Genomic DNA, 112,512 nt, shown 5'->3' on the forward strand with positions numbered 1-112,512 from the left:
CACGCCGATGGATGAAAACGGTAATGTCTGCCGGACAAGCCTGAAAAAACTGATTGATTACCATGTCGCCAACGGAACCTCGGCGATCGTTTCGGTAGGGACTACCGGTGAATCCGCAACGCTGAGCCATGAAGAGCATGGCGACGTGGTGATGATGACTCTGGAACTGGCAGACGGGCGTATCCCGGTTATTGCCGGAACGGGAGCCAATGCAACCGCAGAGGCGATTAGCCTGACCAAACGTTTTAACGACAGCGGTGTTGTCGGCTGCCTGACGGTCACTCCTTATTATAACCGCCCGACCCAGGAAGGCCTGTTCCAGCACTTTAAAGCTATCTCCGAACATACTGACCTGCCGCAAATTCTGTATAATGTGCCGTCCCGTACCGGTTGCGATATGCTGCCGGAAACCGTTGGCCGTCTGGCGGAAATTAAAAATATTGTCGGTATTAAGGAAGCAACAGGGAACTTAAGTCGCGTTCACCAGATCAAAGAGCTGGTTTCAGACGACTTTATTCTGCTGAGCGGTGACGATGCGACCGGTATGGACTTCATGCAGCTCGGCGGCGTAGGCGTGATTTCTGTTACGGCCAACGTGGCGGCGCGCGAAATGGCCGACATGTGCCGTCTGGCGCTGGCGGGTCAATTTGCCGAAGCTCGTGCGATTAACCAGCGTCTGATGCCACTGCATACAAAATTATTTGTCGAACCCAATCCTATCCCGGTGAAATGGGGATGCAAGGCGTTGGGTCTTGTGGCGACCGATACGCTGCGCTTGCCGATGACGCCTATCACCGACCATGGTCGTGAAGCTGTCACCGCCGCGCTGAAGCATGCCGGTTTGCTGTAAAGTTTAGGGAGATTTGATGGCTTACTCAGTACAGAAGTCGCGCCTGGCGAAGGTTGCGGGTGTTTCGCTGGTTCTACTCCTCGCGGCCTGTAGTTCCGACTCGCGCTATAAGCGTCAGGTGAGCGGTGATGAGGCCTATTTACAGGCAGCACCGTTGAGCGAACTTCATGCGCCGGCGGGGATGATCCTGCCGATTCAGGTGGGTGATTACAATATTCCGGTGGCCAACAGCACCGGCGCGGTCGGCAAGGCGTTGGACATTCGTCCGCCGGCGCAGCCGCTAGCGTTGGTTAGCGGCGCCCGCACTCAGTTCAACGGCGATACCGCGACGCTGATGGTCGAGAACGGTCGCAGCGGTTCGCTGTGGGCGCAGGTGACCAGCATTCTTCAGTCGAAGAACTACGTTATCGCCAAGCGCGATGATGCGAGCCAGACGCTGAACACTGACTGGGTTGAGTGGAACCGCCTCGATGAGGATCAGCAGTATCGCGGTCGTTATCAAATCTCCGTCAAACCACAGGGGTATCAGCAAGCAGTAGTTGTCAAGCTGGTGAATCTGGAGCAGGCGGGTAAACCGGTTGCCGATCCAGCGTCACTGCAGCGCTACAGTACCGCCATGCTGAACGTCATTTCGGAAGGTCTTGATGCGAGCGCTACAAACGCTCAAAACGCGGCCCAGCGTAGCGCGGGCGCTACCTTTGACGTGCAGAGCGCCGCCGACGATACCGGTCTGCCGATGCTCGTTGTTCGCGCGCCATTTAACCTGGTGTGGCAGCGTCTGCCGGGCGCCCTCGAGAAAGTCGGGATGAAAGTGACCGACAGCACGCGCTCTCAGGGCAGTATGGCGCTGACCTACAAGCCGCTGTCTGACAGCAGCTGGCAGGAGCTGGGCGCCCGCGACCCGCAGCTGGTTTCCGGTGACTACAAACTTCAGGTTGGCGACCTTGATAACCGCAGTAGCCTGCAGTTCATCGACCCGAAAGGCCATACCCTGACGCAGTCGCAAAACGACGCCCTGGTAGCGGTATTCCAGGCCGCATTTAACAAGTAATCAAAAGGGCTGGAGCAATCTGGCCCTTTTTAATGTATAGTGACGCAAACGTGTGCGTATACAGATTATCCTTCAAATCGCCTCTTTGTTGGCTGCCTTCGTTCACCCCAGTCCCTTACTTTTGTAAGCTCCCGGGGATACGCTTAGTTGCCGCCTCGATGCACTTTGAATGCTTTTGTGTATAGGCCGCGACGTATTTTTTTGGCTTAATATCACTGGAGTGGTGAAAGATGAAGAAGCTAGCTGAGTTGTATCGTGGTAAAGCGAAGACCGTTTACAGCACCGATAACCCGGACCTGCTGGTACTGGAATTCCGTAACGATACGTCAGCAGGTGATGGCGCGCGCATCGAGCAGTTTGATCGTAAAGGTATGGTGAATAACAAGTTCAACCACTTCATAATGAGCAAACTGGCAGAAGCGGGCATCCCTACCCAGATGGAAGCGCTGCTCTCCGATACCGAATGTCTGGTGAAAAAACTGGATATGGTGCCGGTAGAGTGCGTGGTGCGTAACCGTGCGGCAGGCTCGCTGGTAAAACGTTTAGGTATTGAAGAAGGGATCGAGCTGAATCCGCCGCTGTTCGACCTGTTCCTGAAAAACGATGCTATGCACGATCCGATGGTCAACGACTCCTACTGCGAAACCTTCGGCTGGGTGAGTAAAGAGAATCTGGCGCGGATGCGCGAGCTGACCTACAAAGCCAACGACGTGCTGAAAAAACTGTTCGATGACGCCGGTCTGATCCTGGTGGACTTTAAGCTGGAGTTTGGTCTGTTCAAAGGTGAAGTGGTGCTGGGCGACGAGTTTTCGCCGGATGGCAGCCGCCTGTGGGACAAAAATACCCTTGATAAAATGGACAAAGACCGCTTCCGCCAGAGCCTTGGCGGCCTGATCGAAGCCTACGAAGAAGTGGCTCACCGCCTGGGCGTTAAGCTCGACTAACCCGCCCGCCGCCAGAAGATGGCCTCATCTTCTGGCGTCTCTTGCTGTTTCCTGTGGTAATCCTGCGCTGAACCGCCTACGATCTCTGCTATTGATACATAACAGGGAATGAGGTGCTTATGCGCTGGCAAGGGCGTCGCGAAAGCGACAATGTTGAAGATCGACGTGGTCAATCTGGTTCGCCGTTCGGCGGGGGTGGTGGCGGTGGCTTCCGGCTGCCAAGCGGGAAGGGCGGCATTGTGCTGCTGATTATTGTGCTGGTGGCGGGCTACTACGGTGTGGATTTGACCGGCATGCTGACCGGTGAACCGATGCCGCAGCAGCAGACCTCCACGCAGCGCTCCATCAGTCCGAAAGACGATGAAGCGGCTAAGTTTACTTCGGTGATCCTGGCGACCACTGAAGATACCTGGGGACCGATCTTTGAAAAGATGGGCCGCCAGTACCCTCAGCCAAAGCTGGTACTCTACCGCGGCGCGACCCGCACCGGCTGCGGCACCGGTCAGTCGGTGATGGGGCCGTTCTACTGTCCTGCCGACAGTACGGTCTATATCGACCTGTCTTTCTACGATGAGATGAAAAATAAACTGGGCGCCGACGGCGACTTTGCCCAGGGGTACGTTATTGCTCATGAGGTGGGCCATCACGTGCAAAAATTGCTGGGCATTGAGCCGAAAGTCCGCCAGCAACAGCAGCATGCCACCCAGGCCGAAGCCAACCGCCTGTCGGTTAAGATGGAGCTGCAGGCGGACTGCTTCGCCGGCGTCTGGGGGCATAACATGCAACAGCAGGATATTCTGGAAACCGGCGATCTGCAGGAGGCGCTGAACGCCGCCGAGGCCATCGGGGACGATCGTCTGCAGCAGCAGAGCCAGGGGCGGGTGGTGCCGGACAGCTTTACCCACGGCACCTCGAAACAACGTTATACCTGGTTCAAACGCGGTTTCGATAGCGGCGACCCGGCGCAGTGCAATACCTTCGGCAGCGCGCTGTAATCGCCGCTCATGATGGAGGCGCTGCTTAACCTCACCGCGCAGATGGCGCGGGAGGGGATCCGTCGCCTGCTGGTGCTCAGCGGCGATGAAGACTGGATGCTGCAGCAGGCGCAGGCGCTGCGGGAGCGGCTCGGCGGCGATGGCCTGTGGGTTGGCCCTGAGCCGGTTTCAGCGCCCTGCGTGGCGCCTGGTGCCCTGAAGACGCTGCTGGGGCGGGAAGTCATGCACGCCTTTTTCGATGCCCGGCGCGGGTTTGATGTGGCCGCCCTGGCCGCCCTGAGCGGTACGCTGCGGGCGGGAAGCTGGCTGGTGCTGCTGACGCCCCCTTTCGCCGACTGGCCGTCCCGGGCGGATGAGGACTCCCTGCGCTGGAGCGATACTCCTGACCCGATCTCTACCCCCAACTTTGTTCTCCGCTGTTGTCGGCAGTTTATCGCCGATCCGGAAGTGCTGCTCTGGCGGCAGTCGGACTCGCCGCGGCTCCCGCTGGCTGCCCCGCGCCCTGAGTGGCATCCCGCCGATGGCCGCCCCCAGGTCGAACAGGCGGCGATCCTTGAACAACTGATACGCCTGCCGCCCGGCATCGCAGCGGTGACGGCGGAGCGCGGGCGAGGTAAATCTGCCCTCGCGGGTATGCTGCTACGCCAGCTTGAGGGCGAGGCCATCGTCACCGCCCCAACGCGTAGCGCCATCGAGGTGCTGGCCAGCTTTGCCGGCGAGGCGTTACGTTTTATGGCGCCCGATGCGCTGCTGGCATCGAAAGAAGAGGCGGCGTGGCTGATTATCGATGAGGCCGCGGCGATCCCGGCTCCGCTTCTCCGGCAGCTGGTGAGTCGTTTTCCCCGCACACTGCTCACTACGACGGTACAGGGGTATGAGGGAACTGGTCGCGGGTTCCTGCTTAAATTTTGCGCCAGCTTACCCCATCTGCAGATGTTCAGCCTGAACGCGCCGATCCGCTGGGCGGCGGGCTGTCCGCTGGAGTCGGCCATCAGTCAGCTGCTGATCTTTAGCGACGACGCATTTCGCGACTCGCCGACAGGGGAGGTAATGCTGGAGGCGGTCAATCAGTCCTGCTGGCAATCGCAGCCAGCGCTACCGGAGGCGATGTACCAGCTCTTGTCCGGGGCGCATTACCGCACGTCGCCTCTCGACCTGCGGCGCATGATGGATGCCCCGGGCCAGGTATTCCGCTGCGCTCGCGCTGGCGATGCGGTGGTGGGTGCGCTGTGGTTAGTAACCGAAGGCGGGCTGCCGCCCGAACTCAGCCAGGCGGTGTGGGCAGGATTTCGCCGGCCTCGCGGTAACCTGGTTGCCCAGTCGCTGGCGGCGCATGGCGGCAGTCCGCTGGCGGCGACGCTGCGCGGGCTACGGGTTAGTCGGATCGCCGTCCATCCCACCCGCCAGCGCGAAGGCCTGGGACAGATGATGATCGCGGATATCGCCGCCGATGCCGCAGGCTATGACTATCTGTCCGTCAGCTTCGGCTACACCGCCGAGCTGTGGCGCTTCTGGCAACGCTGCGGGTTTATCCTCGTGCGGTTGGGTACCCATCGGGAGGCCAGCAGTGGGTGCTACACTGCGATGGCCCTCTTTCCGTTGACAGCGGCCGGGCGCCGACTGGCGCAGCACGAGGCGCAGCGGCTGCTGCGCGATGAATACTGGCTACGCCAGTGGCGGGATGAATCCGCGCCGCTGTCCGCCGCCGCAGACGCTATGCTTAGTGATGAGGACTGGCTGGAAGCGGCGAGCTTTGCCTTCGCCCAGCGCCCGCTGGCCGCGGCGCTGGGGTGTCTCAATCGCCTGCTGATGCAGGTCGACATGCCTTTGCCGGCCCTGCGGGGACGACTGCAGGGGGAAGAGGAGGCCGTACTCTGCGCCACTCTGCGGCTGACAGGACGTAAAGCTCTGCTGGCGAGATGGCGCCAGGAGGCCGCTGACGCTATGCATTTTCTTGATGCCGCGCGCGCAGAGACGCTGCGTCAGCAGGTGAAGCACCTGCAATTTTTTTAACTAACTCATTCAGTTAAATGGCATGGTCATATCTGGCGAGCGGCGTAAACTGCCCGCATTCACTAAGGAGACAGCCATGAAACACGATCATTTTATTGTTCAAAGCCCTGCGACGCCTGCGCAACAGCTGTTGCTGCTGTTTCATGGTGTAGGGGATAACCCGGTCTCCATGGGGCAAATCGGCAGCTGGTTCGCGCCACAGTTTCCCGATGCGCTGATCGTCAGTATCGGCGGGGTGGAGCCTTGCGGCCCCAACGGTCGGCAGTGGTTTTCGGTGCAGGGGGTGACGGAAGATAATCGTCAGCAGCGCATTGATGCCATTATGCCGACCTTCATTGAAATTGTGCGCTACTGGCAGGAGAAAAGCGGCGTCAGCCCGCTGGCCACGGCGCTGATCGGTTTCTCTCAGGGGGCGATTATGTCGCTGGAGAGTATCAAAGCGGCGCCGAATCTGGCTTCACGAGTGATCGCCTTTAATGGTCGCTATGCGACGTTGCCGCTCACAGCAACGACGGCCACCACCATTCACCTGATCCACGGGGGGGAAGATCGGGTTATCGATCTGGCATGGGCGGTGTCGGCCCAGGAGGCGCTGCAGCAGGCCGGCGGTGATGTAACGCTGGATATTGTTGACGATCTGGGGCATGCCATTGACGATCGTAGCATGCAGTTGGCGATCGAACGGCTGCGCTATACCGTGCCGAAGCACTATTTTGATGAGGCGCTGAGCGGCAGCACGCCAAAAGGGGATGATATCATCGAAATGCTGTAACCCCGACGAGCGGGGTTACAGGCGGTCTGCACTGCGTTACGGGCGGATTTACGGTTTCTTCGACTGGTCGTGCTTCGGCCAGTCGTCGTCATCGTCCCATTTATCGTTAAAATCACGGTGTGGTGGCAGATCGGGTTTGTCATTGAGGAATTTTTTGTGGTCAACGCGGTTCAGATCTTTGATCACGTTGATAATGACCCCCACTAAAAAAACCAGCACCAGAATCCACCAGTGTTTAATAAGCCATTCCATGCGCGCTTCCTCTTTACGTCAATTCGTCAGGCGACCAGCTGTTCCATGACGCGTTGATACATCCGCGCCAGCAGCTGCAGGTCGGCGGCGTTCACACATTCATTAATTTTGTGAATCGTTGCGTTCACGGGGCCCAGCTCAACCACTTGCGCCCCCATGCGCGCGATAAACCGTCCGTCTGAGGTGCCGCCGTTGGTCAACAGCTGCGGTTTGATCTCATTATAGTGCTCAATCGCATTGACGACCGCATCCACCAGTTTGCCGCGCCCGGTGAGGAACGGCTGGCCGGAGAGCCACCACTCCACGCTGTAACGCAGCTGGTATTTTTCCAGCAGGGCGACCACCCGGGCTTTGATCATCTCGTCCGTCAGTTCCGTACTGAAGCGGAAGTTGAACTGAACGAACATATCGCCAGGGATCACGTTGTTGCTGCCGGTGCCGGACTGCACGTTGGCAATCTGCATGCTGGTCGGCGGGAAGTATTCATTGCCTTTATCCCACTCGATATTGACCAGCTCCGCCAGCATCGGCGCTGCGCGATGGACGGGGTTATCGGCTAGGTGCGGATAGGCGACATGGCCCTGCACGCCGTGAATGGTCAGGTTGCAGGTCAGCGAGCCGCGGCGGCCGTTTTTCACCACATCGCCGACCACTTCAGTACTGGAGGGCTCGCCGACCAGGCAGTAGTCCAGGCGCTCATTGCGCGCCATCAGTGTCTCCACCACTTTGACGGTACCGTTTTTCGCGCTGGCCTCTTCATCAGAGGTGATCAAAAACGCCAGTCGGCCCCGATGGTTCGGGTACTGCGCGACAAAACGCTCTGCGGCAACCACCATCGCCGCCAGCGAGCCTTTCATATCCGCTGCGCCACGGCCAAACAGCATGCCGTCGCGGATGGTCGGTTCGAAGGGCGGATTGATCCAGCGGTCGGCGTCGCCTGCCGGAACCACGTCGGTGTGGCCGGCGAAGGCCAGCGTCTCACCGTGGCCGCGCCAGGCCCAGAAATTCTGTGTATCGCCGAAATCCATCGGTTCAACGGTAAAGCCGATCGCACGCAAGCGTTCAATCATTAACGCCTGACATCCCGCATCATCGGGGCTAAGGGAAGGGCGGCGAATAAGCTGCTGAGCCAGCTCAATGACCGGGCAAGACATAGACTATACCTCGTTAAACTGCTGATAACTTGCTTCACTAAAACCCAGCAGCATAGGACGACCGGGCGCACAGAGCAATGGGCGTTTGATAATAGCCGGCATTTCCAGCATCAGTGCGGCGGCGGCATCGGCATTATCGATACTGTTGCGCAGCGACTCATCCAGCTTGCGCCAGGTGGTACCGCGGGTATTCAGCAGCGCCTGCCAGCCAAGCTCAGCAATAAAGGTATCCAGTTGCGCGCGATCAAGGCCATCAGCGCGGTAGTCATGAAAGCGATACGCAATCTGGTGCGCTTCCAGCCAGCGACGGGCTTTTTTAATGGTATCGCAGTTTTTAATTCCATACATGGTAAGCATCGATAAACCTTTTACATTCAATTAAGCGGCTAACTCAGATATTTCCGAATATATAAGTCTTACTGAAATAATACGTGATTCAGATGAATAAATATAACTTTTTACCTGATGACTGTTTTCGAGGAAGGGGTGATTAAATTTTGCGCAGCGTTGGGCGTGATGTGAGGCTATTAACCGTAGCGTAAAAATATTTCTGGATGTTGCTCTGCGTCACATTATGTTTACATACGAAGCGGCATAGTAGCAGCAAGCAGAGGTTTTATCTCTGTTAGCAGTCCATAAGGCAATCAGAGCAATAGGGGAGCACAACTTCCCACCGGCAATGAAGTTATATAGAATCGACCATAATAATAAGAGAGGCTATTATGATTGAACGTGAACTGGGGAACTGGAAAGATTTTATTGAAGGCATGCTTCGTAAATAAATTTCCGCAATGTGAGCAGGGGGATAACGCGACGTAAATAAGCGCGTCATGGTTCTGAACACATAAAAAAGGCGACCTCAAAGGTCGCCTTTTCTGTTATTACGGCTCGATGCCAGAGCCCGACGGCTTATTGCGGACGCTCCTTTAGCGGAAAGCGGCGACGCACCAGCACAAAGAACAACGGCACGAAAAAGATCGCCAGCACGGTGGCGGAGATCATCCCGCCCATCACCCCGGTGCCGACCGCATGCTGGCTGCCGGAACCGGCCCCGGTGCTGGTTGCCATCGGCAGGACGCCGAAGATAAACGCCAGCGAGGTCATCAGGATAGGGCGCAGGCGCTGTCGGCAGGCCGACAGCGTGGCGCTGAGCAGATCCTGGCCTTTCTCGTTGAGCTCATTGGCGAACTCGACGATCAGAATGGCGTTTTTCGCCGACAGGCCGATCACCGTTAACAGACCCACCTGGAAGTAGACATCATTCTCCAGGCCGCGCATCCAGGTCGCCAGCAGGGCGCCAATCACCCCGAGCGGAACCACCAGCATCACCGAGAATGGCACCGACCAGCTCTCGTACAGCGCCGCCAGGCACAGGAACACCACCAGCAGAGAAATCGCGTACAGTGCCGGCGCCTGAGCACCAGAGAGGCGTTCCTGGTAGGACATGGCAGTCCATTCAAGGCCAAAGCCGGTAGGCAACTGGGCGGCCAGCTTCTCCATCATGTCCATCGCGGTGCCGGTACTGATGCCCGGCGCCGCTTCACCGACGATCTCCACCGCCGAGTAGCCATTGTAGCGCTCCAGCCGCGGCGAGCCGGTCTCCCAGCGCGAGGTGGCGAAAGCCGAGAACGGCACCATCGTACCGCTGCTGTTGCGCACGTACCAGAGATTGATATCGTCAGGCAGCATCCGGTATTTCGCCGCCGCCTGGACGTAAACTTTCTTCACCCGGCCGCGATCCATAAAGTCGTTAACGTAGCTCGACCCCCACGCGGTTTGCAGCGTATCGTTAATGTCGTCGATAGAGACGCCCAGCGCCTGCGCTTTACGCTGATCGATATCGACCTGCAGCTGCGGGCTGTCATCGAGCCCGTTATGCCGGACGCGGGTCAACAGCGGATTTTTGCCGGCCAGCTCAAGCAGCGTATCGCGCGCCGCCATCAGCGCATCGTGCCCCTTCCCGGCATGATCCTCCAGCTCCATATCGAAGCCTGCCGAACTGCCGAGGCCGCTGATTGCTGGCGGGCTGCTGGCGATAACCCGCGCTTCGTTAATCTGATTAAACGCTTTGGTGGCGCGTTCAATAATGGCAAAGGAGGAGCCGGTTTGCGGATCGCGCTGTTCCCAGTCTTTGAGACGAACGAACATGCGGGCCACGTTCTGCCCGTTGCCGCCGGGGCCGGAGCCAACGGTAGCGAACACTGACTCGACGTTCTGTTTCTCGTTATTGAGGAAGTAATCTTCCGCTTTCTGCACCACTTTCAGCGTCTGCTGCTGAGTGGCGCCGCTTGGCAACTGTACCGAGGTGGTGAACATTCCCCGGTCTTCCAGCGGCAGGAACGAGGTCGGCAGATGCAGGAACAAGAACACCATCCCGCCGAGCAGCACGACGTAGATCAGCATCCAGCGCAGCGAGCGGTGCAGGATTTTTCCGACAAAGGTTTCATAGCGGCTGGCGCTGCGGTTGAAGGTACGGTTGAACCAGCCGAAGAAGCCTTTCTTCTCATGCGATTCGCCTGGCTTAACCGGCTTGAGCAGCGTGGCGCAGAGGGCTGGAGTGAGGATCATCGCCACCAGCACCGAGAGAACCATCGCTGCAACGATTGTGATGGAGAACTGGCGATAGATAGCCCCGGTGGTGCCGCCGAAGAAGGCCATTGGCACAAACACCGCCGACAGCACCATGGCGATCCCTACCAGGGCGCCCTGAATTTGCCCCATCGATTTGCGGGTCGCCTCGCGCGGCGACAGCCCTTCCTCGCTCATGATGCGCTCGACGTTCTCCACCACCACGATGGCGTCATCCACCAGCAGGCCGATCGCCAGCACCATCGCGAACATCGTCAGAGTATTGATGCTATAGCCAAAAGCGTATAGCACCGCGAAAGTACCCATCAGCACCACCGGCACGGCGATCGTCGGGATCAGGGTGGCGCGGAAGTTCTGCAGGAACAGGTACATCACGAGGAAGACCAGCAGTATCGCCTCCAGCAGGGTTTTCACCACGTCGGTGATAGAGGCTTTCACAAAGGAGGTGGTCTCGTAGGCAACTTTATATTCCAGACCGTGGGGGAAAAATTGCGACAGCTCATTGAGGCGAGCGATCACGCGCTCCGCCGTGGCCATTTCATTGGCGCCGGAAGCGAGTTTGATCCCGAGCCCGGAAGCGGCCTGACGGTTGTAGCGGCTAAGATAGTCGTACTTTTCCGCCCCCATCTCGACGGTAGCGACATCGCCCAGCGTCACCTCTGAACCATCCTGATTGACGCGCAGAGTGATATTGCGGAACTGCTCCGGGGTTTGCAGCAGAGATTGCGAGTTGATGGTGGCGTTCAGCGCTTGCTTATCGACCGAAGGCGTCCCGCCAAGCTGGCCGACGGCAATCTGGGCGTTCTGCGAACTGATGGCGTCGGTAACATCCTTGGTGGTCATCTGGTAGCTGTTGAGCTTCGCCGGGTCGAGCCAGATGCGCATTGAGTATTGCGAGCCGTAGGCGTCGATATCCCCCACGCCGTTGACACGGCTGAGCGGGTCCTGGATGTTACTGGCGACGTAGTCGGCGATATCTTGTTTATCCATACTGCCGTCAGTGGAGACGAAGGCGAGGGTCAGGATATTGGTATCACCGGTCTTGCGCACCGTCACCCCCTGGTTTTGCACCGCCTGCGGCAGTTTACGCATCGCCGACTGCAGCTGGTTCTGAACTTGCTGTACGGCTTCGTCCGGGTCGGTACCAGCGGTAAAGCTAAGGGTGATCGTCGCCTGGCCGGTGGCGCTGCTCTGAGAGGACATATACATCAGGTTATCGAGGCCGGTCATATTTTGCTCGATAACCTGGGTGACGGTATTTTCCAGGGTTTGCGCGGAGGCGCCCGGATAGTTGGCGGTGATCCGCACATTCGGCGGGGCCAGGTCGGGATACTGTTCAACCGGAAGCGACAAAATGGCAAGGGTGCCCGTCAGGCATAACAGGATTGCCAGCACCCACGCGAAAATGGGGCGATCGATAAAGAAATTCGCCATCAGAATAAAAACCTCATATGCACATTTTTTTGTTATTGCACAGCCTGTGCCACTGTAGCGCCAGCGCCGCCGGCAATCGTGGAGAAATTAAGGAGATAGTGTAATTTATCATGTTGCTTTTGCCGTATCGTAAAGAAACATCGAACTTTCCTGCTCTCAGGCAGCCATTCTCCTTCTTCAGCGCGTCCAGATACCTTATCCCTTATCGGTGTGAAACCTCATTTCAGTTAAGTCAAAAAAATTGATCCAAAACGGATTCTCTCCAGAAAAACGCTATCCTGGGCAATTGAACATTGTTCCGGCGTTGTCTTGTCGGGTAATAAGTAGGCATGCGCATTAAGGGGTTATTCACCAATAAGACAAAAGGAAGCCATGAACCACTTTATTCTAAGCGATAGCCGAAAATGTATCGGCTGCCAGGCCTGCGAAGTGGCCTGCGTAATGGCGCATAACGATGAGCAACATGTGCTGACCCCGCAGCGCTTTTTGCCACGTATCACCGTGATCAAGTCGGCGGGGCAGCGTAACGCTATCACCTGTCGCCACTGTGAAGACGCCCCCTGCGTCCGGAGTTGCCCCAACGACGCCATTGCTCAGTCCGGTGACAGCGTCCAGGTGTGCCAGGAAAAATGCATTGGTTGCAAATCCTGCATGGTGGCCTGCCCGTTCGGGGTGATGCAGGTGGTGGTAACGCCGCAGGCTGCGGGCCAGGTAAAGGCCAGCGCGCAGAAATGCGATTTATGCCAGGGCCGCGAAGCGGGACCTGCCTGTGTGGAAAACTGTCCGGCGCAGGCGCTGACCCTCGCCGACGATGAGACATTGACCGGGCTGGCGAAGCAGCGGCGTCTGCGCTCGGCGCGCCAGGAGGCGCAGCCGTGGCAGCGCGCTACGCCGCCCTGCAGCCAGCCCAATGCTGGCACGAAGGCCAGGCAGATGGCGATGACGCCCCCGCGCGGGGAGCCGGACAAGCTGGCGGCGGAGGTGCGTAAGAGCCACTTTGAGGAGATCTATCTGCCGTTTAGTCCGGCGCAAGCGCAGCAGCAGGCCACCCGGTGCCTCACGTGTGGGGAGCACAGTATTTGCGAGTGGACCTGCCCGCTGCATAACCATATTCCGCAGTGGATCGAGCTGGTGAAGGCAGGGGATATTGCCGCCGCGGTCGCCCTGTCTCATCAAACCAACTGCCTGCCGGAGATCACCGGCCGGGTCTGTCCCCAGGACCGCCTGTGTGAGGGCGCCTGCACCCTGCGCGATGAAAGCGGGTCAGTCACCATCGGTAATATTGAGCGCTATATTTCCGACCAGGCGCTGGCCAGCGGCTGGCGCCCGAACCTCTCGCAGGTTAAGCCGAGCGGTAAGCGGGTGGCGATTATTGGCGCCGGGCCGGCCGGGCTGGCCTGCGCCGATGTGCTGGTGCGCCACGGCGTACAGCCGGTAGTCTATGACCGTCATCCGGAGATTGGCGGTCTGCTGACCTTCGGCATTCCGGCCTTCAAGCTGGATAAATCGCTGCTGGCCCGGCGGCGGGCCATTTTCAGCGAAATGGGTATCCGCTTTGAACTCAATTGCGAGGTGGGGAAAGATATCCCCATGGCGACGCTGCTGGCCGATTATGACGCGGTGTTTGTCGGCGCCGGAACCTATCGCTCGATGAAGGCGGGGCTGCCGAATGAAGAGGCCCCCGGCGTCTACGATGCGCTGCCGTTTCTCATCGCCAACACCAAACAGGTGATGGGGCTGGCAGCATCGGCCCAGGAGCCTTATATCAACACCGCCGGGCTGAACGTCGTGGTGCTGGGCGGCGGCGATACGGCGATGGACTGCGTGCGCACCGCGCTGCGCCACGGTGCCCGCCAGGTGACCTGTGCCTATCGGCGGGATGAAGCCAACATGCCGGGCTCGAAGAAAGAGGTTAAAAACGCCCGTGAAGAGGGGGCGGTTTTTGAGTTTAACGTCCAGCCGGTGACCCTGGAGCTGGACGAGACTGGCCGGGTGAACGGGGTGCGTTTTCTGCGCACCGAACTGGGCGCCCCGGATGCCGGGGGAAGACGTCGTCCGACGCCGATCCCCGGCAGTGAGTTTGTTATGCCAGCAGATGCGGTGATCATGGCCTTTGGTTTCCATCCGCACCAGATGCCCTGGCTGGAGGCGGCGGGTGTGGCGCTGGACAGCCAGGGACGCATCAGGGCCGGAGTGGAGAGCCGTTACCGTTACCAGACCAGCCAGGAGAAAATCTTTGCCGGCGGCGATGCCGTGCGTGGCGCCGATCTGGTGGTGACGGCGATGGCGGAAGGCCGCCAAGCGGCGCAGGGGATCCTTGACTATCTGGCGGTGAAAACGACGCCGCTTCACTGACGACAAACCCGGCCCCGCAGCGTAGTATGTGGACGTCCTTTTACGCTGTGGGGTCGGTATGTCACTCAATATTCACGTCATTAAAGATAAAATCCTCTCTGAGAACTGGTTCGTGTTACGCAACATGACCTATGAGCTGACGCGCGCGGATGGCAGCGTTGTGCGCCATAAGCGCGAGGTCTACGATCGCGGCAACGGCGCCACCGTGCTGCTGTACAACCGCCGTAAGCAGACGGTGGTGCTGGTGCGCCAGTTCCGGGTCGCTACCTGGGTCAATGGTAATCATGACGGCATGCTGATTGAAACCTGCGCCGGGCTGCTGGACAACGACGAGCCAGAGGCCTGCATTCGTAAAGAGGCGGTGGAAGAGACCGGTTATGAAGTGGGCGAGGTGAAGAAGCTGTTTGAGCTGTTTATGTCGCCAGGGGGCGTCACCGAAGTGGTGCACTTCTTTATCGCTGAGTACAGCGACGCGCAGCGAACCACCAGCGGCGGCGGGGTGGATGACGAAGCCATTGAGGTGCTGGAGCTGCCCTTTAGCCAGGCGCTGCAGATGGTGGCCAACGGCGAGATCCGTGACGGTAAGGCGGTCATTCTGCTGCAGTATCTGCAAACCTCCGGCCTGATGTCCGGGAACTCTGATAAATCCGATTGAGTAAGCGGCTGCCGTTGTCCAGGATAGGCGCCGTGGTGGGGTTTATCTGGGGTCGGGCGGTTCATGCTTTTTCGCGTCATCTTTTTTCTCTTTCTGGCGGTGCTGCCTTGCTCGCAGGCATGGTCGGCACCGACGCAGCAGCGCTTCAACGACTGGCAGGTCACCTGTAACAATCAAAATTTCTGCGTCACCCGCAACGTGGGGCTGCATTATGGGCTGGTAATGACCCTCAGTCGCAGCGCCGGGGCGGTCACTGACGCCAGCCTGCGTATCGAGCTGGGCGGCACCGGCAATCCGGTGGCGACGCTCGCGCCGATAGCGCCGCGCCTGTTATTAGATGGCAAGCCACTGTCCCTGACCGACAAGCACTGGCACATTGAAGATAAACTCCTCAAAACCGGCGACAGCGTGACCATAGACGCGTTTCTCCAGCAGGTTCAGGAAGGAAAAGCGCTCACGCTGGCCAGCGGCCTGCAGAACGTCTCCCTGCAGGGGCTGAAAGCGGCCCTGTTTTTTATCGACGATCGGCAAAAGCGGGTAGGCAGCGAAACGGCCTGGGTCGGCAAAGGGGAAGAGCCGCCGCTCAGCGTACCGCCGGCCCCGGCGCTGCGCGCAGTGGCGAGCGCGGAAACGGCGCAGTCGCCGCTGGGGCGTGAAGAGCTCAACGATCTGATGGACTACGGCAATGAGCGGATGACCAACAGCAACTGCTCCCTCGATCCCTTCCGTCGCGAAATTCGCGTCACTGCGCTGACGGATGACAAAGTGCTGCTAATGACCAGCTGCGAATCCGGGGCGTACAACACCGTCTGGCTGGCCTGGCTGGTCTCCCGCCAGCGGCCGTATGTCGCCCGTCAGGTGCGGCTAACGCTGCCGTTTCAGCCGCCGGGCGAGGCGCCGCGGGAGATTGATCTGATCAACGCCAGCTATGATGACCGCCGCCATGAACTGGTGACCCTGGACAAAGGTCGCGGGGCGGGCGATTGCGGGATCCAGACCCGCTGGCGCTTTGACGGCCAGCGGTTCAGCCTCTCCCGCTACGCGCAGCAACCGACGTGCGATAACTGGCAGGGGCCAGACGCCTGGCCCACGCTGTGGATCACCCGTTAAGCACCTGTTCGGCGGTGGCGACGATATGGTCGACCGTAAAGCCGAAGAACGGGAACAGCTGCTCCGCCGGGGCGGATTCGCCATAGCCGGTCATACCGACGATCTTGCCTTTTAAGCCGACATACTTATACCAGTAGTCCGCTATCCCGGCTTCGACCGCTACCCGCGCGCTGACGTCCGACGGCAGCACCGACTCGCGCCAGGCTTCGTCCTGGGCGTCAAACACATCGGTGGAGGGGAGCGAGACCACCCGCACATTCACCCCTTTGGCCAACAGTTTTTCCGCAGCCAGGACGGTGATCTCCACTTCCGAGCCGGTGGCGATGAGGATCAGATCGGGTTTGCCGCCGGCATCCTTCAGCACGTAGCCTCCCCGGGCGATATCCTGCACCTGTTCCGGGGTACGCGGCATCTGCGCCAGGTTTTGTCGCGACAGGATCAGCGCCGTCGGCCCAGTCTGGCGCGCAATGGCCGCCTGCCAGGCCACGGCGGTTTCTACCTGGTCGCAGGGGCGCCAGGTGCTGAAGTTGGGCGTCAGGCGCAGACTGGCCAGCTGTTCCACCGCCTGGTGGGTCGGGCCATCTTCCCCGAGACCGATCGAGTCATGGGTATAGACCATGATCTGCCGGGCCTTCATCAGGGCCGCCATGCGCGCGGCGTTGCGGGCGTATTCCACAAACATCAGGAAGGTCGACGTATAGGGAATGAAGCCCCCGTGCAGGGCGATGCCGTTGGCCACCGCGGTCATGCCAAATTCGCGCACGCCGTAGTGGATGTAGTTACCCGCAGGATCTTCTTTAATCGATGTCGAGCCAGACCAGATGGTCAGGTTACTCGGCGCAAGATCCGCCGAACCGCCAAGCAGTTCCGGGAGATGCGGGCCGTAAGCGTTCAGCGCGTTTTGCGAGGCTTTGCGGCTGGCGATTTTCGCCGGCTCGGCCTGCAGTTTCGCCACGTAGTCGCGGGCGGTCGCGGCAAAGTCTTCCGGCAGGGCACCCTCCATACGTCGCGTCAGCTCAGCGGCTAGCTCCGGGAACTGCTGTTGGTAGGCGGCGAATTTCTCATTCCAGGCGTGCTCGGCTTTTTCCCCGCGCGGTCGCGCATCCCAGCCCTGGTAGATCTCTTTCGGGATCTCAAAGGGGGGATATTTCCAGCCCAGCTGCTGGCGGGCCAGAGCCACCTCTTTTTCGCCCAGCGCCGCGCCGTGAGACTCCTCCGAGCCTGCTTTGTTAGGCGAACCGAAGCCGATGATGGTCCGGCAGATAATCAGCGACGGCTTATCTTTCACCGCCTGCGCTTCCGTTATCGCCTGTTTGATCGCCTGCGGATCGTGGCCGTCGATATCGCCTATGACGTGCCAGTGGTAGGCGCGGAAGCGTTCCGCCGTATCATCGGAAAACCAGCCTTCGGTTTTGCCGTCGATGGAGATGCCGTTGTGATCGTAAAAACCGATCAGCTTACCCAGTCCAAGCGTGCCGGCCAGGGAACAGGCCTCATGGGAGATCCCCTCCATCAGACAGCCATCGCCCATGAAAACCCAGGTGTGATGGTCGATGATCTCATGCCCCGGGCGGTTAAACTGCGCCGCCAGGGTGCGTTCGGCGATGGCCATCCCGACGGCGTTCGCCAGCCCCTGGCCCAGCGGGCCGGTGGTGGTTTCCACCCCAGGGGTATAGCCATGCTCCGGGTGGCCCGGTGTTTTAGAGTGCAGCTGACGGAACTGCTTGAGTTCAGATAGCGGTAGATCGTAGCCGGTCAGATGCAGCAGGCTGTAGAGCAGCATCGAGGCGTGGCCGTTGGATAAGATAAAGCGGTCGCGGTCCACCCAGCCAGGGTTCTGCGGATTGTGCTTGAGAAAATCGTTCCACAACACTTCGGCAATATCAGCCATCCCCATTGGCGCACCGGGATGGCCGGAGTTGGCTTTCTGCACGGCGTCCATACTCAGGGCGCGGATGGCGTTGGCAAGCTCTCTTCGGGACATAGTTTTCTCCGTGAGACTAAAGTGACAGTTTGGCAGCAAGCAGATCTTCCAGTTTGCGTTGATCGACGGCGAACAGACGGATCCCCTCCGCCAGCTTTTCGACCGCCATCGGATCCTGATTATGTTCCCAGCGGAACTCTGCCTCGCTGAGCGGTACCGGGCGCGGCAGGATCTGGCTGGCTGGGATCAGTTTGCGCACCACCGGGGCGTCGCTGGCCTGCAGCTCTTTTAACAAGGGCGGGGCGATGGTCAGCCGGTCGCAGCCGACCAGGGCGAGGATCTGTTCGGTGCGGCGGAAGCTGGCGCCCATCACGATGGTGGTGTATTTATGCTGTTTGAAGTAGTCATAGATATTGCGCACCGATTTCACCCCCGGATCTTCCTCCACCACGTAAGGATCCAGCGGCTTACGCGCCTGATACCAGTCATAAATACGCCCGACGAAAGGGGAGATCAGATAGACCCCGGCTTCGGCGCAGGCCCGGGCCTGGGCGAAGGAAAACAGCAGCGTCAGGTTGCAGTGGATCCCCTCTTTTTCAAGCGCCTCGGCGGCGCGGATCCCTTCCCAGGTGGAGGCCAGTTTGATCAGGATCCGCGACTTATCAATGCCCATCTCTTGATACAGCGCCACCAGGTGGCGAGCTTTCTCGATACTTTTCTCCCGATTGAAGGAGAGGCGGGCGTCCACCTCGGTGGAGACACGGCCAGGAATACTTTTGAGGATCTCGGCACCAAAATTGACCGCCAGCTTGTCGCAGGCGTGAGCCACCAGCGCTTCGCGTCCGCCACCCTGCTTTTTGGCCCAGGCGATGGCGTCGTCGATGAGCCCGCTATAGGCGTCCAGCCCGGCGGCCTTCAGCAGCAGGGAGGGATTGGTGGTGGCGTCTTCCGGCTGATAGTGGCGAATGGATTCGATATCGCCGCTGTCGGCGACCACGGTGGTGAATTGCTTAATGCTGTCTAGCTGATTCATGGATAAGTCCTCCTGGAACAAGGTGTTACATGAGTGCTTGCCGGTATACGGTATAAACATTGATGAGGTACATAACCAAAAAGCATAGCAGACAGGGCTATTATTGGCGGCGAATCCAGGTAACATAACCACTATAAATTGATAACAACTAAATCATAACGATGACCAGAGTTTGGCGGTGTTCAAAGTTTATCGCCCCGCCAGGAGGGATACTGTCTGCCACTGAAAGGTGAACGACAGGATGGTCATCACGCTTTTCCCCTACGAACGATACGTGAAAGAAAGGAATAGAAAATGGATGAGCAGTTAAAACAGAGCGCCCTCGACTTCCACGAATTTCCGGTTCCCGGAAAAATCCAGGTCTCGCCGACCAAACCTCTTGCCACCCAGCGCGATCTGGCGCTGGCCTACTCACCGGGCGTCGCGGCCCCCTGCCTGGAAATCGAAAAAGATCCGCTGGCGGCCTACAAATATACCGCTCGCGGCAACCTGGTGGCGGTGGTCTCCAACGGCACCGCAGTGCTGGGGCTCGGCAATATCGGCGCGCTGGCCGGCAAGCCGGTAATGGAGGGCAAAGGCGTCCTGTTTAAGAAATTTGCCGGTATCGATGTATTTGATATCGAAGTCGATGAGCTGGATCCGGACAAATTTATTAACGTCGTCGCCGCCCTCGAGCCGACCTTCGGCGGTATCAACCTGGAAGATATTAAAGCGCCGGAGTGTTTCTACATCGAACAGCAGCTGCGCGAGCGGATGAATATTCCGGTTTTCCACGACGATCAGCACGGTACGGCGATCATCAGCACCGCGGCGATCCTCAACGGCCTGCGCGTTGTCGAGAAGAATCTCTCCGATGTGCGGATGGTGGTTTCCGGCGCAGGTGCGGCGGCGATCGCCTGTATGAACCTGCTGGTAGCGCTGGGTATGCAAAAGCACAACATCGTGGTCTGCGATTCGAAAGGCGTTATCTATAAGGACCGTGAGCCGAACATGGCGGAAACCAAAGCCGCCTACGCGGTGGAAGACGACGGCAAACGCACCCTGGATGACGTGATCAACGGCGCCGACATTTTCCTCGGCTGCTCTGGCCCGAAAGTGCTGACCCCGGAGATGGTGAAGAAGATGGCGCGCGCGCCGCTGATCCTTGCCCTGGCCAACCCGGAGCCGGAAATTCTGCCGCCGCTGGCGAAGCAGGTCCGTGATGACGCCATCATCTGCACCGGTCGCTCCGACTACCCTAACCAGGTTAACAACGTACTTTGCTTCCCGTTCATCTTCCGCGGTGCGCTGGACGTCGGCGCGACGGCAATCAATGAAGAGATGAAGCTGGCGGCGGTGCACGCGATTGCCGAGCTGGCCCATGCCGAGCAGAGCGAAGTGGTGGCCTCCGCCTATGGCGATCAGGATTTAAGCTTTGGTCCGGAGTACATCATTCCGAAACCATTCGACCCGCGGCTGATCGTCAAGATCGCCCCCGCGGTGGCGAAGGCGGCGATGGACTCCGGTGTGGCGACGCGCCCGATTGCCGATTTTGACGCCTATATCGAGAAGCTGAGTGAGTTCGTCTATAAAACCAACCTGTTTATGAAACCTATCTTCTCCCAGGCGCGCAAAGAGCCGAAGCGCGTGGTGCTGGCGGAAGGGGAAGAGACCCGGGTGCTACATGCCACCCAGGAGCTGGTATCGCTGGGACTGGCCAAACCTATTCTGGTGGGGCGCCCGAGCGTGATTGAAATGCGCATCCAGAAGCTGGGCCTGCAGATCAAGGCCGGCGTTGACTTTGAGATCGTCAATAATGAATCCGACCCGCGGTTTAAAGAATACTGGAGCGAGTACTACCAGCTGATGAAGCGCCGCGGCATTACCCAGGAGCAAGCGCAGCGGGCGGTGATTAGCAATACCACGGTGATTGGGGCCATCATGGTTCATCGCGGTGAAGCGGATGCGATGATCTGCGGGACTATTGGCGAGTACCATGACCACTACCGCGTGGTGCAGCCGCTGTTTGGCTATCGCGACGGCGTCAGCACCGCCGGGGCGATGAATGCGCTGCTGCTGCCGAGCGGCAACACCTTTATCGCCGACACCTATGTCAATCACGATCCATCACCGGAAGAGTTGGCGGAGATCACCCTGATGGCGGCGGAAAGCGTGCGTCGCTTTGGTATTGAGCCGCGAGTGGCATTGCTGTCGCACTCCAACTTTGGCTCTGCCGACTGCCCGTCAGCCAGCAAAATGCGTAAAACCCTCGAGCTGGTGAAGGCGAGCGCCCCGGAGCTGATGATCGATGGCGAAATGCATGGCGACGCCGCGCTGGTGGAGAGCATCCGCAACGATCGCATGCCGGACAGCCCGCTGAAGGGGGCGGCCAATATTCTGGTGATGCCGAATATGGAAGCTGCCCGGATCAGCTATAACCTGCTGCGCGTCTCCAGTTCGGAAGGGGTAACCGTCGGGCCAGTGCTGATGGGGGTGGCGAAGCCCGTGCATATCCTGACGCCGATTGCCTCCGTGCGCCGCATTGTGAATATGGTGGCGTTAGCGGTTGTCGAAGCGCAAACCGAGCCGCTGTAATCTTCTTTTTTCCCGTTAACGCGCGGAGAGTTTTCCGCGCACAATATCAGGCAGGCCGGCAGGTAAAAACGCTGAGCCTGCCTTTTTAATTTAGCCGCCCTGTTATTTTCTCTTCTTAGTGATCCACTTCACCTTTTAAACCCACTTGCCGAAATTTGTTATTTGCCACGCTGAAATACCCTCACCATAAGGACAGATTTCAGGGGGGCAATTAGCCATGGATAAAGAACGCATTATTCAGGAATTCGTACCAGGCAAACAGGTTACGCTGGCGCATTTGATTGCTCACCCGGGAGCGGAACTTGCGAAAAAGATCGGCGTTCCCGAATCCGGCGCTATCGGCATTATGACGCTAACACCGGGGGAAACGGCGATGATTGCCGGGGATCTGGCAATGAAGGCTGCCGATGTTCATATCGGTTTTCTCGACCGGTTTAGCGGCGCGCTGGTGATATACGGATCGGTCGGCGCGGTGGAGGAGGCGCTCCTGCAGACCATCGGCGGGTTAGGCCGATTATTAAATTATACCTTGTGCGAATTAACGAAAAGTTAATTGAGAGCGACCATGAAGCGTATTGCAATTGTCGGCGCCGTCGGCGCAGGTAAAACCACGCTATTTAATGCCCTGCAGGGAAATTATTCCCTCGCCCGAAAAACGCAGGCGCTGGAATTTAACGATCGCGGTGACATCGATACGCCTGGGGAATATTTCAGCCATCCCCGCTGGTATCACGCCTTAATTACCACGCTACAGGATGTGGACATCCTGATTTATGTCCATGCGGCCAATGATACCGAATGTCGTCTGCCTCCCGGGTTACTGAATATTGGCAGCCGAAAGCACCTTATCGTCGCGATCAGCAAAACAGACCTCCCGGATGCCAACGTCGCCGCGGTACGGCAACTGCTGGAGAGGATGGGGTTCCAGGCGCCGGTTTTCGCCCTCAACGGTTGCGATCCGCAAAGCGTCGCACCTTTGGAAAATTACTTGAGTGAGCTCAGCCAAAAGGAGGAAGGGCCAGGTGAAGAAACTCATTACCGCTAACGATATTCGTGCCGCCCACGCGCGCGGCGAACAGACGATGTCGGTCGTTCTGCGTGCCAGCATCATTACCCCGGAAGCGCGCGAAGTCGCCGAGCTGCTGGGATTCACTATCACCGAAGACGATGGCGCGGCGCCAGCGCCGGCGGCGACAGCGGCGGACAGCGACAAAACAGAAAGCCAGCGGATCCGCGAAACCATTCTGGCGCAGCTACCGGAAGGCCAGTTTACCGAAAGCCTGGTGGCTCAGCTGATGGAAAAGGTGATGAAGGAGAAGCAGTCCCTGGAACAGGAGGCGATGCAGCCGGGGTTTGACGCAGTGACCGGCAAAGGCGGCATCAAAGTGATCGACGGCAGCAGCGTGAAGTTTGGTCGCTTCGATGGCGCCCAACCGCACTGCGTTGGCTTAACGGACCTGGTGACTGACCAGGATGGCAGCAGCATGGCGGCCGGATTTATGCAGTGGGAGAACGCCTTCTTCCCGTGGACGCTGAACTACGACGAAATCGATATGGTGCTGGAGGGCGAGCTGCATGTGCGCCATCAGGGGGAAACGCTGGTCGCCAAAGCGGGGGACGTCATGTTCATCCCGAAAGGCTCCAGTATTGAATTCGGTACCCCGTCAACGGTGCGCTTCCTGTACGTCGCCTGGCCGGCAAACTGGCAATCGCTATGAACGATTTTATTACCGAAGCGTGGCTCAGGGCGAACCATACGCTCAGCGAAGGCGGTGAAATCCATCTTCCTGCCGACGCTCGCCTGACACCCTCGGCGAGGGAACTGCTGGAAAGTCGGCATCTGCGGGTCAAATTTCTCGACCGCCAGGGGCGCTTGTTTGTCGAGGATGACGAACAGACGCCGCAGCCGGTGCATGTCCTGACCAGCAGCGACCATCCGCCTCAGGCCTGCTGCGAGCTCTGTCGCCAGCCGGTGGGCAAAAAGCCGGACACCCTGACCCACCTGACGGCCGAGATCCTGGTGGCGAAAAACGATCCGCGACTGGCCTTTCGCGCGGTGCTGGACAGCACCATCGCCCTGACGGTGTGGCTGCAAATTGAACTGGCGGAGCCCTGGCAACCGTGGCTGACGGATATTCGTTCACGGCTGGGCAACATCATGCGCGCCGACGCGCTTGAGGAGCCGCTGGCGGCGCAGTCGATAGCCGGATTCAGCGAGGGGCAGCTGCATCGTCTGTCCCATCAGCCGCTGCGTTACCTGGGTCACGATCACCTGGTGCCGGAGGCCCGCCATGGGCGCGAGGTTGCGCTGCTCAATCTGCTGCGCGGCAAAGTGCGCGAGGCGGAGGTGACCGCGGCGCAGGTGTTTATTACGCCGCAATTTGCGGTCCAGCGTGCCGATATTCTACAGGCGCTCAACCGTCTCTCCAGCGCGGTCTACGTGATGATGATCCTGGGCGTGACGGACTCGCCGCCGGCGCTCAGCCAACTGCAGCAGCTGGGAGGGGAAGATGATCATTGACCAGTGCCGCAAACTGGCCCTGCGCGCCCCCGCCAGGGTGGTGTTCCCGGATGCGCTGGACGTTCGGGTGCTGAAGGCCGCGCATTATCTGCAGCAGCAGGGCCTGGCGCATCCGATCCTCGTCGCCAGCCCCTTCGCGCTGCGGCAGTTCGCCCTCAGCAAGCGCCTGCCGCTGACCGGAGTGCAGGTTATCGATCCGCACAGCAACCTGGCGATGCGCGAGGCGTTTGCCGCCGCCTGGCAGGCGCGCGCCGGCGATAAAACGCCCGCTGACGCCGTCGACAAACTGGCCGACCCGCTGATGTTCGCCGCGGCGATGGTCAGTGCCGGGCAGGCCGAGGTGTGTATCGCCGGGAATCTCTCGTCAACCGCCAGCGTGCTGCGCGCCGGTCTGCGCCTGATCGGCCTGCAGCCGGGGTGTAAAACGCTCTCTTCACTGTTTCTGATGCTGCCGCAGTATGCCGGCCAGCCGCTGGGGTTTGCCGACTGCAGCGTGGTACCGCAGCCGACGGCGGCGCAGCTGGCGGATATCGCTATCGCCAGCGCCGAGACCTGGCAAGCGATCACCGGCGAAGCGCCGCGGGTGGCAATGCTGTCCTTCTCGACGCACGGCAGCGCCCGCCATCCCTGTGTGGCTAATGTTCAGCAGGCCACGGAGATGGTGCGTCAACGGGCGCCACAGCTGATGGTCGATGGCGAGCTGCAGTTTGACGCCGCCTTCGTACCGGACGTCGCTGCGCAAAAAGCGCCCGCCAGCCCGCTGCAGGGCCGGGCCAATGTGCTGGTCTTCCCGTCGCTGGAGGCGGGCAACATCGGCTACAAAATCGCCCAGCGGTTGGGCGGGTATCGCGCCATCGGGCCGTTGATCCAGGGCCTGGCCGCACCGCTTCACGACCTCTCGCGAGGCTGTAGCGTAGAGGAAATTATCGAACTGGCGCTGGTGGCGGCAGTACCGCGCCAGGCGGATGCGAGCCGGCTCCCCGACTCGTCCACGCTGGTTGAATGAATGGTCCCGTTCAGGACCCCTTATGAGAGGAAAACACAATGGAAGCATTAGGAATGATTGAAACCCGGGGCCTGGTTGCACTGATTGAGGCCTCTGACGCCATGGTCAAAGCCGCCCGCGTCAAGCTGGTCGGCGTGAAACAAATTGGCGGCGGCCTGGTGACCGCTATGGTGCGCGGTGATGTCGCGGCGTGCAAAGCCGCGACGGATGCCGGGGCAGCGGCGGCTCAGCGTATCGGTGAGCTGGTTTCAGTGCATGTCATCCCGCGCCCGCATGGCGATCTGGAAGAGGTTTTCCCGATCAGCTTTAAGGGCGACAGCAATATCTAACGGGGAGGGTGTGCCGGAAAGTTCGGGCCGGATAAGGCGCCAGCGCGTTGCTATCCGGCAATGACAAGGCATGAATGCCGGATGGTGCAGCGCTTATCCGGCCTGGACATCACACACGGAGACGGACATGAAGCTGGCTGTCGTTACCGGATATGTGGTCTGCACCGTACGTCATGAAGGTCTGGCCCACGACAAACTGCTGATGGTGGAGATGCTCAACGCTCGCGGCGAGCCTGACGGGCAGAGTGCGGTCGCCATCGACAACATTGGCGCGGGATGCGGAGAGTGGGTGCTGCTGGTCAGCGGCAGCTCGGCGCGACAGGCACACGCACAGGGAGCCTCTCCGGTCGATCTGTGTGTGATTGGCATCGTGGATGAGGCTGCGGCCGGTGGTCAGGTGCTCTTCCATAAGTAGGGTGGAAAATCATGAATCAACAGGACATTGAACAGGTGGTGAAAGCGGTACTGCTGAAAATGAAAGACAGCGGACAGCCTGCCGACACCGTTCATGGCATGGGCGTTTTTGCCTCTCTGGATGACGCTGTCGCGGCGGCAAAGGTGGCCCAGCAGGGATTGAAGCGGGTGGCGATGCGCCAGCAGGTGATTCAGGCCATTCGTGAGGCGGGTGAAAAGCATGCCCGGGAACTGGCGGAACTGGCGGTGACCGAGACCGGCATGGGACGCGTGGAGGATAAGTTTGCTAAAAACGTGGCGCAGGCGCGCGGCACACCGGGCGTGGAGTGTCTGACTCCGCAGGTGTTGACCGGCGATAACGGCCTGACGCTGATTGAAAACGCGCCCTGGGGCGTGGTGGCCTCGGTGACGCCGTCCACCAATCCGGCGGCGACGGTGATCAACAACGCCATCAGCCTGATTGCCGCCGGCAACAGCGTGGTCTTCGCCCCTCATCCGGCAGCGAAGAAAGTCTCGCAACGGGCAATTACCCTGCTTAACCAGGCGGTAGTGGCCGCCGGCGGCCCGGCTAACCTGCTGGTGACCGTGGCGAATCCGGATATCGACACCGCCCAGCGGCTGTTTAAGTACCCTGGCATCGGCCTGCTGGTGGTGACCGGCGGCGAAGCGGTGGTCGAGGCGGCGCGCAAACATACCAATAAACGTTTGATTGCCGCCGGGGCCGGCAACCCGCCGGTGGTGGTGGACGACACCGCCGATCTGCCGCGTGCCGCGCAGGCAATCGTCAAGGGCGCCTCGTTTGATAACAACATCATCTGCGCCGACGAGAAGGTGCTGATCGTGGTCGATAGCGTCGCTGACGAGCTGATGCGCCTGATGGAAGGCCAGCAGGCGGTGAAACTCACCGCGGCACAGGCCGAACAGCTCCAGCCGCTGCTGCTGAAAAATATCGACGAGCGTGGCAAAGGCACGGTCAGCCGCGACTGGGTCGGCCGCGATGCGGGCAAAATCGCCGCGGCGATTGGCCTGCAGGTACCGGCGCAAACCCGCCTGCTGTTCGTTGAAACCCCTGCCACCCATCCGTTTGCGGTGACTGAAATGATGATGCCGGTGCTGCCGGTGGTGCGGGTGGCGAACGTCGACGAGGCCATCTCCCTGGCGGTCACGCTGGAAGGCGGTTGCCACCACACGGCGGCAATGCACTCGCGCAACATCGACAACATGAACCAGATGGCGAACGCCATCGACACCAGCATCTTCGTCAAAAACGGACCGTGCATCGCCGGGCTTGGGCTGGGCGGGGAGGGCTGGACCACCATGACTATCACCACCCCAACCGGGGAAGGGGTAACCAGCGCGCGGACCTTCGTTCGTCTGCGCCGCTGTGTGCTGGTGGATGCGTTTCGAATTGTATAAGGGATGAACATGGCGCACGACGAACAACGCTGGCTTTCGCCGCGACTGCAAACGGCGGCGGCCCTGTGTAACCAGACGCCCGCTGCCAGCGACTCACCGCTGTGGCTGGGCATCGATTTGGGCACCTGCGACGTGGTGTCGATGGTGGTCGATAGCGACGGCCAGCCGGTTGCGGTGTGTCTTGACTGGGCCGACGTGGTGCGCGACGGCGTCGTCTGGGACTTCTTTGGCGCTGTCACCCTCGTGCGCCGTCATCTCGATACCCTCGAACAGCAGCTGGGCTGTCGCTTCACCCATGCGGCGACCTCGTTTCCGCCGGGGACCGATCCGCGCATCTCGATCAATGTCCTGGAGTCCGCCGGGCTGGAGGTCAGTCATGTGCTGGATGAGCCGACTGCGGTGGCGGATCTGCTGCAGCTCGATAACGCCGGCGTGGTGGATATCGGCGGCGGCACCACCGGGATCGCCATCGTTAAACAGGGCAAGGTGACGTATTCGGCGGACGAAGCCACCGGCGGCCACCATATCTCCCTGACTCTGGCCGGGAATCACGGCATCGGGCTGGAGGAGGCGGAGCAGTACAAGCGCAGCCACGCCGGGGAGATCTGGCCGGTGGTTAAGCCGGTGTACGAGAAGATGGCCGAGATTGTCGCGCGGCACATTGCCGGAAAAGAGATTGATGATTTGTGGCTGGCGGGCGGCGCCTGTATGCAGCCGGGCGTGCATGCGCTGTTTCGTCAGCGCTTCCCGGCATTACCGGTACATTTGCCGCAGCACAGCCTGTTTATGACCCCGCTGGCAATCGCCAACAGCGGGAAGGAAAAAGCGGAGGGGATCTATGCAAGCTGAACTGCAGACGGCGCTGTTCCAGGCCTTCGACAGCCTGAATCTCCAGCAGGTAAAAAGTTTCAACGTGCCGCCGGTGACGCTGCACGGCGTCGGTGCGCTGGCGGCCTGCGGTCCGCAAGCGCACGCCCGGGGCCTGAAGCATCTGTTTGTCATGGTCGACAGTTTTCTCCATCAGGCGGGAATGACCGCCGGGCTGGAACGTAGCCTGGCGATGAAAGGGATAGCCATAACCCTCTGGCCCTGTCCCGCCGGCGAACCCTGCGTCACCGATGTCTGCGCCGCGGTCGCCCAGTTGCGGGACGCGGGTTGCGATGGGGTGGTGGCTTTCGGCGGCGGGTCGGTGCTGGATGCGGCGAAAGCGGTGGCGCTGCTGGTCGCCAACCCTGAGCAGACGCTGAGCGGTATCACAGAGCACAGCGCATTACATTCACGTCTGCCGCTGATCGCGGTGCCGACCACCGCCGGCACCGGATCAGAAACCACCAACGTGACGGTGATTATCGATGCGGTGAGCGGACGCAAACAGGTGCTGGTGCATGCCTCGCTGATGCCGGATGTAGCGATCCTCGACGCCGCGCTGACCGAAGGCGTTCCCCCGTCTATCACGGCGATGACCGGGATCGATGCGCTGACCCACGCGATCGAGGCCTACAGCGCCCGCCACGCCACACCGTTTACCGACAGTCTGGCGATGGGAGCCATCGCCATGATCGGCGAAGCGCTGCCGAAAGCGGTGGGCTGCGGCCAGGATCTGGCAGCGCGGGAGAACATGCTGCTGGCCTCCTGCATGGCAGGGATGGCGTTCTCCAGTGCCGGGCTGGGGCTATGCCATGCCATGGCGCATCAGCCGGGGGCGGCGCTGCATATTCCGCACGGGCTGGCCAACGCCATGCTGCTGCCGACGGTGATGGAGTTTAACCGCATGGTGCGCCGGGCGCGCTTCAGCCAGATCGGCCGGGCGCTGACCGACAGGAAAACCGATGACCACCAGGCGATTGCCGCCGTACGCGAGCTGATCGCTGATGTGGGCCTGACGATGCGGCTTGCGGATGCTGGTGCGACGCCCGCGCACTTCGCCGCCTGGGCACAGGCGGCGCAGGACGATATCTGTCTGCGCACCAATCCACGCACCGCCAGCCGGGAGCAGATTATCGAGCTGTACGCGGCGGCGCAATAAATGCGGATTTTCCCGGGGACGTGTAGCTGTGACTTTCCCTGCTCGCGCTGTGCTTAGCCGGGCTACAGGATCACAGCCGTCTGCTATGCCGTAGCCCGGGTAAGGCGTTCACGCCACGACCCGGGAAAGTTCCCCGAGTGCGGCTAATGTCCCGGTATTCACAGTATCTACAAATCATAAATGACAGGGAGTAAGGGCTATGGGAATTAACGAAATCATCATGTACATCATGATGTTCTTTATGCTGATTGCCGCCGTGGACAGGATCCTGTCGCAGTTCGGCGGCTCGGCACGCTTCCTCGGCAAACTGGGGAAAAGCATTGAAGGGGCGGGCAGTCAGTTTGAAGAAGGATTTATGGCGATGGGGGCGCTGGGTCTGGCAATGGTCGGGATGACCGCCCTGGCGCCGGTGCTGGCCCATCTGCTCGGCCCGGTGATTATTCCGCTGTATGAGATGCTCGGCGCTAACCCGTCAATGTTCGCCGGCACGCTGCTGGCGTGCGATATGGGTGGTTTCTTCCTCGCTAAAGAACTTGCGGGCGGTGACGTGGCGGCCTGGATGTACTCAGGCCTGATCCTCGGGTCCATGATGGGCCCGACCATTGTGTTCTCCATTCCGGTGGCGCTCGGCATTATCGAACCAACCGATCGCCGCTGGCTGGCGCTCGGCGTGCTGGCGGGCATTGTCACCATTCCCATCGGCTGTATCGCCGGCGGTCTGGTGGCGATGTATTCCGGGGTGGAGATCAACGGCCAGCCGGTAGAGTTTACCTTCGCGCTGATCCTGATGAATATGATCCCGGTGATCATCGTCGCCGTACTGGTGGCGCTGGGGCTGAAGTTTATTCCGGAAAAAATGATCAACGGCTTCCAGATCTTCGCCAAATTCCTCGTGGCGCTGATCACCATCGGCCTGGCGGCGGCGGTGATCAAGTTTCTGCTCGGCTGGGAGCTGATCCCGGGACTCGACCCGATCTTTATGGCGCCTGGCGACCAGCCCGGCGAGGTAATGCGCGCCATCGAAGTGATTGGCTCTATCTCCTGCGTGCTGCTCGGCGCTTACCCAATGGTGCTCCTGCTGACCCGCTGGTTTGAAAAGCCGCTAATGCGCATCGGTAACCTGCTGAAAATCAATAATATGGCTGCTGGCGGTATGGTCGCCACCCTGGCGAATAACATCCCGATGTTCGGCATGATGAAGCAGATGGATACCCGTGGGAAAGTGATCAACTGCGCCTTCTCGGTATCAGCGGCATTCGCGCTGGGCGACCATCTCGGTTTTGCAGCAGCCAACATGCACGCCATGATCTTCCCGATGATCGTCGGCAAGCTGGTCGGCGGCGTTACCGCGATTGGCGTGGCGATGCTGCTGGTGCCGAAAGAGAAAACGATCCCGGCGGTAGAGAAAAGCGACGCTGAAGTGGAGGCACACTCGTGAATACGCGCCAGCTGCTCAGCGTCGGTATTGATATCGGCACCACCACCACGCAGGTGATCTTCTCGCGCCTTGAGCTGGTGAACCGCGCGGCGGTCTCCCAGGTGCCACGCTATGAATTCATCAAACGCGAGATCAGCTGGCAAAGCCCGGTGTGCTTTACGCCGGTCGATAAGCAGGGCGACCTGCAAGAAGCTGAACTGAAGGCGCTGATCCTCGCCCAGTACCAGGCCGCGGGTATCGCCCCGGAAGCGGTGGACTCCGGGGCGATCATCATCACCGGCGAAAGCGCGAAAACCCGTAATGCCCGCCCGGCGGTGATGGCGCTCTCGCAGTCACTGGGCGATTTCGTTGTTGCCAGCGCCGGGCCGCACCTTGAATCGGTCATTGCCGGCCACGGCGCCGGGGCGCAAGCCCTGTCCCAGCAGCGAATGTGTCGGGTGCTCAATATCGATATCGGCGGCGGCACGTCGAACTATGCCCTGTTTGCATCCGGTAAAGCGATCGGCACCGCCTGCCTTAACGTCGGCGGCCGGCTACTGGAGACCGACGGCCAGGGCCGGGTGACCTACGCCCATCAGCCGGGCCAGCGTATTGTCGATGCGGTCTTCGGCCCGGGAACCGATGCTTTAGCGTTGACTGCGGGTCAGCTGGCGCAGGTGGCGCGCCGGATGGCGGCGCTGATCGTCGAGGTGATCGAGGGCACCCTCTCACCGCTGGCGCAGGCGCTGATGCAAACGGGTTTACTGCCGGCGGGTGTTCAGCCTGAGGTGATTACGCTTTCCGGTGGGGTGGGGGAGTGCTATCGCCATCAGCCCGCCGATCCTTTCTGCTTTTCCGATATTGGGCCGCTGCTTGCCACGGCCCTGCATGAGCACCCGCGACTGCAGGCGATGAACGTGCAGTTCCCGGCGCAGACCGTGCGCGCCACGGTGATTGGCGCCGGGGCGCATACCCTGTCGCTGTCCGGAAGCACCATCTGGCTGGAGGGGGTTCAGCTGCCGCTGCGCAATCTACCGGTGGCCATCCCGCAGGATGCCGCCGATCTGCCGAACGCCTGGCTGCAGGCGTTGACGCAGCTTGACCTGGCCCCCGACGCGGACGCTTACGTGCTGGCGCTTCCCGCTTCACTTCCGGTGCGCTACGCCACCTTACTGGCGGTGATTGACGCCTTGCTGGCGTTTGTTGCCCGCTTTCCTAATCCCCACCCGCTGCTGGTGGTGGCTGAGCAGGATTTTGGTAAAGCGCTGGGCATGCTGCTGCGGCCTCAGCTACCACACCTTCCGCTGGCGGTCATTGATGAGGTGAGCGTGCGGGCGGGGGACTATATCGACATTGGTACGCCTCTTTTTGGCGGATCGGTTGTGCCGGTGACGGTGAAATCACTCGCATTTCCTTCCTGAGGGAACGACTTATGAAACTAAAGACCACATTGTTCGGCAATGTTTATCAGTTTAAGGATGTAAAAGAGGTACTGGCGAAAGCCAACGAACTACGTTCGGGGGATGTGCTGGCGGGCGTGGCGGCGGAGAGTTCGCAGCAGCGCGTGGCGGCCAAGCAGGTGTTGTCGGAGATGACGGTGGCGGATATCCGCAATAATCCGGTGATCCCGTACGAGGAGGACTGCGTGACGCGCCTGATTCAGGACGATGTCAACGAAACCGCCTATAACCGTATCAAAAACTGGACCATCAGCGACCTGCGTGAATACGTGCTGAGCGATGAAACTTCCGTGGATGACATCGCTTTCACGCGCAAGGGGTTAACTTCAGAAGTGGTGGCGGCGGTGGCCAAGATCTGCTCCAACGCCGATCTGATCTACGGCGGAAAAAAAATGCCGGTGATCAAAAAAGCCAATACCACCATCGGTATTCCGGGGACCTTCAGTTGCCGCCTGCAGCCGAACGACACCCGTGACGATGTGCAGAGTATTGCTGCGCAAATCTATGAAGGGCTTTCTTTTGGCGCGGGTGACGCGGTGATCGGCGTTAACCCGGTCACTGACGACGTGGAGAACCTGAGCCGGGTGCTGGATACGGTGTACGGGGTTATCGACAAATTTAACATCCCGACCCAGGGCTGCGTGCTGGCGCACGTTACCACCCAGATCGAAGCCATCCGCCGCGGCGCGCCGGGGGGGCTTATCTTCCAGAGCATCTGCGGCAGTGAAAAAGGGCTTAAAGAGTTCGGTGTCGAGCTGGCGATGCTTGATGAAGCGCGGGCGGTGGGAGCGGAGTTTAACCGCATCGCCGGGGAGAACTGTCTTTACTTTGAAACCGGGCAAGGCTCGGCGCTTTCCGCGGGCGCTAACTTCGGCGCCGATCAGGTCACCATGGAAGCGCGTAACTATGGCCTGGCGCGGCACTACGATCCGTTCCTCGTCAATACCGTGGTGGGCTTTATCGGGCCGGAGTACCTCTATAACGACCGGCAAATTATTCGCGCCGGGCTGGAAGACCACTTTATGGGCAAGCTGAGCGGCATCTCGATGGGCTGCGACTGCTGCTACACCAACCATGCCGATGCTGACCAGAACCTCAACGAAAACCTGATGATCCTGCTGGCGACCGCTGGCTGCAACTACATCATGGGTATGCCGCTCGGTGACGACATCATGCTCAACTACCAGACCACCGCCTTCCACGACACTGCGACCGTGCGCCAGCTGTTGGGCCTGCGGCCGTCGCCGGAATTTGAACGCTGGCTGGAAACGATGGGCATTATGGCAAATGGTCGCCTGACCAAACGGGCGGGCGATCCGTCACTGTTCTTCTGATGACGCGGGGATGACACATCATGGATCAAAAACAGATTGAAGACATTGTACGCAGCGTAATGGCGTCAATGGGACAACCACAGCCACAGGCCCCCGCAGCATCGACGCCGGCCTGTGAAACGAAACCGTGCGCAGCAGATGTCACGGCGGAGAGCTGCGCCCTGGATCTGGGTTCAGCAGAAGCGAAAGCCTGGATCGGCGTAGAAAACCCGCATCGCCCTGAGGTGCTCACCGAGCTGCGGCGCAGTACTGCGGCGCGCGTCTGCACCGGCCGCGCCGGGCCGCGTCCGCGCACCCTGGCGCTGCTGCGCTTCCTGGCGGATCACTCGCGTTCGAAAGACACGGTGCTTAAAGAGGTGCCAGAGGCGTGGGTGAAAGCGCAGGGGCTGCTGGAAGTGCATTCGGAAATTAGCGACAAAAATCACTACCTGACGCGGCCCGATCTGGGGCGCCGTCTCAGTCCGGAGGCCATCGATGCGTTGAAGGCGCAGTGCGTGATGGATCCGGATGTGCAGGTGGTGGTCTCCGATGGCCTGTCGAGGGATGCCATCACCGCCAACTATGAAGAGATCCTGCCGCCGCTGCTTGCTGGCCTGAAGCAGGCGGGGCTGAAGGTCGGCACACCGTTCTTCGTACGCTATGGCCGCGTCAAGATTGAAGATCAGATCGGCGAGATCCTCGGCGCGAAGGTGGTGATCCTGCTGGTTGGCGAGCGCCCGGGACTTGGCCAGTCGGAGAGTCTCTCCTGCTACGCGGTCTACTCCCCGCGGGTAGCGACCACCGTTGAGGCCGACCGGACCTGTATCTCTAATATCCATCAGGGCGGTACCCCGCCGGTAGAAGCCGCCGCGGTGATCGTGGATTTAGCCAAACGCATGCTGGAGCAGAAAGCCTCCGGCATCAATATGAGCCGTTAAGGAGGCATCATGCCAGCATTAGATTTGATTCGACCCTCAGTCACCGCCATGCGCGTGATTGCCTCGGTGAATGACGGTTTCGCGCGCGAACTGAAATTACCGCCGCATATACGGAGTCTCGGGCTCATCACGGCAGATTCGGATGACGTGACGTATATTGCCGCCGACGAAGCGACTAAACAGGCGATGGTGGAAGTGGTCTATGGCCGCTCTCTGTACGCCGGCGCGGCACACGGCCCGTCGCCCACCGCCGGCGAAGTGCTGATTATGCTGGGTGGCCCGAACCCGGCGGAAGTTCGCGCCGGGCTGGATGCGATGGTGGCGCATATTGAAAGCGGGGCGGCATTCCAGTGGGCTAACGACGCGCAAGATACCGCCTTTCTGGCGCATGTGGTGTCGCGTACCGGCTCTTATCTTTCATCGACCGCTGGCATCGCGTTGGGCGATCCGATCGCTTATCTGGTGGCGCCGCCGCTGGAGGCGACGTTTGGTATCGATGCGGCGATGAAGTCGGCCGATGTCCAGCTGGTGACCTACGTGCCGCCGCCATCGGAAACCAACTATTCGGCCGCCTTTTTGACGGGAAGCCAGGCCGCCTGTAAAGCCGCCTGCAATGCCTTTACCGATGCCGTTCTCGATATTGCCCGTCATCCTGTACAGCGTGCGTAATGGAGGGAGCGATGATCAATGCGCTGGGATTGCTCGAAGTGGAGGGCATGGTCGCTGCTGTAGACGCCGCGGATGCCATGCTTAAGGCGGCCAATGTGCGCCTGCTCAGTCATGAAGTGCTCGACCCCGGCAGGTTAACGCTGGTGGTGGAGGGCGACCTGGCGGCCTGCCGCGCCGCGCTGGATGCCGGGTCCGCCGCTGCCCGGCGGACCGGCTGTGTGATCAGCCGTCGGGAAATTGGCCGGCCGGAAGAGGATACCCAGCGGCTGATCGGCGGTTTTCAGCCACCGCCGCCGGCGCCCCAGCCGCCTGCTGACACGGCATCATCGGAAGCGTTACTGACGCTGCTGGCTTCAGTTCGTCAGGGCATGACGGCCGGCGAGGTGGCCGCGCATTTTGCCTGGCCGCTGGATAAGGCCCGCCAGGCGCTGGAGCAGCTCTTTTCCGCAGGGACGCTACGAAAACGCAGTAGCCGCTATCGTCTCAAAAATCCATAACCTGTCGGAGGTGCCGGGAGCGGCTTGCCCCCGGCTTTAACGATTATGAAAAAGCGTCGTTCTGCAAATTTGCACCATCTCTGCTGCGAAGCGTTACCTGAAGACACCAGGCTGACGCCCCAGGTTGAAATTGACAATATTCATCAACGACACACAACCGATGTATATGAGCATGCCCTGACCATTACCGCCTGGCAACAGATCTACGATCAGCTGCATCCGGGTCAGTTTCGCGGCGAGTTTACCGAAATTCTGCTCGATGAGATCCAGGTCTTTCGCGAATATACCGGGTTGGCGCTGCGCCAGTCCTGCCTGGTCTGGCCTAACTCCTTTTGGTTTGGTATTCCGGCGGTGCGGGGAGAGCAGGGGTTTATCGGCTCGCAGTGCCTGGGCCGGGCAGAAATCGCCACCCGTCCCGGCGGCACAGAGTTCGAGCTGAGCACGCCGGATGATTACACCATCCTCGGGGTGGTGATTTCAGAGGAGGTGATTGCGCGTCACGCCAGTTTCCTGCACCACCCGGAACGGGTGCTACATATGCTACGCAACCAGTCTGCGCTGGCGGTCCGCGAGCCGCATAAGGCCGCGCTGTGGGGGTTTGTCCAGCAGGCGCTGGCCACCTTTAGCGAGCATCCGGATACTCTTCATCAGCCGGCAGTGCGTAAGGTCCTGCGGGATAATCTGTTGCTGGCGATGGGCACGATGCTCGAAGAGGCGCAGCCGATGGTGAGTGCAGAGAGCGTCAGCCACCAGAGCTACCGTCGACTGCTGGCGCGGGCGCGTGAATATGTGCTGGAAAACAGCGCAGAGCCGTTAACCGTGCTCGATCTGTGTCAGCAGCTGCACGTCAGCCGGCGTACTTTGCAAAACGCCTTCCATGCGATTCTGGGGATTGGTCCTAACGCCTGGCTCAAACGGATCCGCCTGAACGCCGTCCGCCGGGAGCTGATAAGCCCCTGGTCGCAGCGGGAGACCGTCAAGGAGGCGGCCATGCAGTGGGGATTCTGGCATCTGGGGCAGTTCGCCACCGACTATCAGCAGCTGTTTGCCGAAAAACCGTCGATGACGCTGCACCACCGCCTGCGCCAGTGGGTGTGAGCGAAGCGACGCCGCTGCCGGGTGGCCAGCCGCCATCCGGCCGTTACAGCCAGTCGCGCACCTGAATAAACTCGCTCAGCGCCGCTTCGGGGCTGCCGGCCTCGGGCTGATAATCATATTCCCAGCGCACCAGCGGCGGCATCGACATCAGAATCGACTCCGTACGCCCACCGGTCTGCAGGCCGAACAGGGTGCCGCGGTCCCAGACCAGATTGAACTCGACGTAGCGGCCGCGGCGATAAAGCTGAAAGTGGCGCTCGCGTTCGCCGTACGGCGTGGCTTTCCGGCGTTCGACGATGGGTAAATAGGCGTCAGCATAGCCGTTTCCGACCGCCTGCATAAAGGCGAAGCAGTGGTCAAAATCCGGGGTGTTCAGATCGTCAAAGAACAGACCGCCGATGCCGCGCTGTTCCTGGCGGTGCTTGAGATAGAAGTAATCATCACACCATTTTTTATAGCGCGGATAGACTTCCTCGCCAAACGGCAGACACAGATCGCGGGCGGTACGATGCCAGTGGACGGCATCCTCTTCAAAGCCGTAGTAAGGGGTTAAATCAAAGCCGCCGCCGAACCACCACACCGGGTCGGCGCCAGGCTTTTCGGCAATAAAGAACCGCACGTTGGCATGGCTGGTGGGCACGTAGGGGTTCAGCGGATGAACCACCAGCGAGACGCCCATGGCTTCAAAACTGCGTCCGGCCAGTTCCGGGCGGTGCGCGGTAGCGGAGGCTGGCATGGCGTCGCCGTGAACATGGGAGAAGTTGACCCCGGCCTGCTCGAAGACGTTACCTTCACGCAGCACCCGGCTGCGTCCGCCACCGCCGCCTTCCCGCTGCCAGGCGTCTTCAACAAACGGCGCGCCATCGACAGCACTCAGCTGCTGGCAAAGGCTGTCCTGGAGCTGGAGCAAAAAAGTTTTAACCTGCGCGGCATCGGGTTTCATTAACGTCTCTTCGAATGGGCTTTCTGGTTATCGAACCAGTGGAAATAACTGATAATGCCGTTGGCAATCGCGGTAGCGATTTTCTGCCGGAAAGCGGTGGTGCCGAGCAGTTTTTCCTCGTTCGGGTTAGTAATAAACGAGGTTTCCACCAGTACGGATGGAATGGAAGGCGACTTTAGCACCACAAAGGCCGCCTGTTCGGTATTGCGGCTGTGCAGTTTATGCACCGGCTTGATCTTTTTCAGGATATGCGAGCCCAGCGTCAGGCTGTTTTTAATGGTGTCAGTCTGCACCAGGTCGAACAGTACCTGCTGCAGCAGATGATCTTTATCCGTCGCTTTCTTACCGGCGACCTCATCGGCGCGGTTTTCGCGATCGGAGAGATATTTCGCCATAGCGCTACTGGCGCCGCGGTTTGACAGGGCGAACACCGAGGCGCCGGCGGCGCTCGGGTTGGTGAAGCCATCGGCGTGGATTGACATAAACAGATCGGCGCCGTGCTGATGGGCGATCTCCACCCGGTCATAAAGCGGAATAAAAGTATCGCCGGTGCGGGTCAGGCGGGCGTCGATGCCGTTGCTGCGCAGAATGCTGCGCACGTTTTTAGCGATCGCCAGCACCACATGCTTTTCTTTCGAGCCGTTGTGGCCGATAGCTCCGGTGTCGATACCGCCATGGCCCGGGTCGAGCATCACAATGCGGCGGCCCCCGGCCTTTTTGGCGGCGGGCTTGCTGTGTCCATTTGATGTTTTCAGTGGCTGCTCTTTTGCGCTGACCTGCGCGGCGACGCCACTCAGCGTCATCGCAGCCAGCCCGGCTTTCAGCACCTGACGGCGCGAAGCAAGTATTTTTAAAGGTTTAAAAGTGCTCATTCGGCCTGAATTGTAAACAAGTGATGTCCAATGTTATATCGTATCGCGTTTGCCGTTACGACCATTCAAAATAAGAATTGTTTTACTTTTCATTTCAATACATGACAAAGTCATATTATGCCATTTTTTGTCGCTGATTTCGCCTGATATTGGCTATCAGTTATATTCGCGCCATAATCACTGTTTTTAACCGTCAATGGTGGGGAATACCATGGAGATTCGCGTTTTTCGCCAGCAGGATTTTGAAGAGGTTGTAACGCTGTGGGAGCGTTGCGATTTGCTGCGCCCGTGGAACGATCCGGAGATGGATATTGAGCGCAAGCTGAATCACGACGTCAGCCTGTTTCTGGTGGCGGAAGTGAATGGCGAAGTGGTCGGCACGGTGATGGGCGGATATGACGGCCATCGTGGGTCAGCCTACTATCTCGGCGTCCATCCGGAATATCGTGGCCGGGGGATTGCGAACGCGCTGCTCAACCGGCTCGAGAAAAAGCTGATTGCCCGCGGCTGCCCGAAAATCAACATTATGGTCCGCGAAGATAACGATGTGGTGCAGGGAATGTACGAGCGGCTGGGTTATGAGTACGCCGATGTCCTGACCCTGGGCAAGCGCCTGATCGAAGATGAAGAATACTGAATTTATCCCCGCCGATTTTGATGCCCATGGCCGTCTGCGCCTGCCTTTGCTTTTCTGGGGCGTGCTATTGTTGCAGGCCCGCACATGGGTGCTGTTTTTGATGGCCGGCGCCTCGCGTCAGCAGGGCGACGCGATCCTCAATCTGTTTTATCCCGATCATGACCGCTTTTGGCTCGGCTTACTGCCTGGCGTGCCGGCGGTACTGGCCTTTCTGCTTAGCGGCTATCGACATCGCCTGCCGCGCCTGTGGCGGGCGATGCGCTGGCTGCTGGTGCTATCGCAGGTGCTGCTGTTGCTATGGCAGCCGATGCTATGGCTAAGCGGTGAATCTCCCTCCTCGCTGACCATTGCGCTGCTGGTCGCGGATGGCTATGCCCTGTGGTGGCTGTTAACCAGTCGTCGCCTGGGCGCCTGTTTTCACCAGACCACCTTTTAATGGCACTTTTTGCCGATCGTGAACTCCAACATGCGTTGAATGACTCAGAAAGGATTGTGATATGAAATCGCTACGTGTAATGCTCTGTGCGCTTCCGCTGGTTCTGACCGGCTGCTCGACAATGAGCGCGGTCAACTGGTCGGCGGCCTATCCGTGGAACTGGTTTGGCGCTTCCACCGAGGTGACCGAGCAGGGAGTGGGTAAACTGACGGCGTCCACGCCGCTCAATGAACAGGCGATTAGCGATGCGCTGGGCAGCGACTACCGTTTACGCAGCGGGATGAAGACCGATAAGGGCAATATCGTCCACTACTTTGAAGCGCTGAAAAACAACAGCGTGGCGCTGACCATCAATGGCGACAACGGTACTATCAGCCGGATTGACGTGCGTGATGCGGAGATCAAAACTGCCAGCGGCGTGAAAATCGGCACACCGTTTAGCGACCTGTACAGCAAGGCCTTCGGCAACTGCCAGAAAGGCAGCAATGACAACGGGGCGGTCGTCGAGTGTCAGGCCGAGGGGAGCCAGCATATCAGCTATGCCTTCACCGGCCACTGGAGCGGCCCGGACGAGCTGATGCCCTCCGACGATACCCTGAAAAACTGGAAAGTCAGCAAGATTATCTGGCGTCGCTAAATTGATCTGAAGAGACACGACGGCTCTGAAAAACGGTTACAATGGCGCGTTAGCAACGCGACAGCGTTGTAGTTGCATCATTTCAGGAGGAGCGATGTCTCAGGTTCAGAGCGGCATTTTGCCGGAACATTGCCGCGCGGCGATTTGGATTGAAGCCAATGTCAAAGGGGACGTTAACGCCCTGCGCGAAGCGAGCAAAATTTTTGTTGATAACGTGGCCACCTTCCAGGCTAAATTCCCCGACGCCAAACTCGGTGCGGTGGTGGCGTTCGGCAATAACGTCTGGCGTCAGCTGAGCGGCGGCGAAGGGGCGGAGGAGTTAAAAGATTTTCCGGCCTATGGCAAAGGGCTGGCGCCGTCCACCCAGTATGACCTGCTGATTCATATTTTATCCGCTCGCCATGAGGTTAACTTCTCAGTGGCGCAGGCCGCGATGGCCGCCTTTGGCGATGCTATCGAGGTCAAAGAAGAGATCCACGGCTTCCGCTGGGTGGAAGAGCGTGACCTCAGCGGCTTTGTCGACGGCACCGAAAACCCGGCGGGGGAAGAAACTCGCCGCGAAGTGGCGGTGATTAAAGACGGCGTGGACGCGGGCGGCAGCTACGTGTTAGTCCAGCGCTGGGAGCATAATCTCAAACAGCTGAACCGCATGAGCGTGCCGGATCAGGAGATGATGATCGGCCGTACTAAAGACGCCAACGAAGAGATCGATGGTGACGAGCGTCCGGTCACGTCGCACCTGAGCCGCGTTGACTTAAAAGAAGATGGCAAAGGGCTGAAAATCGTCCGCCAGAGCCTGCCGTACGGCACCGCCAGCGGCACCCATGGTCTCTATTTCTGCGCCTACTGCGCGCGCCTGCATAACATCGAACAGCAGCTGCTGAGCATGTTCGGCGATACCGACGGCAAACGCGACGCGATGCTGCGCTTCACTAAACCGGTGACCGGCGGCTATTACTTCGCGCCGTCGCTGGAGCGTATCCAGGCGCTGTAATTTTTTCCCCTCACCCTAACCCTCTCCCCAAGGGGGAGAGGGAACCGTTCGGTACGGTTAGCAAGCCCCAGTACGGACCGCCTTTCACCCTCTCCCTGAGGGAGAGGGGCGGGGTGAGGGCATCGGCGACTCAAGCACTTCAAGTATCCTCTCCATCACCGCATCCTCATACTCTTCAAACTCATTATTCCAAACGCGTAAAACCCGCCATCCCTGGCTCTGTAGCCAGCGGGTGCGGCGAACATCGTAGGCACGCCTCTCATCGTGTTGGCCGCCGTCCAGTTCAATCGCCAGCCGTATTGCGCAGCAGGCGAAATCGAGAATATAGGGGCCAACGGGATGCTGGCGGCGAAACTTGTAGCTAGCAAAACGGCGGTTGCGCAGTAAGTACCATAGTCGACGTTCTGTTGGCGTTAAGCTACGTCTGAGCCGACGAGCAAATATCTGTGTGTTTTTCATATAAACACAGTGCGCGCCTGGCTGCCGTTTGTCACAATGACACGTCTAATCTGCGAGCAGCTTTCAGCTAAGCTTTGCCAGTTGCTTATTCTCTTTTCGACTTCTAAATCGCCAAACGGTATATAAAACCGTTACTCCTTTCGTACCCGTTATAAATATGATGATCATCAGAAAATGTTCAACGTTGATAAGGGTGCGCAATGGCCGTTAAATCACTGAAAAAAGGATATCTGGCGCTGGCGGCTTCCATGCTGCTGGTGGCGCAGGCGCAGGCGACGGAGCTGCTGAACAGCTCCTATGATGTCTCCCGCGAGCTGTTTGCCGCCCTTAACCCGCCTTTTGAGCAGCAGTGGGCGAAAGAAAACGGCGGCGATAAGCTGACCATCAAGCAGTCCCATGCCGGTTCATCCAAACAGGCGCTGGCTATTTTGCAAGGCCTGAAGGCGGACGTGGTCACCTATAACCAGGTGACGGACGTGCAGATCCTGCATGACAAAGGCAACCTGATCCCGGCCGACTGGCAAAGCCGCCTGCCGAACAACAGCTCACCGTTCTATTCGACGATGGGCTTCCTGGTGCGCAAAGGCAACCCAAAAAATATTCATGACTGGAACGACCTGGTCCGCTCTGACGTCAAGCTGATCTTCCCGAACCCGAAAACCTCGGGCAACGCGCGGTACACCTACCTGGCGGCATGGGGCACGGCGGATAAAGCCGACGGTGGCGATAAAGCCAAAACCGAACAGTTTATGACCCAGTTTCTCAAGAACGTCGAAGTCTTTGACACCGGCGGACGCGGGGCGACCACCACCTTTGCCGAGCGCGGCCTGGGCGATGTGCTGATTAGCTTCGAATCGGAAGTAAACAATATTCGCAAGCAGTATGAGGCGCAGGGATTTGAAGTGGTGATCCCGAAAACCAACATTCTGGCGGAGTTCCCGGTGGCATGGGTCGATAAAAACGTCAAAGCCAATGGCACCGAAAAGGCGGCGAAAGCCTACCTGAACTGGCTCTATACCCCGCAGGCGCAGACCATCATTACCGACTACTACTATCGGGTAAACAACCCGAAAGTGATGGACGGCCTGAAGGATAAGTTCCCGCAGACTGAACTGTTCCGCGTGGAAGATAAGTTTGGCTCCTGGCCTGAGGTGATGAAAACCCACTTCGCCAGCGGCGGTGAACTGGACAAACTGTTGGCGGCGGGGCGTAAGTAATGTTTGCTGTGTCGTCCAAGCGCGTGCTGCCGGGCTTTACCCTGAGCCTTGGCACCAGCCTGCTGTTTGTCTGTCTGATTTTGTTATTACCCCTCAGCGCGCTGGTGATGCAGCTGGCGCAGATGAGCTGGGCGCAGTACTGGGATGTGATCAGCAACCCGCAGGTGGTGGCGGCCTATAAGGTGACGCTGCTCTCGGCATTCGTGGCCTCGATATTTAACGGCGTATTCGGTCTGCTGATGGCCTGGATCCTGACCCGCTATCGTTTTCCAGGCCGCACGCTGCTGGATGCCTTAATGGATCTGCCGTTCGCGCTGCCGACGGCGGTGGCCGGCCTGACGCTGGCTTCGCTGTTTTCCGTTAACGGTATTTACGGGGAATGGCTGGCGAAATTCGATATTAAAGTGACCTATACCTGGCTCGGCATCGCCGTAGCGATGGCCTTCACCAGCATCCCGTTTGTGGTACGTACCGTGCAGCCGGTGCTGGAGGAGTTGGGGCCCGAGTATGAGGAAGCGGCGGAAACGCTGGGCGCAACGCGCTGGCAGAGTTTCCGCAAGGTCGTACTGCCGGAGCTGTCACCGGCGCTGCTGGCGGGTATTGCCCTGTCGTTTACCCGCAGCCTCGGCGAGTTTGGCGCGGTGATTTTTATCGCCGGCAATATCGCGTGGAAGACCGAGGTGACCTCGCTGATGATCTTTATTCGTTTGCAGGAGTTTGACTATCCGGCGGCGAGCGCGATCGCCTCGGTGATCCTTGCTGCTTCACTGCTGCTGCTGTTTTCCATCAATACCCTGCAGAGTCGCTTTGGTCGACGCGTGGTAGGTCACTAATGGCGGAAGTTACTCAATTGAAACGCTACGACGCGCCCCGTATCAACTGGGGGAAATGGTTTCTGATTGGCGTCGGGATGCTGGTCTCCGCCTTCATCCTTGTGGTGCCGATGCTCTATATCTTTGTCCAGGCCTTCAGCAAAGGATTGATGCCGGTGTTGGAAAACCTGGCGAACCCCGACATGCTGCATGCCATCTGGCTGACGGTGATGATTGCGTTGATTACCGTACCGGTGAACCTGGTGTTCGGTACATTGCTGGCCTGGCTGGTGACACGTTTTACCTTTCCGGGGCGCCAGCTTCTGCTGACGTTACTGGATATCCCGTTCGCCGTCTCGCCGGTGGTTGCGGGCCTGGTTTATCTGCTGTTCTACGGCTCTAACGGCCCGCTGGGCGGCTGGCTTGACGCGCATAATCTGCAAATCATGTTCGCCTGGCCGGGCATGGTGCTGGCGACCATCTTTGTTACCTGTCCGTTTGTGGTGCGTGAGCTGGTGCCGGTGATGATGAGTCAGGGCAGTCATGAAGATGAGGCCGCGGTGCTGCTGGGCGCGTCCGGCTGGCAGATGTTCCGCCGGGTGACATTGCCCAATATTCGCTGGGCGCTGTTGTACGGCGTGGTGCTGACCAACGCCCGCGCCATCGGCGAATTTGGCGCGGTGTCGGTGGTTTCCGGCTCGATCCGCGGCGAAACGCTATCGCTGCCGCTGCAAATTGAACTACTGGAGCAGGATTACAACACCGTCGGCTCGTTTACCGCCGCCGCCCTGCTGACGTTAATGGCTATTCTGACCCTGTTTTTAAAGAGTATGTTGCAATGGCGTCTGGCCAATCAGGAAAAACGCGCGCAACAGGAGGGAAATCATGAGCATTGAGATTGCCAATATTAAGAAATCGTTTGGTCGCACCCAGGTGCTGAATGATATCTCGCTGGATATCCCTTCCGGACAAATGGTTGCGCTGCTGGGACCTTCGGGTTCCGGAAAAACCACCTTGCTGCGAATCATCGCCGGTCTGGAGCATCAGACCAGCGGTCATATCCGCTTCCACGGTACTGACGTCAGCCGAATGCATGCTCGCGACCGTAAAGTGGGCTTCGTTTTCCAGCACTATGCGTTGTTCCGCCATATGACGGTGTTCGATAACATCGCTTTTGGCCTGACCGTGCTGCCGCGCCGCGAACGCCCCAATGCGGCGGCGATTAAAGCCAGGGTGACTAAACTGCTGGAGATGGTGCAGTTGGCCCATCTGGCGGATCGCTATCCGGCGCAGCTGTCCGGTGGCCAAAAGCAGCGTGTGGCGCTGGCCCGCGCCCTGGCGGTGGAGCCGCAAATTCTGCTGCTGGATGAACCCTTCGGCGCGCTGGACGCCCAGGTGCGTAAAGAGCTGCGCCGTTGGCTGCGTCAGCTGCATGAAGAACTGAAATTTACCAGCGTGTTCGTCACCCACGACCAGGAAGAGGCGATGGAAGTTGCCGATCGGGTGGTGGTGATGAGCCAGGGCAACATCGAACAGGCCGATGCGCCGGAGCGCGTGTGGCGTGAGCCGTCGACCCGTTTCGTACTGGAGTTTATGGGAGAAGTTAACCGCCTGCAGGGCGTCATCCGCGGTGGACAGTTCCACGTCGGCGCGCACCGCTGGCCGTTAGGTTATACCCCAACATACCAGGGACCGGTGGATCTGTTCCTGCGTCCGTGGGAAGTGGATATCAGCCGGCGGACCAGCCTGGATTCGCCGCTGCCGGTGCAGGTACTGGAAGCCAGTCCGAAAGGCCACTACACCCAATTAGTCGTCCAGCCTCTGGGATGGTATGACGAACCGCTGAGCGTGGTGCTGGCGGGCGATGATGCCCCGTCCCGCGGCGAACGGCTGTTCGTCGGGCTGCAAAACGCGCGTTTGTATAACGGTACCGAGCGTATCGAGCCGCGCGGCGAGCTTGCTCTGGCGGAGTCAGCCTGATAGCTTAAATCCATGTGCTTTGCCGGGTGAGGCTCTGCTTACCCGGCCTGTAATTATCACGCGTCTGCCAGGCCGGGTAAGCGAAGCGCCACCCGGCTTTTTTATTGAGTAAAAATCGTGAATACACTTGAACAAACCATCGGCAATACCCCTCTGGTCAAACTTCAGCGTCTGGGCCCGGACAACGGCAGCGAAGTCTGGGTCAAACTCGAAGGCAATAATCCGGCCGGCTCGGTGAAAGATCGCGCTGCGCTGTCGATGATCGTCGAAGCGGAAAAGCGCGGCGAAATTCAGCCCGGCGACGTACTGATCGAAGCGACCAGCGGCAACACCGGCATTGCTCTGGCCATGATCGCTGCGTTGAAAGGCTATCGCATGAAGCTGCTGATGCCCGACAACATGAGCCAGGAGCGTCGGGCCGCGATGCGCGCTTACGGCGCCGAGCTTATCCTGGTCAGCAAAGAGCAAGGGATGGAGGGGGCCCGCGACCTGGCGCTGGAGATGGCCCAGCGCGGAGAAGGCAAATTGCTCGATCAGTTTAACAACCCGGACAATCCCTACGCCCACTACACCACTACCGGGCCGGAAATCTGGCAGCAGACCGCGGGGCGTATTACCCACTTTGTCTCCAGCATGGGGACCACCGGCACCATTACCGGTGTGTCACGTTTCCTGCGTGAACAGAGTAAGCCGGTGGCCATTGTCGGTCTGCAGCCGGAAGAGGGCAGCAGTATTCCAGGGATCCGTCGCTGGCCGGCGGAGTATATGCCGGGGATCTTTAACGCTTCGCTGGTGGATGCGGTGCTGGATATTCATCAGCAGGATGCCGAGAACACCATGCGTCAGCTGGCGGTCCGGGAAGGCATTTTCTGCGGCGTCAGTTCGGGCGGCGCGGTAGCGGGCGCGTTACGCATTGCTCGCGAAAATCCCGGCGCGGTGGTGGTAGCGATCGTCTGCGATCGCGGCGATCGCTACCTCTCCACCGGCGTGTTCGGTGAAGAACATTTTAGCCAGGGGGCGGGCATTTAATCATCAAGCAGGTCGGTACCGTAGGAGTTATCGACGGTGCACAGCCAGCGTTCGCCCTGCTTCAGAAAGACATAGGTGGCGCGCCGCGTAACCTGGGATATCCCGTCCGCCGTCGGGATATCCAGCCGGGTCTCCATAATCACCAGCGCATTGCCGCCGCCTTCGATAACCTCCATTTTCCCCTGAGTCACCACCAGCCGGTGCTGGAAATAGTCGGCAATGGCGATAAAGGCTTTGCGAATATTCTCTTTCCCTCTGACCACCATGCCCGGTTTGACGACCAGCGCGGCGTCTTCTGCGTAATAACTCATCAGGGTATCGTAATCTTCCTGCGAGATAGCGCGGTCGCAGGCTTCAATGACTGCTTTCAGTGCCAGGTCAGTGTGATGCATCTCTGGTGCTCCTTATTGTGGGCTATTTGTTCGTCTCGGCGATCAGAGCATGCAGGTAAGACTAGCCTGTTTTCGTTTATTTTTTCATTAATTTGTCGGCAACTGCCATCACTCCCCGATACGTTCGGTGGACTGCCTGCGTCAGGGGGCGTCTACGGCCTGCGCGATATCGGCTGCCAGGCGGTTAATCTCAGCGTCATTCAGGCGACCCAGCGACAGGCGTAGTCCGTGCGCAGGCGCGCGCACGCCAAATACTTCCCCTTCGCGGACCAGCCAGCCGGCGCGGGCCAGGCGTAAGGCGTAGGGCTGGCTGGCCGTCGCCAGCGGCAGCCAGAAATTGAGACCATCGCCTGGCGTTACATGGCTGTGTCCGTGGCGGGCCAGCGCCGCCGCCAGGTTCTCATTTTGTTGGCGATAGTGCCGGCGAGCCTCTGCCATCGAGGCAATAAAGGTGTCATCGGTCAGGCAGGCCAGCGTTAGGTCCTGCAGCAGATGGCTGACCCACTGGCTGCCGGCGTTAAGCCGCAGACGTAGCGCCGCTGAAGTATCGGCATCGCTGGCGATAAAGGCCAGCCGCAGGTCCGGTCCAAGGGTCTTCGACATTGAGCGGACCAGTGCCCAGCGTTGCGTGCTCGCGGGCAGAGGGGAGTACCATGGTGTAGCCGACAGCAGGGCAAAGTGGTCATCAACGATCGCCAATACCTGCGGGTAGCGGGCTAGCACCTCCCGCAGGGCATGCGCCCGAGTTTCCGTCAGGCTACAGCCGGTAGGATTATGTGCCCGCGGGGTTAAGATCACCGCCCGCGCACCGTTGCGTAACGCCTCCTCCAGGCCGTCAGGATCCATCCCTTCGGCATCCACCGCCACCGGGCAGGGGCTAAAGCCGGCGTAACGCACCATATTGATGCTGCTGAGAAAACAGGGATCTTCGACCACCACGCCGTCGCCGGGGAGTAGCAGGGCGCACAGCAGGCGTTCCAGGGCGTCTATCGCCCCGCTGGCCAGGTTGACTTCAAACGAGGCCGACACTTCCCGGGCAAACCACATTGCGGCCCACTCCCCGAGACGGGGTTCGATAGCAGCATCCCCATACAGGCGTGGCGTACGAGCAATTTGGCTCAGATAGCGGGATAAATCAGGCAGCCTGGCCGGATCAGGATTACCGCTGGAGATATCGTTCAGCGGTGTTGTTGGGTCTCCCCCCTCCAGCGCTGGCAGCGGATCCCGTGCTTTAATGGCTGTGCCGTTGCGTCCCTGACTGACGGCCAGGCCAGAGGTCACCAGACGTTTATAGGCGGCAGCGACGGTATTGCGATTCACCGCAAGCTGGCTGGCGAGCTCGCGTACCGGCGGCAGAACTTCTCCGGGTTGCAACCCACCGCTCTGTACCAGATGGCGGATATGATCGAAGATATCGCTGGCGGTTTTTCCGGTAAACATTATTGACCTATGACAAAATGAAATTTAGCATAGGACGAATCATAATCAGAGCGTGACCCGCTGTCCAGCGGGGGGAGAAAAGATGGGCCAGCAAGATGACATACAATCAGTGCTCTTTCACGACAAAAGCCGGGCGTCAGAGGTTGATATCGTCGCCGTGCAGTCGCAGGTAGTCTACGGCAGCGTCGGCAACAGCATCGCGGTTCCGGCGATTAAACAGCACGGTCTGCGCGTGCTGGCAGTGCCGACGGTGCTGTTCAGCAATACGCCCCATTATGAGACGTTCTATGGCGGCATTATTCCAGAGGAGTGGTTTGTCGGATATCTGCAGGCGCTGGAGGAGCGCGACGCATTGCGCGAACTGCGTGCAGTGACCACCGGTTATATGGGCAACGCCGTGCAAATTGAACGTCTGGCGCAGTGGCTGACGCGGGTCCGCGTTCGCCATCCCGAGCTCTGTATTCTGGTGGATCCGGTGATTGGCGATGTTGATAGCGGCATCTACGTCAAGGCCGAGATCCCTGATGCCTATCGTCAGCACCTGCTGCCGCTGGCGCAGGGGATCACCCCGAATCTGTTTGAGCTGGAGACACTGAGTGGCAGGCGCTGCCGCAATCAGCAGGAGGCGGTTGCCGCGGCGCGGAGCCTGCTGTCAGATACCCTTCAGTGGGTGGTGATTACCAGTGCACCGGGGGAGGTAAGTTCGACGATCAATGTGCTGGTGGTGACCGCCGATGCGGTGGAGATGGTGGTCCATCCGCGGGTGGAGACAGACTTAAAAGGAACCGGCGATCTGTTCTGCGCGGAACTGGTGAGCGGGTTGCTTTCCGGCCTGGCGTTGGGGACAGCGACTGAGGCTGCCGCCCAGCGCGTGCTGGAGGTGATGAACTGGACTGCCGCGCAGCGGTGTGACGAATTAATCCTGCCGCCGCTGGAGAAACATAAATGAAAAGCTATCGGTTAGTGGTCCGTCAGCAGGGACGTATTGTCGGTCATTTTGATACGACGGGGGAGGCGGCGCTGGAAGACGCCTGCGTGGCGCGGTCGCTGTTCGGCCTGGCCGGAGGGTATCAGTGCGAACTGCTGGTTTCTGAAAGTGAAAGACGCATTCTGGAAAGTACGCCGGGAGGCATGCGCGTTCTGTCCAGGGAGAAATGTTACCGAGCTGTGACCCGAGCAATATAAAAAAATGGCGCCTTTCGGCGCCATTTTTATGCAGCAAGCATTACTTCTTGATGCGGATAACCGGGGTTTCGCCCACAGTCACGCTACCGGACAGTTTGATCAGCTCTTTGATCTCGTCCATGTTGGAGATAACCACCGGCGTCAGGGTAGACTTGGCTTTCTCTTCCAGCAGCGGCAGATCGAATTCGATTACCGGATCGCCGACTTTCACGCGCTGGCCTTCTTCAGCAATACGCTTGAAGCCTTCGCCTTTCAGTTCAACGGTATCAATACCGAAGTGAACGAACAGCTCGATGCCGCTATCAGATTCAATAGAGAACGCATGGTTGGTTTCGAAAATTTTACCAATGGTACCGTCTACCGGCGCGACCATTTTGTTGCCGGTCGGTTTGATGGCAATCCCATCGCCCACGATTTTTTCCGCAAAAACCACATCCGGCACGTCTTCGATGTTGACGATTTCACCGGAAAGGGGAGCAATAATCTCAATAGTTCCGGTGTCTTTCTTGTCATCAGAAACCAGAGATTTCAATTTATCAAACAAACCCATGATCTTCTCCTAAGCAGTAATTTGGGCCGCGCATCTCGTGGATTAGCAGATTGTTTTTTCTTCAATGAACTTGTTAACCAGCGTCATTAACTCGTCCGTTGTCGGTTGAGCAAGAGCCTGCTCTGCTAATACTTTTGCATCTTCGAAGTTCGTGTTACGAATAATCTTCTTGATGCGCGGGATGGAAATGGCGCTCATAGAGAATTCGTCCAGCCCCATACCCAGCAACAGAAGTGTAGCACGTTCATCGCCCGCAAGCTCACCGCACATGCCAGTCCATTTACCTTCAGCGTGAGAAGCATCAATAACTTGCTTAATCAGATTCAGTACAGACGGTGACATCGGCTGGTAAAGATGTGAAATCATATCATTACCACGGTCAACTGCCAGAGTATATTGCGTTAAATCATTGGTGCCGATACTAAAGAAATCAACTTCTTTGGCCAGATGACGAGCAATGGTCGCCGCAGCCGGTGTTTCCACCATCACGCCGATCTCAATGGATTCGTCAAATGCTTTACCTTCGTCACGCAGTTCCTGTTTGTAGATTTCGATCTCTTTTTTCAGCGCACGCACTTCTTCAACAGAGATGATCATCGGGAACATAATGCGCAGTTTACCGAAAGCGGAAGCACGCAGGATGGCACGAACCTGATCGCGCAGGATCTCTTTACGATCCATCGCGATACGTACGGCACGCCAGCCAAGGAACGGGTTCTCTTCTTTCGGGAAATTCATGTACGGCAGCTCTTTGTCGCCACCGATGTCCATGGTACGGACGATAACGGCCTGAGAGCCACAAGCTTCAGCCACCGCTTTATAAGCTGCAAACTGCTCTTCTTCTGTCGGCAGCGCGTCGCGATCCATGAACAGGAATTCGGTACGATACAGGCCTACGCCTTCGGCGCCGTTGCGCTCAGCACCTTCGACATCGCGAACGGTACCAATGTTGGCGCAGACTTCAACCTGGTGGCCGTCGAGGGTAATCGCCGGTAGATCTTTCAGTTTCGCCAGTTCGGCTTTTTCTTCCGCAACCTGAGCCTGCAGATTACGCAGCGCTTCAATTTGCTCGTTAGACGGGTTGATCAGAACCTGATTGTTCACCGCGTCAAGAATCAGATAGTCGCCGTTTTTCACCTGCGCCGTAATGCTGCCGGTGCCCACAATGGCCGGCAGTTCCAGGGAACGCGCCATGATGGAGGTGTGAGAAGTACGGCCGCCCGCGTCGGTGATGAAACCCAGCACTTTTTTCAGGTTCAGCTGTGCGGTTTCAGACGGGGTCAGATCGGCAGCGACGAGGATAACTTCATCCTGAATCGCGCTCAGATCGATGATCGCCAGACCAAGGATGTTGCGCAGCAGGCGCTTACCGATATCACGTACGTCAGCCGCACGTTCTTTCAGGTATTCATCGTCCAGCTCTTCCAGGGCAGTGGCCTGACCGTCGATAACTTCATTGGCTGCCGCGTCGGCAGTCATGTGCTTATCTTTAATCAGGGCTATGATTTCCTGCTCAAGCTCCTCATCTTCCAGCAGCATAATATGCCCTTCGAAGATGGCTTCTTTTTCTTCACCGAAAGTTTCACCAGCTTTGGTTTTGATGACCTCCAGCTGGGCGGAGGCCTTGGCGCGGCCGCTCAGGAAACGTTCGACTTCCTGATCAACCTTATCGGCAGAAATTTTCTTCCGGTCGATGACAATTTCATCTTCCTTCAGCAGCAATGCTTTGCCAAAGGCGATACCCGGGGATGCTAAAATGCCTGAAATCATAACCCTACCTTACTTGTGACTGATATGAAAAAGAACCCGTGAACTTACTCGAGTTCAGCCATCAGTTTAACCAGATGCTCAACAGCTTTCTGCTCATCTTCGCCTTCAGCGGAGAGGGTCACTACGGTACCCTGGGTCAGGCCCAGAGTCTGCAGTTTGAACAGGCTTTTGGCGCTGGCGCTTTTGCCGTTGGAGGTTACAGTGATCTCAGAAGAGAAGCCTTTAGCTTCTTTAACAAACTGAGCAGCAGGGCGGGTGTGCAGACCGTTCGGAGCGGTAATGGTAACTTCTTGCTGGAACATTATATTTCCCCAACTTATAGGTTTAGTGTTGTGGACCTAAAGTCTAGTCTAACGACTCGACTTTAGCCTGTATTGTTAGCGCCGGCGTTACGTTTCCGGCCTTGGCGTCGGCAGCGCCTGGCGCTGCGAAGACCTGAGGGCCATTGACGTCTAGCACGTCATTAAACATTATGCCGCGAAAGGAAGACTTGAACCAAATCATAAAATCGATTCAGCTGGCGGAAATCCTCTTCTGAATAATTTCGCGCATCAAAATAAATGTGCTGGTTAAATACCAGACCCTACGAGGTGAATCAATGCCAGGAGGGGTAAAACTTTGACGTATGCCACAAAAAAGCACCTGAAAAGGTGCTTTTTTACACATTATTTACAAGCTGGCACTACTGTTGCAGTTCTTTCTCTGTGAAGAGATCGGCAAACAACGCGGTGCTTAAATAACGCTCACCTGAGGAAGGTAGGATAACCACAATATTCTTATTGGTAAAGGACTCATCTTCCTGCAGCTTCAGCGCGGCGGCAACGGCGGCCCCGGAAGAGATACCTGCCAGGATGCCTTCTTCTTCCATCAGACGGCGTGCCGTGGAGATGGCTTCATCATTGGTGATACCGATGACTTTATCCACCAGCTTCAGATCCAGGTTGCCCGGGATAAAACCGGCACCGATGCCCTGAATTTTGTGCGGACCCGGCTTGAGCTCTTCGCCTGCCAGCGCCTGAGAGATGACCGGCGAATCGGTCGGTTCAACGGCGACGGTGATCAGATCTTTTTTGCCTTTGGTGTTTTTAATGTAGCGGCTGACACCGGTCAGCGTTCCGCCAGTACCTACGCCAGAGATAAACACGTCCACCTGGCCATCGGTATCTTCCCAGATTTCAGGGCCGGTGGTCTTCTCATGAATTTCCGGGTTAGCCGGGTTGCTGAACTGCTGCAGCAGCAGGAATTTTTCCGGGTTGCTGGCGACAATCTCTTCCGCTTTCTGGATGGCACCTTTCATGCCTTTGGCGCCTTCGGTCAGCACCAGGTTCGCGCCCAGCGCTTTGAGCAGCTTACGACGCTCAATACTCATGGTTTCCGGCATGGTTAGCGTCAGTTTGTAGCCGCGGGCCGCTGCCACGTAGGCGAGGGCGATACCGGTGTTGCCGCTGGTCGGTTCAACCAGTTCCACGCCAGGTTTCAGAACGCCGCGCTTTTCAGCATCCCAGATCATATTGGCGCCAATACGGCATTTTACGCTAAAGCTCGGGTTACGAGATTCTACCTTTGCCAGGATGCGACCGTTGCCAATGCGGTTCAGTCGTACCAGCGGCGTATGACCGATAGTCAGGGAGTTGTCTTCAAAAATCTTACTCATGGCCCGTCCTTAACTGTATGAAATTTGGGGGTACGGCATCAGCATACCCGCTTAAAGAATATGCGGAAGTAAGGATTTAGCATATCTATATGCGGAAGGGAAATAATGATGAGCAAGAAGGAATAAGCGAGATATAAGGAGCGGCATTCGCCGCTCCTGGATGGACGTCTGGTGGCTACTTCCAGATAGCGTGTTTATCGCGATAGCAATCAACCCACATGGCGGTGGCACCGCAGATGGCCACGGGCAGGATCACGAGGTTTAACACCGGCATCATCGTGAACAGGCTGGTGAGCGCGCCAAACTGCATATTCATCATCTTGCGGCTGCGCAGCGCTTCGCGCATGGTCTTGAAGGGGACCTTGTGATTATCGAAGGGATAATCGCAGTATTGAATCGCCAGCATCCATGCGCTGAACAGGAACCAGAGTACTGGCGCCACCGTCTGGCCAACGCCGGGAATAAAGTAGAGCAGCAACAGTATGATGGCGCGCGGCAGGTACCAGGCCAGCTTCTGCCATTCTCGCTTCATGATCCGTGGAATATCCTTCATGATGCCAAAGACGCCGACATCCGGCGGGATAGCGCCGGTCAGACGGGCTTCAAGCTGTTCTGCCAGCAGACCACTGAACGGGGCGGCTATCCAGTTAGCAATCGTTGAAAAGAAGTAGCCAAACACCAGCAGGATTGAGAGCACTACCACCGGCCACAGCAGGTAGTTCAGCCACTGCAGCCAGTCCGGCACATGGCTCATCAGCGAGGGGATCCAGCTGCCGAGACGGGTAAACAGCCACCAGAAGGCTGCGCCCATCAGCAGCACGTTAACCAGCAAAGGCAGGAAGACATAACGCCGTATGCCCGGCAACCCGATGAGTTTCCAGCCCTGCGAAAAATAATAAACGCCGCTACGCGGGGTTGGTGCGGATGATGAAACCATAGCCAGGCAATGCTCCTTTTTTAACATCCAGAGTGAATGCTCGCTTATTTTATCGGGTCGTCAGACAATAACCAGTTAGGAAATGTTCGAAAAAACAGCAAAAAGCACGATTTAGTTCATCTTTATGTGGTGAAAGCTACTGACGCACTTGCACTTGAGGTAATCGGCAAATACTCTTAGTGAGTAAATGTTTGCCGTGGTGGCAAGGTGTTAGAACAACAGAGAATATAATGATGCAGGATTTGCGTCTGATATTAATCATTGTTGGCGCGATCGCCATAATCGCTTTACTGGTACATGGGTTCTGGACCAGCCGTAAAGAACGTTCTTCGATGTTTCGCGATCGCCCACTGAAACGTATGAAGTCGCGCGACGATGAGTCGGAAAACGACGACTTTGATGATAATGTTGAAGGCGTAGGTGAAGTCCGCGTTCATCCGGTCACTCACGCCCCGCACGGCGCGCATGGGGAGCATGAAGCCCCTCGTCAGGCGCCACAGCACCAGTACCAGCCGCCTTACGAGCGCCAGATGCAGCAGCCTGCGCGTCCTGAAGAACCGGTTCGCCAGCCGCCGCAGCCGCCGCGCCAGGCTCCGGTTCAGCCGCAGGGGCAGCAGCCTGTGCCACATGCGGCTCCTCAGCCAGGTTGGCAACAACCGCAACCCGCGCAGCCGCCTGTGCAACCTCAACACCAGCCGCAGCCTGTGGTGCAGCAGCCCGTCGCGCCACAACCGGTGACGCCGTCTGTCGCCCAGCCGCAGCCGGCCGCAACACAGCAGCCTGTCGGCGCACCGCAGCCCACTGTCGCTGAGCCGAAGGCGCCAGAACCGCAGCAGCCTGCCGCGCCACAGCCGAAAGAGCGCAAAGAAACGGTGATTGTGATGAACGTCGCCGCCCATCATGGCGCGCAGCTTAACGGTGAGGTGCTGATCAACAGCATCCAGCAGGCCGGTTTCAAGTTTGGTGAAATGAATATTTTCCACCGTCACCTGAGCCCGGACGGCAGCGGCCCTGTGCTGTTTAGCCTGGCCAACATGGTGAAGCCGGGAACCTTTAATCCGGACAGCATGGCGGATATGATGACCCCCGGGGTGACTATCTTTATGCAGGTCCCCTCCTACGGTGATGAACTGCAGAACTTCAAGCTGATGCTGCAGTCTGCACAGTATATCGCCGACGAAGTGGGCGGCGTAGTGCTTGACGATCAGCGTCGCATGATGACGCCGCAAAAACTGCGTGAATATCAGGATCGTATTCGCGAAGTGAAAGACGCGAACGCCTGACGTCCCGCGTTATCTCAACTCCTTCTCAACCCCCGCCTGTCGGGGGTTTTTTATCATTGATGGTGTGATATGGAACCGATCGAACAACAACTGACTGAACTGCGAACCACGCTTCGCCATCATGAATATCTGTACCACGTTATGGACGCGCCGGAAGTGCCCGATGCGGAGTATGACCGGCTGATGCGCGAGCTGCGCGAGCTGGAGAGTCAACATCCGGAGCTGATTACCCCGGACTCGCCGACGCAGCGGGTGGGGGCGGCGCCACTGACCGCCTTCAGCCAGATCCGCCATGAAGTGCCGATGCTGTCGCTGGATAACGTATTTGATGAAGAGAGCTTTCTTGCCTTCAATAAGCGGGTGCAGGATCGCCTGAAAAGCACTGACGGTCTCACCTACTGCTGCGAGCTTAAGCTCGACGGCCTCGCAGTGAGTATTCTCTATGAAAACGGTGTGTTGATGCAGGCCGCGACCCGCGGCGACGGCACCACCGGCGAAGATATTACCTCTAACGTGCGAACTATTCGCGCCATCCCGCTCAAGCTGCATGGCGAAAATATTCCTGCCCGTCTTGAGGTGCGTGGCGAGGTCTTCCTCCCGCAGGCCGGGTTTGAAAAAATCAATGAAGAAGCACGCCGTACCGGTGGAAAAGTCTTTGCTAACCCGCGCAATGCGGCAGCTGGCTCGTTGCGCCAGCTTGATCCGCGCATCACAGCGAAGCGACCGCTTACTTTCTTCTGCTATGGCGTGGGCGTGCTGGAGGGCGGCGAGCTGCCTGCCAGCCACTCGGCCCGTTTGCAGCAGTTTAAAGCCTGGGGGCTGCCGGTGAGCGAGCGCGTCACCCTGTGCCATACCCCCGAGGAAGTGCTTACTTACTATCGTAAAGTTGAGGAAGATCGTCCTCATCTGGGCTTTGACATTGATGGCGTGGTGATCAAAGTCGATTCGCTGGCGCTGCAGGAACAGCTGGGTTTCGTCGCCCGCGCGCCGCGCTGGGCGGTGGCCTTTAAGTTCCCGGCACAGGAACAGATGACTTTCGTCCGGGATGTGGAGTTCCAGGTGGGGCGCACCGGGGCGATTACGCCAGTGGCGCGTCTGGAGCCGGTCCATGTTGCCGGCGTGCTGGTGAGCAATGCCACCCTGCATAATGCCGATGAAATTGAACGCTTAGGCTTGAAAATCGGCGACAAGGTGGTGATTCGCCGGGCAGGCGATGTGATCCCGCAGGTGGTTAATGTGGTGCTTTCCGAGCGTCCTGCGGATGCCCGGGATGTTGTCTTCCCGACCCACTGCCCGGTATGTCAGTCTGACGTTGAACGAGTGGAAGGCGAGGCGGTAGCCCGCTGTACGGGCGGCCTTATCTGCGGTGCGCAGCGCAAAGAGTCGCTCAAGCATTTCGTCTCCCGTCGCGCACTGGACGTTGACGGCATGGGCGACAAAATCATCGACCAGCTGGTAGAGAAAGAGTATGTCCATACCCCGGCGGATCTGTTCCGCCTGACGGCAGGAAAACTGACCGGGCTGGATCGAATGGGACCGAAGTCTGCACAAAACGTGGTGAACGCTCTGGAGAAAGCCAAACAGACAACTTTTGCTCGCTTCCTTTACGCGCTGGGTATTCGCGAGGTAGGCGAAGCGACAGCGGCGGGTCTGGCGGCGCATTTTGGCACCCTTGAAGCCCTGGAGCAGGCGTCCATTGAGGATCTGCAAAAGGTCCCTGATGTGGGTATCGTGGTCGCCACCCATACCTTCAACTTCTTTGCCGAAGAGAGCAATCGCGATGTCATCGCGCAGCTGCTGGCCGAAGGCGTCCACTGGCCGGCGCCCGTGGTGGTGAAGGCGGAAGAGATTGATAGCCCGTTTGCGGGTAAAACCGTGGTTCTGACCGGCAGTTTGAGTCAGCTGTCGCGGGATGACGCCAAAGCGCGTCTCGTGGCGTTGGGGGCGAAGGTGGCAGGCAGCGTGTCGAAGAAAACTGACCTGGTGATTGCCGGCGAAGCGGCAGGTTCTAAGCTGGCCAAAGCACAGGAGCTGGGTATTGAGGTGATTGACGAAGCCGAAATGATGCGTCTGCTGGGAGAATAACGTGGATAAAGCGCAGCTGGTCGAGATAGCCAATACCGAGATGCCGTTCGGTAAATACAAGGGGCGCCGTTTAATCGACGTCCCCGAAGAGTATTTATTGTGGTTTGCGCGTAAGGATCAATTCCCTGCCGGGCATCTTGGCGAGCTGATGGCGTTGACCCTGCTGATTAAAACCGAGGGGCTGAGCGATCTGGTTCAACCCCTGAAGAAAGCGCGTTAAGCTTTGGCGGCGTTGGCTTTTTCCTGCGCGGCACGCGCATCGGTTTGCTGCTTATAGCGCCGCGCCAGCACCGCGCAGACCATCAGCTGAATTTGGTGGAAGATCATCAATGGCAACACCATGATGCCGAGGATGGAGGTTGGGAAGAGAATATTGGCCATCGGGATGCCGTTGGCCAGACTCTTTTTCGAACCGCAGAAGACGATGGTAATCTCATCGGCTTTGTTAAAGCCGCAGCGGCGGGCGACAAACATGTTGACCGCGATGACAATGGCCAACAGCACCAGGCTGACCACCACGATAAACAGCAGCGATCCCAGACCGACTTTATGCCAGATGCCATTCACCACCGCCTCGCTAAAGGCGGAGTAAACCACCAGCAGAATTGAAGTCTGGTCGGTTTTACCAATCCACTTCTTATGCTTCGCCACCCAGTCGCCAATCCACGGCCGCGATAAGTGACCGAGCACGAAAGGCAGCAGCAGCTGCAGCATGATCTTCCCGACCTGCTCGAGGCTACCGCCTGCGCCGTGAAGGTTCATCAGGACCCCCACCAGCAGCGGGGAAACAAAGATGCCCAACAGGCTGGAGGCCGAGGCTGAGCAGACCGCCGCCGCGACGTTGCCTCCGGCCAGCGAGGTGAAGGCGATGGCGGATTGCACGGTGGCTGGCAGAATGCACAAATAAATAAAGCCGCTGTAGAGCATCGGATCGACATTTACCGGCGCCCACCAGGCAAACAGAACCCCGAGTAGCGGGAAGAGGATGAACGTGCTGCACATTACCCACAGATGCAAACGCCAGTGGCTGCCGCCGGCGATAATCGCTTCCCGGGAGAGTTTAGCGCCGTGCATAAAGAACAGCAGCGCGATGGCGGCGGTGGTGAGATGCTCAAAGAAGGGGACGAATGCACCACGGGCCGGGAAGAATGAGGCCAGCAGGACAACGACGATCAGCGTTGCCGTAAAGGGATCGAGAATGCGGAAAAGTTTCATAAACGCTCCTGAAAAGAGATGCGCTATTGTGCTTTTTTTCATTTGAGAAATAAAATTGATTTATTGCATCTATTCATGAATAAAAAAGATGAATTACTCTCTGCGTCAGTTAAAAGTATTCGTCACCGTCGCCCGGGCTAAAAGCTTCAGCCGGGCAGGGGAGATAATTGGCTTGAGCCAGTCGGCTGTCAGCCACAGTGTTAAGGAACTGGAGCATCAGACCGGCGTCCGTCTGCTCGATCGTACCACCCGCGAAGTGGTGCTTACCGAAGCGGGCCAACAGCTGGCGGGCCGGCTGGAGCGTTTGCTGGATGAACTGGCGGTGACGCTGCGCGACGCCGGACGGGTAGGCCAGCAGTTGAGCGGGACCGTTAAGGTCGCCGCCAGCCAGACAATTTCTGCCCACCTAATCCCGCAGTGTATAGCTCACAGTAATCGTCGTTATCCCGATATAGATTTTGTGCTGCACGACCGGCCCCAGCAGTGGGTGCTGGAGAGTATTCGTCAGGGAGAAGTGGATTTCGGCATTGTCATCGACCCCGGCCCGGCGACAGACCTGCAGTGTGAAGGCGTACTGGCGGAGCCCTTTTTACTGTTGTGTCGTGAGGATCATCCTTTTGCCGGCCTGACGGAAGTGTCATGGCAGGCGCTGCAGGATGAAAGATTGATCCTGCAGGATTATGCCTCCGGTAGTCGCCCTTTGATTGATGCGGCCCTCAGCAGGCTGGCTATCCGGACGAATATTGTGCAGGAGATTGGCCATCCGGCGACCCTCTTTCCGATGGTGGAATCGGGGATTGGCATCAGCGTATTGCCGGCGCTGGCGCTGCCGTTACCGCAGGGAAGCCATCTGACGGTGAAGCGACTGACCCCTGTGGTCGAGCGGCAGCTGATGCTGGCATGCCGGAAAAATCGTTCGCTGTCGACCGCCGCCCAGGCGTTATGGGAAATTGTACGTGAGGAAGGAGCGAACTTAACCGCTGCCAGAATTGAAGATCCGCTGTATCAGCGTTGATAGTGGTTTATCGCCACAGGGAAGCTCTTGGCCAGGGCTATGTTCAGCACATAGCAAAAAGGCGCCTTTAGGGCGCCTTTTTACATTGGTGGGTCGTGCAGGATGACTCGGCTTCGCCTCGCCCTTCGGGCCGTCGCCGCAAGCGGCTTCGTTGTCTCACTGCGTTCGACCCGAACCTGCTGCAGAGAAACTCGTCTCATCCTGAGACTCGCCCTGCGGGCCAACGCTGCCGCGTTGTTCAAAATTGTTCCCGACAATTTTGTCGAATCGTTGAGTTCAGCACATAGCAAAAAGGCGCCTTTAGGGCGCCTTTTTACATTGGTGGGTCGTGCAGGATTCGAACCTGCGACCAATTGATTAAAAGTCAACTGCTCTACCAACTGAGCTAACGACCCGAAGTGGTGGGTGATGACGGGATCGAACCGCCGACCCCCTCCTTGTAAGGGAGGTGCTCTCCCAGCTGAGCTAATCACCCACTTCGGTACTTCATATTTTGACAGAAAATCCAGCTGGCGAGAAAGTGGTGGGTGATGACGGGATCGAACCGCCGACCCCCTCCTTGTAAGGGAGGTGCTCTCCCAGCTGAGCTAATCACCCACTTCTCAATTTTCTGTTCTACACGGCGGAGACTACGTTAAGTAGTGGTGGGTGATGACGGGATCGAACCGCCGACCCCCTCCTTGTAAGGGAGGTGCTCTCCCAGCTGAGCTAATCACCCCCGCTGTGTGGAGTCGCATTATAGGGAGAGTTGAAAATGAGTCAACGCCTTTTCTAAAGATTTCGTTCGTTCGTCGTAAAATTAAACAAAGCGATCGCAAAACCGGCCGCATAGCATGATTTATAAACAAAAATGGCAAACCGTGACGTTCTGGCGGGAACAACATTGAGGAATCAGCCCACGGTGTTAGAATATTGACCCATAATTTCCACCGGACATTGCCGGCTATCGGCATCTTTATTAAACGTAAGGCCAATTCATGAAAATCAAAACTCGCTTCGCGCCAAGCCCAACCGGCTATCTGCACGTTGGCGGTGCGCGTACTGCTCTCTATTCCTGGCTTTTTGCTCGTAACCACGGCGGTGAGTTTGTGCTGCGTATTGAAGACACCGATCTCGAACGCTCCACCCCGGAAGCAATTGAAGCCATCATGGATGGCATGAACTGGCTGAATCTGCAATGGGATGAAGGCCCCTATTACCAGACCAAACGTTTCGACCGTTATAACAACGTGATCGATGAGATGCTGGAAGCCGGCACTGCTTATAAATGCTACTGCTCGAAAGAGCGTCTGGAAGCGCTGCGCGAAGAGCAGATGGCGAAGGGTGAGAAGCCGCGTTACGATGGCCGCTGCCGCCATAGCCACGAGCACCATACTGACGATGAGCCGTGCGTGGTACGTTTCGCCAACCCGCAGGAAGGTTCGGTTATCTTTGACGATCAGATCCGCGGACCTATCGAGTTCAGTAACCAGGAACTGGACGATCTGATCATTCGCCGTACCGATGGTTCCCCGACCTATAACTTCTGCGTGGTAGTAGATGACTGGGATATGGCGATCACTCACGTGATCCGCGGCGAAGATCATATCAACAACACGCCGCGCCAGATCAACATCCTCAAAGCGCTGAATGCACCGGTGCCGGTATACGCGCACGTGTCGATGATCAATGGCGATGATGGTAAAAAACTGTCCAAACGCCACGGGGCGGTCAGCGTGATGCAGTATCGCGACGACGGCTACCTGCCGGAAGCGCTGCTCAACTATCTGGTACGTCTGGGCTGGTCCCATGGCGATCAGGAGATCTTCACCCGCGAAGAGATGATCGAATTCTTCTCGCTGGGGGCGGTCAGCAAATCCGCGAGTGCGTTTAACACCGACAAGCTGCTGTGGCTGAACCATCACTACATCAATACGCTGCCAGCGGAATATGTAGCGACGCATCTGCAGTGGCACATCGAGCAGGAGAATATCGATACCCGTAATGGCCCACAGCTGGCCGAGCTGGTGAAACTGCTGGGCGAGCGTTGCAAAACGCTGAAAGAGATTGCTCAGAGCTGCCGCTACTTCTATGAAGAGTTCGCTGAGTTCGACGCTGATGCAGCGAAGAAACATCTGCGTCCGGTGGCGCGTCAGCCGCTGGAAGTCGTCCGCGATAAGCTGGCGGCGATCGGCGACTGGACGGCGGAAAACGTCCACCACGCGATTCAGGCGACCGCTGATGAGCTGGAAGTGGGTATGGGTAAAGTCGGTATGCCGCTGCGTGTGGCTGTGACCGGTGCCGGGCAGTCTCCTGCGCTTGACGTTACTGTCCACGCAATCGGCAAGTCCCGTAGCGTAGAGCGTATCAATAAAGCGCTGGCTTTTATCGCTGAACGCGAAAGCCAGGCGTCCTGAAGAGGACGTAGATGATATAACGGCAGGATACTCCTGCCGTTTTTTTTGTCCGTTACGCCTGACTGGCGATGCCGAGACGGGCAAGAAAACCGCTAATCCCTTCCCGAGCCAGCAGATCGCGTAGTCGCAATTGCTCCTCCGCGGTCATCAGATGAAGGGTTTCTGAAATCTGCCGCCAGACCACGTCGGCTTCATTGACCAGGTAAGCGCCCGGCGATTCCGCAAGATGATTGTCGGTAAGCAGATGGCGTCTGGCTGGGATGTTAGTGAGAAATTCCAGTACTGGCTGATCGATGACCACCAGTCGCGCTCGTCCTCCTTTGACGCCGGGTATCGCCTCCGTACGCCATTTTTTCTCCCGAACCCAGCGGTTGATGGTTTGTCTGGCCAATCCTAAACTGTCGGCAAGTTCTGCGGGCGTCATTTTATCTTTCAGTTTCATCATCGTTTACCGATCGCGGATTCCTAACCGAAGCAGTAACCCGGTGATCCCTTCGCGCAGCAGCAGCGACATAAGCTGTTTCTGCTCGCTGGGGGTCAATTCTTTACAGAGGGTCAACAGCAGCGATTCCAGATCGCTGTCGTGGGTGGAATAGGCGCCGGGCGTCTCTGCCACGCGCTGAGCACTGCGGATGAACTCTCTGACCTGCTCATTGACATGGACCAGTCGCGCTTTGCCCCCCTGGACGCCAGGCCGTGGAGAGGTCTGCCAGCCTTCTTTCCGCACCCACTTATTGATAGTTTGCCGACTGTAGCCGGTGAGATGGGCGATTTCTTCAGGTGTCATTCGTTCCTTGAGCATACTATTTCCTGAGTAAATGTATGGGAATTAGCTGTCCATGTTATAGCATCCTTTTACTTGAAAAGGTGACCTGTTTAACTTCTGGCTGCGATAAGGCTCGCATTGTCAGCAAGTTGCCTGCTTTTTCAGCGATTGAATCGGGTGGGATAATTTTGCCGTTGACACCTGAGCGAGGAATTCATATTATGCCGCCCGTCAACACGACACGCTTTACGTTACGGGGCTATAGCTCAGCTGGGAGAGCGCTTGCATGGCATGCAAGAGGTCAGCGGTTCGATCCCGCTTAGCTCCACCAAATTCTGCACCCAGCGGATTTGGTTCGTAAAGAGGTCCTGTGGGGCTATAGCTCAGCTGGGAGAGCGCTTGCATGGCATGCAAGAGGTCAGCGGTTCGATCCCGCTTAGCTCCACCAAAATTCAGAACCCTCGCTTAGGCGGGGGTTTTTGTTTTTATATGCTTTCATGTAAAGCACTTTCTGGTTAAGTCAGTTAATCTCCAGCAATTAAAATCGAAAGTAATTTCAGACTTTTTCCTGATAAATCACCTTGCCTGCCCTAAATAAGCAACATAACATTTCCCCCATTAAACGTAATGAGGTTGCCGGAGTTTTAATTAACAATAATGCTGGATAAAATTAACATTAATATCAAAAAAACTCTGTTGGCCTTTGTCGTCTGTTTAGTCGCTATTCCACTGGCTCGTTTTATTTCACCGCAGACGGTTATTGATGGCAATCTTATTTATATTGCCTGGCTGCCAATCAGTGTGATGTTTTCTGTTATTTTTATCTTTGGCCGCTATGCGATTGCACCATTAATTCTCGCGTTTGCCATCACCAATAGCTTTCTTATTGAATTAACGCTATCGCAGGCGCTTATCCTACTCTTTTGTCAGTTGTTTGCTGTATTTGTCTCCTGCGCTATTTTACGCCTGATGGTGGGCAAGCGCTGGCGCTGTGGTCCTACAGCGAAGCACATGGGGGCACGAATTTTCTGGGGGGGCTTCTTCGCGCCGGTGCTGCTGAAAATCACCATGTACCTCGCCGGGCAATATTTTGCGTTTCCATTATCTATTACCAGTTATTTTGGCAGTATGCCGTTGATTTATACCGTAATAGATATCCAAAGTTTAATCAGTGCGGCATTAATTTTTACGACGTTTCTTTATTATCCAATGCGGATGATTATCAGTCCGCGCTACGCCCGGCGTTTCTGGCGGCAAGAATGTTTACCGTGGCTGGCTCCGCAATATCGCTCCTTTACCCTATATTGGTTTATCGCGCTGGCGCTGATATTAACGCTATTATGTGCGCCGTATCAGTCTGAATTTATTGCCGGTTATTTAGTTCCGGTTATTTTCATTGTCTACTTTATCGGTATCAGTCGAATAGGTCATGCGTTGCTGCGTATTTCATGGTCTGTCTCGGCCTTTTTGCTGGTGGTATATAACAAAAACTTTCTTCAGGGAGTGCAAAGTGAGTATTCACTGTCGTTTGTGCTGTCGGTACTGATCTCCTTTACTATCTGTTTGTTTTATATGGCCGACATTTATGCCCGCAGCGACCGCAATAAACGCCGCTGGCGCAGCCAGGCGGAAGAGGATCCGCTGACCGGTTTGCCTAACCTGCGCGCGCTGGAGAGCCATTTACAGCGTGGTTCTCAGCAGGCTATCTGCAGCTTGCGTATCGATAATCTCGATTTTCTTAGTCGACATTATGGCCTGATGATGGGAGTAGACTGTAAACGGCAAATCATCCGGGCACTGCAGCCGCTGCTGGGGGCAACGGATAAAGTTTTCCAGGTGCCCGGCAGTGAATTAATCCTCGTGCTCGATGGGCCCGATCCCGCGGCGCGGCTAAATCATATGGTCGCCATTCTCAACCACAAAAAATTCAGCTGGCACAATCAGCCCCTGGATCTGGAGTTTGGCGCGGCGTGGAGCCGCGACGATGGCCAGGGCGAGGCGTTACATCCGATGCTGGGCCAGCTAAGCTGGCTGTCCGAACAGGCGGGGAGTGAACGTCGGGTACTGGCGCTGGATGATGAGCAGGAGCTGGTGGTGGATCAAACGACCGAGCAGGTCCGCCTTCTGATGCGAGTTAAACAGGTCCTTAAAGAGCGGGCGCTGGTGCTCTATGCACAACCGATTCAGAATGCGGAAGGAGAGGGGTATTACGAGATCCTCACACGTATGCGCTGTGGCGACAATGTCATTATGCCCGATCAGTTTATCCCGCTGATTGTGCAGTTTAACCTTAGCCAGCGTTTTGACATGCTGGTACTGGAAACCTTGTTTAGTTCGCTTCATCGGCATCCTGGGCAACAATTCTCGGTCAATCTGTTGCCTTCAACTCTGATGCAAAAAGACAGCGCCGCGCAGATTATCGCACTGTTTAAACGCTATGGTGTCTCACCGGGCCTTATCACGATTGAAGTGACCGAAGAGCAGGCCTTCTCCAATGCCGATACCAGCCAGCAAAATCTTGAAGCGCTGCGCGCGTTTGGTTGCGCTATCGCCATTGATGATTTTGGCACCGGGTATGCGAACTATGAACGGCTGAAAAACCTACAGGCCGATATCATTAAAATTGACGGCTGCTTCGTGCGTGACATTCTGACGGACCCTCTGGACGCCATCATGGTGAAATCGATTGTTGAGATGGCGCGAGTGAAACAGATGAGCGTGGTGGCGGAATATGTTGAAAGCGAACCGCAAAAAGCGCGTTTGCTGGAACTGGGCGTGAATTATTTGCAGGGTTATCTGATCGGTAGACCACAGCCGCTGGGCGAATAACGGGCAAAAAAAAGCCGGGCATTGCCCGGCTCAGATGACGGGCGCTTGTTACAGAACCAGTGCCGCAATCGAGGCGGACAGCACGCTAACCAGCGTGGAGCCGTAGACCAGCTTCAGACCGAAGCGAGAAACCACATTACCCTGTTCTTCGTTCAGACCTTTGATTGCCCCGGCGATAATGCCGATAGACGAGAAGTTGGCGAAGGAGACCAGGAAGATGGAGATAATGCCTTCCGCGCGTTGAGAGAGCGTTGAGGCGATTTTCTGCAGATCCATCATGGCGACGAATTCATTGGAGACCAGCTTCGTGGCCATAATACTGCCCACCTGCAGCGCTTCGCTTGCCGGCACGCCCATCACCCAGGCGACCGGGTAGAAGATATAGCCGAGGATCCCCTGGAAGGAGATGCTGTAACCGAACCAGCCGGTCACGGTGGCGAATAACGCGTTCAGCGCGGAGATCAGTGCGATAAAGCCGATCAGCATCGCCGCCACGATAATCGCAACTTTGAAGCCCGCCAGAATATATTCGCCCAGCATCTCGAAGAAGCTTTGACCTTCGTGCAGATTCGACATCTGCAGATTTTCTTCACTTTGATCCACGCGGTATGGGTTAATCAATGACAGCACAATAAAGGTGCTGAACATGTTTAGCACCAGCGCCGCGACGACATATTTCGGCTGCAGCATGGTCATGTACGCGCCTACGATGGACATCGACACAGTAGACATTGCCGTCGCCGCCATGGTGTACATGCGGTTGCGCGACATTTTGCCGAGAATATCTTTATACGCGATAAAGTTTTCCGACTGACCGAGGATCAGCGAGCTCACTGCGTTGAAGGACTCCAGCTTGCCCATACCGTTGACTTTTGACAGAACGGTACCGATAGCGCGGATGACAATCGGCAGGATACGAATATGCTGCAAAATACCAATCAACGCGGAAATGAAGACGATAGGGCACAGAACCTTAAGGAAGAAGAAGGCCAGACCTTTGTCGTTCATGCTGCCGAACACGAAGTTTGTCCCTTCGTTGGCAAAGCCGAGAAGTTTTTCAAACATCTCGGAGAAGCCTTTCACAAAACCCAGACCAATATCGGAGTTCAGGAAGAACCAGGCCAGCAGGACTTCAATGACAAGCAGTTGAACAACATAACGAATACGGATCTTTTTACGGTCATGACTGACCAACAGGGCCAGTATAGCCACCACAACGATCGCGAGGACAAAATGCAAGACGCGGTCCATAGTTGCTCCAAATATGAGGCAGGTTAAATTTCCGTGCACATTCTATGCAACGGCTTTAAAGAAAACGAGATCAATTGCACACTATTGCAAGGAACTGTGACCAATGGCAAAAATAGTGATCAAACATCCACTTTTGTTATGTTACGTAAAGGTTTTAAAAGTTGCATTCTTGTACTACTCTTAATAGCGGGCTCGATCTCGTTTTCTAATGCCCGTATTTCATTTCCGGCCAGCAATTGTTCCCTTCTATCACAGCAATCATTATCTCCATTCTAAACGAACTTGATAATCATTCGCATTTTGATAGCATGAAACATAGCAAAGGCTATATTTCCAGGGGCAGAAGATGACTAGCAGTCGCGTTGAGAATAGCAGTAGTCGCGCCGCGCGCAAGGTGAAGCTCGCCTTAATGGGGCCGGCCTTTGTCGCGGCCATTGGCTATATCGATCCGGGTAATTTCGCCACAAACATTCAGGCCGGCGCCAGCTTTGGCTATCAGCTACTGTGGGTCGTGGTATGGGCCAACCTGATGGCAATGCTGATCCAGGTGCTGTCTGCCAAACTGGGCATAGCCACCGGCAAAAACCTGGCCGAGCAGATCCGTGACCATTACCCGCGCCCGGTGGTGTGGTTCTATTGGGTACAGGCGGAAATCATTGCCATGGCCACCGATCTGGCTGAATTTATCGGCGCCGCGATTGGCTTTAAACTGGTGCTGGGCGTATCGCTCCTGCAGGGAGCGGTGCTGACCGGGGTGGCGACCTTCCTGATCCTGATGCTGCAGCGGCGTGGGCAAAAACCGCTGGAGAAGGTAATTGGCGGGCTGCTGCTGTTTGTTGCCGTGGCCTATGTCGTGGAGTTGATCTTTTCTCAGCCCGCGCTGGCTCCCCTGACTAAAGGGTTGGTGATCCCTACGTTGCCCAATGGCGAGGCGGTATTCCTGGCCGCCGGGGTGCTGGGTGCAACCATCATGCCGCACGTTATCTACTTACACTCCTCGCTTACCCAGCATCTGCACGGTGGGACGCGGAAAGAGCGCTATAACGCGACCCGCTGGGATGTGGCGATTGCCATGACTATTGCCGGATTCGTCAATCTGGCGATGATGGCGACTGCCGCGGCGGCATTCCATTTCAACGGCCATACCGGCGTGGCCGATCTCGATCAGGCCTACAGGACGCTGGAGCCGTTGTTGAGCCACGCGGCGGCGACTATCTTTGGTCTCAGCCTGGTCGCAGCTGGTTTATCATCGACGGTGGTGGGCACGCTGGCAGGCCAGGTCGTGATGCAGGGATTCATTCGTTTTCATATTCCATTGTGGTTTCGCCGGGCGGTTACCATGCTGCCTTCGTTTGTCGTGATCCTGCTGGGGCTGGATCCTACGCGTATCCTGGTGATGAGTCAGGTACTGCTCAGCTTTGGCATTGCGCTTGCCCTGGTGCCGCTGCTGATATTTACCAGCAATGCGAAACTGATGGGAGATTTAGTGAATTCCCGTTGGGTGAGAGGTATTGGCTGGGCCATTGTGGTTATCGTGGTGAGTCTTAACGGCTGGTTAATTGTGGGGTCGCTGCTCGGGGTGGCGTAATCCGTTACCCGTGCTGGTTAAAGTAGTTAAAGTAAAAGGGAGCCGATGGGCTCCCTTTACGTCTGTTGTTAGTGATGGCCATGTCCATGCCCGTGACCGCGCCCACCCGGGCCGCGTCCCCAGCCGCCGCGGTGGTCGTCGCGGTCGCTCCAGCCCGCACGATAGCCGCGCTCCCAGGCTTTATTTTTGCCCTTATCCCAGCCGCGGTGCCAGCCGTTGTCATGACGATGCCAACGGTTATCACGCCATTCATAGTGACGACGCCAGTAATCACGGTCGCGCCAGCCGCCACCGTCCCAGTAGTTACCGTAATTGTCACGATCGCCTATTTGTAATTTTACCGATGGCAGCAGGGTGATTTCACCAGCGTTAGCGACTAGTGGCGCTGCGGCCAGCAGTACTGCTGCCAGAATCAGTGACCTGAACATACTCTTCTCCTTCACGATCGGGGCCGTAAGCGGCCTGTTAACCTGATATTACGGGCCGGTAAAGACCCGTCGCATCGGACGAACTCCGAAAGCACAGAAAAGAGCACTTTTTGCTAAAGTAACATTTGCTTTACAGTTCAAGGATGGCATCGATGGCCGCGCATTCCTCGGCGCTGAAATGACGATTCTGTAGCATGCCGACCGCATCATCCAGCTGTGCGGTTTTACTGGCGCCGATAAGCACAGAGGTGACTTTCTCCTCGCGCAGCACCCAGGCCAGAGCCATTTGCGACAGCTTCTGCCCGCGCGCTTCCGCCAGGGCATTCAGCTGACGGATTTTATCTACTTTGGCGGCGGTGAGTTGCTCCGGCTGCAGAAAGCGGCTGCTGCTGGCGGCGCGCGAGTCGGCCGGAATACCGTTCAGATAGCGATCGGTAAGTTGTCCGCCGGCCAGCGGTGAAAACGCTATACTTCCCACCCCTTCCGTCTGCAGAAAATCCAACAGACCCTCTTCCACTCCACGTTCAAACATCGAGTAGCGAGGCTGGTGAATGATGCAGGGCGTACCGAGGTCGTTAAGGATCTTCACCGCCTCCCGCGCCTGGGGCAGAGGATAGTTGGAAATGCCGACGTACAGCGCTTTACCCTGACGGACCAGATGATCGAGCGCGCGCATCGTTTCCGTCAGCGGTGTCTCCGGGTCCGGGCGGTGATGATAAAAAATATCGACATACTCCAGCCCCATGCGCCGCAGGCTCTGGTTAAGACTGGCTACCAGATATTTACGCGATCCCCAGTCGCCGTAAGGGCCGTCCCACATGGTGTAGCCCGCTTTGGTGGAGATGATTAACTCATCGCGATAGGGCAGGAGCGACTCTTTCAGGATACGGCCAAAATTGCTTTCCGCCGAACCCGGCGGCGGCCCATAGTTATTGGCCAAATCGAAATGGGTAATGCCGAGATCAAAGGCGTGCAGGAGCATCTGACGGCTGATCTCCACGCGCGTTTCATCACCAAAGTTGTGCCACAGACCAAGGGAAATTGCCGGCAGCTGCAGGCCGCTGCGTCCGCAGCGACGATACTCCATCGTTTGATATCGCGTGGTGCTTGCCTGGTAAACCATTCTTCCTCCGCAGATAAAACAGGGTGTGTATACGTTTACACTAATCAATGTTCTGCGTGGAGTACACTGCTTTTTCAGCGTAATTATTGCTTTACACCGCCATTATCGCCCCCCTTCTGGACAGGCGGATCGCTTATTCAATACTCAAATTACATCTGCGCCAAAATGAGGATAATGGATATGCAACCGACCTACACTATTGGGGATTATCTGCTGGATCGCCTCGTCGATTGCGGTATTGACCGCTTGTTCGGCGTGCCGGGAGATTACAACTTACAGTTTCTCGACCGCGTCATTGCGCATAATGCGTTGGGATGGGTCGGCTGCGCCAACGAGCTGAATGCGGCATATGCCGCTGATGGTTATGCACGCATTAAAGGAGCCGGTGCGCTGCTAACCACCTACGGCGTCGGCGAACTGAGTGCGCTGAACGGCATTGCGGGTAGCTATGCGGAGCATATTCCGGTATTGCATATCGTCGGCGCGCCCTCTACCGGCGCCCAGCAGCGCGGCGAACTGCTGCACCATACCCTTGGCGATGGCGATTTCCGCCATTTCGCCCGCATGAGCGAGCAGATCACCTGTAGTCAGGCGCTGCTGACCGCCGGCAACGCCTGCCACGAAATCGACCGTGTTCTGCGGGATATGCTGACGCATCACCGGCCCGGCTATCTGATGCTGCCGGCCGATGTCGCCAGAGCGGCAGCGATTGCGCCAGCTCAGCGCTTGCTGCTGGAGGCCACTCCGGCGGATGAAAACCAGCTTTCCGGGTTCTGCGAACATGCCAGCCGCCTGCTGCGGGGCAGCCGACGCATTTCCCTACTGGCGGACTTCCTGGCACAACGCTATGGCCTGCAGAACTCGCTCCGGGAGTGGGTGGCGAAAACCCCTATCGCTCACGCAACGATGCTCATGGGCAAAGGGTTGTTCGATGAGCAGCAGTGCGGGTTTGTCGGGACCTACAGCGGGATTGCCAGCGCCCCACAGACCCGGGAGGCGATCGAAAACGCCGACACCATCATCTGCATTGGCACGCGCTTCACCGACACCATCACCGCGGGATTTACCCAGCATCTGGCGCGGGAGAAGACCATAGAGATCCAGCCCTTTGCCGTCAGGGTGGGTGACCACTGGTTTAGCGGGGTGCCGATGGAACAGGCTCTGGCTGCGCTGATGACGCTTTCCGCCCCGTTGGCGGCGGAGTGGGCGGCGCCTCAGGTCGTGGCACCGGAAGTCGAAGAGGAGGCCGAAGGCGAGTTAACCCAGAAGAATTTTTGGTCGACAGTGCAGGATGCGCTACGCCCCGGCGATATTATCCTCGCCGATCAGGGGACGGCGGCATTTGGCATCGCGGCGCTGAAGTTGCCGTCAGAGGCATCGCTCATCGTCCAGCCGCTATGGGGTTCGATTGGTTTTACCCTCCCGGCCGCGTATGGTGCGCAAACCGCGGCAGCAGAGCGGCGGGTGGTGCTGATCGTCGGCGATGGTGCCGCCCAGCTGACGATCCAGGAGATGGGCTCTATGCTTCGCGATAAGCAAAAGCCGCTTATTTTGCTGCTCAATAACGAAGGGTATACCGTGGAGCGAGCTATTCATGGTCCTGAGCAGCGCTACAATGACATTGCCCTGTGGGACTGGCAGCGGCTGCCGGAAGCCTTTGCCCCGGACGTTGTTTCGCGCTGTTGGCGGGTCACGCACACGGCTGAGTTACGGGAAGCGATGGCGGAAAGCATCACCTCCGAAACCCTTACTCTGGTCGAGGTGATGCTGCCGAAAATGGATATCCCTGATTTCCTGCGTGCGGTGACGCAGGCGCTGGAGGAGCGAAACAGCCGCGTTTAGTCGGTATGTCGTTTGGCAATCATCAATGGCCTCCCGGCCAGCAACAGCCAGGCCGGGAGCATCACAATGCACAGCAGTGGCAGCAGAGTCGTATCCGGGACCACCACGGCGGCCATAAACAGGCTCAGCCAGCCGTCGCGGGTGACGACCAGCACCATACCGAGGATCGCACAGGAGACGGTGATCGCCGCCGGTACGGCGTCAACGTGGGCATGCAGCATCAGCCCCAGCGCTACCCCGACGAAGACCGCCGGGAAAATCCGTCCGCCGCGAAAGCCACAGGCCGAGGCGAGAACCAGTGCCGCGAGCTTCACCAGCGCGATGAGCAGAAAATCGCCAGCGGTCAGCGTCTGGCTGAAGGCCAGCTGTTGCATTTCATCCAGTCCCTTAAACAGGGTGACGTGTCCGCCAATAGTTCCCAGGAGCCCCAACAGCAATCCGCCAATGCCCAGAGTCAGGATCGGGTTTTTCAGCCGATGCATCAGGGTATGCAAACGCGGCAGGCACCACACGGCAACCATACCGACGGCGATCGCAATCAGGGCAACGATGATGCCGCTGATGATATCGACGAAGCGCATCTGGCCATAGTGCGGGATGGGCAGAGAGAACTGGGGATGGAAAAACAAGCGGGTGGTCAGCGCGCCAGCGGCAGCAGCGAGCAGCGGGGCAAAAAGACGATCCCACAGCGGGGTATCATTATTGCTGTTGAGGGTTTGCGAAAAGATCAGCGCGGCAGCCACCGGGGTGCCGAAGAGGGCGCCGATAGTGCCTGAGGCCGCGAGGATGGTCCAGTCCAGTGAGCTGACGCGCGGGAACAGCCGCGAGCCGATAGCGACGGCCAGCGCAATATTCACCACCATAATCGGATGCTCCGGACCGAGGCTGACGCCGCCGGCGAGACCGAGGATCAGCGCGGCCAGCAGCCCCGGCAGCGCGCTGGTAGCTATGGGGGCGCCAATGAGCGATTCCGTTGCCGGATCTGGCCCGGCGTGACCGGTGCTGTAGCGAACCACAAGGCCTACGGCGATCCCTGTCGCGGTGAGCATGGCGATGATCCACAGCGGGCTGTCGGCGCCCACCCCAAACTGCGCCGGCAGTTGACTCCACAGCACCTGCTGCAGTAGCGCGGCAACTTTCATCGCGACAATCAGGACCAGACTGGAGGCGATACCAATCAGGATGGCCGGCACCGACAGGATCAGCATTGTTCTGGCGCGAGGATGGAGCATGGAAAGGTCCTTGTCAAAGTTCTGGAGCACTACTTTGCCTTCGTCGGCCGGGACCGTCGATGCAAATGGTGCTGAAACGATAAAGTTAAGGTGGCGTCTGATATCCGGTGCGTCCTTTACAGGCTACTTTGCATAGATTACAAACTAAATGTGACCTGTGTCGCTAAACAAGGGGCGTCTGCGCGTTGGACGTTGTTGTTAAGCCGCCATGAATTTACAGTGTGCCAAAAGAATTATTTTGACTTTAGCGGAGCCGTAACGGAATGACAAAATTTGCTTTAGTAGGAGATGTCGGGGGGACAAATGCCCGCCTGGCGCTATGTGATCTGGCGAGCGGAGAGATCTCTCGTGCAAAGACCTATTCCGGGCTCGATTATCCCAGTCTGGAGGCGGTGGTGCGCGTCTATCTGGAGGAGCACCAGGTGACCGTCAACGAAGGCTGTATCGCCATTGCCTGCCCGATCACCGGCGACTGGGTGGCGATGACCAACCATACCTGGGCCTTCTCCATCGCTGAAATGAAGCGCAACCTTGGCTTTGCCCATCTGGAGATAATTAACGATTTTACCGCCGTTTCCATGGCCATCCCGATGCTCAAAGCTGAGCACCTCATTCAGTTTGGCGGCAGCGCTCCGGTAGCGGGCAAACCGATCGCCGTTTATGGCGCCGGAACCGGGCTTGGCGTGGCGCATCTGGTGCACGTTGACAAGCGCTGGGTCAGCCTGCCGGGTGAAGGCGGTCATGTCGATTTTGCGCCGAACAGCGAAGAAGAGGGGATTATTCTGGAAGAGTTGCGCGCCGAGCTGGGGCATGTTTCCGCAGAACGCGTGCTCTCTGGTCCCGGACTGGTCAATTTGTACCGCGCGATTGTGAAGTCTGATGGCCGCCTGCCAGAGAACCTGCAGCCGCGCGAGGTCACCGAGCGAGCGCTGGCGGACAGCTGCACCGACTGTCGCCGGGCGTTGTCGCTATTCTGCGTCATTATGGGACGTTTCGGCGGTAACCTGGCGCTGACCTTGGGGACCTTTGGCGGGGTGTATATTGCCGGGGGCATTGTGCCGCGCTTCCTGGAGTTCTTTAAAGCCTCTGGCTTCCGCGGCGGCTTTGAAGATAAAGGCCGTTTCAAAGCCTATGTTCAGGATATTCCGGTTTACCTGATCGTGCATGAAAACCCAGGCCTGCTGGGCTCCGGCGCGCATCTGCGTCAGACGCTGGGCCAGGTGCTGTAAGCGTATCCCTCCCGGGCTACCGTCGTAGCCCGGATGGCGGGACTTCCCGCCTCTACAGATTCATCAGCTGGCGAAACTCTTTCACTTTACTGCGGCTCACCGGCACCTGAAACTCCAGGTCGCGCAGGCGCAGCACATAGGTATTGTTAAACCACGGTTCAATTTCGCGGATCTTGCTGATATTCACGCAGTACGAGCGGTGACAGCGAAAGAAATGTGCGGTGGGCAGTTTGCTGCAGAATTCGGTGATGTTCATCGGCATGACGAATGACTCCCGGCGGGTATAGACGAATGTCATCTTTTCATGCGCCTCGGCATAATAAATATCATGAATGCTGGTGACGATGATCCGCTCATCTTTAATCAGATTGATGGTGTCGTTTTCTCGTGGCGCCGCGCCGGTCGCTCCCGCAGCGACGTTATTTTGCTGCTGCCAGGCGGTGGTCAGCTTTTGCAGCATATTGATGATACGTGACTCCTGGTAGGGTTTCAGGATGTAGTCAAATGCCTCCAGCTCAAAGGCTTCCACCGCGTGTTCTTTCCACGCGGTGATAAAGACGATAAAAGGCTTATGGGCAAACTGGCTGATGTTTTGCGCCAGCAGAACACCGTCAAGCGATGGAATATTGATATCGAGAAAGATGGCGTCGACCTTGTTGTGCTGGAGAAATTTCAGCACGTCCAGGCCGTCGTCAAAGCTGCCGACGATCTCCATCTGGCTATGGGTGTTAATAAGCCAGGAGAGCTCCTGCTGGGCCAGAAACTCATCCTCCACAATGATAACTTTCATCTTTTCTTCGCTCATGACAACAGAGACTCCGTCAGCGCCTGCGGCGTAGAGTGATTGGGGACATAAAAGGCGATTTCCGTTCCCGGCGTGAGGGTCCGAATATGCAGCCCCTCGCCGTAGAGAAGCTTCACCCGATGATGAACATTGAGCAGGCCAATTTTATTTCCCGGCATTTCGTCGGCTTCCACGCGGGCGACCACGGCGGGATCGATGCCATTACCGGTATCGCGAACGCTAATGCGTACCCGATTACCGCACTCATTGACGCCGATCGTCACCACGCCTTTGCCTTTACAGGGCTGAATGCCGTGAACGATGGCGTTCTCCACCAGCGGCTGGATAAGCAGGCTCGGGATCACGCAGCTAACGTCGTCGTCAATATCGTAGATGACTGTCAGCTTGTCGCCGAATCGTGCCTGTTCAATGGCGATGTAATCTTTGATCTGATAAAGCTCTCTTTTGATATCAATCTGCTCATCGTCTTTTAATTCGATGTTATAGCGTAGGTAGCGCGACAGATTAAAAATAAGCTGGCGCGCGGTGTCCGGATTAAGCCGAATGGAGGAGGAGATGGCGTTCAGCGCATTGAATAAAAAATGCGGGTTAATTTTACTTTGCAGGGCGCGCAGTTCCGCTTTGTTAGCCATCTCCCGCAGCTGTTCGGCGCGGGAAACCTCCAGCTGGGTGGAGATAATTTGTGATAAGCCAATCGCCATCTCCTGCAGCGTCGAAGTGATGCGATGGGCGTGGCAGTAATAGATTTTTAGCGTGCCGGTCACCACCCCTTTTTCCCACAGCGGGATCACCATCATGGAGTGGATCTCCGGCGTGCGGTGGGCTTCATCATTGTTTTTTATGATGATTTTTCCATAGCGAATCGCCTGTCGGGTGGTCGGACTGATCTCGTCGTCGTGGCGTTGATAGTTGGCTTCACCGACGCCCACGTAGGCCAGTACGTGCTCTTTATTGGTGATAGCCACTGCGTCGGCGGTAATATCGCGGCGGATAATCTCGCAAACCTGGCGCAGCGAATCGCTATTAACGTGCCGAAACAGCGGCAGAGTTTTGTTGGCAATATCGAGCGCCAGTTTCGCCTGCCGCGCTGCGCTGGCCTCCTTTTCCCCTTCCACGCTTTGCACCAGCAGCACGATGAAACCGATACAGACGCTGCCGAGGATCATCGGGATACCGATTTTTGAAACAATATCCACGCCGAGGCTCAGGGAAGGTGCCCAGACCACCACCAGGATCATGGTCAGGGACTCACATACCATCCCGGCCAGAATGCCAATTTTCCAGCGTTGATCGCGGGCCACTTTGCGGTTAATCAACCCCGACAGCAGGCCGGCAACAATGCTGGTGATAAAGCAGGGCACCGCGGTCACGCCGTCGATATCGATCAGATAGCGGTGTACGCCGGCAATCGCCCCGACAATCGCGCCCACCCAGGGACCAAACAAGATCCCACCGGACATCACGGCGATAATGCGCACATTCACCAGGGATCCCTCAACCGGGACGCCGGACCAGGTACTAAATAGCGCGAACAGCGAGAAAATGGCGGTTACCGCCAGCAGCTCTTTCGGTGTATGGGCCGATTTATGCAACAGTTCGCGGAACAGGCGCAGGCGAATGAGGAAAAAGAGGCAAATAAGCATCAGGGCCGCACGGTCATAGACCGCCAGCATCATAGTAAAGATTTCGTGCATGGGTGCGCCGCGTCAGTGGCCAGAAAAGGACATGATAAAAAACCTGATGGCAGAAGACCAGCCGCAGAACAATAATGCGGAAAAGGCTCACTTTTTAAAGGGGATTAATGCGTGGGCACCGCGATAGCGGCAGTCTTGCCCTTTAACGAGAAATATCTGTGACAAGAAAGATATCAATGTGTTATCACACTTATGCAACTCTGAAATATTCCGACGACACACAGCCGCATTTACTGCGGCCGATACCCGTTTTTTCCGCCAGAAATTATTTTTTGCCAGGACGCTCGACAACATGAATTTTTTCAGGTTATTTTCTAAACGAGCCGCAACAGCGGCAGCGTCGCTCGGACGGTCCGGGCGCTAACGTTAATTAGAGGAACCTATGGCTGAATCCAGTCCTGAACGCCGTTTTACGCGTATCGATCGTCTCCCTCCGTACGTTTTTAACATTACTGCTGAACTGAAAATGGCTGCGCGTCGGCGCGGCGAAGATATTATCGATTTCAGTATGGGCAATCCCGATGGCGCGACGCCGCCGCATATTGTGGAAAAACTCTGCACCGTTGCCCAACGGCCTGACACCCATGGTTACTCTACCTCGCGGGGGATCCCGCGCCTGCGTCGCGCCATTTCGCGCTGGTATGAAGAACGCTATAACGTCGATATCGATCCGGAATCAGAAGCGATCGTTACCATTGGTTCGAAAGAGGGGCTGGCGCACCTGATGCTGGCGACGCTGGATCATGGCGACACCGTACTGGTGCCGAACCCCAGCTATCCGATCCATATCTATGGTGCGGTAATCGCCGGGGCGCAGGTGCGCTCGGTGCCGCTGGTGGAAGGGGTGGATTTCTTTAACGAGCTGGAACGTGCCATCCGCGAGAGTTACCCGAAGCCGAAAATGATGATCCTTGGCTTTCCCTCGAATCCGACTGCGCAGTGCGTGGAGCTGGATTTCTTCGAAAAGGTCGTCGCCCTGGCTAAACAGTACGATATTCTTGTCGTCCACGATCTGGCCTATGCCGATATCGTGTATGACGGCTGGAAAGCGCCCTCTATCATGCAGGTGCCCGGCGCGCGAGATGTCGCCGTCGAGTTCTTTACCCTGTCGAAAAGCTATAACATGGCCGGCTGGCGGATTGGCTTTATGGTGGGTAATAAAACCCTGGTGAATGCGCTTGCTCGTATCAAAAGCTATCATGACTACGGCACGTTTACCCCACTGCAGGTAGCGGCAATTGCGGCTCTGGAGGGCGATCAGCAGTGTGTGCGTGATATCGCCGAACAGTATAAGCGCCGTCGCGATGTGCTGGTCAAAGGGCTCCATGAGGCCGGCTGGATGGTGGAGTGTCCGAAAGCGTCTATGTATGTGTGGGCGAAAATACCGGAACCTTACGCCGCGATGGGCTCACTGGAGTTTGCGAAAAAGCTGCTTAATGAAGCGAAGGTTTGCGTCTCGCCGGGGATTGGCTTTGGCGACTATGGCGATACCCACGTCCGCTTCGCGCTGATCGAGAATCGGGACCGTACGCGTCAGGCGATCCGCGGTATCAAGGCGATGTTTCGCGCGGATGGCCTGCTGCCCGTGCCCGCCGCGAGCTAACGCTGCGGACAGCACGGCAAAATAAAAACGGGAGCATGAAGGCTCCCGTTTTTTTTGACACCGCTGCAGTCTAGATCATCAGGGCAAAAGTACCGGCCCAAACGATGACCATAAAAGAGAGACCCATAAAGAAGTATTTCACGACTCATCACTCCACGCGCTTATGCGACGTTCAAATGAATTAATTGTTCTGTTTTTCAAGGGCTGTCGCCGGTGAAATCTCACCCTGCGGCAGCTCGCAATTCTGTGCGTTTACTGCTCCAGATGGCGCTAATGTACGCCTAAAAAATCAGAGAGACAAGTGGCATTTTTTTATTAATTTTTAGTTACTTACGAGTGTCGTGATTCGGCGACACATTAATTTCACTCGGTAATAAATTTAACGCCAGCGACGCCTGGAAAACGGCTTTGGCAAGGAGAAAGTGGGCGACGCGCGGCATTGATTTCGCCACGCGTCGACGCCGGGTCAGTGCAGGTCAGAGGCGTGCTGTCGCCACGCAGAGGGGTAGCGCGCCGGAATGAAGCGCAGCGTCAGCGCCATGAGTAGCAGGACGCAGATCGCATGCCAGGACCAGTCAAGCGTGTAGTTACCGCTCAGGCTACGTAACAGGCCGGACAGCCAGGGGGAGAGGCCAGCGATGATAAATCCAATACCTTGCATAAAGGCTACCAGCCTGCCAGCCACCGCCGGTTGTCCGGCGTGATCCAGCGCCAGCACCAAACACAGGGGAAACGCGCCGCCCAGCCCCACGCCGCAGGCAAGGGCCCAGAGCACAGAGAAATGCTCTGGCAGCCAGATGAAGCCGCAGAAGCCAATCTGCTGTAGCGCCAGGGCCAGCAGGAGAAGCTGGCGCCGATCCTCCTTGTGAGCCAGCGCCGGGAGCAGCAGCGCGCCGGCGGTTTGCCCGACGGTCAGCAGCGCCAGCAGCGAACCGCTGTCCTGGGCGCTGTCGCCTAGCTGAATGTAGTAAGGCGGCAGCCAGGCGATCAGACTGGCGTAGCCGGCATTGATCAGTCCGAAATAGAGTCCCAGCGTCCAGGCGCGGCGCTGGCCAATAATCGCGACCCGGGGAGAAGCGCTGGTCTGATGCGGTGCGCGAGGTAATTGCCGACAAATTGCCAGCCAACTGAACAGAGCCAGTAGCGCAGGGAGCGCCCACCAGGCCAGCGCATCATGCCAGGCCGTGCTATGTGACGCCAGCCATGGCGTGAATGCGGCGCCTAACCCGCCGCCGCCCATCAGCGCCGCTGACCATAGTCCCATCACCAGCGCCGTCCGCTGGGGAAAGAGGCGCTTAATTACCGCCGGGATGGCGGCCTGAATAATGCCGATGCCAATTCCTCCGGCCAGGGCGCTGGTGAGCAGTAAGCCACTATTCGGGGCGATTTCCCGCAACAAGGCGCCTGCCGCGATAATCAGCAGGCTCAGCGCAATACTGCGCTTTTGAGCGATATAGCGATCGACCCAGCCAGCGGCCAGCGCCAGCACGCCCATCGCGATCACCGGCAGCGCGGTCAGGAGAGCGGCCAGGGTATAGCTCATCCCGCTGGCGGCGCGGATGTCCGGCAGCAAAGGGCCAATGGAGGTAAGCAGCGGCCGCATATTGATTCCAATCAGCACCAGGACTGCCAGCGTCAGGTTTTGTCGCAGCGCTGATTTCATGACTGCCGTTCCGCCCAGCGCTGATAAAGTTCAGGACCCTCCGGTTGTGGGCGATGATGGATAGGCAGCGTTTGCCTGGACAGCGGCTGCTGTAGCTGCTGATAAATCGCGGCGGTCGAGAGCTGAAAGGGTTCGCCATCCTGATTACTGTTGGCGAAAAATACTTCCCGCACGCTGGTTAAATAGAGCGCGCTCAAGCACATAGGGCAAGGTTGCCCGCTGGCATAGATCACGCATTCGCGCAGCGCCGCGCTTCCCAGTCTGGCGGCAAGATCGCGAATGGCGTTCAGCTCAGCATGGGCCGTTGGGTCACCGCTCAGATGAAAGGTATTGACGCTTTCAGCGACAATCTCATCACGCCGCACCAGCACGGCGCCGAAGGGGCGCCCACCGTCAGCAATGTTTTGGTTTGCCAGCATTAATGCACGCTGGAGATAGCGATCGTGAGCCGACATAGTCACTCCTGCACAAGATGATGTTGATGGTGAAAAACGCAGAGGATGGTAGGTAGAGGGTACGTATCTTGTTTCATAAGTTAAAAGACTTATTTATGATGAACTCTATTTGAATTACTTATAGGTAAGCGGATGCTCCTGCGCCATCTTTCCTACTTTATCGCCGTAGCAGAACATCGTGGATTTACTCGCGCCGCCGCGGCGCTCCATGTCTCCCAGCCTGCGCTGTCACAGCAGATCCGCCAGCTGGAAGCGATGCTGGAGGTTCAGCTTTTCGACCGTTCTGGTCGACGTATTCGTCTGACCGATGCCGGAGAGATCTGGCTGGAGTATGCCCGTCGCGCGTTACGCGATCTTGAGGAAGGCCGGCGCGCCTTGCATGACGCAGAAGATCTTCACCACGGTAAACTCCGCATTGCTATGACGCCAACTTTCACTACCTATATGCTGGGCCCGCTGGTGGAGGCGTACTACCGACGCTACCCTGGAGTAAAAGTGCTTATCCAGGAGATGAACCAGGAGCGGATGGAGGCGATGCTGCTGGAGGATGAACTGGATGTGGGGATTGCTTTTGACGACAGGCGATCACAGGACATTGTGGTTCAGCCGCTGCTGACGGAAACGCTTGCGCTGGTGGTGAGCCGCGCGCATCCGCTGGCACGAGAGCGTGACTTGCAACTGCAGGCACTCAACGCCCAGCCGCTAATTTTACTCAGCAGCGAGTTTGCCACCCGTGAGCAGATCGATCGTTATTGCCGCCTTCATCGGCTCGAGCCAGACGTGCGGATGGAGGCCAACTCCATCGCTGCCGTTCTGTCGGTTATTCGAAGCACACTACTTGCAACGCTGCTGCCGGCGGCGATCGCCGGGCAGTTTGATGATGTGGTGGCGATTGCGCTACAGCCTGCGTTGCTGCAGCGCACGGCCTGTTTATTGCAGCGGCAGGGTGCCTGGCAGAGCGCTGCAGCGCGTGAATTCATCGCTGTAGCACAGCAGATCGCAGTCACGCTGGATTAATGGTTGGTATTGCTAATAATGCTCACTGGACAGGGTATCTTCCCTGAGCATGCCTTCTTCTTTAAGTTTTTCCAGCACATGACGAAAGAGCTGAGTTTTGTCTGACTCGGCCATATGCTGCAATTTCTCATTAAATACGGTATGGGACTGAATAAGATAATGGATAAACTCCAGTAATAACTCATTTTGCGGCAGAACGGTTAATTCCTGATGAATGTAACTGGTTTGTTCCAGCAGCGAATTTTTCGTCACGTCCATCGGACGGGCGCTAATGCTGTGGGCGTATATTTTCTCAATAGCCTGGCTGGTGATATAGATACGGTTTAATGATATGGCGGGACGTTCATCTTCATCCGGAATGAAATGACAATAAACAAACGGTTTATCAGGCAACATCATGCTAAGTTTGCTTTCGCGAATAATATCACCAGGCGCTTCCAGCAAGGCCATTAAATTCCGGCAATGTGGATGCCAAAGTCCTGACGCGGATACCTTTACATTGAACTGCGTCACCGTATTTCCGCGCAGGGTTTCCATCATCGGAATATCCCCTTCAAGCCGCAAAATGCTGCGGATGTGGGAGTGGGGCGACCAGATAGTTTCCGTCGCCTCGGATGAGGAAAGCGGACTGAACGCGGTAGTGACGTCTTTTTCCTGATGAGAAAGGGCGGCGATTTTTAATGTTCCCCGCGTCGGGTTGAGCTTCAGACATAGATTGATCGCGCCAATATCATGCCAGTGAAGAATGTCTTCAAGTTCGCAGTTTAATAATTTTTGCGCCCGCGCCAGAGAGCAATACTCCATTGGCGGTAAATTATTTAGCTTCCAGATGTTCCGTTCTGTAATATTCATAAGAATTGTATGTCGATGAAAAAATAAATCGCCACGGTGAGCAAAAGCATCAATGATAATGATTTATTTTTCTCGCTGACTTCCTTTACCTGTTTGACAAAATCCATTCACATTAAGAATAATATATCGATAAATTGGCTGTTTTTATTGTTTTACTGCCACGTATTTACTCTGTCCCGTTATCTTATCATCTCTTATTCGTAGAGAAAAATAGTTTGCTGAATATAAGAGTTTCTTCCTTTTTAGCAGCAATGTGGAAGGCGAGTATGAGCGGAGCACGAAGGAAGGGACGGTTAATTTGGTAAACTTTGTCCTCGGTAGGAAGTATCAAAACAGACGCCATTGGCGTCTGTTAACGTGTACCTGTTGTTATTGCGGCATCGACAGAAAACGGTCACCCGGTTGCGCGATGGCATACCATGCCATGATTTCGGCTGTACCCGGCTGGCCTTCAGCCGGTGCCCAGACCATGGTGTCGATTTCGGCAAGCGGTTGATAAGCCCCTTGTTTGACTTCAAATACCATCCCGCCAGCGTCCAGTGACAGTACGGTATGCCAGGTGCCAGCCTCCATTTCCAGCGCCGTACAGGTTTCACCCAGCACCACCCGGTTGGTGACCACGCCGTTATCATCAAAATTCAGTACCACAAATCGGCCTTTCAGCGGCAGTAAAAGTTCGAAGGTATGTCTGTGCCGGTGCGGGCGGATATAGGTGCCAGGTTCCATGGCGATGGCCAGGCGCTGTACCGGGTCGCTCAGTTCGGGATGAAAATTGCGATGGGCACGCAGGCGTGGCGCATGGGCCGCCGCTTCGCTCTGCTGCTGCATATCGCTGAGGGTGATCTGTTTCATATCTACGTCTGGCTCCTGTATCGTCCAGAGAAGGTTGTAAAAGGTCGCGGCTAGTGACTGAAAAAGTCAGAAGGTATTGTACGCAGAAATGCGCGTTGCTGTCGGTTTATTGTGTGCGTGATCGACAAGAAGGACTCAGGACTGACGCCACCGGGATGACTGTGACGCCGGACCCGGGTTGTGCAGCCACGCATAGAACCCGGCCCGGGCGACATTCAGTACCCATCACACCCCATACAGTGCGGTGTTCATTGATAAAGCGGTAATTCAGTCGGCCTCCCTTGCAAAGTACCGCGCGGCCTTTTTCAGGATATCCCGTTCTTCTTCTGCGCGTTTTAGCGGCGCCTGTAGTTTCAGAAACTCGCTAAATCCCGGGCATGCTGTTCGCTGTTATCGGGTTAAATAGCCCGTAACCACTAATAGAGACTACGTGCGGAAACACTCAGACGGTTAGATACTTCGGCAACAGAATAACCGCGTTTCGTTGTCTGGCGGACGGCTTCTGCCTTAAATTCAGGTGTAAATTGTGGTGTGCCCATACGCTCCTCCCATATGCAAACTATAGGGCAGGATCGTCTACCGTGGTGCAGTCCAGTGACATCCATGATACTGATCAGACTAAGCGTGACGTCTTGCAAAAGGCAATTGCTTATATCGCTAAGGTGGATACAGCTGTACGGCTGAGTTTGCTCCAGAGAGCACGTAAATACAGGCCCGGTGAATGCCTTTTACAAACAGGAAAAAAACGTATTGTTGTGAGCGTTCAGATCTTTGAAGCCATTGGTAGAGTATGGAGTAACGGTGCATTAGAGGAACATGAAAATAGTCTGAACACACTGAAACACCAGATCTTTGGCCGGACTGACTTAGAGTTACTTAGGCAACGGATAATGAGTTCTTTGGCTTGAAAGTTTACTCTAAGGTTGCAGAAAACCCTCTTTCACATAGCTAATGACTGACGGAACCTGCCATCACAATAAATCGCAGCGCGCGGATCCTTTTATTGTCTTATTCCGCATTATTACGGGTAAAACCAAATACGTAAAGGATCCTTTCTGGTACCAGATCTTGACCAAAGCCAGGTGTGGCAAGGGCTGCAGGTCATCTGAGGCATTTTGGGAGAAATGGGGTAATACCGGACAAACGGAAGCAGGCAAACAAAGTAGAAAAGAAGTAAAGGAAGGAGACTGACAGCCTTTCGTCTAAGCTGATGCAGCAGATGGCTGGGTCGTATGAACCAGGCAACATCGGTTTTATGAGATGCTGCCAGGCATCAGGGTGAGGGGTTCATTAAAGACTCAATGTGGTGAGTCGTACCCAAACGAAACTTAGTGAATGAGTATCCATTTTATTTTTTTTACGCCAAGCTTCTTCATAATATTACGCTGATGGGTATAAACCGTTTTAATCGCAGTGTTGAGCATTTTAGATATATCGGGGACAGTATTCCCTTTCAGCGTGTATGCTAATACATATGCTTCGATATCACTCATACGCTTTGATGATGGATAATCATTATAACGGTCAGCTGCCATAAAGCAGCTTAGTTCATATGGAAGAGAGGTTCTGTCTTGCTTACCGTATATCACATACCCGCCGGCTAATCGGGTGAATAAAGAAAGATAATGGTTGTATATCTCCGAAAATAGAAGGGTGGGTATCTTGGCCTTTTCCACCTGTCGGTAAAGTATGATGATTTCAGCAAGTTGGGCGGCAGTCAACGCTCCAGTTAATACTATCGCGACAGAAAATGATTTTTTGTTTAATGCTAATTTATTGATTTCCTGGAGCGGAATGTAGCGAACAGCATAAAAATCAGGGGTGAATAACGATGCCAATCCCGTCAGTATAAAGGGGTTATTACTGGTAATAATCAGCTCTTTTTTATTATTAATAGATGCAATTTTATTAAGGAATTTGCTTCTCATAACAACCTGAAAAATAAATGATTAAACTATATTTTCCATGTTTATACTTTATGCATGGAAAGTACCCAGAGAAAACAGTAGAAAGTGAATGTGCTAAAAATTATAGAAAAAACTGAGTTTTATAACGTGTATTTATCTTCACCCTTAAAAAAGATGGTATGTATTTTGAAAATACAGAGCGAATTTTTGACAGTAATAATTCGCTCTGTAAAATTTACTTATAGTTTACCGTAAATATAATGTTTGACTCAAACTCACCAGTTTTTGCTTCACCGTTACTGACAAGAACAGCCTGGTAAGTTTTTGTCTGGCTTTTCGAAGTTGTCAGATCAACAAAGTCCGTAAGGTCGTTAAAGATAAGATAATTACCAGTATCAGGATCGTATATTTTTAGCAATGCACCATTGCCCAGGTCAACGCTATCGTTGTTAACGACAGTACCAGTCGGTGTAAAAAGTGCATCAAGCGAAAAAGGCGCATCACAGGTACGCGAAACTGCAAGTGAAAAGTCCTTTCTGGTAATAACAGAACCCGTGCTGTTCCAGGGTTTTAGCTCGCCAAAATCGACATCGGTAACTTCGGGAATATTTGCACTGCATTCAAGAGCAACAAAATTGGTTAACCCTGTAAGCGTATAACGATAGTTAAGTCCGGCATTGTTATTAATACCACCAACACCATCGAGTTGGAAAACTGCTATTTCATCAGTATCAAAAACGATGCTGCTGGTTAAGTTAGCAGTTTTTTTGATATAAATTTGATAGCTCATTGTTAGGGTTTTAGCATACTTACTCCCTTTTTCGCTTTTGGTAAAGTATAAACTTGTTTGCGTTTTGTCACTATTGGTTCCTAAGTCAACGCCATCATATATAATACCAAACGCAACCCCTTCAGGCATTACCGCGCTGCCACTGACTTCCGGGTATGTATAAATATATACATACTCATCAGTTTTAGATGTTGTTGACCAACAAACAAAATTGTTAGTTAATACTTCTGAACGCCATACGATAGTGCCATCAGGTACGTTATTGGGGATTTTTACGCTACCAATATTAACCAGTTCGCTGGTACTTCCTGATATGGAATCTTTATGACACTCCAGTGCCAGCGTAGACGTACTGAAAAAAATCATTATTAACAATATAAAATATTTCACGACATCACCAGTCAATAATACTTTAAATGAAAAGTTAATGTTCCCGTTAAAGGCCCGCGGTAATGATCCAATCCCTCCCCACGAACAACCTGAGAGCTCAGACGGATGCGATTTCCTCCTTTATCCGTTCGAATCACATGACTGTGTATATCGGGTAAGATCTGATTACTGTCATCATCCAGTATTTTCAGTCCCATATGACTCTCCCGTGGGTGTAACATGAACACGGTAGGATCATCAGGAAGCGTTTCGCCATCAAGGGTGATTGTCATCAGCGTACCACCACTCCAGGTCGTCTTCAGTTCACTGGTATCATCAAAGGCATTATTATCACGGCGCTCACAGTTTGTAAGGTGAATGACAAGAGAATTCGGGACTTCATGAAATATTTCACGCGAATTTGATTCTCCAATCATGATAAGTTGTTCATCTGAGTCAAAATCGAGCGTGCAACCGGCTTCCTGTATTACACCCTGGAAATTTATGTTTCCTTTGAAACCCTGATATTCAAGGTCGCTGGTCGCGTGCGCCAGATGCGTTCCGACAAACAGAAGCATCATCAGTGTCAGTCTGCATCTGCCGTAGTTCATATCTTATCCCTCATTATTTTTTTCAAATTTGCAAATATTATTCTCACAGCGATATAACATTGATATCACACCACCGAAATCATTAATGTATGAAAGTGATATGCGTTGCCCGAGACGTAGCCCTGCGACAGAGACTTTCCGATCAGAGAATGGGGCAACCATCTCACCATCCACCTCTTTCAGTTTATTTCCCTGACTATCTTTAACTGCCAGAGCGGTGAAGTAGTAAGGGGTTGGATTTGTTATTGTGAGTTGATTACCAACGGTCTGAATCGTAATTTTTTGCTCTGGATTAAAGTTGTTGCTACGCTGTATGGACTGTGGGCGATAGAAAAGTTTAATTCGACTCTGAATCGCTACTTGCATAACATTTTTTTTCTCACTTTTTGGCGGCACTTCTCTCGTATTAAAATAGAAAAGCGACTCACGATCGGTGGGGAGGCTTTCAGCTTTTACACCTTTAACGATCCGAACCTGACTTTTATCGCCTGCTTCTATACGTTGCAGAGGGGGCAGGGCGATCAGCATCTCATCCGATTTTTTCCCTTTGTCATCCTCAACCCAAGATTGAGCAAGATAAGGCAATGTTTTACTTTCATTAGTCAATGTTATAGCCGTGGATTTATCGGCAGCATTATAAATAAGCCGTGTTCGATCCAGGTTTACAGCTGCCAGTCCTGTAGCCGATATAAAGAACAGTCCTGATGTCAACAATACAGGTATTTTTTTTGCAATAGTATTCATTATTTCATCTTTCATTAATTACTGGCACGGCAATAGTAATGTGGTTAATGCTGCACCATTGAGTTGTGGGAAGTGAATGTTACAGATTTTTCCATTACCCAGATCCACGATAGCAGTTGCATTATCGTCGATACCTGATAAATAGGCCTGTCCGCCAGTGCCAACAATACCGAGTTCTCTGCCACTGACAGTATCTGTCACCGGTGAACCAAATCCAGGAGCCGTTCCATCTGCGAGCGTAATCGTCGCCATCACACGGTATCCTTTATTTACCGGAAGAGATTTATAGCCAATCGCCCCTTCCGTCAGGGTACTCTGGAAGATGGATTTTTCCATCTCGACATTTTCCGGAAGTCTGCGAATATCGACGGCATAACTGTTACTTTCAAAGCTGCTGCCACCCGGTATTACAGCAATACCGAAACGGTTTGTTTTTGCATTGCCAGCATTGAAGGGCACATCTGACACTCCATGAGCTGAAATCAGCATTCTCGGCGTTTCGCCTCCAAGACTTTCGCTTAAGGCAGCACCATAAGGTGTTATGGTGACAGATCCGTTCCAGTCTGCGCTGACTGAACGATAGGCACGATTTTTCTGGCTGGCATTCACATTAAACGCACCGCTCTGTGTACGCTGGCGATAGCTACCTCGAACGAGGGCGCTACCTGAACTGATGTCTGTATCCCGCCCCCCTGCTGAGAGACGATAGGAACGATCACGCTCACTGGAGTTATAGTAGGAAACGGTATGTGAGCGATTGCCTTCACCATACTGGCTGTCATAACTGATTTGTTGACCCGTACCAATTGGCATGCTTATACCAAAGTAAATCTGTCTGTCATCTGATTCCCGGTAACGTGTTTTAGACACGGACAACGTGCCTGTGATGTTGCGTAAATCAAAGGCGTTAAAGTTTCTTGTCATAGAAAGTGACATACTGTTGGAACTATCCCCGTACCAGTAATTACGATGGGTATATGACAGATAGGTATTCACGTCCACCCATGGAATATGTTGATTACCCATGACGGTATAGGTTTCGCGATCTCGCTGATAAAGTTTGTTAATCTTCAGATAGTCAAGATAATCACTCATGGACAGGTAATTACTGTCTGAAAACCGATAGCCCATAAAAGAGATTTGACTACCCGTACTTGTAAATTGACGAGCATAATTAACACGATAGCTGTATCCGGATTTTGTATTCTGCTGTTCAAGCTTGCTCTGCGCCCGAGTGACATCCATAGAAAGAGCACCGAGCAAGTGTAAATCCTGCCCGATACCTGCAGTCGCAGCCTGGTAGTTTTGATTCGTTGCTATAAAACCGCCATAGAGAGAGGTATTATTAAATGCGCCCCACGAAATCTCACCACTCATAAATTCAGGACCAATATAGCGGTTGCCCGTGTTGTAAACTGGTTTACCAGAAAATAACTTATAGCGCATGGAACCTTGTCGTGTCAGAAAAGGAATGCTCGCTGTATTGACCTGGAAATATTGTACGCTCCCGTCTTCCTCCTCGACGGCTACATCCAGAAGACCCTGTACTGCCTGATTTAAATCGCTAATGACAAAAGGTCCCGGTGGTACATTCGTTTCATAGAGAGTGCGGCCTTTCTGTGTGATCTTTACACGAGCATTGGTTTTAGCGATACCGCTAACCTGTGGTGCATAACCGCGGAGGGCGGGTGGCAGCATGCGTTCATCACTCTGAACAGATAAACCGTTATATCGAAACGAATCGTACAGACTTGAATTTAGATAGACTTGTCCCGCCTGTAATTTCAGACCTTGTTCATTGAAGGAACGATACAGGTAGAGCTGTGTCCAGTCAAAGTTGGTATCACGCTGATTGCCTCTTTTATAGTTTGAGTACTGGTAATTACCACGTATACGCCACGGCCCAACATTTACTCCGGCGGTACCATAGCTGGAATAATCTTGTGTATTATTGCTGTGTTTATAATTAATTTTGCTCGCAGCAATGTCATAATCAAGCATAAACCCTGGAATACCATTGTCCCAGCGTGAAGGAGGTGTCCAGTTACTGTCACTATATTGTAAAAATGCCTGAGGTACAGAGACATTCAATGCGGACTTGGACAGGTTAGTTGTCGTGGTAACCGAATCAATGTCTTCAACATATATGCACCCATTATGCGATATTATGTTGTTTAAATGTTCAGGTTTAATGGCCATGGCATCAACCAACTCAACAGGCAGGCATGGTCTCGCATTTTCGTTTCCGCCTACGGAAACGAAAATGATATCAACGTCATCATGTAAGAGGTTGTTATTCAGTGAAACTGATAATCGATACTTACCAGGAGCGATATAACCAGCTCGTTCGAATTTTTTAAGGTTGACTTTGTCGTTATCATCCATATTAAGAATGCCAGTGGCAAACTCTATGGCTCTGGCTGGTTGAGATGCTGTAGACAGAGCCGCAATAATTAAACTGATTTTAACAGGCGAATATCTGAAGTTCAGTAAGGATATGTTATCAGGCATCATGCGCTACTTTATATTCAAAAATAGAGATAAAAGGCATCATGTTTAAAATATGATGCCTTCGAGATTTAATATATTATTTGTAGTTCAGTTTGAAAGTTGCATCAGAACGAATATCACCGGCAGTGACAGTATTACCATTTGCTTCAACATAAGCCTGATAAGTAATGGTCGCACCGTTACCTAATGGATATTCAGTTTCAGAACCCAGTTCAATAGCGTTACCATCTTCGTCCAAGAGACGAACACCAACACCTTGAGCGCTGGAATCGTTTGCCAGCAGTGCAGCGACGGTTGCATCCGGAGTACCGGAGAAAGTTACGCCAACTTTAGAATAAGTGGTGGTCTCGTCACCTTCTACTGAAGTCAGAGTACAGTCAACCAGTTTGATTTCGCCGGTTGCAGGACGGGAATGTGAACCCGCAGTTTTCAGGGAGCTTAATGCCACAGAACCGAGCTCTACAGTCTGCTCAATACTTTCCGGAGCAATTGAACATGGCGCATCAATAACAGTACCAGTGAAATGAATAGTACCACCACCACCGTTAACATCCGCGAATGCAGCAGACGAGGCAGTCATGATGAAAGCCAGAGACATTACTTTTAAGGACATATTTTTCATATAAATACTCGTTATTTTTAAACTCGAATCCCTTTAGGAGATCCGTTCATGGTTTCATCCCTGAGCACCACATATGCCCAGAGTTCGTATATGTGCCTGACGGCATACAGTATTGACAGAAGGTGTTGTCGAACCTGTTGCCCAACATGCACCGTTGCCGCGATTAATAACACCATGTAATTGTTATTTAACGAAGCGAAATGTTTTTTAATTTAAATTTATAGTGAATTATTCTTTTTCGGTATGTGTTTTTAACTTTTTTGATCATCTGGTGGTGTTGTTTTAAGTGATTTGGAGATGTAGTGATTACGCGCAGTCGCTTGAATGTTAATATTTGATCTTGTTTTTCGCTGTAAGGCTGCTGAAATGAGGTGATGAGAGGCTGTCAGGTATTGCGAACTTGCTGAAAATCAATCAAAGCTGACTATCTGACAAGTTGTAAATTGATCTTCTTTCTGGTTTTTGTTCAGAATGGTTAGAGCAGAAGGTAAAAGAAGAAGAGAAAGTGGAATATATGAACAGCCCCTGCTTTTGAAAGCGGGGGACACACAAACTAAAAAAGGTTCTGATCCACACATCGCTCAGGAGAAGCGCTGATGAACATGAGTGAGGAACGTATAGCGAAGAAGATTAAAAAAAGACACTACTATGTAATGTCTTTTGCGTGTTATTGAGGACTAACCCTTTTGTACGCAGTTCAGAAGAGGGGAGACAATAGTACCCAGCGTTAGCAAGTTTTCATTACTTTTGGATATGAAGAGGGATGGTTTGTCAGCAATGTTAAGCTCTGAATAAATAACAGGAACAAAACTATCAGGAACAGTATCATGGCCCATTTTTTGGATATTGACTATTTTCACACTATATCTATTCGATTCCTCATGTTTATACTCAAATTTGACATAGCGTGAGAAATCATACTTTTCAAGTTTATTCCCTGTTGTGCCACTAAGATAAAAATACCCATTTCTGGACTTCTCAAAATCAAATATAATTGTTCCGTTAAATGAAAAGTCCTTTCCATAGGTATTGTCAGTATAATGTACAGTTGACTCGCAGGTGAGATTAAGATACTTTTCACTCTGTAAAAAGTATAATCTTATACAGTTGGCTACCAGTAAGAAAAGAATTAACCCAAGGACTAATTTAATTTTCATTATTGTTTCCATTTGTAATGGTAAAAATTATTACAGTGAGTTATTTTATTTTCACGTAATGGACAAAATGATAGAAAAACTATTCCATCTTCATTCTGATAAATGCTTTTTTGTAAGCTGACAAATATGGCTGCAGGATATTTTGAGCATTGTTCAAGTAATTCCGGCGCTATTTCAGAAATAGCTTTCGTTATTGTTTTATTAACATTTTCAGGCATATTGGCCCAAGCCTGAATCTGGCATTTATCAATCGCATAGAGTTTTTTTGCGGTTTTATATCTTGGGTTGTCATCAGAATACATAAAAAATATGATGTTTGAAATTAACGCGATAATAATTGCAAGAAGTAAAAATCTCGTGGATAAAGACATTTTTTTTATTGCTTTAGTGCTTATTTCATTTGCTAAAATTTTACTTTCTTCTAATTGCAATATTTCGATATCCTGGGAGATTATAAAGCCAACTTTTGGTATAGATACAATGATATCTTCAATATCTGTTAATGATGTTAATGTTTTCCTTAAAATGCTTATATATTGATTTAATGAACCATTAGAGCTGACTAAACCATGAGATTCCCAGACTTGCTCAAGCAGGTATTCGCGCTCGACCACATGACCATGAGATTCAATTAATAAAGTTAGTATTCTGTTAGCAGTTTTAGTGATTTTTTTCTCTTCATTACTACTATCCCCGGAACAAGACAGGCTCCCGGTTTCAGAGTCATATATCACTTTACTGGCGATCATGTATTTCATCTGGTTTAATTCTTTTACTGATGATTTTGTATATGCCTCATTAAAATAACGAGTTTATACTTTGTTGATGATAGAATATGCACTTTTGATATTTGATTTGAGAACATCAAAGACCACTTTTTCGAGCCGGTTATTTTGCACCTCTTCATCAATAATGTCCAGAATTCTTTCTGGTTTCATCCCTTTACGATAGGGCCTATCTTCTGCCATAGCAGTAAAAACATCAGCGATAGCCAGTATTTTGCTCGGTAAATCAAGTTTGTATGCTACCAGTCCCCTGGGATATCCGCTGCCATCAAGTCGTTCATGATGATTTGCTGCCCAGTGTTTAATGTTTCGCAGGGGCTCTATTTGAGAAAGCATCTCATCTGTCTTGTAACTGTGTATTCGCATTAGACTATATTCAGACGCAGTCAGTCTGCCTTTTTTTTCCAGTATGTGAATAGGTATATATAATTTACCAATGTCATGAAGGTAACCAGCGATCTGAATTTGCTTTTGTGATTCCAACGGGAGTTCCATTTTGTCCGCAATGAAACGCGATATTTTTGCAACTTTAATGCTATGAGACATAGTAAAGTTACTATAGGTGTCGATTATTTTTGCAATTAGCTGACAAACTTCCAGCAGATCGTCAGTTGAGATTATGTTTTTTTTGACTGGACTGATGTCTACAAGTGCCTGTTCCAGTTGTGCAGAGGCAAGGCGATACCATAAAATATCGTGTTTTATAACTTTATTTAAAGCTGTAATCAGTTCAGGCGGGAACTGATTGTTTTCTTCAATGAAATCATTAATTTTTATATCTTCATAAGATATATTATTATCAAGCTGGGACTGTGTGAACAGCTCAAAAGCATCAGCCATATGCAAAATATGACATTCCAAAGGGTATTTTTCTGGATTGGTTGCATCCCATGATATATGATGTTGTTCGATAATAGTTAGCGCTGGCTCAAAAATAGATATTTCATTCAGCATTATCACACCATTCGCTTCATGCTCAGTAATATATTCACTCTCAACGATATCCTTGGGTGCTGTGACCGACCATTTTTTATCAATAAAGCCTATATCGTGTATATTGGATGCAATGTAAATGTTTTCTATTATATTTTTATGAAGGTTAAGCTCCTTTGCAATAATTAATGATATATATGCAGTGCGTTGCATATGCATAGCTAAATCAGGAAAAATTGATTTAACGATAATATTTATAAGGCTTAGTGTATGTTGTGTAGATATTTGCATATAATTAAATTCCCGTAAGATAGGTATTTGAATATACTTGCCGGCGTGGACTGGAAGTCGTCTCTATTAGACATAACGAAACCCACGTATTACTCTTCAGAACGGTACTTTCTTTATGGTCGAGTTGGCATATTAAACTATCATATGCGAGAATAGTAAATGATTATGCTGTTAAATTTGTATTTATAGATATAAAATATAGCGATTTGATTTTTTTTAGCTTTGTTTATGTGTGGAAGTTTTCATGAATTGATGTTTTTAATGCTTTCACCTCGATAAAAAATTTAAATCAGAGCATCTTTATGTTTCCGTGTACTTCGCTTTGTTCAGGGCCGCATTGTTATGAGATGAATCGCCGCGGGTTTATAGACACCGCAGAGTCATTTATGGACTGTCCCCACTTCGGTAGACGATCCTGCCCTATAGTTTGCATATGGGAGGAGCGTATGGGCACACCACAATTTACACCTGAATTTAAGGCAGAAGCCGTCCGCCAGACAACGAAACGCGGTTATTCTGTTGCCGAAGTATCTAACCGTCTGGGTGTTTCCGCACGTAGTCTCTATTAGTGGTTACGGACTATTTAACCCGATAACAGCGAACAGCATGGCCGGGATTTAGCGAGTTTCTGAAACTACAGGCGCCGCTAAAACGCGCAGAAGAAGAACGGGATATCCTGAAAAAGGCCGCGCGGTACTTTGCAAGGGAGGCCGACTGAATTACCGCTTTATCAATGAACACCGCACTGTATGGGGTGTGATGGGTACTGAATGTCGCCCGGGCCGGGTTCTATGTGTGGCTGCACAACCCGGGCCCGGCGTCACAGTCATCAGTCCGGAGGCCTTAGAACAGGCCTCGTCGTGAGGACAGCATTTCTACTCTCGTGGGGCAGTCCAGTTTCATTCGAGATCTATTGCTTCCAATGCAGTGGTATCCGAGAGTTTTTTGGCTAACTGCGTGGCCTTTATTGACCTCTCCGGGATCCTAATCATTCCCCAATACTTTTTTGCCGCATCTCATTTAGTGCGAGCTTCCGCAAGCGAGATGTTCGGGTAGCTTCCAGAATGAGAGCTTTTTCTCCTTGCAGGCAAACCGATACTACGTGCGCCAGTACTTTGAACCATGTGTATTGACCATAAGATAGAGCCCTTCGCCATCAGCGAGCTTATAGGCCTTGTCTCTGAGTTTTGCAGTCTCGGCCCGACGTGCATTTAAGGTCATTTTTGGGGACTTTTTTGTTGAACAGGATAAGCCCGCATTAAGACCCCAAACGTTTATTGATTTACGTTGAAATGGATAGACATCAGTTGACATCGCATAGCCAGGATAGAGGGCTTTATTGAATTTGGTAGAAGTCAGGAGAGGTATAAATGGTGTCCCCTGCAGGAATCGAACCTGCAACTAGCCCTTAGGAGGGGCTCGTTATATCCATTTAACTAAGGGGACAAGGCGGCACGAGTATAGCGTTTTTTGCCCGCCTGAGTAAGAGCCATACCGTCTGACTGCTTAAACCCTCGCCACTCAGGGCGCTTTTTTTATGTCCGGCCGGCCTTTTTCCCTTTCTCCGCCGCCTGGGCACGGGCTTCCGCTTTTCGCTTGCTGCTCATATCGTTACGGATCTGCGCATGGCTCAGCAATGCGAAGATGAAGGTCCCGCCGCAGATATTTCCCGCCAGGGTCGGCAGGGCGAACGGCCAGATAAAGTCGCTCCAGGGCAGATTTCCATTAAACACCAGATAAAGGATCTCAACCGATCCCACCACGATATGAGTCGTATCCGCCAGGGCGATAAGCCAGGTCATGAGAATAATCACCACGATTTTGGCTGCGCCAGCGACAGGAAACATCCAGACCATGGTGGCAACCAGCCAGCCGGAAATAATCGCATTGGCGAACATCTCTGTCGGGCTATTTTTCATGACGTCTTCGGCGATGCTGACAAAGGCCTGACGGGTTGGCTCATCAAATATAGGCATATAATTGAAGGCCCAGGCGGCCACTGCGGTGCCGATGAGATTGCCCGCCAGTACTACCGACCATAACCGCATCAGTAATCCGACGTTGCCGGGAGTAGGATTGTGCATCACCGGCAGAACGGCGGTGACCGTATTTTCAGTGAACAGCTGTTGGCGAGCCATAATCACAATAATAAAGCCAAAGGTGTAGCCGAGGTTTTCCAGCAAAAAACCGCCCGGGATCCCCTCCAGTTTGACGTGAAAAATCCCTTTCGCCAGCAAAGAGGCTCCCATCGACAGGCCGGCCGCAATCGCTGACCATAGCAGGGCCAGCGCATCGCGCTCCATCTCTTTTTCCCCTTCCTGGCGAATATGTTCATGGATCGCCATCGCCCGCGAGGGAAGGCGATCTTCATTCACTTCTATCTCTTCACCACGCTGATTTTCCTCACTTTCCACTTCTCGTTCGTCATCCTCTGCCTTTAATTTGTTATTGTCTAGTTCATCCATTTCGTGGCCCTCGCTATCAATCTGTATAGTTATAGCGTAGCGGCTTTCCCTGCCGTCTGGCTGGGCATACTCTGAAATCGCAAAAATGGTAACGTCAGATTTTTGTCGCTCCGGTAGAATAGGAGCCCCGCGATTTCGTTATTCCCAGGCTAAGATCAAATCAACAACTTGGGTGATATAGACATCGTTCAACGTGCTGTTACAATCGCTCACATCTTTACGGGCGGAAGCGTTGTCTTTCCGTCATGGATGGCAACTCGCGATAGCCATAAAAACCAGGGAGACATCTATGAATTATCGCCTGTCGGCGCTTGCGCTTGGCGCCACATTGCTGGTGGGATGTGCCAGTTCCAGCTCTGGGGATCGGCCGCAGGGGCGCTCAGACCCGTTAGAAGGGTTTAACCGCACGATGTTCAATTTCAACTTTAATGTGGTTGATCCTTACGTGCTTCGCCCGGTAGCGGTGGCATGGCGTGACTATGTCCCACAGCCGGCGCGCAATGGGTTAAGCAACTTTACCAGTAACCTGGAAGAGCCGGCAGTGATGGTGAACTACTTCCTGCAGGGCGACCCCTATAAAGGTATGGTGCATTTTACCCGCTTCTTCCTGAACACCATTCTCGGTATGGGTGGGCTTATCGATGTGGCCGGGATGGCGAATCCGCAGCTACAGCGGGTTGAGCCACATCGTTTCGGCAGTACGCTTGGGCATTATGGCGTTGGCTATGGCCCGTATGTTCAGTTGCCGTTCTATGGAAGCTTTACCCTGCGCGACGAAGGCGGCGATATGGCCGATGGCTTATATCCGGTGCTCTCCTGGCTGACCTGGCCGATGTCGATCGGTAAATGGGCGGTGGAAGGGATTGAGACACGCGCTCAGCTGCTGGATTCCGACGGTCTGCTGCGCCAGTCTTCCGACCCTTACATCCTGATGCGTGAAGCCTACTTCCAGCGTCATGACTTTATCGCCAACGGCGGTAAGCTGACCCCGGCGGACAACCCGAATGCTCAGGCTATTCAGGATGAGCTGAAGGATATCGATTCACAGTGATCGGCGAATGATAAAAAAAAGGGTGAACACTATGTTCACCCTTTTTTATTGCGCGCTGTTTATCAGAAGCGGTAGTTGAAGTTAGCGCCGTACAGCCAGGCGGTTCCTTCAGAACGGAAGGTATACGGGCCTTCCTTAATTTCAACATGCTGCCCATGCATGTAAGAAACCCCGACGTCAACCGATGCATCTTTATTGAACGCGTAGGTGGTACCCGCGCTCAGCCACAAGCGATCCTGGTCCGGAATAGAGATGGAGCGGTTATTAGCCGGCACCGGGCTGTCATCGAAGGCGATACCGGTACGGAAGGTCCAGTTATCGTCATAATAATAGGTGGTCCCCAGCGCAAGGCGATAGGCGTCCTTGAAGCCTTCTTCTTTATAGAACAGGGTCTGGCCGTTGCTGCCGGTGGCTTTCAGCTCCTGGAACTGACTCCAGCTGGTGTAGGTCAGGCTATAGTGGACCGCCCACTGCGGCGCTACACGGTTATAACCTGACAGCTCCCACATTTCCGGCAGGTTAAGGGTCAGTGAACCATTGGTCGTCTGGCCGCTGGTGCCCGCGGGCAGGCCGAAGTTGCCGAGGATCTGGTTATAAGCTGCCGGCAGACTGCTGCGGTAGTTACCGTCGAAGTCGATCTTGACCTCAGAACGGTAGGTTAAACCGTAGCGGTTGTTCTTATCCAGCTCATAGAGGATCCCCGCGTTCCAGCCAAAGCCCCACGCGTTGCCGTTAAGATGGGCGATCTGCGTGTCAGCCGGGATCTTCGCCACCTGGCCTGCCAGCGCTGGCGGCAGCGCGCCAGAGCCCGCGACAATCTGCCCCAAATCGCCAGCATAGCGCTCAATCTTCGCCTTGGCGTAGACCGCGTCAAAACCTAAGCCGAAGCTCCAGTTGCTGTCGAGACGGTAGGCGCCGCTCAGGTTGAAGTTAGCGGTGGTCAGGTCGGTTTTACCGCCCATGCTGCCGGCCGCATAATCATCGTTATACTCTGTTGCCAGACCATAGTTAGAGGTGATAGACGCCCCCCAACCAAATTGATCGTTAATCGGCGCGACAAAGTGGAAGTTGGGCACCCACGCCGTCGGGGCGATATTGTCTGCATTCAGGCTCTTGCCGGTGGGGGAGGTGCCCGAAACATTAACGCCCGGGTCGACAAACACGGCGCCCGCCGACATGGTCGGGCGGTCAAACATCATAATTAGTGCCGGGTTACGACTGGCATTACCAGCATCGTCAGCGATAGCCCCTTCACCGGAATAGGCACGACCCAGCCCCGATGCAGAGAATTCGTTGAGCTGGAAGCCTGCTGACCAGGCCTGGGTGGAAACAAGTGCGACAGCCACTGCAAGGGCAGATTGGGTAAAGCGGGTTTTCTGGCTCATGCCCATAACCTCATTGAGTTATTTTTTTTTAAACTATGTTACATGCCGTAACAGAAGCGCGGGAGTGTAGGGTCTGCGGTACAACCAAGAAATCAGACCAGTGCGCTGAGTATAGGTCTGACCAGATGATTTGTTGCAAGTATGTTTATGAAGTTTTTCAATTGTGATAACAGAAACGCGATCCAGCTGGCAAAAATCTCGAAGAGAGCAAGGGGGAGAGAAGGGGATTTTTGTTTTAGATCATTTTTAAGTGTGATTTCTGTCACTTAACGCTGGTAGAGCGATTCTCGGCTGGAGGCTCACCGGGGGCAGGGCGTAAAATAGGCACATAATTTGTCTGGCACCGCAGGTGCATCTCCAGAGGAAATCTACGATGAGTAAATGTAGCGCTGATGAAACCCCGGTTTGCTGCTGTATGGATGTTGGCACGATTGTTGACAACACCGACTGCACCGCCTCATACAGCCGCGTATTCGCCAACCGCGCGGAAGCCGAGCAAACGCTCGCCGCGTTAAGCGAAAAAGCCCGCAATGTCGAATCTGAGCCGTGCCAAATTAACCCGACCTTCACTGACCTTGACGGCGGTGTGCAGCTGGATATCGATTTTGTTTTCAGCTGCGAAGCAGAATCCCTGATCTTCCAGCTGGGCTTACGTTAATCCTTCCCCCTCGACGCCCCGAGTACGGGGCGTTACCTTTTCTCTTCACTGTGTTTTGGCTCGCAATTTTGCGCTTCTCCAATTGGCTTAATGTAAAAAATTAGTTAAGAATGTTATCAGGTCAGACCACTTGGTTGTCTTGGTAAACAGGGGAGTGTTATGAGTCAGGCATTACCGCTTATCACCCGTCAGGGCGATCGCATTGCCATTGTCACGGGGTTACGCACGCCATTTGCTCGTCAGGCTACGGCTTTTCATGGCGTGCCGGCCGTTGATTTAGGAAAAATGGTGGTTGGCGAGATGCTGGCGCGCAGCGACATTCCTGCCGAAGTCATCGAACAACTGGTCTTTGGCCAGGTGGTGCAGATGCCGGAAGCGCCTAACATCGCCCGGGAAATTGTGCTGGGTACCGGCATGAGCGTACATACCGACGCCTATAGCGTCAGCCGCGCCTGCGCCACCAGTTTCCAGGCCGTGGCGAACGTCGCTGAAAGCCTGATGGCCGGCACCATCCGCGCCGGTATTGCCGGCGGCGCCGACTCCTCCTCTGTCCTGCCCATTGGGGTCAGTAAAACGCTGGCCCGCGCGCTGGTGGATGCCAATAAGGCACGCACGCTGAGCCAGAAACTGAAGCTGTTTTCCCGCCTGCGGCCGCGCGACCTGCTGCCGGTCCCCCCGGCGGTAGCTGAATATTCAACCGGCTTGCGGATGGGCGATACCGCCGAGCAGATGGCGAAAAGCTGGGGGATCGCCCGCGAGCAACAGGATGCCCTGGCACATCGTTCGCACCAGCTGGCAGCCAAAGCCTGGGAAGAGGGGAAACTGTCCGCAGAGGTGATGACCGCCTATGCGCCCCCTTTCCGGGAACCGCTGGAGCAGGACAACAATATTCGTAAAAATTCAACCCTCGCAGATTATCAGAAGTTACGCCCGGCCTTTGACCGCAAACATGGCACCGTCACCGCCGCCAACAGTACGCCGCTCACGGACGGCGCGGCGGCGGTGATCCTGATGACTGAGTCGAGGGCTAAAGAGCTGGGGCTGAGGCCGCTGGGCTATCTGCGCAGCTATGCCTTTACCGCCATCGACGTCTGGCAGGATATGTTGCTGGGGCCCGCATGGTCCACGCCGCTGGCGCTGGAGCGCGCGGGCCTGACGCTGGGGGATTTGACGCTTATTGATATGCACGAAGCTTTCGCCGCGCAGACGCTGGCCAATCTCCAGTGTCTGGCAAGCGACCGCTTTGCCCGCGAGGTGCTGGGCCGCGCGCAGGCCACCGGTGAGGTGGATGAGACTAAATTTAACGTCCTCGGCGGCTCTATCGCCTACGGTCACCCCTTTGCCGCCACCGGCGCGCGGATGATCACCCAGACGCTGCATGAGCTGCGGCGACGGGGCGGGGGATTTGGTCTGGTGACGGCCTGCGCGGCAGGTGGTCTGGGTGCGGCGATGATCGTGGAGGCTGAATAATGGATACTGTTTCCGCTTTTAAGCTTGAGGTCCGTGCGGACAAAGTCGCGGTGATCACCATTGATGCCCCGGGTGAGAAAATGAATACCCTGAAAGCTGAGTTTGGCAGTCAGGTGCGGGGGCTGATACGTCAGGTCCGTGATGATAAGTCGGTACGCGGCGTGGTGTTTATCTCCGCCAAAGCGGATAACTTTATCGCCGGCGCTGATATCAACATGATTGCCCGCTGCCGCAGCGCGCAGGAGGCGGAAGGGCTGGCGCGCCAGGGACAGCAGATTATGGCTGAGATCCATGGCCTGTCGATCCCGGTGATTGCCGCCATCCACGGCGCCTGCCTCGGCGGCGGTCTGGAGCTGGCGCTGGCCTGCCACGGCCGTATCTGTAGCGATGACGAAAAAACCCGGCTCGGCTTGCCGGAGGTACAGCTTGGCCTGCTGCCGGGTTCCGGCGGGACGCAGCGTTTACCGCGACTGATCGGGGTCAGCACCGCGCTGGATATGATGCTGACCGGCAAGCAGCTGCGGCCGCGGCAGGCGCTGAAGGCTGGCCTGGTAGACGAGGTGGTGCCGCAGGCGATTTTACTGCAGGCGGCGGTGGAGCTGGCGCTGAAGGGGCGCCCGTCCAGCCGCGAGGTACCTGTTCGCGAACGCGTACTGGCAGGGCCCCTGGGGCGCCATCTGTTATTCCAGTTTGTCGGCAAACAAACGCAGCGCAAGACTCAGGGGAATTACCCGGCGGTGAAGCGAATTTTGCAGGTCGTCGAGAATGGCCTGGCCCACGGCTGCAGCAGCGGTTACGCCGAAGAGGCGCGCGCATTTGGTGAACTGGCGATGACCCCGCAGTCGCAGGCGCTTCGCTCAATCTTCTTTGCCAGTACCGATCTGAAAAAAGATCGTGGCGCCGAAGCAGATCCCGGTCCGCTGAGAAGCGTTGCTGTGCTGGGCGGCGGCCTGATGGGCGGGGGGATCGCCTATGTGACCGCCTGTAAGGGCGGGCTGCCGGTGCGGATTAAAGATATCCAGCCGCGTGGCATCAATCACGCCTTAAAGTACAGCTGGGATCTGCTGAATAAACAGGTTCGCCAGCGTCGATTGCGCCCAGCGGAGCGCGATCGTCAGCTGGCGCTGATCTCCGGCACTACCGACTATCAGGGCTTTGCTCATCGCGATGTGGTGATCGAGGCGGTATTTGAAGACCTGGCGCTGAAACAGCGGATGGTCAGTGAAGTGGAGCAAAACGGCGGGCCGCAGACTATCTTTGCCTCGAACACCTCGTCGTTACCGATAGGCGATATTGCCGCCCATGCCAGCCGTCCGGGACGGGTAATCGGCTTGCACTTTTTCAGTCCAGTGGAAAAAATGCCGCTGGTGGAAGTAATCCCGCATAAGGGAACCGACCCGCAGACTATCGCCACCGTGGTGCAGTTGGCTAAACGGCAGGGGAAAACGCCGATTGTTGTCGCAGATAAAGCGGGCTTCTATGTGAACCGCATCCTCGCCCCATATATCAATGAAGCGATGCGCCTGCTGGTGGAAGGCGAACCGGTTGAAGTCATTGATAACGCGTTGGTTAAATTCGGTTTCCCGGTGGGGCCGATTCAGCTGCTGGATGAGGTGGGTATCGATACCGGCACCAAAATTATCCCCGTGCTGGAGAGCGCGTTTGGAGAACGTTTTAGCCCGCCTGCAAACATCATTGACGCGATTTTGAAGGACGATCGCAAAGGTAGAAAAAATAATCGTGGTTTCTATCTTTATGAGACAAAAGGGCGTAAAAGCAAAAAACGGCCCGACCCGGCAGTCTATTCGCTGCTCGGCATCGACCGCCCGCAGTCGCGCCTCTCCGTGCAGCAGGTGGCGGAGCGCTGTGTGATGATGATGCTTAACGAGGCGGCGCGCTGCTTTGATGAGCAGATTATCCGTAGCGCGCGCGATGGCGATATCGGCGCCGTCTTTGGTATAGGGTTTCCGCCATTTCTTGGCGGCCCGTTCCGGTATATGGATACTATCGGCGCGGGTGAAGTTGCCGCGATCCTGCAGCGCCTGGCCGCCCAGTACGGCCCACGTTTTACACCCTGTGACACTTTATTACGCATGGCCGAACAGGGGACCACCTTTTGGCCAGCGGATGAACGGCTGACCTAAGTTGTGGTCAAAGAAGGTAAATCCGGCTACGGATGACGCTGTTGATTGGCTGTTTTGTAAACAATGATTGACTATACTTACGCCATTGAGGTAAAAAACAGCGTTTCATTCGTGGAATGGATCAGGCACAATGCCCGGCCACCGGGTCGCCTGCGTATTGTCTTCGCAGGCCAAACTACGGTGCTTCTGGTTAACAAAAGCGGTGCAATATGCAAGTTTTTATTATGCGTCACGGCGACGCTGCCCTCGATGCAGCCAGTGACTCGGTTCGTCCATTAACCGTATGTGGTTGTGATGAGTCTCGTCAGATGGCAACCTGGCTGAAAGGTCAAAAAGTGGATATTGAGCGCGTTCTTGTCAGTCCCTATCTGCGTGCGGAACAGACGCTGGATATTGTTGGGGAGTGCATGAACCTGCCAAAACATGTCGACGTGATGCCGGAGCTCACGCCGTGCGGCGATGTGGGAATGGTGAGCGCCTATCTGCAGGCGCTGGCGAATGAAGGCGTGGCGACGGCGCTGGTCGTCTCTCACCTGCCGCTGGTGGGGTATCTGGTCTCAGAGCTGTGTCCGGGGGAAACGCCCCCGATGTTCACCACCTCGGCTATCGCCTGCGTGACGCTGGATGCCGACGGCAAAGGTGAGTTCCTTTGGCAGAAAAGCCCCTGCAACCTCAAGATGGCCAACGCCATCTAACGGCCCCCCGGAGCCCGCCGTTACGGCAGCTCCGGCGGTTGCCACTCCTCGACCTCAATCAGTATCAGCAGTGCGGCGTCACCGCCGTACTCTTTTGGCGCCTGATGAAACGCCATAATATGTGGGTGTTGCGCCAGCCACAGCGGGGTTTGTTGTTTGAGGATGTGTTTCCCGTGCCCGTGCATCACGCAGGCGCAAAATACATGCTCGCGGCGGCAGGCGGCAATCAGTGCCCCCAGTTCCTGTTTGGCCTGCTGCTGGGTGAGCCCATGCAGATCGAGAAACAGTTCCGGCGAATAATCTCCACGGCGCAGCTTTTTCAGCTCAAAATGGCTGACGTCAGGGCGGACATATTTCGTCGAGCCTTCGGTATTCAGTAGCGGCTGAAACTCATCAGAGAAATAGTGGCTGTTATCGACCTGTTCCTGCAGCAAACGCTTAGGAGCAACCTCGGTAATTTTCTTGCGCTGCGGGCGGTGAACGATGGTGTCCTGTTTGATCTTTCGCGTGCCGGTCATCAGCTGACGGAACAGCGCCTGATCCTCCTCGCTTAGCGATGTCTTCTTTTTCATTGTCCGCTCTCATTCATACTTTGCGCTAGTTTACCCGACACAATATCCCTTCGGGCAAGGAAAACCTGTTTTTTCCCCGACCACCCCACGCAAGAATGCTGATTTATCGCCGTCTTCATGGCACACTAGCCGCCGAATTTATAGCAGAGTGTGCCCTGGAGGATGTCGTGGATAAAATTTTTGTTGATGAGGCAGTCAATGAGCTGCATACCATTCAGGACATGCTGCGCTGGTCGGTAAGCCGTTTCAGCGCTGCTAATATCTGGTACGGTCACGGCACTAATAACCCGTGGGACGAGGCGGTACAGCTGGTGCTGCCGTCGCTGTATCTGCCGCTGGATATCCCGGAAGACATGCGCACTGCGCGCCTGACCTCCAGCGAGAAACACCGCATTGTAGAGCGGGTGATCCGCCGCGTGAACGAGCGTATTCCCGTCGCCTATCTGACCAACAAAGCGTGGTTCTGCGGCCATGAGTTTTACGTTGATGAGCGGGTGCTGGTGCCGCGCTCCCCGATTGGCGAACTGATCAATAACCAGTTTGCCGGGCTGATTAACCATAAGCCGCAGCATATCCTTGATATGTGCACTGGCAGCGGCTGCATCGCCATCGCCTGCGCCTATGCCTTCCCGGAGGCGGAAGTTGATGCGGTGGATATTTCCCCGGACGCACTGGCCGTCGCCGAGCACAACGTGGAGTCCCACGGCCTGATCCATCATGTGACGCCGATCCGTTCCGACCTGTTCCGCGATCTGCCGAAGCTGCAGTACGATCTGATCGTCACCAATCCGCCGTATGTCGATGAAGAGGATATGGCCGATCTGCCGGAAGAGTATGAGCACGAGCCGGTGCTGGGTCTGGCCTCCGGAAGCGATGGTCTGAAGCTAACGCGCCGTATCCTCGGCAACGCGCCGGATTATCTCAGCGACGACGGAATTCTGATTTGTGAAGTCGGTAACAGCATGGTACATCTGATGGAGCAGTATCCGGACGTGCCGTTTACCTGGCTTGAGTTTGATAACGGCGGCGACGGGGTCTTCATGCTGACCAAACAGCAGCTAATTGACGCCCGTGCGCACTTCGGTATTTATAAAGACTAAAAAAACAACACGCCAACATAACGAAAAAAGATTGGAGCCGTGATGGCAGGAAATACAATTGGACAACTCTTTCGCGTCACTACCTTCGGCGAATCGCACGGCCTGGCGCTGGGCTGCATCGTTGACGGTGTGCCGCCGGGCATCCCGCTGACCGAAGCCGACCTGCAGCACGACCTCGATCGTCGTCGCCCGGGCACCTCGCGTTACACCACGCAGCGTCGCGAGCCGGATCAGGTCAAAATCCTCTCCGGCGTCTTCGAAGGCGTTACCACCGGGACCAGTATCGGCCTGCTGATTGAGAACACCGATCAGCGTTCGCAGGATTACGGCGCGATCAAAGATCTGTTCCGTCCGGGCCACGCCGATTACACCTACGAGCAAAAGTATGGTCTGCGCGACTATCGCGGGGGCGGTCGTTCTTCTGCGCGCGAAACCGCGATGCGCGTGGCGGCCGGGGCGATTGCCAAAAAATTCCTCGCCGCGAAGTTCGGCATTGTCATTCGCGGTTGCCTGACACAGATGGGTGATATTCCGCTGGCCATCAAAGACTGGGATCAGGTTGAGCAGAATCCCTTCTTCTGCCCGGATCCAGATAAAATTGACGCTCTCGATGAACTGATGCGCGGCCTGAAAAAAGAGGGAGACTCCATTGGCGCCAAAGTTACCGTTGTCGCCGACGGCGTACCGCCAGGACTCGGCGAGCCGGTCTTTGACCGCCTTGACGCCGATATCGCCCACGCGCTGATGAGCATCAACGCTGTGAAAGGCGTGGAGATTGGCGACGGCTTTGAAGTGGTGAAGCTGCGCGGCAGCGAAAACCGCGATGAAATCACCAAAGCCGGGTTCCAGAGCAACCACGCCGGCGGCATTCTTGGCGGCATCAGCAGCGGCCAGCAGATCGTTGCCAACATCGCGCTGAAGCCTACCTCCAGCATTACCGTTCCCGGTCATACGATTAACCGCTTTGGCGAAGAAGTGGAGATGATCACCAAAGGGCGTCACGATCCGTGCGTCGGCATTCGCGCCGTACCGATCGCTGAGGCGATGCTGGCGATCGTTCTGATGGATCACTTTATGCGTCAGCGCGCGCAGAATGGCGACGTGACGACGACAATTCCACGCTGGTAACCATGAAAAACACCGTTATCGCACTGCTCGCGCTGCTGGCCAGCGCCGGTAGCCTGGCCGCCACGCCGTGGCAGAAAATAACCCAGCCGATCGGCGGCAGCGCCCAGTCAATCGGTGCCTTTTCCAATGGCTGTATCGTGGGTGCCGAGGCGCTCCCTCTGAGCGCTACCGGCTATCAGGTGATGCGTACCGATCAGCGTCGTTACTTCGGTCATCCGGATCTGGTGCAGTTTATTCAGCGCCTGAGTAATCAGGTGCACAATAAAGGCATGGGAACCGTGCTGATTGGCGATATGGGGATGCCGGCGGGCGGGCGCTTTAACGGCGGCCACGCCAGCCACCAGACGGGGCTGGATGTCGATATCTTCCTCCAGCTGCCGCAAACGCGCTGGACATCGTCTCAGCTGTTGAAGCCGCAGGCGCTGGACCTGGTCGCCAGCGACGGCAAACGCGTGGTACCGTCGCTGTGGAGTCCGCAAATCAGCCAGCTGATCAAGCTGGCGGCGGAAGATAGCGATGTTACCCGTATTTTCGTCAACCCGGCGATTAAACAGCAGCTGTGCCTGGACGCGGGCAGCGACCGCCAGTGGCTGCGTAAAGTCCGTCCCTGGTTCCAGCATCGCGCTCATATGCACGTCCGACTGCGCTGCCCGGCGGGGAGCCTCGAGTGCGAAGATCAAGCACCGCCGCCGCCCGGCGATGGCTGCGGGGCGGAGCTGCAGAGCTGGTTCGAACCTCCTAAACCCGGGTCTACCCCTCCTGTGAAGAAGACGCCGCCGCCGCTGCCGCCTTCCTGCCAGGCGCTACTGGATGAGCATGTGCTGTAATGGATAGTTTTATCGAGTTGTTTGCCGTATCACCGCTGGTGCTGGTGGTACTCTTCTTTGTCGCTATTCTGGCCGGTTTTATTGACTCACTGGCGGGGGGCGGGGGCTTATTGACTGTCCCTGCGCTGATGGCGGCCGGCATGCCGCCAGCCCAGGCGCTGGCGACCAATAAGCTGCAGGCCTGTGGCGGTTCGCTATCGGCGACCCTCTATTTTGTCCGCCGCAAGGTGGTTAATCTGGCCGATCAGAAGCTGAATATTCTGATGACCTTTATCGGCTCAACCGCCGGCGCGCTGCTGGTGCAGCACGTGCAGTCTGATATTCTGAAGCAGATCCTGCCGTTGCTGGTGATCGGTATTGGCCTCTATTTCCTGCTAATGCCGAAACTGGGCGAAGCCGACCGGCAGCGTCGGCTTTACGGTCTGCCGTTTGCGCTGGTCGCTGGCGGCAGCGTAGGGTTTTACGATGGCTTTTTCGGCCCCGGCGCCGGTTCGTTTTACGCCCTGGCTTTTGTCACTCTGGCCGGGTTTAACCTTGCCAAGTCGACGGCCCATGCCAAGCTGCTGAACGCCACCTCAAACGTCGGCGGCCTGCTGCTGTTTATCATCGGCGGAAAGGTTATCTGGGCCACCGGCTTTGTGATGATGGCCGGCCAGTTTATTGGCGCCCGCGCCGGGTCCCGGCTGGTGCTGAGTAAAGGGCAGTCGCTGATCCGGCCGATGATCGTTATCGTCTCGGCGGTGATGAGCGCGAAACTTCTTTACGACAGCCACGGGGCTGAGATTTTGCAGTGGTTGGGAATTCATTAATGCAACAGCAACACCATTATCAGCAGCTGATTGACCTCTTCGACAGCTGCTTTGCCGACGATTTTAATACCCGCCTGATTAAAGGCGACGATGAGCCGATCTACCTTCCGGCTGACGATGAAACGCCCTATCACCGTATCGTGTTTGCGCACGGATTTTTTGCCAGCGCCCTGCACGAGATCTCTCACTGGTGTGTCGCCGGCAAGGCGCGTCGCCAACAAGTAGATTTTGGCTACTGGTACTGCCCGGACGGCCGCGATGCGATGACCCAAAGCCAGTTTGAGGACGTCGAGGTGAAACCGCAGGCCTTTGAGTGGCTGTTCTGCGTGGCGGCGGGATTTCCGTTTAACGTCAGCTGTGACAATCTGGAAGGGGACGTTGAGCCCGATCGCATTGCCTTCCAGCGCCGGGTGCATGCTCAGGTGATGAGCTTGCTTGAGCAAGGGATCCCCGAACGTCCGGCGCGCTTTATTCGCGCATTACAACACTATTATCAAACGCCGCCATTGACGGCAGAACACTTTCCGTGGCCGGAAGACCTGCACTAAGGCCACACATTACATGACAAGAGGTAAGATGATGATCGCGGAGTTTGAATCACGCATTCTGGCGCTGATTGACAACATGGTAGACCACGCCAGTGATGATGAACTGTTTGCCGGCGGTTATCTGCGCGGCCACCTGACGCTGGCAGTGGCTGAGCTGGAAGGTGAGGGCGAGCATTCTGCTGAAGCGGTAAACAGCAAAGTCAGCCAGAGCCTGGAGAAGGCCATCAGCGCTGGCGAACTGTCGCCGCCGGACCAAATTCTGGTGCAGGGAATGTGGCATAACCTGTATCAACAGGCTAAAAATCCGGCCTGAGCCATATTGTAGCCCGGGTCAGGCGTCAGCCGTACCCGGGAAATTGCCTGCCCTCACGGTTTTATTTCACTGCTTTTCCCTTCAGCAGTTTTCTCACCCATAGCCGATTCGGATTCAGCGCTGCCAGGGTGTCGCCATCCAGCGGCAGCGGCTCCGCGCTCATTTGCGCCGCCAGTAGCTCCGCGCTTAACGGCGCGGTGCAAAGTCCGCGCGACCCGAGCGCGCCAAGCACAAACAGGTTGTGACAGACAGGTGCACTGCCGGCAGTATCCAACTGTTCGTGGAGGCTGGCGTATTGCGTCAATGTTGCCTCATAGTCCGGCACATTGCCGACCATCGGCAGATGATCGCGGGTGGCGCAGCGCACGCCGCAGCGGGCGGCATTGGCGCTGATATCCACGTCCTGCGGCCACTCCGCGCCCGGGAAGCAGTCGATCAGCCGTTGCCGGTTGTGCTGCTGATCTTCTTCGCTGAAGGTGGTGTCGGTTTTGCCGCGATGGTAGCTGGCGCCAATGCAGTGCTGCTGATTTTGCGGATTCTGTGGCGTCAGGTAGCCGTCGTAGCACAGCACCTGGCGCAGGGCGGAAAGCCGCGGGGTGGTGGGAATATGACTGACCTGGCCGCCAACCGGATAGACCGGCAATTGGGCAGTTTGCGCAAAATCAGTAATGCGGTGGCCGTTGGCCAGCACCACCGCCTGATGATAGCGCTGCTGATTGAGCAGCCAGCCATCGCCCTCCGGGCTGAGCGTTTCGACGGGATAACCATAGTGCACGTGCAGTCCGCGGGTTGCCGCCAGTGCCAGCAGCTCGGCGGTGAGCTGCTGCGGGCACAGCCAGCCGCCGGCCGGATAGGTGATGCCGTCGCAGCCGGTATCGACGCCGGTCAGCTCGGCAACCTGTTCCGCCGTCACCGCGCAAGCGATGTCCGGGGGTAAATTCAGCGCCAGCATCTGGGCGATTTTATGCGCGCTTTTCTCATCCCAGCCGAGCTGGGTGACACCGCACCATTGGTGATCGAACATCACCGGCAGCGCGTCATACATTCGGCGGGCGAAGGTAAAGGCGGCCGGGAAAAAGCGCGCCAGCGCCGGATCGTGCTGGCTTAATAGCGGATACAGTGCGCCCTGGCGATTGCCGGAGGCGCCCTGCGCTGGAGCCTCATCGGCGCAGTAAAGGGTCACCTGCCAGCCGCGGCGCAGCAGCGCGAGGGAGAGCAGGGCGCTGGCGATCCCGCCGCCGATGATGGCTGCCTCGCGGGCATCGCTGCTACTGCGAGCGAACCAGGGCGCGCGCGCAGGAAAGCTCAGCGTTTGTGCCATCTCGCCGGTCAGCATCTCCCGCTTGCGGCCGAAGCCTTTGCTTTTACGCATGGTAAAGCCGGCCTCCTGCAGGCCGCGGCGGACAAAGCCGGCGGAGGTAAAGGTGGCCAGCGTCCCGCCGGGCCGCGCCAGACGCGCCATGGCGTTGAACAAATCCTGGGTCCACATGTCGGGATTTTTCGCCGGGGCAAAGCCGTCAAGAAACCAGGCGTCCACCTGCTGATTCAGCGAATCATCCAGCTCCCTGGTCAGCTCATTGATATCGCCAAACCACAGATCGAGCGTCACCCGCCCGCCGTCGAGCAGCAGACGATGGCATCCGCCGAAGGCCGACGGCCATTGCGCCTGTAGCTGCTGCGCCCACGGGGCCAGTTCTGGCCAGCGCTGGTGCGCCAGGCGGAGATCCTCAGCCTTCAGCGGATATTTTTCAAAACTGATGAAATGTAACCTTTGCAAGGTAACGTCCGGGTTATCACGAACAAAAACGTCAAACGCCTGCCAGAGGGTGAGGAAATTGAGCCCGGTGCCGAAGCCGCTTTCCGCGACGATCATCAGCGGGCGAGGGTGGCTGGGGAAGCGCTCCGGCAGGCGATTTCCGCCGAGAAAAACGTAGCGAGTCTCTTCCAGACCGTTGTCATTGGAAAAGTAAACATCGTCGAAATCTCGGGAAACAGGTGTACCCTCAGCGTTGAATTCCAGGTTGGCGGGTTGTATGGCGTTTTGTTTCACGTAAGTTACTCGAATCACAAGGCGTAGCACGATCTTAACGATGTGTGCCTGAGGGCGCAAATTTATACACAAAATGTCTGATCGGACTTGTTCGGCGTACAAGTGTACGCTATTGTGCGACACGAAACTTAAAATAGTGCGACTTACAGAGGTATTTAATGAAACGTGCAGTGATTACTGGCTTGGGCATCGTTTCCAGCATCGGTAATAACCAGCAGGAAGTCCTGGCATCTCTGCGTGAAGGACGTTCAGGGATCACTTTCTCTCAGGAGCTTAAAGATTCAGGGATGCGCAGCCACGTATGGGGCAACGTCAAACTGGATACCACTGGCCTCATTGACCGCAAAGTAGTGCGCTTTATGAGCGACGCCTCCATCTATGCTTACCTGTCCATGGAACAGGCCGTTGCCGACGCAGGCCTGGCGCCGGAAGCATATCAGAATAACCCGCGTGTCGGCCTGATCGCAGGCTCCGGCGGCGGTTCCCCGAAATTCCAGGTCTTCGGCGCCGATGCCATGCGTAGCCCGCGTGGTCTGAAAGCCGTGGGCCCGTATGTGGTCACCAAAGCGATGGCTTCTGGCGTTTCCGCCTGCCTCGCTAC

General features: G+C 55.8%; 106 protein-coding genes, 7 tRNA genes, 1 other RNA gene and 3 pseudogenes (2 of these 117 running past the window's edge). 66 read left to right on the forward strand and 51 right to left on the reverse strand.

Features of this window, described 5'->3' with window-relative positions; all coding sequences use genetic code 11:
- The 6 genes from dapA to ypfH form a co-directional block, all read left to right on the forward strand.
- Positions 1-850: the 3' portion of a 4-hydroxy-tetrahydrodipicolinate synthase gene (gene dapA / locus LGL98_RS06610; RefSeq protein ID WP_136029974.1), read on the forward strand. 29 nt of this gene lie to the left of the window's left edge; only the last 850 of its 879 coding nucleotides appear in the window; the start codon falls outside the window, past its left edge; its stop codon occupies positions 848-850.
- A 16-nt stretch (positions 851-866) separates the two neighbouring features.
- Positions 867-1,901: an outer membrane protein assembly factor BamC gene (gene bamC / locus LGL98_RS06615; protein ID WP_136029972.1), complete on the forward strand. Its 1,035-nt coding sequence runs from the start codon at positions 867-869 to the stop codon at positions 1,899-1,901.
- A 230-nt stretch (positions 1,902-2,131) separates the two neighbouring features.
- The gene (purC, locus tag LGL98_RS06620) at positions 2,132-2,845 is read left to right on the forward strand and encodes a phosphoribosylaminoimidazolesuccinocarboxamide synthase (RefSeq protein ID WP_061153695.1); all 714 of its coding nucleotides are present in this window, start codon (positions 2,132-2,134) and stop codon (positions 2,843-2,845) included.
- A 119-nt stretch (positions 2,846-2,964) separates the two neighbouring features.
- Positions 2,965-3,840 carry a KPN_02809 family neutral zinc metallopeptidase gene (gene ypfJ / locus LGL98_RS06625; RefSeq protein ID WP_002913800.1) on the forward strand — a complete coding sequence of 292 codons (876 nt, stop codon included), beginning with the start codon at positions 2,965-2,967 and terminating at the stop codon, positions 3,838-3,840.
- 9 nt (positions 3,841-3,849) lie between these two features.
- The gene (locus tag LGL98_RS06630) at positions 3,850-5,853 is read left to right on the forward strand and encodes a tRNA(Met) cytidine acetyltransferase TmcA (RefSeq protein WP_136029970.1); all 2,004 of its coding nucleotides are present in this window, start codon (positions 3,850-3,852) and stop codon (positions 5,851-5,853) included.
- Between the two features lie 76 nt (positions 5,854-5,929).
- Entirely contained in the window at positions 5,930-6,625 is a 696-nt protein-coding gene (gene ypfH, locus LGL98_RS06635) for an esterase (RefSeq protein WP_136029968.1), read from the forward strand.
- A gap of 48 nt (positions 6,626-6,673) precedes the next feature.
- Here ypfH and LGL98_RS06640 read toward each other — a convergent pair whose 3' ends face one another.
- The 3 genes from LGL98_RS06640 to LGL98_RS06650 are packed head-to-tail and all read right to left on the reverse strand — an operon-like array spanning position 6,674 to position 8,388.
- The gene (locus LGL98_RS06640) at positions 6,674-6,877 is read right to left on the reverse strand and encodes a YpfN family protein (RefSeq protein WP_025711480.1); all 204 of its coding nucleotides are present in this window, start codon (positions 6,875-6,877) and stop codon (positions 6,674-6,676) included.
- A gap of 26 nt (positions 6,878-6,903) precedes the next feature.
- Positions 6,904-8,031 carry a succinyl-diaminopimelate desuccinylase gene (gene dapE / locus LGL98_RS06645; protein WP_048336289.1) on the reverse strand — a complete coding sequence of 376 codons (1,128 nt, stop codon included), beginning with the start codon at positions 8,029-8,031 and terminating at the stop codon, positions 6,904-6,906.
- A gap of 3 nt (positions 8,032-8,034) precedes the next feature.
- Complete coding sequence (locus tag LGL98_RS06650) at positions 8,035-8,388, reverse strand: ArsC family reductase (protein WP_025711478.1); 354 nt, start codon at positions 8,386-8,388, stop codon at positions 8,035-8,037.
- 365 nt (positions 8,389-8,753) lie between these two features.
- Here LGL98_RS06650 and ypfM point away from each other — a divergent pair, with 365 nt between their 5' ends.
- Positions 8,754-8,813 (forward strand): protein YpfM, encoded by a 60-nt coding sequence (gene ypfM, locus LGL98_RS06655; RefSeq protein WP_015572204.1) that lies wholly within the window; start codon positions 8,754-8,756, stop codon positions 8,811-8,813.
- A 127-nt stretch (positions 8,814-8,940) separates the two neighbouring features.
- On the opposite strand, the gene acrD is transcribed toward ypfM, so the two are convergent.
- Entirely contained in the window at positions 8,941-12,054 is a 3,114-nt protein-coding gene (gene acrD, locus LGL98_RS06660) for a multidrug efflux RND transporter permease AcrD (protein ID WP_136029966.1), read from the reverse strand.
- Between the two features lie 372 nt (positions 12,055-12,426).
- Here acrD and aegA point away from each other — a divergent pair, with 372 nt between their 5' ends.
- The 3 genes from aegA to LGL98_RS06675 all read left to right on the forward strand — a co-directional run bounded on the left by aegA (position 12,427) and on the right by LGL98_RS06675 (position 16,174).
- Complete coding sequence (gene aegA / locus LGL98_RS06665) at positions 12,427-14,409, forward strand: formate-dependent uric acid utilization protein AegA (protein WP_136029964.1); 1,983 nt, start codon at positions 12,427-12,429, stop codon at positions 14,407-14,409.
- 58 nt (positions 14,410-14,467) lie between these two features.
- Complete coding sequence (gene nudK / locus LGL98_RS06670; RefSeq protein WP_080896865.1) at positions 14,468-15,064, forward strand: GDP-mannose pyrophosphatase NudK; 597 nt, start codon at positions 14,468-14,470, stop codon at positions 15,062-15,064.
- Between the two features lie 63 nt (positions 15,065-15,127).
- On the forward strand, positions 15,128-16,174 hold the full coding sequence (locus LGL98_RS06675; protein ID WP_025711474.1) for a DUF1176 domain-containing protein: 1,047 nt from the start codon (positions 15,128-15,130) through the stop codon (positions 16,172-16,174).
- On the opposite strand, the gene tkt is transcribed toward LGL98_RS06675, so the two are convergent.
- Together tkt and tal are read right to left on the reverse strand one after the other, a co-directional pair.
- Positions 16,164-18,158 (reverse strand): transketolase, encoded by a 1,995-nt coding sequence (tkt, locus tag LGL98_RS06680; RefSeq protein WP_136029962.1) that lies wholly within the window; start codon positions 18,156-18,158, stop codon positions 16,164-16,166. The two genes, LGL98_RS06675 and tkt, sit on opposite strands and share 11 nt — an antisense overlap.
- Positions 18,159-18,174: 16 nt before the next feature.
- Entirely contained in the window at positions 18,175-19,131 is a 957-nt protein-coding gene (gene tal / locus LGL98_RS06685) for a transaldolase (protein ID WP_136029960.1), read from the reverse strand.
- Between the two features lie 294 nt (positions 19,132-19,425).
- Here tal and maeB point away from each other — a divergent pair, with 294 nt between their 5' ends.
- The 18 genes from maeB (at position 19,426) to eutR (ending at position 36,809) form a co-directional block, all read left to right on the forward strand.
- Positions 19,426-21,705 carry an NADP-dependent oxaloacetate-decarboxylating malate dehydrogenase gene (gene maeB, locus LGL98_RS06690; RefSeq protein ID WP_136029958.1) on the forward strand — a complete coding sequence of 760 codons (2,280 nt, stop codon included), beginning with the start codon at positions 19,426-19,428 and terminating at the stop codon, positions 21,703-21,705.
- Positions 21,706-21,922: 217 nt separating this feature from the next.
- A complete protein-coding gene (gene eutS, locus LGL98_RS06695; RefSeq protein ID WP_002913729.1) occupies positions 21,923-22,258 on the forward strand; it encodes an ethanolamine utilization microcompartment protein EutS in 336 nt (111 codons plus the stop codon).
- Positions 22,259-22,270: 12 nt separating this feature from the next.
- On the forward strand, positions 22,271-22,750 hold the full coding sequence (gene eutP, locus LGL98_RS06700) for an ethanolamine utilization acetate kinase EutP (RefSeq protein WP_136029956.1): 480 nt from the start codon (positions 22,271-22,273) through the stop codon (positions 22,748-22,750).
- A complete protein-coding gene (eutQ, locus tag LGL98_RS06705) occupies positions 22,728-23,423 on the forward strand; it encodes an ethanolamine utilization acetate kinase EutQ (RefSeq protein WP_136029954.1) in 696 nt (231 codons plus the stop codon). The genes eutP and eutQ overlap by 23 nt, the downstream gene beginning before the upstream one ends.
- On the forward strand, positions 23,420-24,226 hold the full coding sequence (eutT, locus tag LGL98_RS06710; protein ID WP_136029953.1) for an ethanolamine utilization cob(I)yrinic acid a,c-diamide adenosyltransferase EutT: 807 nt from the start codon (positions 23,420-23,422) through the stop codon (positions 24,224-24,226). Before eutQ ends, eutT begins: the two co-directional genes overlap by 4 nt.
- Complete coding sequence (gene pta / locus LGL98_RS06715; RefSeq protein ID WP_136029951.1) at positions 24,216-25,232, forward strand: phosphate acetyltransferase; 1,017 nt, start codon at positions 24,216-24,218, stop codon at positions 25,230-25,232. Before eutT ends, pta begins: the two co-directional genes overlap by 11 nt.
- Before the next feature lie 38 nt (positions 25,233-25,270).
- Positions 25,271-25,561: an ethanolamine utilization microcompartment protein EutM gene (eutM, locus tag LGL98_RS06720; RefSeq protein ID WP_000387720.1), complete on the forward strand. Its 291-nt coding sequence runs from the start codon at positions 25,271-25,273 to the stop codon at positions 25,559-25,561.
- A gap of 127 nt (positions 25,562-25,688) precedes the next feature.
- Entirely contained in the window at positions 25,689-25,976 is a 288-nt protein-coding gene (eutN, locus tag LGL98_RS06725; RefSeq protein ID WP_025711464.1) for an ethanolamine utilization microcompartment protein EutN, read from the forward strand.
- A gap of 11 nt (positions 25,977-25,987) precedes the next feature.
- Entirely contained in the window at positions 25,988-27,391 is a 1,404-nt protein-coding gene (locus LGL98_RS06730; RefSeq protein WP_136029949.1) for an aldehyde dehydrogenase family protein, read from the forward strand.
- 9 nt (positions 27,392-27,400) lie between these two features.
- A complete protein-coding gene (eutJ, locus tag LGL98_RS06735; RefSeq protein WP_136029947.1) occupies positions 27,401-28,240 on the forward strand; it encodes an ethanolamine utilization protein EutJ in 840 nt (279 codons plus the stop codon).
- Positions 28,230-29,417 (forward strand): ethanolamine utilization ethanol dehydrogenase EutG, encoded by a 1,188-nt coding sequence (gene eutG / locus LGL98_RS06740; RefSeq protein WP_136029945.1) that lies wholly within the window; start codon positions 28,230-28,232, stop codon positions 29,415-29,417. The genes eutJ and eutG overlap by 11 nt, the downstream gene beginning before the upstream one ends.
- A gap of 199 nt (positions 29,418-29,616) precedes the next feature.
- Positions 29,617-30,855, forward strand: coding sequence for an ethanolamine utilization protein EutH (gene eutH / locus LGL98_RS06745; RefSeq protein WP_136029943.1), 1,239 nt, complete (start codon positions 29,617-29,619; stop codon positions 30,853-30,855).
- Positions 30,852-32,255 (forward strand): ethanolamine ammonia-lyase reactivating factor EutA, encoded by a 1,404-nt coding sequence (eutA, locus tag LGL98_RS06750; protein WP_136029942.1) that lies wholly within the window; start codon positions 30,852-30,854, stop codon positions 32,253-32,255. Before eutH ends, eutA begins: the two co-directional genes overlap by 4 nt.
- Before the next feature lie 11 nt (positions 32,256-32,266).
- Complete coding sequence (gene eutB, locus LGL98_RS06755; protein ID WP_136029940.1) at positions 32,267-33,628, forward strand: ethanolamine ammonia-lyase subunit alpha; 1,362 nt, start codon at positions 32,267-32,269, stop codon at positions 33,626-33,628.
- A gap of 20 nt (positions 33,629-33,648) precedes the next feature.
- Complete coding sequence (eutC, locus tag LGL98_RS06760; protein ID WP_136029938.1) at positions 33,649-34,545, forward strand: ethanolamine ammonia-lyase subunit EutC; 897 nt, start codon at positions 33,649-33,651, stop codon at positions 34,543-34,545.
- Positions 34,546-34,554: 9 nt separating this feature from the next.
- Positions 34,555-35,214 carry an ethanolamine utilization microcompartment protein EutL gene (eutL, locus tag LGL98_RS06765; RefSeq protein WP_025711455.1) on the forward strand — a complete coding sequence of 220 codons (660 nt, stop codon included), beginning with the start codon at positions 34,555-34,557 and terminating at the stop codon, positions 35,212-35,214.
- 11 nt (positions 35,215-35,225) lie between these two features.
- Complete coding sequence (gene eutK, locus LGL98_RS06770) at positions 35,226-35,711, forward strand: ethanolamine utilization microcompartment protein EutK (protein ID WP_136029936.1); 486 nt, start codon at positions 35,226-35,228, stop codon at positions 35,709-35,711.
- Between the two features lie 45 nt (positions 35,712-35,756).
- Complete coding sequence (eutR, locus tag LGL98_RS06775) at positions 35,757-36,809, forward strand: HTH-type transcriptional regulator EutR (RefSeq protein ID WP_136029935.1); 1,053 nt, start codon at positions 35,757-35,759, stop codon at positions 36,807-36,809.
- Between the two features lie 43 nt (positions 36,810-36,852).
- On the opposite strand, the gene hemF is transcribed toward eutR, so the two are convergent.
- Both hemF and amiA read right to left on the reverse strand, forming a co-directional pair.
- Positions 36,853-37,752, reverse strand: a complete 900-nt coding sequence (hemF, locus tag LGL98_RS06780) for an oxygen-dependent coproporphyrinogen oxidase (protein WP_136029932.1) — start codon at positions 37,750-37,752, stop codon at positions 36,853-36,855.
- The gene (gene amiA, locus LGL98_RS06785; RefSeq protein ID WP_025711451.1) at positions 37,752-38,624 is read right to left on the reverse strand and encodes an N-acetylmuramoyl-L-alanine amidase AmiA; all 873 of its coding nucleotides are present in this window, start codon (positions 38,622-38,624) and stop codon (positions 37,752-37,754) included. Before amiA ends, hemF begins: the two co-directional genes overlap by 1 nt.
- Before the next feature lie 211 nt (positions 38,625-38,835).
- Here amiA and LGL98_RS06790 point away from each other — a divergent pair, with 211 nt between their 5' ends.
- From LGL98_RS06790 to LGL98_RS06805, 4 genes are all read left to right on the forward strand, one after another.
- Positions 38,836-39,261: a GNAT family acetyltransferase gene (locus LGL98_RS06790; protein WP_002913637.1), complete on the forward strand. Its 426-nt coding sequence runs from the start codon at positions 38,836-38,838 to the stop codon at positions 39,259-39,261.
- Positions 39,248-39,697 (forward strand): DUF2919 domain-containing protein, encoded by a 450-nt coding sequence (locus tag LGL98_RS06795; protein WP_114692740.1) that lies wholly within the window; start codon positions 39,248-39,250, stop codon positions 39,695-39,697. The genes LGL98_RS06790 and LGL98_RS06795 overlap by 14 nt, the downstream gene beginning before the upstream one ends.
- Positions 39,698-39,758: 61 nt before the next feature.
- Entirely contained in the window at positions 39,759-40,334 is a 576-nt protein-coding gene (locus LGL98_RS06800; protein ID WP_114692741.1) for an RpoE-regulated lipoprotein, read from the forward strand.
- A gap of 94 nt (positions 40,335-40,428) precedes the next feature.
- On the forward strand, positions 40,429-41,328 hold the full coding sequence (locus tag LGL98_RS06805; protein WP_114692742.1) for a Dyp-type peroxidase: 900 nt from the start codon (positions 40,429-40,431) through the stop codon (positions 41,326-41,328).
- 84 nt (positions 41,329-41,412) lie between these two features.
- On the opposite strand, the gene LGL98_RS06810 is transcribed toward LGL98_RS06805, so the two are convergent.
- Positions 41,413-41,787: an endonuclease domain-containing protein gene (locus LGL98_RS06810; protein WP_136029930.1), complete on the reverse strand. Its 375-nt coding sequence runs from the start codon at positions 41,785-41,787 to the stop codon at positions 41,413-41,415.
- Positions 41,788-41,987: 200 nt separating this feature from the next.
- Between LGL98_RS06810 and cysP the strand changes: the two genes are divergently transcribed.
- The 5 genes from cysP to cysM all read left to right on the forward strand — a co-directional run bounded on the left by cysP (position 41,988) and on the right by cysM (position 46,825).
- Positions 41,988-43,004 (forward strand): thiosulfate/sulfate ABC transporter substrate-binding protein CysP, encoded by a 1,017-nt coding sequence (gene cysP / locus LGL98_RS06815; RefSeq protein ID WP_136029928.1) that lies wholly within the window; start codon positions 41,988-41,990, stop codon positions 43,002-43,004.
- Positions 43,004-43,837 carry a sulfate/thiosulfate ABC transporter permease CysT gene (gene cysT / locus LGL98_RS06820; protein ID WP_025711446.1) on the forward strand — a complete coding sequence of 278 codons (834 nt, stop codon included), beginning with the start codon at positions 43,004-43,006 and terminating at the stop codon, positions 43,835-43,837. The genes cysP and cysT overlap by 1 nt, the downstream gene beginning before the upstream one ends.
- Positions 43,837-44,712, forward strand: a complete 876-nt coding sequence (gene cysW / locus LGL98_RS06825) for a sulfate/thiosulfate ABC transporter permease CysW (protein ID WP_114692745.1) — start codon at positions 43,837-43,839, stop codon at positions 44,710-44,712. The genes cysT and cysW overlap by 1 nt, the downstream gene beginning before the upstream one ends.
- Positions 44,702-45,796 carry a sulfate/thiosulfate ABC transporter ATP-binding protein CysA gene (cysA, locus tag LGL98_RS06830; RefSeq protein ID WP_114692746.1) on the forward strand — a complete coding sequence of 365 codons (1,095 nt, stop codon included), beginning with the start codon at positions 44,702-44,704 and terminating at the stop codon, positions 45,794-45,796. Before cysW ends, cysA begins: the two co-directional genes overlap by 11 nt.
- 117 nt (positions 45,797-45,913) lie before the next feature.
- Positions 45,914-46,825: a cysteine synthase CysM gene (gene cysM, locus LGL98_RS06835; RefSeq protein ID WP_136029926.1), complete on the forward strand. Its 912-nt coding sequence runs from the start codon at positions 45,914-45,916 to the stop codon at positions 46,823-46,825.
- On the opposite strand, the gene LGL98_RS06840 is transcribed toward cysM, so the two are convergent.
- Positions 46,822-47,217: a YybH family protein gene (locus LGL98_RS06840; protein WP_114692747.1), complete on the reverse strand. Its 396-nt coding sequence runs from the start codon at positions 47,215-47,217 to the stop codon at positions 46,822-46,824. The genes cysM and LGL98_RS06840 overlap by 4 nt on opposite strands.
- A gap of 141 nt (positions 47,218-47,358) precedes the next feature.
- Positions 47,359-48,657: a MocR-like B6 salvage transcription factor PtsJ gene (ptsJ, locus tag LGL98_RS06845; RefSeq protein WP_136029924.1), complete on the reverse strand. Its 1,299-nt coding sequence runs from the start codon at positions 48,655-48,657 to the stop codon at positions 47,359-47,361.
- An 82-nt stretch (positions 48,658-48,739) separates the two neighbouring features.
- Here ptsJ and pdxK point away from each other — a divergent pair, with 82 nt between their 5' ends.
- Together pdxK and LGL98_RS06855 are read left to right on the forward strand one after the other, a co-directional pair.
- Complete coding sequence (pdxK, locus tag LGL98_RS06850) at positions 48,740-49,606, forward strand: pyridoxine/pyridoxal/pyridoxamine kinase (RefSeq protein ID WP_136029922.1); 867 nt, start codon at positions 48,740-48,742, stop codon at positions 49,604-49,606.
- Complete coding sequence (locus tag LGL98_RS06855) at positions 49,603-49,842, forward strand: cytoplasmic protein (RefSeq protein ID WP_114692750.1); 240 nt, start codon at positions 49,603-49,605, stop codon at positions 49,840-49,842. Before pdxK ends, LGL98_RS06855 begins: the two co-directional genes overlap by 4 nt.
- 40 nt (positions 49,843-49,882) lie before the next feature.
- Here the strand turns inward: LGL98_RS06855 and crr are convergent, their stop codons facing one another.
- The 5 genes from crr to cysZ all read right to left on the reverse strand — a co-directional run bounded on the left by crr (position 49,883) and on the right by cysZ (position 54,753).
- Positions 49,883-50,392, reverse strand: coding sequence for a PTS glucose transporter subunit IIA (gene crr / locus LGL98_RS06860; RefSeq protein WP_008803873.1), 510 nt, complete (start codon positions 50,390-50,392; stop codon positions 49,883-49,885).
- Positions 50,393-50,434: 42 nt separating this feature from the next.
- A complete protein-coding gene (ptsI, locus tag LGL98_RS06865) occupies positions 50,435-52,162 on the reverse strand; it encodes a phosphoenolpyruvate-protein phosphotransferase PtsI (RefSeq protein ID WP_004201998.1) in 1,728 nt (575 codons plus the stop codon).
- A gap of 44 nt (positions 52,163-52,206) precedes the next feature.
- The gene (gene ptsH, locus LGL98_RS06870; protein ID WP_043017126.1) at positions 52,207-52,464 is read right to left on the reverse strand and encodes a phosphocarrier protein Hpr; all 258 of its coding nucleotides are present in this window, start codon (positions 52,462-52,464) and stop codon (positions 52,207-52,209) included.
- Positions 52,465-52,844: 380 nt separating this feature from the next.
- Positions 52,845-53,816 carry a cysteine synthase A gene (cysK, locus tag LGL98_RS06875; protein WP_114692751.1) on the reverse strand — a complete coding sequence of 324 codons (972 nt, stop codon included), beginning with the start codon at positions 53,814-53,816 and terminating at the stop codon, positions 52,845-52,847.
- 175 nt (positions 53,817-53,991) lie between these two features.
- Positions 53,992-54,753 carry a sulfate transporter CysZ gene (cysZ, locus tag LGL98_RS06880; protein WP_136029920.1) on the reverse strand — a complete coding sequence of 254 codons (762 nt, stop codon included), beginning with the start codon at positions 54,751-54,753 and terminating at the stop codon, positions 53,992-53,994.
- Positions 54,754-54,983: 230 nt separating this feature from the next.
- Here cysZ and zipA point away from each other — a divergent pair, with 230 nt between their 5' ends.
- The 3 genes from zipA (at position 54,984) to LGL98_RS06895 (ending at position 58,341) form a co-directional block, all read left to right on the forward strand.
- Positions 54,984-56,036, forward strand: coding sequence for a cell division protein ZipA (gene zipA, locus LGL98_RS06885; protein ID WP_168435226.1), 1,053 nt, complete (start codon positions 54,984-54,986; stop codon positions 56,034-56,036).
- A gap of 69 nt (positions 56,037-56,105) precedes the next feature.
- Positions 56,106-58,121 carry an NAD-dependent DNA ligase LigA gene (gene ligA / locus LGL98_RS06890; RefSeq protein ID WP_136029918.1) on the forward strand — a complete coding sequence of 672 codons (2,016 nt, stop codon included), beginning with the start codon at positions 56,106-56,108 and terminating at the stop codon, positions 58,119-58,121.
- A gap of 1 nt (position 58,122) precedes the next feature.
- Positions 58,123-58,341, forward strand: a complete 219-nt coding sequence (locus LGL98_RS06895) for a DUF3820 family protein (RefSeq protein ID WP_002913440.1) — start codon at positions 58,123-58,125, stop codon at positions 58,339-58,341.
- On the opposite strand, the gene LGL98_RS06900 is transcribed toward LGL98_RS06895, so the two are convergent.
- Positions 58,338-59,336 carry a bile acid:sodium symporter family protein gene (locus LGL98_RS06900; protein WP_114692754.1) on the reverse strand — a complete coding sequence of 333 codons (999 nt, stop codon included), beginning with the start codon at positions 59,334-59,336 and terminating at the stop codon, positions 58,338-58,340. The genes LGL98_RS06895 and LGL98_RS06900 overlap by 4 nt on opposite strands.
- An 88-nt stretch (positions 59,337-59,424) precedes the next feature.
- On the opposite strand from LGL98_RS06900, the gene LGL98_RS06905 reads away from it, so the two are divergent.
- Positions 59,425-60,351 carry a LysR family transcriptional regulator gene (locus tag LGL98_RS06905; protein ID WP_136029916.1) on the forward strand — a complete coding sequence of 309 codons (927 nt, stop codon included), beginning with the start codon at positions 59,425-59,427 and terminating at the stop codon, positions 60,349-60,351.
- Between the two features lie 86 nt (positions 60,352-60,437).
- On the opposite strand, the gene LGL98_RS06910 is transcribed toward LGL98_RS06905, so the two are convergent.
- The 5 genes from LGL98_RS06910 to LGL98_RS06930 all read right to left on the reverse strand — a co-directional run bounded on the left by LGL98_RS06910 (position 60,438) and on the right by LGL98_RS06930 (position 61,069).
- Positions 60,438-60,575: non-coding RNA, RtT sRNA (locus tag LGL98_RS06910), on the reverse strand.
- Between the two features lie 95 nt (positions 60,576-60,670).
- Positions 60,671-60,746 (reverse strand) — tRNA-Lys (locus LGL98_RS06915).
- A 4-nt stretch (positions 60,747-60,750) separates the two neighbouring features.
- A tRNA-Val gene (locus LGL98_RS06920) sits at positions 60,751-60,826 on the reverse strand.
- Positions 60,827-60,872: 46 nt separating this feature from the next.
- Positions 60,873-60,948 (reverse strand) — tRNA-Val (locus LGL98_RS06925).
- Positions 60,949-60,993: 45 nt separating this feature from the next.
- Positions 60,994-61,069: transfer RNA gene (locus LGL98_RS06930), tRNA-Val, on the reverse strand.
- A gap of 259 nt (positions 61,070-61,328) precedes the next feature.
- Here LGL98_RS06930 and gltX point away from each other — a divergent pair.
- Positions 61,329-62,747 (forward strand): glutamate--tRNA ligase, encoded by a 1,419-nt coding sequence (gene gltX, locus LGL98_RS06935; protein ID WP_114692756.1) that lies wholly within the window; start codon positions 61,329-61,331, stop codon positions 62,745-62,747.
- Between the two features lie 52 nt (positions 62,748-62,799).
- Here gltX and LGL98_RS06940 read toward each other — a convergent pair whose 3' ends face one another.
- The gene (locus tag LGL98_RS06940) at positions 62,800-63,192 is read right to left on the reverse strand and encodes a YfeC-like transcriptional regulator (protein WP_136034514.1); all 393 of its coding nucleotides are present in this window, start codon (positions 63,190-63,192) and stop codon (positions 62,800-62,802) included.
- Between the two features lie 3 nt (positions 63,193-63,195).
- Complete coding sequence (locus tag LGL98_RS06945) at positions 63,196-63,549, reverse strand: YfeC-like transcriptional regulator (protein ID WP_025711428.1); 354 nt, start codon at positions 63,547-63,549, stop codon at positions 63,196-63,198.
- 219 nt (positions 63,550-63,768) lie between these two features.
- Between LGL98_RS06945 and LGL98_RS06950 the strand changes: the two genes are divergently transcribed.
- The 3 genes from LGL98_RS06950 (at position 63,769) to LGL98_RS06960 (ending at position 66,342) form a co-directional block, all read left to right on the forward strand.
- Positions 63,769-63,844 (forward strand) — tRNA-Ala (locus tag LGL98_RS06950).
- Between the two features lie 41 nt (positions 63,845-63,885).
- A tRNA-Ala gene (locus LGL98_RS06955) sits at positions 63,886-63,961 on the forward strand.
- Positions 63,962-64,170: 209 nt separating this feature from the next.
- On the forward strand, positions 64,171-66,342 hold the full coding sequence (locus LGL98_RS06960) for an EAL domain-containing protein (protein WP_136034516.1): 2,172 nt from the start codon (positions 64,171-64,173) through the stop codon (positions 66,340-66,342).
- 48 nt (positions 66,343-66,390) lie between these two features.
- Here the strand turns inward: LGL98_RS06960 and nupC are convergent, their stop codons facing one another.
- Positions 66,391-67,593, reverse strand: a complete 1,203-nt coding sequence (gene nupC / locus LGL98_RS06965) for a nucleoside permease NupC (protein WP_114692758.1) — start codon at positions 67,591-67,593, stop codon at positions 66,391-66,393.
- Positions 67,594-67,939: 346 nt separating this feature from the next.
- Here nupC and LGL98_RS06970 point away from each other — a divergent pair, with 346 nt between their 5' ends.
- Complete coding sequence (locus LGL98_RS06970; RefSeq protein WP_042929110.1) at positions 67,940-69,181, forward strand: Nramp family divalent metal transporter; 1,242 nt, start codon at positions 67,940-67,942, stop codon at positions 69,179-69,181.
- Positions 69,182-69,249: 68 nt separating this feature from the next.
- On the opposite strand, the gene LGL98_RS06975 is transcribed toward LGL98_RS06970, so the two are convergent.
- A complete protein-coding gene (locus LGL98_RS06975; RefSeq protein ID WP_023340588.1) occupies positions 69,250-69,609 on the reverse strand; it encodes a DUF2502 domain-containing protein in 360 nt (119 codons plus the stop codon).
- Between the two features lie 130 nt (positions 69,610-69,739).
- Positions 69,740-70,732, reverse strand: coding sequence for an L-glyceraldehyde 3-phosphate reductase (gene mgrA, locus LGL98_RS06980; RefSeq protein ID WP_136034518.1), 993 nt, complete (start codon positions 70,730-70,732; stop codon positions 69,740-69,742).
- Between the two features lie 180 nt (positions 70,733-70,912).
- On the opposite strand from mgrA, the gene LGL98_RS06985 reads away from it, so the two are divergent.
- Positions 70,913-72,574 carry an alpha-keto acid decarboxylase family protein gene (locus LGL98_RS06985; RefSeq protein ID WP_136034519.1) on the forward strand — a complete coding sequence of 554 codons (1,662 nt, stop codon included), beginning with the start codon at positions 70,913-70,915 and terminating at the stop codon, positions 72,572-72,574.
- Here the strand turns inward: LGL98_RS06985 and LGL98_RS06990 are convergent.
- Positions 72,571-73,806 carry an ion channel protein gene (locus LGL98_RS06990; protein ID WP_136034521.1) on the reverse strand — a complete coding sequence of 412 codons (1,236 nt, stop codon included), beginning with the start codon at positions 73,804-73,806 and terminating at the stop codon, positions 72,571-72,573. The genes LGL98_RS06985 and LGL98_RS06990 overlap by 4 nt on opposite strands.
- A 263-nt stretch (positions 73,807-74,069) precedes the next feature.
- Here LGL98_RS06990 and glk point away from each other — a divergent pair, with 263 nt between their 5' ends.
- A complete protein-coding gene (glk, locus tag LGL98_RS06995; RefSeq protein ID WP_012540954.1) occupies positions 74,070-75,035 on the forward strand; it encodes a glucokinase in 966 nt (321 codons plus the stop codon).
- Between the two features lie 52 nt (positions 75,036-75,087).
- Here the strand turns inward: glk and LGL98_RS07000 are convergent, their stop codons facing one another.
- Both LGL98_RS07000 and LGL98_RS07005 read right to left on the reverse strand, forming a co-directional pair.
- Positions 75,088-75,825, reverse strand: a complete 738-nt coding sequence (locus tag LGL98_RS07000; protein ID WP_136034613.1) for a LytR/AlgR family response regulator transcription factor — start codon at positions 75,823-75,825, stop codon at positions 75,088-75,090.
- An 11-nt stretch (positions 75,826-75,836) separates the two neighbouring features.
- On the reverse strand, positions 75,837-77,534 hold the full coding sequence (locus LGL98_RS07005) for a sensor histidine kinase (protein WP_114692761.1): 1,698 nt from the start codon (positions 77,532-77,534) through the stop codon (positions 75,837-75,839).
- Here LGL98_RS07005 and LGL98_RS07010 point away from each other — a divergent pair.
- Complete coding sequence (locus LGL98_RS07010) at positions 77,533-77,661, forward strand: hypothetical protein (protein WP_168435416.1); 129 nt, start codon at positions 77,533-77,535, stop codon at positions 77,659-77,661. The two genes, LGL98_RS07005 and LGL98_RS07010, sit on opposite strands and share 2 nt — an antisense overlap.
- Positions 77,662-77,916: 255 nt before the next feature.
- Positions 77,917-79,137: an alanine transaminase gene (gene alaC, locus LGL98_RS07015; protein ID WP_114692762.1), complete on the forward strand. Its 1,221-nt coding sequence runs from the start codon at positions 77,917-77,919 to the stop codon at positions 79,135-79,137.
- 70 nt (positions 79,138-79,207) lie between these two features.
- Here alaC and ypdK read toward each other — a convergent pair whose 3' ends face one another.
- The 3 genes from ypdK to LGL98_RS07030 all read right to left on the reverse strand — a co-directional run bounded on the left by ypdK (position 79,208) and on the right by LGL98_RS07030 (position 81,255).
- Positions 79,208-79,279, reverse strand: a complete 72-nt coding sequence (ypdK, locus tag LGL98_RS07020; protein ID WP_099119320.1) for a membrane protein YpdK — start codon at positions 79,277-79,279, stop codon at positions 79,208-79,210.
- A gap of 324 nt (positions 79,280-79,603) precedes the next feature.
- Positions 79,604-80,800, reverse strand: coding sequence for a CynX/NimT family MFS transporter (locus tag LGL98_RS07025; protein WP_136034525.1), 1,197 nt, complete (start codon positions 80,798-80,800; stop codon positions 79,604-79,606).
- The gene (locus tag LGL98_RS07030) at positions 80,797-81,255 is read right to left on the reverse strand and encodes a nucleoside deaminase (protein ID WP_114692763.1); all 459 of its coding nucleotides are present in this window, start codon (positions 81,253-81,255) and stop codon (positions 80,797-80,799) included. Before LGL98_RS07030 ends, LGL98_RS07025 begins: the two co-directional genes overlap by 4 nt.
- Positions 81,256-81,387: 132 nt before the next feature.
- Here LGL98_RS07030 and cynR point away from each other — a divergent pair, with 132 nt between their 5' ends.
- A complete protein-coding gene (cynR, locus tag LGL98_RS07035) occupies positions 81,388-82,272 on the forward strand; it encodes a transcriptional regulator CynR (protein ID WP_136034527.1) in 885 nt (294 codons plus the stop codon).
- Positions 82,273-82,284: 12 nt separating this feature from the next.
- Here the strand turns inward: cynR and LGL98_RS07040 are convergent, their stop codons facing one another.
- The 12 genes and pseudogenes from LGL98_RS07040 to LGL98_RS07095 all read right to left on the reverse strand — a co-directional run bounded on the left by LGL98_RS07040 (position 82,285) and on the right by LGL98_RS07095 (position 94,696).
- Positions 82,285-83,124, reverse strand: a complete 840-nt coding sequence (locus LGL98_RS07040; RefSeq protein WP_136034528.1) for a hypothetical protein — start codon at positions 83,122-83,124, stop codon at positions 82,285-82,287.
- A gap of 369 nt (positions 83,125-83,493) precedes the next feature.
- Positions 83,494-83,976 (reverse strand): WbuC family cupin fold metalloprotein, encoded by a 483-nt coding sequence (locus LGL98_RS07045; protein ID WP_136034530.1) that lies wholly within the window; start codon positions 83,974-83,976, stop codon positions 83,494-83,496.
- 144 nt (positions 83,977-84,120) lie between these two features.
- Positions 84,121-84,515, reverse strand: a pseudogene (locus LGL98_RS07050) (transposase); the annotation flags it as partial.
- A 789-nt stretch (positions 84,516-85,304) separates the two neighbouring features.
- Entirely contained in the window at positions 85,305-85,904 is a 600-nt protein-coding gene (locus LGL98_RS07055) for a helix-turn-helix domain-containing protein (protein ID WP_136034533.1), read from the reverse strand.
- Positions 85,905-86,118: 214 nt separating this feature from the next.
- On the reverse strand, positions 86,119-87,063 hold the full coding sequence (locus LGL98_RS07060; RefSeq protein WP_203033828.1) for a fimbrial protein: 945 nt from the start codon (positions 87,061-87,063) through the stop codon (positions 86,119-86,121).
- Between the two features lie 11 nt (positions 87,064-87,074).
- Entirely contained in the window at positions 87,075-87,653 is a 579-nt protein-coding gene (locus tag LGL98_RS07065) for a fimbrial protein (protein ID WP_136034537.1), read from the reverse strand.
- A gap of 3 nt (positions 87,654-87,656) precedes the next feature.
- Positions 87,657-88,397 carry a fimbrial biogenesis chaperone gene (locus LGL98_RS07070; protein ID WP_136034539.1) on the reverse strand — a complete coding sequence of 247 codons (741 nt, stop codon included), beginning with the start codon at positions 88,395-88,397 and terminating at the stop codon, positions 87,657-87,659.
- 18 nt (positions 88,398-88,415) lie between these two features.
- Positions 88,416-90,911, reverse strand: a complete 2,496-nt coding sequence (locus LGL98_RS07075) for a fimbria/pilus outer membrane usher protein (RefSeq protein ID WP_136034541.1) — start codon at positions 90,909-90,911, stop codon at positions 88,416-88,418.
- Positions 90,912-90,984: 73 nt separating this feature from the next.
- Positions 90,985-91,530, reverse strand: coding sequence for a fimbrial protein (locus tag LGL98_RS07080; protein WP_136034543.1), 546 nt, complete (start codon positions 91,528-91,530; stop codon positions 90,985-90,987).
- Positions 91,531-92,207: 677 nt separating this feature from the next.
- Positions 92,208-92,687: a FidL-like protein gene (locus LGL98_RS07085; RefSeq protein WP_168435417.1), complete on the reverse strand. Its 480-nt coding sequence runs from the start codon at positions 92,685-92,687 to the stop codon at positions 92,208-92,210.
- Positions 92,687-93,436 carry a winged helix-turn-helix domain-containing protein gene (locus LGL98_RS07090; RefSeq protein WP_168435418.1) on the reverse strand — a complete coding sequence of 250 codons (750 nt, stop codon included), beginning with the start codon at positions 93,434-93,436 and terminating at the stop codon, positions 92,687-92,689. The genes LGL98_RS07085 and LGL98_RS07090 overlap by 1 nt, the downstream gene beginning before the upstream one ends.
- Positions 93,437-93,499: 63 nt before the next feature.
- The gene (locus tag LGL98_RS07095) at positions 93,500-94,696 is read right to left on the reverse strand and encodes an HD-GYP domain-containing protein (protein WP_136034549.1); all 1,197 of its coding nucleotides are present in this window, start codon (positions 94,694-94,696) and stop codon (positions 93,500-93,502) included.
- Positions 94,697-95,142: 446 nt separating this feature from the next.
- On the opposite strand from LGL98_RS07095, the pseudogene LGL98_RS07100 reads away from it, so the two are divergent.
- Positions 95,143-95,537: pseudogene (locus tag LGL98_RS07100) on the forward strand (transposase); the annotation flags it as partial.
- 178 nt (positions 95,538-95,715) lie between these two features.
- Here the strand turns inward: LGL98_RS07100 and LGL98_RS26255 are convergent.
- The 3 genes and pseudogenes from LGL98_RS26255 to LGL98_RS07110 all read right to left on the reverse strand — a co-directional run.
- A pseudogene (locus tag LGL98_RS26255) lies at positions 95,716-95,917 on the reverse strand (Arm DNA-binding domain-containing protein); the annotation flags it as partial.
- A 150-nt stretch (positions 95,918-96,067) separates the two neighbouring features.
- Positions 96,068-96,142: transfer RNA gene (locus tag LGL98_RS07105), tRNA-Arg, on the reverse strand.
- An 89-nt stretch (positions 96,143-96,231) separates the two neighbouring features.
- Positions 96,232-97,161 (reverse strand): formate/nitrite transporter family protein, encoded by a 930-nt coding sequence (locus LGL98_RS07110; RefSeq protein ID WP_114692650.1) that lies wholly within the window; start codon positions 97,159-97,161, stop codon positions 96,232-96,234.
- 289 nt (positions 97,162-97,450) lie between these two features.
- Here LGL98_RS07110 and mlaA point away from each other — a divergent pair, with 289 nt between their 5' ends.
- Positions 97,451-98,212 carry a phospholipid-binding lipoprotein MlaA gene (gene mlaA, locus LGL98_RS07115; RefSeq protein WP_002913362.1) on the forward strand — a complete coding sequence of 254 codons (762 nt, stop codon included), beginning with the start codon at positions 97,451-97,453 and terminating at the stop codon, positions 98,210-98,212.
- Between the two features lie 62 nt (positions 98,213-98,274).
- Here the strand turns inward: mlaA and fadL are convergent, their stop codons facing one another.
- Complete coding sequence (gene fadL, locus LGL98_RS07120; protein WP_136034551.1) at positions 98,275-99,603, reverse strand: long-chain fatty acid transporter FadL; 1,329 nt, start codon at positions 99,601-99,603, stop codon at positions 98,275-98,277.
- A gap of 367 nt (positions 99,604-99,970) precedes the next feature.
- On the opposite strand from fadL, the gene LGL98_RS07125 reads away from it, so the two are divergent.
- From LGL98_RS07125 to sixA, 4 genes are all read left to right on the forward strand, one after another.
- On the forward strand, positions 99,971-100,255 hold the full coding sequence (locus tag LGL98_RS07125) for a YfcZ/YiiS family protein (RefSeq protein WP_114692648.1): 285 nt from the start codon (positions 99,971-99,973) through the stop codon (positions 100,253-100,255).
- A 159-nt stretch (positions 100,256-100,414) separates the two neighbouring features.
- Positions 100,415-101,725 (forward strand): acetyl-CoA C-acyltransferase FadI, encoded by a 1,311-nt coding sequence (gene fadI / locus LGL98_RS07130; RefSeq protein ID WP_136034553.1) that lies wholly within the window; start codon positions 100,415-100,417, stop codon positions 101,723-101,725.
- Positions 101,725-103,869 (forward strand): fatty acid oxidation complex subunit alpha FadJ, encoded by a 2,145-nt coding sequence (gene fadJ / locus LGL98_RS07135; RefSeq protein ID WP_136034555.1) that lies wholly within the window; start codon positions 101,725-101,727, stop codon positions 103,867-103,869. Before fadI ends, fadJ begins: the two co-directional genes overlap by 1 nt.
- Before the next feature lie 209 nt (positions 103,870-104,078).
- Positions 104,079-104,564, forward strand: a complete 486-nt coding sequence (sixA, locus tag LGL98_RS07140; RefSeq protein WP_002913355.1) for a phosphohistidine phosphatase SixA — start codon at positions 104,079-104,081, stop codon at positions 104,562-104,564.
- A gap of 20 nt (positions 104,565-104,584) precedes the next feature.
- On the opposite strand, the gene smrB is transcribed toward sixA, so the two are convergent.
- Complete coding sequence (gene smrB, locus LGL98_RS07145) at positions 104,585-105,136, reverse strand: endonuclease SmrB (protein ID WP_002913348.1); 552 nt, start codon at positions 105,134-105,136, stop codon at positions 104,585-104,587.
- A gap of 167 nt (positions 105,137-105,303) precedes the next feature.
- On the opposite strand from smrB, the gene prmB reads away from it, so the two are divergent.
- The 6 genes from prmB to LGL98_RS07175 are packed head-to-tail and all read left to right on the forward strand — an operon-like array spanning position 105,304 to position 109,861.
- Entirely contained in the window at positions 105,304-106,236 is a 933-nt protein-coding gene (gene prmB / locus LGL98_RS07150; protein WP_136034557.1) for a 50S ribosomal protein L3 N(5)-glutamine methyltransferase, read from the forward strand.
- A 42-nt stretch (positions 106,237-106,278) separates the two neighbouring features.
- Positions 106,279-107,364: a chorismate synthase gene (gene aroC, locus LGL98_RS07155; protein ID WP_025713435.1), complete on the forward strand. Its 1,086-nt coding sequence runs from the start codon at positions 106,279-106,281 to the stop codon at positions 107,362-107,364.
- Positions 107,365-107,366: 2 nt separating this feature from the next.
- A complete protein-coding gene (gene mepA, locus LGL98_RS07160) occupies positions 107,367-108,191 on the forward strand; it encodes a penicillin-insensitive murein endopeptidase (protein WP_136034559.1) in 825 nt (274 codons plus the stop codon).
- The gene (locus tag LGL98_RS07165) at positions 108,191-109,000 is read left to right on the forward strand and encodes a sulfite exporter TauE/SafE family protein (RefSeq protein ID WP_002913340.1); all 810 of its coding nucleotides are present in this window, start codon (positions 108,191-108,193) and stop codon (positions 108,998-109,000) included. The genes mepA and LGL98_RS07165 overlap by 1 nt, the downstream gene beginning before the upstream one ends.
- The gene (locus LGL98_RS07170; protein ID WP_136034561.1) at positions 109,000-109,548 is read left to right on the forward strand and encodes an elongation factor P hydroxylase; all 549 of its coding nucleotides are present in this window, start codon (positions 109,000-109,002) and stop codon (positions 109,546-109,548) included. Before LGL98_RS07165 ends, LGL98_RS07170 begins: the two co-directional genes overlap by 1 nt.
- Before the next feature lie 31 nt (positions 109,549-109,579).
- The gene (locus tag LGL98_RS07175; RefSeq protein WP_136034615.1) at positions 109,580-109,861 is read left to right on the forward strand and encodes a YfcL family protein; all 282 of its coding nucleotides are present in this window, start codon (positions 109,580-109,582) and stop codon (positions 109,859-109,861) included.
- Positions 109,862-109,922: 61 nt separating this feature from the next.
- Here LGL98_RS07175 and mnmC read toward each other — a convergent pair whose 3' ends face one another.
- Positions 109,923-111,911, reverse strand: coding sequence for a bifunctional tRNA (5-methylaminomethyl-2-thiouridine)(34)-methyltransferase MnmC2/FAD-dependent 5-carboxymethylaminomethyl-2-thiouridine(34) oxidoreductase MnmC1 (gene mnmC, locus LGL98_RS07180; protein ID WP_136034563.1), 1,989 nt, complete (start codon positions 111,909-111,911; stop codon positions 109,923-109,925).
- A gap of 158 nt (positions 111,912-112,069) precedes the next feature.
- Here mnmC and fabB point away from each other — a divergent pair, with 158 nt between their 5' ends.
- Positions 112,070-112,512, forward strand: the 5' end (the start) of a protein-coding gene (gene fabB, locus LGL98_RS07185; RefSeq protein WP_002913291.1) for a beta-ketoacyl-ACP synthase I. It continues 778 nt past the right edge of the window; only the first 443 of its 1,221 coding nucleotides appear in the window; its start codon is at positions 112,070-112,072; the stop codon falls past the right edge of the window.

Source organism: Klebsiella africana, from assembly GCF_020526085.1.
In the GTDB taxonomy this organism is placed as follows: Bacteria; Pseudomonadota; Gammaproteobacteria; order Enterobacterales; family Enterobacteriaceae; genus Klebsiella; species Klebsiella africana.

What these genes read in the sequence shown, in the direction of transcription:
- LGL98_RS06790 (WP_002913637.1), top strand. Translation starts at nt 38,836, where the DNA reads ATGGAGATTCGCGTTTTTCGCCAGCAGGATTTTGAAGAGGTTGTAACG.
- LGL98_RS06630 (WP_136029970.1), top strand. Translation starts at nt 3,850, where the DNA reads ATGATGGAGGCGCTGCTTAACCTCACCGCGCAGATGGCGCGGGAGGGG.
- cysP (WP_136029928.1), top strand. Translation starts at nt 41,988, where the DNA reads ATGGCCGTTAAATCACTGAAAAAAGGATATCTGGCGCTGGCGGCTTCC.
- sixA (WP_002913355.1), top strand. Translation starts at nt 104,079, where the DNA reads ATGCAAGTTTTTATTATGCGTCACGGCGACGCTGCCCTCGATGCAGCC.
- eutT (WP_136029953.1), top strand. Translation starts at nt 23,420, where the DNA reads ATGAACGATTTTATTACCGAAGCGTGGCTCAGGGCGAACCATACGCTC.
- cysW (WP_114692745.1), top strand. Translation starts at nt 43,837, where the DNA reads ATGGCGGAAGTTACTCAATTGAAACGCTACGACGCGCCCCGTATCAAC.
- mgrA (WP_136034518.1), bottom strand. Translation starts at nt 70,732, where the DNA reads ATGGTTTACCAGGCAAGCACCACGCGATATCAAACGATGGAGTATCGT.
- LGL98_RS07090 (WP_168435418.1), bottom strand. Translation starts at nt 93,436, where the DNA reads ATGATCGCCAGTAAAGTGATATATGACTCTGAAACCGGGAGCCTGTCT.
- cysT (WP_025711446.1), top strand. Translation starts at nt 43,004, where the DNA reads ATGTTTGCTGTGTCGTCCAAGCGCGTGCTGCCGGGCTTTACCCTGAGC.
- LGL98_RS07110 (WP_114692650.1), bottom strand. Translation starts at nt 97,161, where the DNA reads ATGGATGAACTAGACAATAACAAATTAAAGGCAGAGGATGACGAACGA.
- nupC (WP_114692758.1), bottom strand. Translation starts at nt 67,593, where the DNA reads ATGGACCGCGTCTTGCATTTTGTCCTCGCGATCGTTGTGGTGGCTATA.
- LGL98_RS06960 (WP_136034516.1), top strand. Translation starts at nt 64,171, where the DNA reads ATGCTGGATAAAATTAACATTAATATCAAAAAAACTCTGTTGGCCTTT.
- fadL (WP_136034551.1), bottom strand. Translation starts at nt 99,603, where the DNA reads ATGGGCATGAGCCAGAAAACCCGCTTTACCCAATCTGCCCTTGCAGTG.
- tal (WP_136029960.1), bottom strand. Translation starts at nt 19,131, where the DNA reads ATGAATCAGCTAGACAGCATTAAGCAATTCACCACCGTGGTCGCCGAC.
- pdxK (WP_136029922.1), top strand. Translation starts at nt 48,740, where the DNA reads ATGGGCCAGCAAGATGACATACAATCAGTGCTCTTTCACGACAAAAGC.
- smrB (WP_002913348.1), bottom strand. Translation starts at nt 105,136, where the DNA reads ATGAAAAAGAAGACATCGCTAAGCGAGGAGGATCAGGCGCTGTTCCGT.
- ypfJ (WP_002913800.1), top strand. Translation starts at nt 2,965, where the DNA reads ATGCGCTGGCAAGGGCGTCGCGAAAGCGACAATGTTGAAGATCGACGT.
- acrD (WP_136029966.1), bottom strand. Translation starts at nt 12,054, where the DNA reads ATGGCGAATTTCTTTATCGATCGCCCCATTTTCGCGTGGGTGCTGGCA.
- fadJ (WP_136034555.1), top strand. Translation starts at nt 101,725, where the DNA reads ATGGATACTGTTTCCGCTTTTAAGCTTGAGGTCCGTGCGGACAAAGTC.
- eutH (WP_136029943.1), top strand. Translation starts at nt 29,617, where the DNA reads ATGGGAATTAACGAAATCATCATGTACATCATGATGTTCTTTATGCTG.
- LGL98_RS07075 (WP_136034541.1), bottom strand. Translation starts at nt 90,911, where the DNA reads ATGATGCCTGATAACATATCCTTACTGAACTTCAGATATTCGCCTGTT.
- LGL98_RS07005 (WP_114692761.1), bottom strand. Translation starts at nt 77,534, where the DNA reads ATGCACGAAATCTTTACTATGATGCTGGCGGTCTATGACCGTGCGGCC.
- LGL98_RS07055 (WP_136034533.1), bottom strand. Translation starts at nt 85,904, where the DNA reads ATGAGAAGCAAATTCCTTAATAAAATTGCATCTATTAATAATAAAAAA.
- LGL98_RS07070 (WP_136034539.1), bottom strand. Translation starts at nt 88,397, where the DNA reads ATGAATACTATTGCAAAAAAAATACCTGTATTGTTGACATCAGGACTG.
- LGL98_RS06970 (WP_042929110.1), top strand. Translation starts at nt 67,940, where the DNA reads ATGACTAGCAGTCGCGTTGAGAATAGCAGTAGTCGCGCCGCGCGCAAG.
- mlaA (WP_002913362.1), top strand. Translation starts at nt 97,451, where the DNA reads ATGAATTATCGCCTGTCGGCGCTTGCGCTTGGCGCCACATTGCTGGTG.
- ypfH (WP_136029968.1), top strand. Translation starts at nt 5,930, where the DNA reads ATGAAACACGATCATTTTATTGTTCAAAGCCCTGCGACGCCTGCGCAA.
- alaC (WP_114692762.1), top strand. Translation starts at nt 77,917, where the DNA reads ATGGCTGAATCCAGTCCTGAACGCCGTTTTACGCGTATCGATCGTCTC.
- LGL98_RS07080 (WP_136034543.1), bottom strand. Translation starts at nt 91,530, where the DNA reads ATGAAAAATATGTCCTTAAAAGTAATGTCTCTGGCTTTCATCATGACT.
- mepA (WP_136034559.1), top strand. Translation starts at nt 107,367, where the DNA reads ATGAAAAACACCGTTATCGCACTGCTCGCGCTGCTGGCCAGCGCCGGT.
- LGL98_RS06940 (WP_136034514.1), bottom strand. Translation starts at nt 63,192, where the DNA reads ATGATGAAACTGAAAGATAAAATGACGCCCGCAGAACTTGCCGACAGT.
- LGL98_RS07175 (WP_136034615.1), top strand. Translation starts at nt 109,580, where the DNA reads ATGATCGCGGAGTTTGAATCACGCATTCTGGCGCTGATTGACAACATG.
- LGL98_RS06650 (WP_025711478.1), bottom strand. Translation starts at nt 8,388, where the DNA reads ATGCTTACCATGTATGGAATTAAAAACTGCGATACCATTAAAAAAGCC.
- eutS (WP_002913729.1), top strand. Translation starts at nt 21,923, where the DNA reads ATGGATAAAGAACGCATTATTCAGGAATTCGTACCAGGCAAACAGGTT.
- cynR (WP_136034527.1), top strand. Translation starts at nt 81,388, where the DNA reads ATGCTCCTGCGCCATCTTTCCTACTTTATCGCCGTAGCAGAACATCGT.
- maeB (WP_136029958.1), top strand. Translation starts at nt 19,426, where the DNA reads ATGGATGAGCAGTTAAAACAGAGCGCCCTCGACTTCCACGAATTTCCG.
- LGL98_RS07095 (WP_136034549.1), bottom strand. Translation starts at nt 94,696, where the DNA reads ATGCAAATATCTACACAACATACACTAAGCCTTATAAATATTATCGTT.
- tkt (WP_136029962.1), bottom strand. Translation starts at nt 18,158, where the DNA reads ATGTCCCGAAGAGAGCTTGCCAACGCCATCCGCGCCCTGAGTATGGAC.
- eutB (WP_136029940.1), top strand. Translation starts at nt 32,267, where the DNA reads ATGAAACTAAAGACCACATTGTTCGGCAATGTTTATCAGTTTAAGGAT.
- fadI (WP_136034553.1), top strand. Translation starts at nt 100,415, where the DNA reads ATGAGTCAGGCATTACCGCTTATCACCCGTCAGGGCGATCGCATTGCC.
- LGL98_RS06905 (WP_136029916.1), top strand. Translation starts at nt 59,425, where the DNA reads ATGAATTACTCTCTGCGTCAGTTAAAAGTATTCGTCACCGTCGCCCGG.
- LGL98_RS07165 (WP_002913340.1), top strand. Translation starts at nt 108,191, where the DNA reads ATGGATAGTTTTATCGAGTTGTTTGCCGTATCACCGCTGGTGCTGGTG.
- LGL98_RS06800 (WP_114692741.1), top strand. Translation starts at nt 39,759, where the DNA reads ATGAAATCGCTACGTGTAATGCTCTGTGCGCTTCCGCTGGTTCTGACC.
- LGL98_RS07045 (WP_136034530.1), bottom strand. Translation starts at nt 83,976, where the DNA reads ATGAAACAGATCACCCTCAGCGATATGCAGCAGCAGAGCGAAGCGGCG.
- ptsH (WP_043017126.1), bottom strand. Translation starts at nt 52,464, where the DNA reads ATGTTCCAGCAAGAAGTTACCATTACCGCTCCGAACGGTCTGCACACC.
- LGL98_RS07040 (WP_136034528.1), bottom strand. Translation starts at nt 83,124, where the DNA reads ATGAATATTACAGAACGGAACATCTGGAAGCTAAATAATTTACCGCCA.
- eutK (WP_136029936.1), top strand. Translation starts at nt 35,226, where the DNA reads ATGATCAATGCGCTGGGATTGCTCGAAGTGGAGGGCATGGTCGCTGCT.
- zipA (WP_168435226.1), top strand. Translation starts at nt 54,984, where the DNA reads ATGATGCAGGATTTGCGTCTGATATTAATCATTGTTGGCGCGATCGCC.
- LGL98_RS06795 (WP_114692740.1), top strand. Translation starts at nt 39,248, where the DNA reads ATGAAGAATACTGAATTTATCCCCGCCGATTTTGATGCCCATGGCCGT.
- LGL98_RS06855 (WP_114692750.1), top strand. Translation starts at nt 49,603, where the DNA reads ATGAAAAGCTATCGGTTAGTGGTCCGTCAGCAGGGACGTATTGTCGGT.
- LGL98_RS06730 (WP_136029949.1), top strand. Translation starts at nt 25,988, where the DNA reads ATGAATCAACAGGACATTGAACAGGTGGTGAAAGCGGTACTGCTGAAA.
- LGL98_RS07030 (WP_114692763.1), bottom strand. Translation starts at nt 81,255, where the DNA reads ATGTCGGCTCACGATCGCTATCTCCAGCGTGCATTAATGCTGGCAAAC.
- pta (WP_136029951.1), top strand. Translation starts at nt 24,216, where the DNA reads ATGATCATTGACCAGTGCCGCAAACTGGCCCTGCGCGCCCCCGCCAGG.
- cysZ (WP_136029920.1), bottom strand. Translation starts at nt 54,753, where the DNA reads ATGGTTTCATCATCCGCACCAACCCCGCGTAGCGGCGTTTATTATTTT.
- cysA (WP_114692746.1), top strand. Translation starts at nt 44,702, where the DNA reads ATGAGCATTGAGATTGCCAATATTAAGAAATCGTTTGGTCGCACCCAG.
- glk (WP_012540954.1), top strand. Translation starts at nt 74,070, where the DNA reads ATGACAAAATTTGCTTTAGTAGGAGATGTCGGGGGGACAAATGCCCGC.
- purC (WP_061153695.1), top strand. Translation starts at nt 2,132, where the DNA reads ATGAAGAAGCTAGCTGAGTTGTATCGTGGTAAAGCGAAGACCGTTTAC.
- hemF (WP_136029932.1), bottom strand. Translation starts at nt 37,752, where the DNA reads ATGAAACCCGATGCCGCGCAGGTTAAAACTTTTTTGCTCCAGCTCCAG.
- cysK (WP_114692751.1), bottom strand. Translation starts at nt 53,816, where the DNA reads ATGAGTAAGATTTTTGAAGACAACTCCCTGACTATCGGTCATACGCCG.
- LGL98_RS07170 (WP_136034561.1), top strand. Translation starts at nt 109,000, where the DNA reads ATGCAACAGCAACACCATTATCAGCAGCTGATTGACCTCTTCGACAGC.
- dapE (WP_048336289.1), bottom strand. Translation starts at nt 8,031, where the DNA reads ATGTCTTGCCCGGTCATTGAGCTGGCTCAGCAGCTTATTCGCCGCCCT.
- LGL98_RS06805 (WP_114692742.1), top strand. Translation starts at nt 40,429, where the DNA reads ATGTCTCAGGTTCAGAGCGGCATTTTGCCGGAACATTGCCGCGCGGCG.
- ligA (WP_136029918.1), top strand. Translation starts at nt 56,106, where the DNA reads ATGGAACCGATCGAACAACAACTGACTGAACTGCGAACCACGCTTCGC.
- eutJ (WP_136029947.1), top strand. Translation starts at nt 27,401, where the DNA reads ATGGCGCACGACGAACAACGCTGGCTTTCGCCGCGACTGCAAACGGCG.
- LGL98_RS07065 (WP_136034537.1), bottom strand. Translation starts at nt 87,653, where the DNA reads ATGAACTACGGCAGATGCAGACTGACACTGATGATGCTTCTGTTTGTC.
- eutP (WP_136029956.1), top strand. Translation starts at nt 22,271, where the DNA reads ATGAAGCGTATTGCAATTGTCGGCGCCGTCGGCGCAGGTAAAACCACG.
- LGL98_RS07000 (WP_136034613.1), bottom strand. Translation starts at nt 75,825, where the DNA reads ATGAAAGTTATCATTGTGGAGGATGAGTTTCTGGCCCAGCAGGAGCTC.
- eutL (WP_025711455.1), top strand. Translation starts at nt 34,555, where the DNA reads ATGCCAGCATTAGATTTGATTCGACCCTCAGTCACCGCCATGCGCGTG.
- LGL98_RS07010 (WP_168435416.1), top strand. Translation starts at nt 77,533, where the DNA reads ATGGGTGCGCCGCGTCAGTGGCCAGAAAAGGACATGATAAAAAACCTG.
- LGL98_RS06840 (WP_114692747.1), bottom strand. Translation starts at nt 47,217, where the DNA reads ATGCATCACACTGACCTGGCACTGAAAGCAGTCATTGAAGCCTGCGAC.
- LGL98_RS07025 (WP_136034525.1), bottom strand. Translation starts at nt 80,800, where the DNA reads ATGAAATCAGCGCTGCGACAAAACCTGACGCTGGCAGTCCTGGTGCTG.
- aroC (WP_025713435.1), top strand. Translation starts at nt 106,279, where the DNA reads ATGGCAGGAAATACAATTGGACAACTCTTTCGCGTCACTACCTTCGGC.
- nudK (WP_080896865.1), top strand. Translation starts at nt 14,468, where the DNA reads ATGTCACTCAATATTCACGTCATTAAAGATAAAATCCTCTCTGAGAAC.
- crr (WP_008803873.1), bottom strand. Translation starts at nt 50,392, where the DNA reads ATGGGTTTGTTTGATAAATTGAAATCTCTGGTTTCTGATGACAAGAAA.
- LGL98_RS06640 (WP_025711480.1), bottom strand. Translation starts at nt 6,877, where the DNA reads ATGGAATGGCTTATTAAACACTGGTGGATTCTGGTGCTGGTTTTTTTA.
- LGL98_RS07125 (WP_114692648.1), top strand. Translation starts at nt 99,971, where the DNA reads ATGAGTAAATGTAGCGCTGATGAAACCCCGGTTTGCTGCTGTATGGAT.
- LGL98_RS06990 (WP_136034521.1), bottom strand. Translation starts at nt 73,806, where the DNA reads ATGCTCCATCCTCGCGCCAGAACAATGCTGATCCTGTCGGTGCCGGCC.
- LGL98_RS06675 (WP_025711474.1), top strand. Translation starts at nt 15,128, where the DNA reads ATGCTTTTTCGCGTCATCTTTTTTCTCTTTCTGGCGGTGCTGCCTTGC.
- ptsI (WP_004201998.1), bottom strand. Translation starts at nt 52,162, where the DNA reads ATGATTTCAGGCATTTTAGCATCCCCGGGTATCGCCTTTGGCAAAGCA.
- eutR (WP_136029935.1), top strand. Translation starts at nt 35,757, where the DNA reads ATGAAAAAGCGTCGTTCTGCAAATTTGCACCATCTCTGCTGCGAAGCG.
- eutN (WP_025711464.1), top strand. Translation starts at nt 25,689, where the DNA reads ATGAAGCTGGCTGTCGTTACCGGATATGTGGTCTGCACCGTACGTCAT.
- LGL98_RS06900 (WP_114692754.1), bottom strand. Translation starts at nt 59,336, where the DNA reads ATGAAACTTTTCCGCATTCTCGATCCCTTTACGGCAACGCTGATCGTC.
- LGL98_RS06975 (WP_023340588.1), bottom strand. Translation starts at nt 69,609, where the DNA reads ATGTTCAGGTCACTGATTCTGGCAGCAGTACTGCTGGCCGCAGCGCCA.
- eutM (WP_000387720.1), top strand. Translation starts at nt 25,271, where the DNA reads ATGGAAGCATTAGGAATGATTGAAACCCGGGGCCTGGTTGCACTGATT.
- gltX (WP_114692756.1), top strand. Translation starts at nt 61,329, where the DNA reads ATGAAAATCAAAACTCGCTTCGCGCCAAGCCCAACCGGCTATCTGCAC.
- ptsJ (WP_136029924.1), bottom strand. Translation starts at nt 48,657, where the DNA reads ATGTTTACCGGAAAAACCGCCAGCGATATCTTCGATCATATCCGCCAT.
- LGL98_RS07085 (WP_168435417.1), bottom strand. Translation starts at nt 92,687, where the DNA reads ATGAAAATTAAATTAGTCCTTGGGTTAATTCTTTTCTTACTGGTAGCC.
- LGL98_RS06985 (WP_136034519.1), top strand. Translation starts at nt 70,913, where the DNA reads ATGCAACCGACCTACACTATTGGGGATTATCTGCTGGATCGCCTCGTC.
- bamC (WP_136029972.1), top strand. Translation starts at nt 867, where the DNA reads ATGGCTTACTCAGTACAGAAGTCGCGCCTGGCGAAGGTTGCGGGTGTT.
- eutG (WP_136029945.1), top strand. Translation starts at nt 28,230, where the DNA reads ATGCAAGCTGAACTGCAGACGGCGCTGTTCCAGGCCTTCGACAGCCTG.
- LGL98_RS06810 (WP_136029930.1), bottom strand. Translation starts at nt 41,787, where the DNA reads ATGAAAAACACACAGATATTTGCTCGTCGGCTCAGACGTAGCTTAACG.
- amiA (WP_025711451.1), bottom strand. Translation starts at nt 38,624, where the DNA reads ATGAGCACTTTTAAACCTTTAAAAATACTTGCTTCGCGCCGTCAGGTG.
- aegA (WP_136029964.1), top strand. Translation starts at nt 12,427, where the DNA reads ATGAACCACTTTATTCTAAGCGATAGCCGAAAATGTATCGGCTGCCAG.
- LGL98_RS06945 (WP_025711428.1), bottom strand. Translation starts at nt 63,549, where the DNA reads ATGCTCAAGGAACGAATGACACCTGAAGAAATCGCCCATCTCACCGGC.
- eutC (WP_136029938.1), top strand. Translation starts at nt 33,649, where the DNA reads ATGGATCAAAAACAGATTGAAGACATTGTACGCAGCGTAATGGCGTCA.